Origin of the sequence: Bordetella ansorpii (genome assembly GCF_900078705.1) — a bacterium.
Lineage (GTDB): Bacteria > Pseudomonadota > Gammaproteobacteria > Burkholderiales > Burkholderiaceae_B > Bordetella > Bordetella ansorpii_A.
Window position 1 is genome coordinate 902,504 of record NZ_FKIF01000002.1, and the last position, 113,704, is coordinate 1,016,207.

Genomic DNA, 113,704 nt, shown 5'->3' on the forward strand with positions numbered 1-113,704 from the left:
TTGGCGCTGCCTTCCCATGTGCAGGCATCTTGCTCCGAACGCGCCCGGCCTGCGGTCCCCATCGCGCTTGTTCGCGCGTTCGCCGGCGTGCTGGCTGCGCACGCGGCAGCGCTGCCGGGCCGCCGCTGCCCGGAGCGGCAGCGAGGGGCAAAGGCGGAAGGCAAGATTGAAGGGTGCGGCACCAAGGTGCGCGCAAAGCCAGTCTGCACGTGGGGGTGGCGCGGCACGCGCCAGATCGCGGCACCGTGCCGCGTGAAGCGGCAATGCCTTGCCTGCATTGGTGAAGCCGCGTGCCACGCACGCCCGGCCTTGACCGTCTTGGAGGGAGGCGTCCCATGAGCCGCAGCGGCGAGGACCGTTTCCGCATCCGCCCAGGCGCGCCCAGGCAGCGTGGCGACGCCTTCATCAACCAGGTGCTGCGCCAGGCCAGCAAGGCGGCCAATGCCACCGGCGGCAAGCGCGGCAAGGCGCCCGGCTCGCGCCTGGGGCGCGGCCATGTCGCGGCGCGTTTCGCCGGCCGGTCGCTGACCACCCACTCGCGCCGGGCCACGGTCAAGGTGCGGCTGGTGTATCTCCAGAAGGCCGGCGCTCGTTCCACCATCACGCATCTGCGCTACATCGAGCGCGAAGGCGTGGACCGCCAAGGGGAGCGGGGCCGCGCCTATGGCCCGGCGACCGACGAAGCGGACACCGCCGCTTTCGAGGTGCGTGGCCGGGAAGACCGCCATCAGTTCCGCTTTATCGTCTCCCCGGAGGACGCCGGCCAGCTCGACGACCTGCGCACCTATACCCGGCACCTGATGCAGCGCATGGAGGCCGACCTGGGCACCCGGCTGGACTGGGTGGCGGTCGATCACTGGAACACCGACAACCCGCACACCCACGTCGTGCTGCGCGGCAAGGACGACACCGGCAAGGATCTCATCATTTCGCAGGAGTACATCACCCGCGGGATGCGCGAACGGGCGGCGGAACTGGCCACCGAATGGCTGGGGCCGCGCACCGAGCTGGAGATTCAGCGCACGCTGGCCCGAGAGGTCGATCAGGAGCGCTGGACTAGCCTCGATCGCAGCTTGCACCGCGAAGCCGTTGATGGCCTGGTGCGTACCGAGCGCTTCAACGAACCTCGGCTGCAACGCCAGCGCCTGCTGCTGGTCGGCAGGCTGCAACGGCTACAACGCATGGGGCTGGCGATGGAAACCGCGCCCGGCGCGTGGGCCGTGCAGGCCGAGGCCGAATCCACGCTGCGGGCAATGGCCGAACGCGGCGACATCATCCGCACCATGCAGCGGGCGATGGGGACGAAACAGCGCGACCTGGCCGTGTTCCAGCCCGGGGAAGACGGCCGCATCATCGTGGGCTGCGTAGCGGGCAGGGGCTTGGCCGACGAGTTGTACGACACGGGCTACCTGATCGTCGATGGCATCGACGGCAAGGCCCACTATGTGGCGCTGCCGCCCAAGACCGAACTGGAGCAGTACCCGACCGGCGCCGTGGTGGAGGTCAAGGGTTCCGCCGAGGTGCGGGCTACCGACAAGAACATCGCCGCGCTGGCGAGCGATGGCCTGTACCGCACCGGCCACCACCTGGCTGTGGCACAAGGTCAGGCTGTTCCGGGCCGCGATCCGCAGGAAGTCGTCGCCGCCCACGTTCGCCGCCTGGAAGCCCTGCGCCGCGCCGGCATCGTCGAGCGCATCGCCGAAGGGCTGTGGAAGGTGCCGGGCGACCTGCCCGAGCAGGGCCGCCGGTACGACGCGCAGCGCCTGGGCGGCGGCGTGTCGGTGGAGCTGAAATCCCACCTGCCCATCGAGCGGCAGGTCCGCGTCATCGGGGCCACGTGGCTGGACCAGCAACTGATCGGCGGCGGCCAGGGGCTGGGCGACCTGGGCTTTGGCGGCGAGGCCAGGCAGGCGTTGCACAAGCGCGCCGACTTCCTCGAAGAGCAGGGATTGGCCCAGCGTCGCGGCCAGCGTGTAATCCTCGCTCGCAACCTGCTGGGCACGCTGCGCAATCGGGAGCTGGCGCAGGCTGCGAAGGACATTGCTGCTGAAACCGGGTTGGCGCATCAGCCTGTGGCGGATGGCCAGCGAGTGGCGGGCATCTACCGGCGTTCGGTCATGCTCGCCAGTGGCCGCTATGCCATGCTGGACGACGGCCTGGGCTTCAGCCTGGTTCCCTGGATGCCGGTGATCGAGCGGCGCCTGGGCCAGCAGCTTGCCGCCACGGTGCGCGGCAGCGGGGTGTCTTGGGAGATCGGACGGCAAAGGGCGCCAGGCATCGGCTAAGCCGGGGCGCCGATCGCGGGCAGGGGGCGCGGCAACGGCTCGCAACAAAGGCGTCACAAAACAGTGCCATCATGTCACATTTGACCTAGTATCGTGCCCGTACACTGCATCGTCTACCCCGCCTGCCTTCATTCAATGCAACCGCAGCATCGCCGCGGCCAGGGGTATCTGTGTGGCCGATCCATTCTCCCGGACGGGCCGGCATGTTACCGCGATATGCCGCACTGAGCCACCCCGCCGTAGCGCTGATCGCACTGTGCGCCTTCGCGGCGCAGGCGGCCTGGGCCCAGGACGCCGGCCGCACGCCGCCGGCGGGCCAGCGCGGCGCGGCGGCCGAGCGTTTCGACTTCGACATTGCGGCGCAGCCCTTGGCTGATGCGCTGCGCCGCTACGCATCATTGACGCGCCAGCCCACCCTGTTTCGCAGCGAGCTGGTCAAGGGCCGGACCTCGGCGCCCGTGCGCGGGCGCTACTCGGCCGAGGCCGCGTTGCGGCGATTGCTGGAAGGCACCGGCCTGGCGGCCGAGAAATCGAACGCCGGCCCGCGCGCCGGCTTCGTGCTGACGGCGGCCCCGCCCGCAGTCATGCCGCGCGCCAGCCTGGGCGACCTGGCCGGCTATCCCAGCCAGATCCAGGCCCGCGTCTGGGACGCCTTGTGCGCCGACACCCGTACCGCGCCGGGCGCGTACCGCTTGCTGCTGCGCTTTCAGGTGGACGCGGCCGGCCGGCTCCAGCGGCCGCGCCTGCTCGGCTCGACGGGCGACGGCCAGCGCGACGAAGCCCTGCTGGCCGCGTTGCGGCGCGTGCGCCTGGGCGGCCCGCCGCCGCCGGGGCTGGCGCAGCCGGTCACCATGCTGATCGTGCCGCGCGAGGACGGCGGCGCCCAGGGGCCGCGCTGCGGCGAGGGGGCGCCGTGAGCATGCGCGACGAAGCCAGCCCCTCGCTCATCGACTACCTGACTCGGCACTATGGCACGCTCAAGCAGCGCGTGTCCCGGCTGCTGGGCGGCAATAGCGAACTGGCCAACGATGCGCTGCACGACGCCTGGCTGCGCCTGGCCGCCAAGGACGTGGACAAGCCCATTCAGAGTCCGGGCAGCTACCTGGTGCGCATGGCCGTCAACCTGGCGGTGGACGTGCAGCGCCGGCAGGGCCGCATGGTGTCGCTGGAGGAAATCAACGATGCCATGGACCTGTCGGACCCGGAGCCCGGTCCGCCGCAAGTGGTCGAGGCGCGCCTGGAACTGGAATACCTGACCGAACTGGTGGAAAGGCTGCCCAGGCGCCGCCGCGCCATTTTCGTCATGGTGCACTGGGAGGGAGTCACGCGGGCGGAAGTGGCCCTGCGCCTGGGATGCTCCAAGCGCACGGTCGAGTCCGAACTGAAGCACGCCCATGACGCGCTGGCTGCCGGGATGCGCCGGTGATGAAAAAAATATTGCGGACGCGTGGGGTCGCCATTCGTCTTAGCTCATACCGTTCCCAACAAGGCGCCGGTGCCCATGCCCCGGGGCAGACCCCTTGCCGGGGCAGGCCTGGCGTCCTGACGTGACATCATGAAGATATCCGCCGATGATCGCGCAAGCCCGCCCGACGACCTGCACAAGCAGGCCTGGGTATGGCTGCGCCTGCTCAACTCGGGCGAGGTCAATTCCTGGGACCTGGAAGGGTTCCAGCGCTGGCTGAGCGCCGATCCGGCGCACAAGGCCGCCTTCCACTGCGCCCGCCAGCAATGGGCCGTGCTGGAGCCGGTGGCCGCCGCGGTGCGGCGCCGCCATCCCGACGCCGTCCCGGCACAGGAACGCGAATCACGCTCGAATCTGCGCGCGCGCCGCGCCTTTCTGGGCGCCGCGGTCGGCGCGGCGGCGGTGGCCGGCATCGCTGTGATGCGCCCGCCGGCCGGCCTGTGGCCGGCGCCCGGCGAATGGGGCGCGGACTACCGGACTGCCAAGGGCGAGCAGCGCGAAATCGACCTGGCCGGCCAGGCCAAGGTGACGCTGAACACGCAGACCAGTGTGCGCCGCCAGGACACCGGCGAGGGGGTCGAGGGCATCGACCTGCTGGCGGGCGAGGCCGCCATCGACCTGTCGGCTGCGGCCGGCCACCGGCCCTTCGTGGTCATGGCCGGCGCCGGCCGCAGCCAGGCCGAGGCCGGACGCTTCGCGGTGCGGTATCTGGACGGCAAGGTCTGCGTCACCTGCCTGGAAGGCGCGGTTCAGGTGGCGCACCCCATGGGCCAGCGCCGGCTCGCAACGGGCCAGCAGGCGACGTACGCCGACCGCGAGCTGGGCGAGGTGAAAAGCCACGTCGATCTGCGCCGGGTGTCGGCATGGCGCAGGGGCGAACTGGTGTTCGACCATACCCGGCTTGCCGATGTCATCGAGGAAATCAACCGCTACCGGCCCGGCCGCGTCATGCTGATGAATGCGTCGGTGCGCGACCAGCCCGTCAGCGGCAGTTTCTATATCGCTTCGCTGGACGATGCCGTGGCCCTGCTGGCACGCACCTTCGAACTCAGCGGCCAGGCGCTGCCCGGTGGGTTCATGATCTTGAGCTGAGGCCGCACGGCCGAGTATGAAATTTGAATGACGCGTCATCGCGCCGTTCGCCGCATGCCGCCGATACAAGGCGCGCGGCCGTTCCCATCGCCGTAAAAACGCCATAGCGAAAAAAGTTGCGGACCGGGTCGCTGCCATTCGTTATAGCTTCGTAGCGAACGCTGCGCGCCGCCCGCGACCTTCGGCGGCGCCGTGGATTCGGCATGGACGTGGCTGGCCTGCATTCGTTAGGCAGCCGATTCGGCATCGACATCAATTATCGGCGAGCATTCAGATGAAAGTACACGCAGGCGCAGCGCAGCACCCCCATCCACCCGGTGCCAGGAAGACGAGCACGGCCGCTTCACGCCGTTTCCGGCTGGCGCCGATTGCCCGCGCGATGGCGCTGGCCATGCTGGCGGGCGGGATGGCCGGGCAGGAAGCCTACGCGCAGCGGCCGTTGAGCGGCGCATGGTTCGCCGCCAAGGGCGCCTCGCAGCAAGCGCGGGCGGCAGGCAGGCCCATGCCCGGTGCGGCGGGCCTGCCGCCCGCGGCACGCCAGCAGGCGCAGGTGCGCAAGCAGCTTTCGCGCTCAATCGCCAACCTGAACCGCACGGCCGCGGCCATCGCCGCCCAGCAGGCCACGCAGGAAGCGGCACGCAACAACCCGCAGAATGCCGCTTGGGTGCGCGACGGCTTGGGCAAGGACGGCCTGAATCGGTTCGAGGGAGGCCGCTGGGACGCGGCCGCGCCCGAGACCGGCGTCAAGGACGGCCGCCAGCAGGTCACCATCGCCCAGAACAAGCCGCGCGCGGTGTTGGATTGGGAGAGCTTTCACGTGGGGCGCAACACCGACCTGAACTTCGTGCAGAAGTCCAGCGACGCGGTGCTGAACCGGGTGCGCGGCGCGGACACGCGCCCCAGCCAGATCCAGGGGGCGATCAAAGCCGACGGCACCATCATGATCGCCAACCAGAATGGCGTGGTGTTCACCGGCACCAGCCAGGTCAATGTTCGCAATCTAGTGGCTGCGGCAGCGAAGATCAGCGACGACCAGTTCCGCGACAACGGCTTGTACGGCCCCAACGCCAATACGGCCAGTTTTTCCGATGCCCTGGGCGCGGTGCGCGTCGAGGCGGGCGCGCGGATCCGCACGCACGTACCCGAATCCGTTACGCAGAGCGGCGGCTACGTGCTGCTGCTGGGCCACGAAGCCAGCAACGCCGGCGACATCGCCACGCACAAGGGCCAGACCGCCTTGGCTGCGGGCGACGACTTTATCATCCGGCGCGGCGTCAGCACCACCGGCAACCGGACCGCCACCACCCAGGGCAGCGAGATCGCCCCGCAATTGGCCGTCGACAGTACGGCCGGCAGCGTGTCGAATACCGGCCTGATCCTGGCCCGCGAGGGCGACGTCACCCTGGCCGGGCGCGACGTGCGCCAGGCCGGCGTGGCGGCGGCCACGACCACGGTCAACCGGCGGGGCACGGTGCATCTGCTGAACTCGGTGGGCGACGCGGCCGGCCGCGTGGTCCTGGGCGAGGGCGCCACCACGGCGGTCCTCATCGACGAGGACGGGCAACAGGCGCTCGACAGCCAGCGCAGCGCCCTCGTCGAGGAATCGGCCCGCCAGGACAACGACCGCCTGCGCGACGATCCGGGCACGTTCGACAACTATTCGCGCCTGGCCGACCGGCGCGACCAGTCGCGCATCGAGATCGTCTCGGGCGGCGACGTCGTGTTCGAGCGGGATTCGCTGACCCTGGCCACGGGCGGCCAGATCGTGGCCGACGGACGCGGCAGGGCCCATGCGGCATCCGGTTCGCAGTTGGACGTCTCGGGCGCGGTGGGCGTGCGCGTGGCGATGGAGTCCAACAATATCGAGGTCAACATCCAGGGCAACGAGCAGCGCGACGCGCCGGTCAACCGCGACGATGGCACGCTGAACAACAGCGATGTCTGGATCGACCGCCGCAGCCTCATCCATGTGCCGGCCGGCACCGGCGGCTACGAAACCGACCGCTGGTACACCGGGGGCGGGCTGCTGGAGGTGGGCGGCTATCTGGACAACCAGGGCCATAGTGTGAGCGAATGGGCGGCCCAGGGTGGCACCGTCCTGCTGGGCGGTGCGCAGGTCCTTACCCAGCCGGGCTCGATGGTGAACCTGTCCGGCGGCACGCTGGACGTGCAGGCCGGCTACATCCGCCACACCTGGCTGCGCGGCGCCGACGGCCGGCTGTACAACGTTTCGTCGGCGCCGGCCGGCGTGCTCTACGAGGGGCTCTACAGGGGATACGAGCGCGCCAGCGAGCGCTGGGATCATACCGAGACCTGGCACAACCCGTTGATCGGGCCCTCGCGGCGCTGGGAACCTGGCTATACCGTCGGCCGCGACGCCGGCCGATTCATCGTCAGCGCCCCCACGGCCGTGCTCGACGGCGACATCGAGGCCAGGATCTTCAACGGCGCGCGCCAGACGCGCCCGCGCGCCGCGCTCGACGACGGCTATCTGCAGGCCCAGACCGCCGTGGCGCGGGCCGGCCGGCTGACGCTGGGCCGCTACGGCGTGCAGGCCAACGAGCCGGGCCTGTACGACGTAGACGTGCGGGTGGGCGGCTTTGGCGGCGCGGCGGCGGGCGTGGGCGCCGGCGACGCGCTGCCGGAAGACCTCCTGGGCACGGCGTGGCTGGACGCCGCGCGGCTGAGCCAGGCCGGGCTGGGCGGGCTGACGCTGCAGACCCGGGGGACGATCCTCATCGGAGGCGAGCTGGTGCTGGCTGACGGCGGCGCGCTGCAGATGACGGCGGCCGACGTCGACATCGGCGCGGACGTCACCGCACGCGGCGGCTCGATCGCCGCGACCAACGTGGCAGAGAGCATCGACGGCCTGGGCATGGGCGGGGTGCTGCTCGACGAGGACGGGCAGTCGCGCGTCGTGCTGCGCGAAGGGGCCACGCTGGATGCGCGAGGCGTATGGGTTAATGCCTGGAAGGACGCCGACACCGACCGCAGCAGGCTGGCCTACGTGGACGGCGGCGATGTGACGCTGGCCAACACGCATTTCGTGACGCTGGAGCCGGGCAGCCTGATCGACGTTTCCTCCGGCGCGGGGCTGCTGGCCGAGAGCGGCCTGGCGGGCGGGCGCGGCGGCGACGTCGTCCTGCGCACCAATGTGCGCGGCGGCACCGGGGAGTCCGTCAACCAAGCCGCGCTGACGCTGGACGGCGACATCCGCGGCTACGGCGTGGCAGGCGGCGCCGCGCTGGCCATCGAATCCGGCGGCGCGGTCACCATCGGCGGCGAAGTCTTCGAGACCAACGGCCTGCTTGCGGCCGGCGAGACGGTGCCCGTCGGCATCACGCTGGCCGAGGACGTGCTGATCGCCGCCGGCAAAGCCCTGAGTTTCGACTACACGGTCATCCGTGACAAGGTAGGGCCGGGCGAGGCCGTGGGCGACGCGAACCTGCAGATCAACGCCAACAATACCGTGACGACTGCCGCCGAATGGTCCCTGCCCATGCCGCCGTCGGGCATCTTCCAGGTGGCCGCGATGCTGCCGGGCGAGACGAACTGGCAGACCATCAGGAACCAGGCGGGCCGGCCGCCGGCGGACCCGCTTCCCGCCGGCACGGTCATCCGGACGATGGCGACGAACTCGCCCGGATTCCTGGCTGCTTTCATCGTGCCCGGCGAGGTTTTCCCGGACGGCCTGCCCATCGCGCAGCAGCGCATCACCTATGCCGCCGGCGAGCCCCTGCCCGTCGACCTGCGGATCGCCGCCGGCACCAATCTGCCCGATCGCGTGCGGTTCGACCGCGACGTGCGGGTCAAGCCGACGCTGGCCATCGACCCCGCCATCGTCAGGTCCGGCTTTTCCCGCTACGAGATCAACGGCAACCAGGGCCTGGTCGTGGCCAAGGGCACGCGCATCGGCGTCGGGATGCCGGTATACCGCGCCGGCGCCGCGATGCGCGCCATCGCCTCCGGCGGCGACCCCGCCTCGGCGCTGGAGCGCTGGACGCCGCCGCTGTACATGATGGACGACAGGGCCGGTTCTGTGACGCAGCGGCAAGGCGCGAGCCTGGTGCTGGGCGCGTCGCGTTCGGAAGGCAGCGGCACCGCCGGTCCCGTCACCATCGGCACCGGCGCGGACATCCGCGTCGATCCCGGCCAATCCATCGCCATCCGCGGCAGCGCGCAGGGCATCGACGTCGACGGCCGGCTGACGGCGCAGGGCGGGGCGATCGACATCGTGAATGCCACGGGCGGGGGCAGCGCCGTCCATCGCCGCACGCTGCGCATCGGCGAGCACGCGGTGCTCGACGTCTCTGGCGATGCGGCGGCGTCCACCGACTTGCAGGGACGCCGCTACGGCATCGTGCGCGACGGCGGCGATATCACACTGGGGTCCAAGGATTATCGTTTCGCCGCCGATCTGTACGAGGTGAGCGGCCTGCCGGTCGTGGTGGAGGAGGGCGCACGCCTGGACCTGTCCGGAGCGGTGGCCAAGCTAGACGTCTACGCCGGCGAACCGGCCATCGAAGTGGCCGGCGACGGCGGCACGCTGGCGCTGGTCTCTTCCAACCGCATCGTGCTGGACGGCGCGGTCGATGCCCGGGGCGGCGGCAGCCACGCGTTCGGCGGCACGCTGGACATCCTGCTGGAAAGCACTTTCCTGGCGGGCGACACCCCGGTCGAGGATCAGGCGCTGCGGGTCGTGACGATCGGCGCGCAGGATCGTGCGGGCGCCGGGCCGGCCGGGGAACTGGGCCAGATGTACCTGAGCGTCGGCCAAATCGAGCGCGCCGGTTTCGACGGCCTTTCGGCCTATGCCCGCGACGCCATCCGCTTCGACGGCGACGTGGACCTGTCGCTGGGGCGCGAAATCGTCCTCAGGCAGGGCGTGCTATCGCTGTCGCAGGACACACCCGATTCGCGCGTGCGGCTGGCCGCGCCCTACCTGCGCTTCGAGGGGCGCACGGCAACGCCTGCGCCCTCCGGCAACAACCAGCTTTTCCAGGGAGTCGAGATCGGCTCCGGTACCACGGGTTCCGCCCTGACCGGCGCCGGCAGCCGCTTCGTCGCCGAAGCCGGCCTGATCGACATTGCCGGCGGCCCGATGCTGTTCGGCGCAGGTACGCGGCGCACGACCTACCGCATGCAAAGCCAGCCGACGCAGTACGAAGATGTCGATCTGCCCGGTTTCGCCTCGATCGAGCTGGCCAGTCGCGGCGACATCCGTTTCGACGACGGCGGCATCGTCGCCGAGCGCGAACTGATCCTTACCGCCGACCGGCTGTATCCCACGACCCACAAGGCCGGACTGATCCGGGTAGGCGTCGGGCCGGAGGGCATGAATGGCGAGCCGAACGAGGGTGCGGTATTGCGTTTGCGCAGGCCCAGCCCGGAGGCTGTCGAGGTCCCGCATTCCGTGTTCGGCCGCCTGATCGTCAACGCGCCGGCCATCGAGCAGGGCGGCGCCGTGCTGGCGCCGCTGGGCCGCATCGAGTTTTCTGATGGTGGAGACACGCGCGGCACCCCGTTCAGCTCCGGCACGCCCAATTACCTGCGCAACCCCGACCGCGCCGAGCTGGCGCTGCTGCCGGGCAGCGTCACCTCGGTCAGCGCAGCCGGCCTGGCGCTGCCCTACGGCTACACCATCGACGGCATCGATTACCTCTACGACGGCGAAAAGGCCCGCTACGACTACGTGGGCGGCCTGGATACCTACCAGAGCGACCGGACCTCGGGCGGGATCGTCTTCAAGGCCACCCGATTCACCGCCGAGAACGGGGCGCTCATCGACGTCTCGGGCGGCGGCGAACTGCGCGGCGTGGGCTTCAGGCCGGGCCGGGGCGGGTCGGTCGATATCCTGAACACGGCGCTGGGCGACGGCAACCCGTACAACGGCTCGTCCGCCGGACACGAGGTCTACGCCATCGTGCCCGGCTACGCGGGCGGCCATGCGCCTGTCGATCCCGCGCTGGACAGTCCGGCCATCGGTCGCCAGATCACGATCGGCGAGGGCGTGCCCGGCCTGGCGGCGGGCACCTATACCCTGCTGCCGGCGCAGTATGCGCTGATGCCTGGCGGCTACCGGGTGGAACTGGGCGCCTCAATGCCGCGCGGCGCCGGTCCCCGCATTGCCTGGGAGGATGTCAACGGCATCATGCGCACCACGGCGCGGGTAGGCACGGCCGGCACCGGCGTGGCCGCGGCCGTGCCGCGTGCCATCACCCTCATGCCGGCCGACGCGGTGCGCCGCCACGCCGACTACAACGAGACCACCTTCACCGAGTGGACGGCCTCGCAAATGGCGCGCTACGGTACGCCGCGTGTGGCCATGCCTTTCCTGCCGGCCGACGTGCGTCCCATCGGCTTCGATTTCAGCGCCGTCCCGGACCTGAGCCGCGAAGTCTTCGTCTTCGATGGCGCACTGCGCAACCAGGCCGCCGAAGGCGGCTACGGCGGCACCATCGCCTTCAGCGGCACTGGGTACGAGATCGTGGGCGCCGGCGGCGGGGCCTCCGGCACCCGGGTGATGCTGCGCGATGCCGAACTCAACGCCCTGGGCGCGACGATGCTGGGCATCGGCGTGCAGCCGATGAATAGCGCGGGCGGCCTCTCGCCCAGCGGTTCCGTCGTGATGCGGGTAGGCAGCAGGCTGGCCGCGGGCACCGTCATCCTGGGCGGTTCGGGCACGGGCGCGGTGACGCTGGAAGAGGGTGCCGCCATCGATACGCGCGGCCGCGGCACGGTCGGCTGGAGCGCGGCCCGGGGCGTCACCCTCATGCCGGCGGCCAACCAGGCGATGCTGGTCGTCAGCAACGATATCCTGGCCTTCGGCCCCTCCGAGGGCACAGGCGAGGTCAAGGTGGCCGACGGCGCCTCGCTGCAGGGCGACGGCACGGTAGCCATCCTGGCCCCGGGCGGCATGGAACTGGGTGAGATCGGCCTGTCGGCCCGCGATCTGTTCCTGTCGGTCGAGGACGTCAACATCGGCAACGAGGCGGCGCTGGCCGCCGCCGACAGGGCCGGCGTGCTGTCCGCCGGCTGGCGCCTGACCCAGCCCGTGCTGGACCGGCTGCTGCGCCCGGCTGCCGGCCACGGCCTGCAGAACCTGCTGCTGCAGGCGACGAATTCGGTCAACTTCATCGGCGACGTCTCGCTCGATACCTTCAATCCCGCCACCGGCGAGTCCTCGGCCACGCTGAGCTTCATCACGCCGGCCATCTACGGCCTGGGCGATGCGGGCGATACGGCGCTGCTGCGCACCGGCCGCTTCGTCTGGTCGGGGCTGAGCTACAAGGGCGGAACGGCCTCCCGGCCGGTCTACACCCCGGCCGAACCGGGCCCGGTTATCGCCGGCGGCGCGGGCACCGGCTCCGGCGGGTTCCGGGTGCAGGCCGATGAGATCCTGTTCGGCTTTGCGACCGAGCTGGACCAGGGCGCCAACCTGAACATGGATCGACTGCTGCTGGGCTTTGCGGATGCCGAGTTCGCCGCCGGCCAGGTCGCGGCCGAGCGCAAGGGCTCGCTGGCGGTCCATCAGCGCCGCGACGAGGCGACGGGGGAGTATTCGGGCGGCAATCTGGTCTTTACCACCCCCGTGCTGACCGGGCTGTCGCGCTCCGAGATGGAATACATCGCCGGCGGCACGCTGCGGGTGCAGCGTGCCGCCGGCTCGGCAGCGGCCGACGTATCGGCGCTGGATCTCGGCGGGCAGCTTCGCCTGAAGGCCGACCGCATCGTCCTGGCCGGCACGGTGGCCGCGCCCAGCGGGCTCGTCGAGGTGCATGCCGGCAAGGACCTGACCCTTGCCGAGGGCGCGCTGCTGGACCTGTCGGGCCAGCCCGTGCGCTTCTTCGAGCAGACGCGCCACAGCTTCGGCGGCAGCGTGGTGCTGGAAAGCGCCACGGGCGACATCGTGCAGGAGGCCGGCAGCGTGATCGACGTGTCGGCCGGCCATTCGGACGGCGGCTCGCTGCAGGCCGTGGCGGTGGCCGGCGACGTCCGGCTGGCCGGCACACTGCAAGGCGCCGGCGGCGAAGGCGGCAGAGGCGGCTCGGTCGACGTGCGCGCCGGCCGGATCGCGGATTTCGCCGGCCTGAACAGGCGCCTGAGCGCAGGGGGCTTCGATTACCTGCGCCGGTTCGAGACCCATGCGGGCGACGTGATCGTGGGCAGCGAGGTCCGGGCGCAGCACATCGCCGTCACGGCCAACGGCGGCGATCTCATCGTCGAAGGGCAGGTGCGCGGCGGCGGCCGCCACGCCGGCAGCATCCGCCTGGCCGCGCGCGATGACCTGGTCCTGCGCGCCGGCGCGGCGCTCGACGCCAGCGGCGACGAACTGCGCCGCGACAGCGACGGCGGGATCATCGAAGGCGCGAACCGGGCCATCATCGACCTGAGCAGCCGCGACGGCCGGGTGGTGCTGGGCAGCGGCGCGGCGCTGGAGGTCGGTGCGGGCGGCCGGGCGCTGGGCACGGTGGACATCCACGCCCGGCGCATCGGTGGCGCGCGCGGCAACGACGTGGCGGTGGACGCCGCGGGACCGCTGACGGTCAGCGGCGCCAGGCGGGTGGCAGTCAACGGCACCTGGCGCTACGACGACGCGCGCGGCGATCCCGCAGACCCGGGCACGCAGATCGTCGACCAGGCCTATCTCGATACCTTGCACGGCGACAGCACCGCGTTCATCGACACGGCGCTGGGCAACGCCGCGCTGGCAAGCCGCATCGCCGGCCTGCGCGATGCCGCGGGCGCGGCCTTCCAGTTGCGCCCCGGCGTGGAGATCGTCAGCGCCGATGCCGGCGGCAACCTGCGCGTGGAGGGCGACCTGGACCTGGCCGACTACCGCTACGGGCCGGATGCCAATCCGGCGCAGCGCGGAAGCGGCGTGGCCGGCGTATTCTCGCTGCGCGCCGGCGGCGACTTGACGGTCAAGGGCAGCATCACCGACGGCTTCGGCAGACCGCCGGTCACGCCTGACGACTCCTACGAACTGACGGTGACCGGAAACCTGAGCGGCCCCTATACGCTGCCCCACGACATGGTCCTGGAGGCGGGATGGAACCTGGGGTCGGCCTATTTCTACAGCGATTACACGCTGCCGTTCGACCTGAACCCGATCGGCCAGATTCTCGTGAGTTCGGGCTCGAACAACCCCACCATCACGCTGCCGATGGATATGACGCTCAACCGGGTGGCCAACATCCGCAACATGGTGCTGGACGGCGGCGCCAGCCTGGCCGCGGGCGTGACGGTGACCGATACGGCCACGGGCGTCAGCTATACCGGCGAGATACCGGCGGGCACCAACATCGGCCAGGCGAGCCTGCCGATCGGGACGGTCATGAAGGCCGGCAACCCGATCACCGGCACCTTCTATTTTCAGGCCACGACCATCCCGGCCGGCACACCGATGGTCGGCATGCGGGTCAACGCGGCGGCGGAATTCAGCCAGCGCCTGACGCTGCCCGGGGGCACGACGCTGCCCCAGGCTTTTCGCGTGAGCACGCTGGCCTCGGCGGCACCTGTCGAGCAGAAGATATGGGCCGTGGCGCCGATGCTGGCCGCCGGCTCGCAGAGCTGGAGCCTGCGCCTGGTGGCCGGCGCCGATCTCGCCTCGGCCGATGCGCGGGCGGCGCGCCGGGACGAAATGGGGGACCTGGTGCTCAGCAACCTGCATTTCGTGATGACCGATGATGCGAACGCCCAAGAGGGCGTGAGCGTGCTGCGCACCGGCACGGGGGATCTCGACCTGATCGCCGGGCGCGACTATCGGCAGGAATCGCGCTTCGGCGTCTATACCGCGGGTACGTACGTCGACAATGCCGATACCCGCGCCGGCGGCGCCCTGAACCTGCCCCGGGCCACGCTGGCCGACGGTTCCGTGCTGGGCGGCGCCTACTCCGACTACGAGGCGGCCATCGCGGGCTACCGGCCCTGGTTCGCCACCGGCGGCGGCAACCTGGCCATCGAAGCCGGGCGCGACGTGCTGGGCCACATGAATGCCCAGCAGGTAGGCAGACAGAACTACGGCAACCTGGAGGTCGGCGACTGGCTGTGGAACCAGGGCGCGCCGCAGCTGGGCCAGCAAAGCGCCTGGTGGATCAATTTCGGCTCCTATGCCCTGCGCAGGACCACCGACGGCTCGCTGCAGACACGGGACGGTTCGCGCTACCTGGCGGCCTTCGATGGCGTCGGCACGCTGGGCGGCGGCAACGTCACCCTGCGCGCGGGCCGCGACATGGGTGCTTACGAAAGTGTGACCGCCCTGGGCGAGCGCGGTGCCCTGATGGTGGCGGTCGGCTCGTCGGGCTGGGTGGATGCCGATGGCACGATCCATCGGACCGGCGGCGGCGACCTGGCGGTCGACGTCGGACGCCAGATCAATCCCGTGGCCACCGATCCTGAGAAGATCCTGACGGGCCTGGTCAACCTGCGCGGCGACATCGACGTCGGCGCCGGTTCGGTCGGCACCGTCTGGCAGACCTATACCCCGACCTCGACGGACAGTACAAGCGATCCCCGGCCCGATACGTACTCGCGGCACGTCAACGTGAACCGCTACGGCCCGGCCAGCGTCCTGCCCGGCGACGGCGCCGTCGACCTGCGCAGCCGCGGCGACCTGGTGGTGGACCTGCGCGACCCGGGGCTGCAGGGCAGCGCGGGTGTGGTCGGCGCGCAAATCGGCGGCGAGAGCGGCGCCGTGCTGAGCTGGTTCACGCAGTTCACCGGACAGACGGCGGTGCAGGCCATGTCGGCCGGCGGCGACCTGCTCATCGGCGGCGAGGCGCCCGCCCGGCTCAGCGCCATTGCGGCCAATGGCAATCTTTACGGCCAGGCCCGGTACGGCAACGTCTACACCACACTGGAGGTGCGCCCAACCGACGAGGACGATGAACTGGCGTTCCTGGCCAGCGACTCGATCTATTACTTGAAGGTCAGCACGTCCGGCGCGCCCACGCGGATACTGGCCACGCCGGCCAACCCGGCCTGGCAGGCATTGCCGGACACGCAGATCTATAACGCAGACACTGTGCTGGGGTCCAATCTTGCCGGATACAGCGGTTATGGCGATGTGTATGCCCGCGGCCAGAACAGCCTGGAGCACGGTTCCGTCAAGATATCGCCGGCGCTGATGTACGCCCGCGACGGCGACATTGTCTACGCCGATTACGGGCAGTCGGTCCGCGACAACGATGGCGCGGTTGCCTACGTTTCCGGCCGACCGGCCTTCGTGCGCGCGGGCCGCGACATCGTGAGCTTCGGCGAGCCCGGCATCTATAGCGCCTATAGTGACGAGTTCCGGCACACATCCTCGCTGTTCGGCCACCACGCCGCCGACGACGTGTCGCTGATCCAGGCCGGACGCGACCTGATCTACATCAGCGCCATGGTGGCCGGTCCGGGCACGCTGGAACTGATTGCCGGGCGCAACCTCAGCCAGGACGACAGCGGCACGCTGCGCTCGATCGGCCTGGTCGGTTCGGCGGCCGGCGCGGATCCGACGGGCGGTGCCGATATCGCGATCACCGTTGGCGCCGGCGCCGAGGGCCCGGATTTCGCCGCCGTCAGGCAGGCCTACCTGGGTTCGGCCAGCCTGGCCGACCCGGACGCCGCGCTGGCCGATCAGCCGGGCAAGGTGGCCAAGGTCTACGACGACGAGTTGGCCGACTGGCTGAGCCAGCGCTACGGCTTCGATGGCGACAGCCAGGATGCGCTGGCCTACTTCGACGGGCTCGCGCCCGAACAGCAGCGCATCTTCCTGCGCAACGTGTACTACGCCGAACTGCTGGCCGGCGGACGGGAGTACAACGATGCGGACGGCCCGCGCCCCGGTTCCTACCTGCGCGGGCGGCGCATGATCGAAACCCTGTGGCCGGGTGTGGACAGCGAGGCCGGCACCTCGCCCTACCAGGGCGACCTGGTGATGTTCTCCACCGGCAACCGCTCGGGCCTGATCCGCACCGAAGGCGGCGGCGACATCCAGATCCTGGCGCCGGGCGGCGACGTGATCGTAGGCGTGGACGCCGTGCGGCCGGAGAACGCCCACAACGGTATCCTGACCCAGGGCGAGGGCAACGTGCAGATCTACAGCCAGGGCGACATCGCGCTGGGCCTGTCGCGCATCTTCACGACCTTCGGCGGCGACATCCTCGGCTGGTCGGCCGCCGGCGACATCAACGCCGGCCGCGGCGCCAAGACCTCGGTCGTCTACACGCCGCCGCGCCGGCTGTACGACGACGTGGGCAACCTGACGCTGTCGCCCGCGGTGCCGTCCTCGGGCGCGGGGATCGCCACGCTGGCCTCGGTGGCCGAAGTCCCGCCCGGCAACGTCGACCTGATCGCGCCGCTGGGCGTGATCGATGCAGGCGAGGCCGGCATCCGGGTCTCGGGCAACGTCAACCTGGCCGCGCTGCAGGTGGTCAACGCCGACAACATCCAGGTGCAGGGGGAATCCGTGGGCATGCCGGTGGCCGTGGCGGTCAACGTGGGGGCGCTGACCAGCGCCAGCGCGGCGGCCAGCTCTGCGGCCACGGCCGCGCAGGATACGGTCTCGCGGGCGCGGGCGGCGGCGCAAGAGGCGCTGCCGTCCATCATCAGCGTGCAAATCCTGGGCTTTGGCACCGATGCGCCGGCCGGTGGCGGCACACAGGCGCCGCCCGCGCCGCGTTCCGGTCCGACCTCGAGCCTGCAGCGTCCCTATGATTCGGCGAACCTGGCGCAGATCGTGGGCTTGGGCGACAACATCGATCCCAAGCACTGGGCTCGCCTGACCCAGGACGAACGCCGGCGCCTGCAACAGGACCGTTAGGCCCTTTTTCTAGCGCCATCCCTGTCCCCGCTCCGGTGGGGGCGGGGCTCATTTTACCCGCGGCTGGCTGTTATGCCATGCAGGAAAAGTGGGGCGTTCGCAAGTCTGCGCCCGCCGTATGGTGCCGCACGCGGCAATGCGTGGATGGCTTGGGAGGTCTGAACATGGAGTTGCGCCACTTGCGCTGCTTTCTGGCCGTGGCCGAAGAACTGCACTTCGCGCGAGCAGCCGAGAGGCTGCACATTGAGCAGTCGCCGCTGTCGCGCGCGATCCGCGAACTGGAAGAAGAACTGGGCGCCCGGTTGTTCGCGCGCACCACGCGCAGCACCCGGCTGACGCGCGCAGGCGAGTTGTTTCTGGAGCATGTGCCGCGTGTATTCTCCACCTTGCAGCAGGCGCGAGACAGCGTGAAAGCTGCCGCCAACGGCTTTCACGGGCAGTTGCGCATCGCCGTGTCCGACGGCATCACGCCTTCGCGCCTGCCCACGCTGCTTGCCCTGTGCCGGCAGGAAGAGCCCGATGTCGAGATACGGCTGTTCGAAGTGCCGCTGGCGCAGCAAGTCAAGGGGCTGCTGGGCGACCTTTACGACGCGGGCTTTGCCCAATCCAGCGATGTCGGGGATGGCCTGATTGTCGAGCAGGCATGGAGCGAGCCCCTGATGGTGGCGGTGCCGGCGCGGCATCCCCTGTTGAGCTACAAGCGCATTCCGCTGGAGGAAGTGCTCCGCTATCCGCTGGTCCTGTGCGATCCGCAGGTGTGCGAAGGCCACGCGCGCCAGATCGACCGGGTGCTGCGCCGCGTGGACGTCGAACCGATGGTGGCTGAGCGGGTCGCATCGTCCGACCTGATGAAGGCATTGGTGTCCGCGGGCCTTGCGCTGGGGCTGGCTGGCGCCTCGCACATCGCGACCGGCCGGCAGGCAGGGATCGTGGCCCGGCCGCTGGCGGGACGGTCCCCGATGCTGACGACCTATTTGCTGCGGATGGACCAGGACGAGGCGCCCGGTGTGCTGGCCCGCTTCATCCAGCGCGTGCACGCGATCGAGTCGCCGCAGGACGATACGCACTCCCCCGCGGCTGATCGTCAAGAGGGCCCCGGGGCATGAAGACGATCGCCGCGCTGCTGCTGGCGGCGCTACTGGCTGCCTGCGGCCCATCGGAAACGCCAGAGGCCAAAGATGTGCCGGGCGTCGAGGCGCTGGCCTCCGATCCCGCGCGCTTGAAAGCGCTGCGCCGGCAATGCAAGACGGATCGCGCCGTGTTGGGCGATGTGCTGTGCAATCGCGTGGCCCAGGCTACGCGCAATCGCTTCTATGGCGACGGCAAGGTGCCGTATACGCCGCCGGAGAGTCCGCCCCGGTTCTGATCGCTGGCGCTTTGCCACGAATTTTTCGTTTTCCTGTTCGACACGCCGCAATGCGCTTTCGCTTGCGGCGTTTTGCTTTGGCTCGGCGCGGTGTGAATTCTGCCTTTTTGATCGACCATTTTCCCGATAACAGTCTTTGACCGGCACCGGCCCGGCACCGATCCTGATGCTATGCGGCACATCCGCGTGTCGCGCGTGAGCGAGGAATCAGCGCAGGGGAAATCGGGAGCCAGCCATGCAAGCTCAGGGCGTGCTGTTCGGGCAGATCGCCGCCGTCTTCGGCATCGTGATCGCCGGTGTGTGGAGTGCCACGCAATGGACCGCCGCCGCCCTGGGCTATCAAGTACGCCTGGGCTCGCCCTGGTTCGATTTTTTCGGTACGCCGGTCTACCACCCCTGGCGGCTGTTCGAGTGGTGGTTCTTCTTCGATGCCTACGCGCCGCGCGTGTTCGGCATCGGCGGGGCCCTGGCCGGCGGCAGCGGCCTGGCGGCTGCCGCGGCCGCGGTCGCCATGTCGGTGTGGCGCTCGCGCCAATCGAAGCGGGTCACGACATACGGCTCGGCACGCTGGGCCGATGCCGCCGACATCCGCAAGGCCGGCCTGGACCAGCCCGCCGGCGTTTTCCTGGGCAAGTACCGCAACGGCTATCTGCGCCACGAAGGCCCGGAACACGTCCTGGCCTTTGCGCCGACGCGCTCGGGCAAGGGCATCGGGCTGGTGGTGCCGACGTTGCTGTCCTGGCCGGCGTCCGCCGTCATCCACGATATCAAGGGCGAGAACTGGGCGATTACCGCTGGCTGGCGCTCGCGCTTCTCGCACTGCCTGCTGTTCAACCCTACCGACGGGCGGTCGGCCGCCTACAACCCGCTGCTGGAGGTGCGGCGCGGCTCCCATGAGGTGCGCGATGTGCAGAACATCGCCGACATCCTGGTCGATCCCGAAGGCGCGCTGGAGCGGCGCAACCATTGGGAGAAGACCAGTCACGCGCTGCTGGTCGGCGCGATCCTGCATGTGCTCTATGCCGGCGAGGACAAGACCTTGCGCGGCGTCGCCAACTTCCTGTCCGACCCGGCCAGCCCGTTCGAACTGACCTTGCACCGGATGATGGCGACGCAGCACCTGGGCGACGCGCCGCATCCGGTCGTCGCGTCCGCCGCCCGCGAAGTGCTCAACAAGAGCGACAACGAGCGGTCTGGGGTGCTGTCCACGGCCATGTCGTTCCTGGGCCTGTACCGCGACCCCACGGTGGCGCAGGTCACGGCGCGCTGCGACTGGCGCATCGCCGACCTGATTGCCGCCGAGCATCCTGTCTCGCTGTATCTGGTCGTTCCGCCCTCGGACATCAGCCGTACCAAGCCGCTGATCCGGCTCATATTGAATCAGATCGGGCGGCGGCTCACCGAGTCGCTCGACGGTTCCGATGGGATGGCGCGCCGGCACAAGCTGCTGCTGATGCTCGACGAGTTCCCGGCGCTGGGCCGCCTGGACTTCTTCGAGACGGCATTGGCCTTCATGGCCGGCTACGGCATCCGCAGCTTCCTCATCGCGCAGTCGCTCAACCAGATCGACAAGGCGTATGGGCAGAACCACTCGATCCTGGACAACTGCCACGTCCGGGTGGCGTTTGCCACCAACGACGAACGCACCGCCAAGCGCATCTCCGAAACGCTCGGCACGGCAACCGAACTGCGCGCGCAGCGCAACTACGCCGGCCACCGGCTGGCGCCGTGGCTCGGCCACCTGATGGTGTCGCGGCAGGAAACGGCCCGGCCGCTGCTCACCCCTGGCGAGGTGATGCAGCTTGCGCCCGATGAATCCGTGGTGATGGTGGGAAGCCGTCCGCCGATCAAGGCCAGGAAGCTGCGCTACTACGCGGACGCCAATTTCCAGCAGCGCGTGCTGCCGCCGCCCGCGCTCGCGGCCGGACAGTACACCGATGCGCCGCCCGCCCGGCCTGACGACTGGCGCGGCCTGGCGGTTTCCACTGTCCCGGTTGCGCCGGCCACGGCATCCACCGATGTCCTGGGCGGCACCGACGACGGCGGCCCGCGCCGCCAGCCGGAGCTATCCGAAACCGTCGCCTACGCCCCAGGGCTGGCCGCGCCCGCGACCGACCTGGCGCTGCTCGATGACGGCGGCTTGCCGCCTCCCCTTCCGCGCCAGCTTGATCCGGCCATGCAGCGCTCGGCCCGCCTGGCATCGCTGAATCCCAACGACGGAATCGACCTATGAGCCAGTACCGCCTCAATTTGTTCATCCAGCGCGAGCACGCCAAACGCCTTGATGAGCTGGCTGCCAAGAAAGGCGTGTCCAAGTCGTCCATCGTCGCGGCCGCGCTGGCGTCCTGGCTGTCGCCGGACGCGGGTGACCAGCGCGAGGCCGCCATCGCCAAGCGGCTGGATCGCCTGTCGCGGCAGGCCGAGCGCCTGGAGCGCGACCAGAACATCCAGATCGAGACGCTGGCGCTGTTCATCCGCTACTTCCTGACCGTCAGCACGCCGGTTCCCGAAGCGCACCAGGATGCGGCCCGCGCCCAGGGCAAGGCGCGTTTCGAGCAGTTCGTCGAACAGTTGGGCCGCCACCTGCTGCGCGGAGGCAGCCTGGTGCGCGACGTGGTGGAGGAATTGCACCCAGACCCGATTCGGATGAGCGGCGCAGCGGCACCTGCCAAAACGCAGGGGCGTGCCTCATGAACGCCGTTCCGCAAGAGCCGGTTTCATCCGCTGCGGCTTCGCTGGATCGCCGCATCCAGATGCTGCGCACGGCGATGGGGCCGGTGATCGCCGCCGCGCTGGAAGATCCGGACGTGGTGGAGATCATGCTCAACCCCGACCGCACGCTATGGGTGGACCGGCTCTCAGTGGGCCGTGCGCCCTTGGGCGTGGAACTGCCCGAGGCCGATGGCGAGCGCATCATCCGCCTGGTCGCGGCCCACGTCGGCGCGGAAGTGCATCGCGGCCAGCCGCTCTTGACCGCCGAACTGCCCGAGACGGGCGAACGCTTCGAGGGCATCCTGCCGCCGGCCGCGCCCGGCCCGGCCTTTGCGCTGCGCAAGCGCGCCGTGAGCGTCATCAGCCTGGATCAGTATGTCAGCGACGGCATCCTGACCGCCAGGCAGGCCGGGTTTCTGCGCTGCGCCGTGCGCGAGCGGCAGAACATCCTGATCGTCGGCGGCACCAGCACCGGCAAGACGACGCTGGCCAACGCGCTGCTGGCGGAGATCGCGGCCACGGGTGATCGCGTGCTGGTGCTCGAAGACACCATCGAGCTGCAATGCGTGGCCCGCGACCATGTGCCGCTGCGCACCCGCGCCGGCGTCGTGTCGATGAGCGAACTGGTGCGGGCGACGATGCGCCTGCGCCCGGACCGCGTGATCGTCGGCGAAGTGCGCGGCGGCGAAGCCCTGGACCTCATCAAGGTGTGGGGCACCGGACACCCCGGGGGCATCGCCACCATCCACGCCGGTTCTGCCTTGGGCGCGCTGCTGCGCCTGGAGCAGTTGATTCTCGAAGTGGCGGTGAACCCGCCGCGCGCGCTGATCGCCGAGGCGGTCAACGTTGTCATCCACATCGCCGGGCGCGGCCGCAAGCGCCATGTCGAAAGCATCGCCCGCCTCAGAGGCTTCGACGCTGCCGGCTATCGCCTGGCGGACGCCCTGCAAACGCCGTTTCCCGAACGGCTCCCGGCCGCGCTTGCCGCCGTGCCTTCCCCGTCCCTTGACCCATCTGGAGACCTGCCATGATGCACACGCACGCCCATGCCTTGGGCGTTTCCGTCACCCCAGCCCCGCTCCTGGCCCGCCTGCGCCGGCTGGCCGGCCCTGTCCATCGCGGCCTGTTGCCGGCCGCGCTGTGGCTGCTTCTGGCCGGCACGTCGCGAGCGGCCGGTTCCTCGATGCCGTGGGAAGGCCCGCTGCAATCCATCCTCGAATCCATCCAGGGGCCGGTGGCACGCATCGTCGCGGTCATCATCATCATCGCCACGGGCCTGGCGCTGGCCTTCGGGGATACGTCGGGGGGCTTTCGCAAGCTGATCCAGATCGTATTCGGCCTGTCCATCGCGTTCGCGGCGTCCTCGTTCTTCCTGTCGTTCTTCAGCTTCTCCGGCGGGGCCGTCGTATGAGCGCCGGCCACGAAGCAACGCCGGCCTTCGCACCCGGCTTCGAGATTCCGCTGCATCGCTCGCTGACCGAACCGATCCTGCTGGGCGGTGCGCCGCGCACCGTGGCGATCGCCAACGGCACGCTGGCCGCCGCCGTCGGGCTGGGCCTGCAATTGTGGATGGCCGGCGCGGCGCTCTGGATCGCTGGCCATTCGCTGGCGGTGTGGGGCGCGCGCGTCGATCCCCAGTTCATGCAGGTCTTCGCCCGGCACATCAAGCACAAGCCGCTGCTGGACGTGTGAGGCGGCGCCGCCATGCTGAACCTCGCCGAATACCGCCAGCGCCCGGCCTGGCTCGCCGATTGGCTGCCGTGGGCCGGACTGGTCGCGCCCGGGGTGGTGCTGAACAAGGACGGCGCATTCCAGCGCACGGCGCGCTTTCGCGGGCCGGACCTGGACAGCGCCACGCACGGCGAGCTGATCGCCACGTCGGCGCGCATGAACAATGCGCTGCGCCGGCTGGGTTCGGGCTGGGCCTTGTTCATCGAAGCCGAGCGCCGGCTGGCGGCGCACTACCCGCGTTCCGATTTTCCCGAGCCGCTGTCGTGGCTGGTGGACGAGGAGCGGCGGGCAGACTTCGAGGGTGAGGCCGGTGACGAGCCGCTCGGGGGGCGCGTTGCGCGGCAGAACGGCCATCATTTCGAAAGCGCCTACCACCTGACACTGGCCTATCTGCCGCCCGAGGAGTCCCGTGCCCGCGCCACCAAGCTGCTCTACGAGCATGCGCCGGGCGACGGCGTGGACTGGCGCGGCCGGCTCGATGCCTTCGTGGCGCAAACCGATCGCGTGTTCGACCTGCTCGACGGCGTCATGCCGGAAATCGCCTGGCTGGACGACGCCGAAACGCTGAGCTACCTGCACGGCACGGTGTCCACCCGGCGCTATCGGGTGGGCATGCCCGAGGTGCCGTTTTACATCGACGCGCTGCTGGCCGATTGTGCGCTGGCCGGCGGCCTTGCGCCCACGCTGGGCGACCAGCACCTGCGCGTGGCCTCGGTGCGGGGTTTTCCGGCCTCGACCTGGCCCGGGATTCTGGATGACCTGAACCGCCTTGGCTTTGCCTACCGCTGGGCAACCCGGTTCCTCTGCATGGACAAGGCCGAGGCGGAAAGGGAGCTTGGCCGCCTGCGCCGCCAGTGGTTTGCCAAACGCAAGAACGTCGCCGCGCTGTTGCGCGAAACAATCTTCCAGCAGGAATCGCCGCTGGTCGATACCGACGCCGGCAACAAGGCAGCCGATGCCGATGCCGCCTTGCAGGAGCTGGGCGGCGATCAAGTCGCCTTCGGCTACCTGACGGCGACCGTCACCGTCATGGACCCGGACGCCGCGGTGGCCGATGAGAAGCTGCGCATGGTTGAGCGCGTCATCCAGGGGCGCGGGTTCGTCACCATCCCCGAGACGCTGAACGCCGTGGATGCCTGGCTGTCGTCGATTCCCGGCAACGCCTACGCCAACGTGCGCCAGCCCATCGTCTCGACGCTGAACCTGGCGCACATGATGCCGCTGTCGGCGGTGTGGGCCGGGCCGGAGAGGAATGAGCACCTGGACGGCCCGCCGGTGATCGTCACCCGCACCGACGGTGCCACCCCGTTCCGGCTGGTGACGCATATCGGCGATGTGGGGCATACGCTGGTCGCCGGGCCGACTGGCATGGGCAAATCGGTCATGCTCGCCATCCTGGCGATGCAGTTTCGCCGCTACGCCGGCTCGCGCATCTTCGCCTTCGACATGGGCCGCTCTATGCGCGCCACCATCCTGGGCCTGGGCGGCGAGCACTACGACCTGGGCGCCGATGGCGGCATCGCGTTCCAGCCGCTCGCGCGCATCGACCACGAGGGCTACCGCACCTGGGCAGCCGAATGGCTGGAGGGCCGCCTGCTGCACGAAGGGCTCGCTGTCGGCCCGCACGAGAAGGCGGCCATCTGGTCGGCGCTCGGCAGTCTGGCCGGTGCGCCGGTGGAGCAGCGCACCATGACGGGGTTTTCCGTCCTGCTGCAATCCAACGCGCTTCGCCAGGCGCTCTCGCCCTACGTGCTCGGCGGCGCGCACGGCAAGCTGCTGGACGCCGACCGCGACCGGCTGGGCAGCGGCGACGTGCAGGGCTTCGAGATGGAAGAACTGATGCACAGCCCTGCCGCCGTGCAAGCGGTTTTGCGCTACCTGTTCGCCCGCTTCGATGAGCGGTTCGACGGCGCGCCCACGCTGCTGATTCTCGATGAGGCGTGGCTGTTCCTCGATGAGCCGGCGTTCGCGGCCCGCATCCGCCAGTGGCTCAAGACCCTGCGCAAGAGGAACGTGTCGGTCGTCTTCGCCACGCAGTCGCTGGCCGACATCAAGGACTCGGCCATCGCGCCGGCGATCATCGAAAGCTGCGCCAGCCGCATCTTCCTACCCAACCCGCAGGCCACCGAGCCGCAGATTCGCACGATCTACGACGGCTTCGGGCTGAACAGCCGGCAGATCGAGATCGTCGCCACCGCGCAGCCCAAGCGCGACTACTACTACCAGTCGCGCCTGGGCAATCGCCTGTTCGACCTCGACCTGGGGTCGGCCGCGCTGGCGTTCGCCGGTGCATCCACCCCGCAAGACCAGCGCGACATCGACCGTGTGCTGACCGATGCAGGCACCGCGGGCTTTGCCGGCGCGTGGCTGCGCCATCGCGGCCTTGACTGGGCTGCCGACCTGCTGCCGTTTGCGCCCGCGGCCGCGCCGCACCTGAACTCCCAGCCACTGGAGGTCTCACCATGAAAGCCAAAACCCGTTTATTGTCCGCATCGCTTGCCGCAACACTCTCCGTCTGGCTGGCGCTCGCGCCGCCGGCGGCGGCCATCACCGTGTTCGACCCGTCGAACTACGCGCAGAACACGCTGACTGCCGTGCGCACGCTGGAGCAGATCAACAACCAGATCAACCAGCTTCAGAACGAGGCGCGGATGCTGGCGAACCAGGCGCGAGATCTGGCGAGCCTGGATTTCAACATCGTCAACCGCCTGCGCTCGACGCTCGCCACCACCGAACGCTTGATCGGACAGGCGCAGGGGCTGGCTTATGACGTGCAGCGCATGGACGTCTCGTTCGCACGCCTGTACCCGGAACAGTACGCGGCCTCCATCAGCGGCGACCAGATGGTGCGCGATGCGCAGGAACGCTGGAAGAACACGCTGAAAGGCCTGCACACCGCGATGCGCATGCAGGCGCAGGTGTCGCAGAATCTGCGCGATGACGAGGGCGCGCTGGCCGAGCTGGTCGGCCAAAGCCAGTCGGCCGCGGGCGCCCTGCAGGCCCAGCAGGCGACCAACCAGCTCCTGGCCTTGCAGGCCAAGCAGGCCATCCAGGCGCAGCAGCTCCAGATCACGCAGGATCGCGCGGCCGCGCTGGAACTGGCGCGGCAGGCGGCCGCCACCGAGCGCGCCCGCGAGATGCGGCGCCGCTTCATGGGCGCCGGCACGCCGTACACGCCCCACCGCGTGGATTTCTACGGCAACTGACGAAGCCGGGCCATGAATGACGTGACGGTCATCGACCGCTTCCTGGATACGTTCTCGCGCTACATCGACTCCGGGTTCGGGCTGCTGCAAGGCGAGGTGGCGTTCCTGACGGCCACGCTGATCGTCATCGACATGACGCTGGCCGGGCTGTACTGGGCCTTGGGCCACGCCGCCGGCCAGGGCGAGGACGCGATCGCCAAGCTGCTGCGCAAGGTGCTCTACGTCGGCGCCTTCGCCTACATCATCGGCAACTTCAACTGGCTGGCCGGCATCGTGTTCCGCTCGTTCGCCGGGCTGGGCCTGGCGGCCGCCGGCTCGGCCATCACGATGGAGAACTTCCTGCAGCCGGGGCGGCTGGCCAAGACCGGCATCGACGCGGCCGCGCCGATCCTGGAGCAGATCGGCGACATGGCGGGGTTTCCCGAGGTGTTCGCCAACCTTGATCCCATTGTGGTGCTGTTCCTGGCCTGGCTGGTGGTGATCGTGTGCTTTTTCGTGCTGGCCGTGCAGCTTTTCATCACGCTGATCGAGTTCAAGCTGACCTCGCTCGCGGGATTCGTGCTGGTGCCGTTCGCGTTGTGGAACAAGACCAGTTTCCTCGCCGAAAAGGTGCTGGGCAACGTGGTGTCGTCGGGCATCAAGGTGCTGGTGCTGGCCGTCATCGTCGGCATCGGCTCAAGCCTGTTCGCGCAGTTCCAGGTTCATCCGGCCGAACCCTCCATCGACCATGCGCTGGTCATCATGCTGGCTTCGCTCGCACTGTTGGCGCTGGGGATCTTCGGCCCTGGCATCGCCACGGGCCTGGTGTCCGGCGCGCCGCAGCTCGGCGCCGGTGCGATGGCTGGCGCTGCGGTCGGTGCTGCCGGTACGGCCGTCGCCATCGGCGCTGCGGCGACAGGTGTGGGCGGTGCGGTGATGGCCGGGGCGCGCATGGCGCCTGGTGCCGCCAAGCTGGCCGGCAGCGGTGTGCGTGCCGCGACGTCGATGGCCGGCAGCGCCCGCTCGGCATTCCAGGCCGGCTCCGCTGCCGCCGGCGGCGAGGCCAGGGGCGCGATGGCCGGCATGGGCAACGTGGCCAAGACCGGCGCACAGGCGGCCGGGCGCGGCGTGGCATTCCGGGCATCCGCCGCCGGCCAAAGGATGGCCGACTCATTCCGCGCCGGGTGGAACGGTCTGTCGGACGATGGCGGTGCAGGCGCAGCGTTGCCTGGCGCGGCCGCACCCGGCCAGGCCGCCGCAGGCGAAGCCGCGGCCGGCGCCGCCACGGCGCAGAAGCAGCAGCCCGCGTGGGCCAAGCGCCTGCATCGCCGCCAGCAGATCGCCCAGGCCGCAACGACCGCCGCGCACACGCTGCGCGGCGGCGATGGCGGCGGCTCGGGCGCCGGGCCAAGCCTGCGCGATTCCGATTCGTGACGCTTAAGGAGAACATCCATGCGATTCAAACGACCGCGGGTGCGCTATGCCGAATCGCCGCAGCCTGCGACCCCGTACCAATCCGCCGCCCAGGTGTGGGATGAGCGTATCGGCTCGGCCCGCGTGCAGGCGAAGAACTGGCGGCTGATGGCCTTCGGCTGCCTGGTGCTCGCGCTGCTGATGGCCGGCGGCCTGGTGTGGCGCTCGGCGCAGTCCCTCGTCACCCCTTATGTGGTGGAGGTGGACAAGGCCGGCCAGGTGCGCGCCGTGGGCGAAGCGGCCACGCCGTACCGGCCCGCCGATGCGCAGATCGCGCACCACCTGGCGCGCTTCATCGGCCTGGTGCGCTCGCTGTCCATCGACCCGATCGTAGTGCGGCAAAACTGGCTGGATGCCTACGGCTACACGACCGACAAGGGCGCGGCCGCGCTCAACGACTACGCCCGCACCAACGATCCGTTCGCGCGTATTGGCAAGGAGTCGGTGACGGTGCAGATCACCAGCGTGGTGCGCGCCAGCGGCACGTCGTTCAACGTGCGCTGGACCGAGCGCCGCTTTGTGGACGGCGTGGCCGCCGGGCTGGAACGGTGGACGGCCGTGGTGTCCATCGTGCTGCAAACCCCGCGTACCGAGGAGCGCCTGCGCCGCAACCCATTGGGCATCTACGTCAATGGCCTGTCGTGGAGCCGCGAACTGGATTCTTCCGATGGAGCCAAGCCATGAATGATGTTTTCCGTAAATCCGTTTTGCCGGTGGTCCTGTTTGCCCTGGCGGGCTGCGCCTCGCAGGGCAAGCCGCCTCCCGTGATCTCGCTCGATGAGCCGGTGCGGGCCCAGCCGGTGCCGGAGCCGCCCGCGCCAGTGGAGGTGGTGGCCGTGCCCGACGTGCTGCCGATGCCGGCGCAGTTAAAGCCCATGCCCGGGGGTGAGGACGGCAAGCCCGTGCCGGAGCCGGCCGACGAGCAGGTGCGCGTCTCGCGGGCCAATGCCGAGGCCCGCGTCGCGCCCACGCGCGAGGGCTACGTCAACGCGATTCAGGTGTGGCCGTATAGCGATGGCGCGCTCTATCAAGTCTATGCGGCCGTGGGCCGCGTGACCGTGGTTTCGCTCCAGCCGGGCGAGGAACTGGTGACGGTGGCCGCCGGCGATACCGTGCGCTGGATCGTGGGCGAGACGTCCAGCGGCAGCGACGCCGAACTGCGCGTGAACGTGCTGGTCAAACCCATCCGCTCTGGCCTGAAAACCAATCTGGTCATCACCACCAGCCGCAGGACGTACCTGCTGGAGCTGACGTCAACCCAAAAGACGTGGATGGCATCGGTCTCCTGGGAGTACCCGCACGACCGGATGCGGGCCTTGCAGCGCCAGGCGCAGGCGGCCAGCGCCGCCGCGCCGGTGGACTCCGGCTTGTCGCTGGAGAACCTGCGCTTCCGCTACGCACTCAGCGGCAGCAATCCGCCATGGAAACCGCTGCGCGCCTTCGACGACGGGCGGAAGGTCTATATCCAGTTCCCCGCCGGCATTGCACAAGGCGAGCTGCCGCCGCTTTTCGTGATCGGGCCGGAAGGCGGCGGGCAACTGGTCAATTACCGCTTCCGCTCTCCGTACTACATCGTCGATCGCCTGTTCGGCGCCGCCGAACTGCGCCTGGGCGGCGACAAGGGCGACGTGGTGCGCATCGAGCGCACGGATGGCGTGGCGCGGAGGAACTGACGATGAGCCAGGATGACACTCCCGGCCGTGCCGCGCCGTCGGCGGGCAAGGTCGCGCCCGAGTCGGTGGCGCTGCGCGCCCAGCCGCGTCCGGTCACACGGCTGAACCGGCGCACGCTGGCCATCATTGCCGGTGGTCTGTCGGTCGCCGTGCTCGGCGCCACGATCTGGTCGCTGCAGCCGCAGCGGCGCGGGGCCGATGAACGGACCGAGCTTTACAACGTCGATCGCGTCTCGAAGTCCGAAGGGCTGGATGCGTTGCCGGCGGACTACTCCAAGCTGACGCCTGCCTCGCCGCCCGCGCCGTCCGGCGTGCCTGAACTGGGGTCGCCGTTGCCGGGCGACCTGGGGCCAGCCATCGTGAACTCGCGGCAGCCCGCCGTCGCGGCTTACGCGGCTCCTGGGCATGACCCCGCCGATGCCTTGCGCAAGGAGGAAGACGCGGCGGCAGCTTCGCCGGTGTTCTTCCAAACCGGCAGCCAGGCCAAGGCCACCAATGCCGTGCCCGGCCCACAGGCGGCGCGGGAGGCGCCCGCCGGTCCAAGCACGCTGGCGGCCTTCGATCCGCTTGCCCTCGGGCCGGCTTCGGCGGCGGTCCAGCCGGCCGATCCCACCGCTGTGCAAAACCGGCAAGACCAGAAAGAGGCGTTCCTGAAGCGCAGCGCTACGCAAACCCGCAATTCCGGCGACTTGCACATGCCCGCTTCGCCATACCAGGTCATGGCCGGGACCGTGATCGCGGGCGCCTTGGTGACGGGGATCAAATCGGACTTGCCGGGCGACGTGATCGCCACGGTGACCGAACCCGTCTACGACACAGCTACGGGCCAGTTCCTGCTGATCCCGCAAGGGTCGCGCATTCTGGGCGAGTACAATAGCCAGGTCAGCTACGGGCAAAGCCGGGTTCAAGTCGTCTGGAACCGGATCATCCTGCCGGATACGTCTTCGCTGACGCTCGACAACCTGGCCGGCACCGATCCAGCCGGCTATGCCGGTCTGGAGGATGAGGTCGATTGGCACTGGGGCCGCATCTTCGCCGGTGCGGCGCTGACCACGCTGCTGGGCGTCGGCGCTGAACTGGCCGCGCCGGAAAACCGGCAGGACGGCGACCGCATCATCATCGCCGGCCGCGATAGCGCCCAGGACAGCATCAACCAGGCCGGCCAGGAGATGACCCGGCGCAACCTCAATATCCAGCCCACCTTGACGGAGCGGCCGGGCTTGCCGGTGCGCATCATCGTCAATCGCGATCTGGTGCTGCGGCCGTACCAGCCGCTTTTCTTTAATAGGGGAACCTCACGATGAGTACAACCAGGAAACTGCGCCTGGGGCCGCTGCCCAAGACCGAAAGCGTCAAGCTGGCCTTCGCATGCCCGGTGAGTCTCAAGGCCGAACTTGACCGATACGCCGAGCTTCATGCGCAGACCTATGGGGAGGCGGTCGATGCCGCGGCGCTCATCCCGCACATGCTCGAAGCCTTCATGGCCAGGGATCGGGGATTCAGGAGCCGCAAGGCAGCCAATACCCGCTTTCCGAGGCCCGTGTAGGGCGGCGATACGGCTTTCTTTGCTCGACTACGCTACAGCAAGTGTACGTGCGGGCTTGATTAGGGCAATCTGATATTGAATGAAATATCAGGAGAGCCACATGCCTCGCACTGAGCATCCTTCGACACAGTTGATCTCCGAAGCCGAGCGCGCCACGCCGATGTTCTACCGCATGCGCGACGTGCTGCGCATGACGGCCCTGAGCCGATCCAGCTTGTATCGCCGCATTGCGGCCGGCACGTTCCCCGCGCCGGTGTCATTGGGCGGTGCGGCCAAGGGGTGGCGCCGAAGCGACTTGGAGCAGTGGGAGCAGGACCCCGGCGGCTTCAGGCTGATGGAGTCCTGCACCATCCACACTACTGCTCAGGGTGCAAAAGTGCGCCGGGTGCGCTACTGATGCGGCGGTGTACCGGCCTGGCCGGAACACCGCCGAGACCGAGGTCATCGCTGCTGCGGCTGAGGGCGGGCCGTCCGCCTGCGGTGGATGGCGTTTTGTGCTCCGCCAGCGAATCAAGGTAATCCGCCCAGGCTTGCGCCATCTCGTGGCGCTGTTCGATGAAGCGGGTCCTGTCATAGGCTTCGCCCAGTTCTTCATCGGAGACGTGCGCCAGGTGCTTCTCGATCATTTCCCTGTCCCATCCCAGTCTTTCCCGGATGAGCGTTCGCGCCATCGCCCGGAAGCCGTGGCCTGTAATGTCCGTTTGGGTGTCGTACCCCAGGGCGCGCAGGGCGCTGTTCATCGTGTTGTCCGAGATGTAGCGCGAATAGCCGTTCTTGCCTCGCCGGCGTGACACGCTCTTGAAGACGGGGCCACTCGGCCCTGTGACTGTGTGAAGCTGGCGAAGAATGTCAACGACCTGCGTGGGTAGGGGAACGGCGTGCGGAGGCACACGTCCGCTATTTTTGTGGGCCTCTCGTGCCTTCATCATGCGCGGCGGGCAAATCCAGATGCCGGCATCGAGATCGAGCTGCTCCCATTCCATCTTCCGTATCTGCCCAGGGCGTTGAAACACATAGGGCATGATTCGCAGCGCGCAGCAGACGATGTAGTGCCCCTTGTAGCCTCTGATGTCGCGTAACAGTTGCCCGATCTTACCGGGCTCCAGGATGGTGGCGTAGTGCTTGACGATTGGACTGCGCAGCTTGAAGTCGGCCACGCCTTTGGCCATGTAGTTCTGGCCTGGCTCCAGGAGTCCCAGTGTGACCGCCCGCGCAAAGACGCGTTGCAGGCTTTCCCGCAGCCGGATGGCGGTTTCACGGGTGCCGGCCAGCGAAACGGCTTCCAGACATTGCAGGACGTCCAGCCGGTCCAGCGAGCCGATGGGGTGGCGGCCCAGCCTTGGGAAGGCGTGCAGTTCCAGTTGCCGCAGGATCTTCTGGCTGTAGTCCTCGCTCCACTCGTGGATCTGTTTGGCGTGGGCGTGCCACTCGCGCGCTACTTTCTCGAAGGTGGCCAGCGCGTGGCGCCGCGCCTCTTGGTGGGCCGCACGCATCACTTGGCGAGGATCTTTGCCCGCCAGCAGGTTGAGGCGTTGCTGTTCGGCAGCAGTGCGGGCGGCCGCCAGCGACATGGCGGGATAAGCGCCGAGGGTCAACTTGACTCGGCGACCCGCGATGTCGGAATAGAGGAACAACCAGCTTTTCGAGCCTCTTGGCTGTATCCGGAGATACAGTCTGTCCCCGTCAGGCAGCATGTACTCTTTGTCGGCCGGCTTGGCGGCTTCCACGGTCTTCACGGTCAGTTTCATAGCGCACCCCCAAGAGTTCCTCGGATTTCAGCGGAAATCTTAGGGGACTGTTTGAGGGGACTAAAACCCTGGGATTCGGCGGAATCCGATGAGACAGTATGGGAGAGGAATTTGACGCAAGCCCTTGATTTCGTAGAAGAAATGGGACTTGGTGAGATCGTGCGGGACAGGCGAATGGTGGCCTGGGGCGGAATCGAACCACCGACACGCGGATTTTCAATCCGCTGCTCTACCAACTGAGCTACCAGGCCAACGAAGACCGCAACTATACATGAATTTTTCAACGCGTGCAGGAACTGGCACCAAATTTCTTCGCCGAGTTCCATCAACACTGACCTCACCCATAGGACGCCCCCAACCCCCCATTGATGCCATCCAACAACCTCAGGGGAAACCCTGGGCGTATAATCCTGGGTTGTCCTCTGTTACATCCGTGTGTACAAGCTACCCGTACACGCCGGCGCCCAGCGCCGACACATCCCGGGTCGCACACACCTGCCACGATGTCCGTCGCCGTTCTTGCCTTCGGTCTGAATCACACCTCCGCCCCGGTCTCGGTGCGCGAGCGCGTGTCCATGCCCGTCGATCTGGTGCGTCCGGCGCTGGAGGGGCTGCGCACGGCATTCGGCGGAGCGGTGCGCGAAGCCGCCATCCTCTCCACCTGTAATCGCACCGAAGTCTACTGCGCGGCCGAGCCGCAGGTGGCCGAGCAACTGCCCGCGTGGCTGGCCGAGCACAACCGCATCGAAGCCGTCTCGCTCGATCCCCACCTGTACCGCCATCGCCACGACGAAGCCGTGCGCCATGCGTTCCGCGTGGCCAGCGGGCTCGATTCCATGGTGCTGGGCGAACCGCAGATCCTGGGCCAGATGAAGGACGCCATCCGCGCCGCCGACCAGGCCGGTTCGCTGGGCACGCTGCTGCATCAACTGTTCCAGCGCACCTTCTCGGTGGCCAAGGAAGTCCGTTCGCAAACCGCCATCGGCGCGCAGTCGGTGTCCATGGCCGCCGCCGCGGTGCGCCTGGCCGAGCGCGTGTTCGGCAAGCTGGATCAGGCGCGCGTGCTGTTCATCGGCGCGGGCGAAATGATCGAACTCTGTGCCACGCACTTCGCCGCGCAGCGTCCGCACAGCATGATGGTGGCCAATCGCACCACCGAGCGGGCCGAGACGCTGGCAAGCCGTTTTGCCGCGGGCACCATGAAGCTGGCCGAGCTGGGCGACCGCCTGTCCGAATTCGACGTGGTGGTGTCCTGTACGGCCAGTTCCCTGCCCATCCTGGGCCTGGGCATGGTCGAGCGCGCCACCAAGCTGCGGCGCCACCGGCCCATGGTGATGATCGACCTGGCCGTGCCGCGCGACATCGAACCCGAAGTCGGCCGCCTGGACGACATCTATCTGTATTCCGTCGACGACCTGGGCCGCCTGGTGCAAACCGGCACCGACGCGCGCCGCGCGGCGGTGGTGCAGGCCGAGGCCATCATCGAAACCCGCGTCCAGGGCTTCATGCACTGGATGCAGTCGCGCGAAGTGGTGCCGGTCATCCGCGACCTGCACCAGGCCGCCGCCGACGTGCAGGCCGCCGAACTCGAGCGCGCCCGCCGCATGCTGGCGCGCGGCGATTCCCCCGAGGCCGTGCTCGAACAACTGGCGCACGGCCTGACGCAGAAATATCTGCATGGCCCGCTGGCGGCGCTCAACCGCAGCGAAGGCGACGAGCGCCGGCAACTGCTGGGCTGGATGCCGCGCCTGTTCCCCAGCCGCGACACGCGCCGTTAGCGTCCCGCCACGCGCCGCCCCTTTGCGGCGGACGTTCGCCTTGCGGGCGCCCGCCGTGCCGATTTCCCCTTTATTTGGTATTTCCGCTGATGAAAGCTTCCATGCGCAGCCGGCTGGAACAGCTGGCCCATCGCCTGATCGAGATCGACGCCTTGCTGGCCGATCCCGAGTCCGCGTCCGACATGGACCGCTTCCGCAAGCTGTCGCGCGAACGCGCCGAGGTCGAGCCGGTCGCCATCGCCTTCAAGAGCTTCGAGGCCACCGAGGGCGACATCGCCGCGGCGCAAGAGATGCTGTCCGATCCCGACATGCGCGAGATGGCGGAAGAAGAGCTGAAGGCCGGCCGGGCCCGCCTGGAAACGCTGGAAGGCGAGCTGCAGTTGCTGCTGCTGCCGCGCGATCCCGACGATGGCCGCAGCCTGTTCCTCGAAATCCGCGCGGGCACGGGCGGCGACGAAAGCGCGCTGTTCTCGGGCGATCTGCTGCGCATGTACACGCGCTTCGCCGAAACGCGCGGCTGGCGTGTCGAGCTGATGTCGGAAAGCCCCTCGGAACTGGGCGGCTACAAGGAAGTGATCGCGCGTATCGACGGCGATGGCGCCTATGGCCGCCTGAAATTCGAGTCGGGCGCGCACCGCGTGCAGCGCGTGCCCGCCACCGAGGCGCAGGGCCGCATCCATACGTCGGCGTGCACGGTGGCGGTGATGCCCGAGGCCGACGAGATGAGCGAGATCGTCATCAACCCCAGCGACCTGCGCATCGATACGTTCCGCGCCAGCGGCGCGGGCGGCCAGCACATCAACAAGACCGACTCGGCCGTGCGCATCACCCACTTGCCGACGGGCCTGGTGGTGGAATGCCAGGACGACCGTTCGCAGCACCGCAACAAGGACCGCGCCATGCAGGTGCTGGCCGCGCGCCTGAAGGACAAGGAACTGCGCGAGCGCCAGAGCAAGGAGGCCGCCGAGCGCAAGAGCCTGATCGGCTCGGGCGATCGTTCCGAACGCATCCGTACCTACAACTTCCCGCAGGGGCGGGTGACGGACCACCGCATCAACCTGACGCTGTACAAGCTGCAGCAGATCATGGAAGGCGACCTGGAAGAACTGACGGGCGCCCTGATCTCCGAGCACCAGGCCGAGCAATTGGCGGCGTTGGGCGACGAGGTCTGACGCACTCCCGGTTTCTGGCGGGGAGATCGCGACATTCTTGCCGCGATGCGGCCCCTGGAAACCATTGCATGGCAAGCTCGCCGTCTCCGCCCATCGCTTCCGACCACCCATGACGCGCATCATCGACCTGCTGCACGACTCGCGCCTGCCGCGCCTGGAGGTGCGCATGCTGCTGGAACACGCCCTGAACAAGCCGCGTGCCTGGCTGCTGGCCCACGATACCGATCCCGCGCCCGCCATGGCCGCCGAGCTGTACCGCGCGCTGGCCGAGCGGCGCCTGGCCGGCGAGCCCATGGCCTATCTGCTGGGCGAGCGCGAGTTCATGGGGCACACATTCCGGGTGACGCCCGACGTGCTGATTCCGCGTCCCGACACCGAACTGCTGGTGGAAACCGCCATCGAGGCGATTTCCGGCAAGCCCGGCGCCACGGTGCTGGACCTGGGCACGGGCAGCGGCGCCATCGCGATCTCGGTGGCGCTGGCGCGTCCGCAGGCCGTCGTCACCGCCACCGATTGCAGCGCCGCGGCGCTGGCCGTGGCCCTCGACAACGCCAGCCGGCTGGGCGCCCGGCTGCGCCTGTTGCACGGCGACTGGTTCGGCGCGCTGCCGATGGGCGAGCGCTTCGACCTGATCGTGTCCAACCCGCCGTATATCCACAGCGCCGACCAGCATCTGGGTCAGGGCGACCTGCGCCACGAGCCTCGCGGCGCGTTGACGGATGGCGCCGATGGCCTGGGCGCGCTGGCGCGCATCGCCGCCGAGGCCCCCGCCTGGCTGAAGCCGGGTGGCGCCTTGTGGATGGAGCACGGCTGGGACCAGGCCGAGGCCGTGCGCGAACGGTTGCGCGCCGCCGGTTTCGGCCAGGTCGCCAGCCGCCGCGACCTGGCCGGCATCGAGCGCATTTCCGGCGGATACCTATAATTGACGTATTGCCGGACCATCCCCATGTAGGGACGATGGCCTGATTCCATCCGGAACCCCCATTCCCTCAGCGAGACCACCATGAGCGACGTGCAAGAATTCATCCGTGAAACCGTGACCCAGCATCCCGTGGTGCTGTTCATGAAGGGCACGGCCCAGTTTCCGCAATGCGGCTTTTCCGGCAAGGCGATCCAGATCCTGAAGGGCTGTGGCGTGAAGAAGCTGGTCACCGTCAATGTGCTGGAAGACGGCGAAGTGCGCCAGGGCATCAAGGACTTCTCGAACTGGCCCACCATTCCGCAGCTGTACGTCAGCGGCGAATTCATCGGCGGCTCGGACATCATGAACGAGATGAACGAGAACGGCGAACTGAAGCAACTGCTGGACGCGTCCGGCGCCACGGCCTGACGCCCGATGCGGCGGCTGGTCGTCGGCATCACGGGGGCCACGGGCTCGCTTTACGCGGTGCGCATGCTGCAGGTCCTGCAGGATGTGCCCGACGTGGAATCTCACCTGGTCATATCGGCCTCGGGCGTGCTGAACATCCAGCATGAGCTCGACATCGGCCGCAACGAGGTCCAGGCGCTGGCCGATCACGTGCACAACGTGCGTGCCGTGGGCGCCACGCTGGCCAGCGGCGCGTTCCAGACGGCCGGCATGGTCATCGTGCCGTGCTCGATGCGCACGCTGGCGGCCGTGGCGCATGGCCTGTCCGACAACCTGATCACACGCGCCGCCGACGTCACGCTCAAAGAACGGCGCCGGCTGGTGATGATGGTGCGCGAGACGCCGTTCAACCTGGCGCACCTGCGCAACATGACGGCCGTCACCGAGATGGGCGGCATCGTCTTCCCGCCGCTGCCGGCGTTCTATCACCGGCCGAAGTCGATCGAAGAGATGGTCGACCACACCGTGGCGCGCGTGCTGGATCTGTTCGATATCCAGGTGCCGGGGCCGACGTGGGAAGGAACGTAGGATTGACCAGGATTATCACCAGGAGCCGAACGATGATGCATAACCCTCCGCATCCTGGCGAAGTACTCAAGGAAGATGTACTCGTTCCCCTGGGCTTGTCCGTAACCGAAGCAGCGCAGCGGCTTGCCAGTTCTCGTGTTGCGTTGCCGCGTGTCTTGAACGGCAAGGCCGGTATCAGTCCTGATCTGGCCGTCGCTACCCTACCAACCCCCGCAACCTGGCCGCCGCTGCCTGCACGGCCTTCAGGTTATCCGCCTTGTAGCGATGCGCCGGCGCCGTCAGCGTGACGGCGGCGCAGATCGTGCCATCGTCGCGCAGCACCGGCACGGTGATGCCCGCGACTTCGGCCAGGCGGTCGCCCACGGCGGCGAAGTAGCCGTCCGCGCGGATGCGCGCATACAACTCACGATCCGGTCCGTCGGCCTGGCCCAGCACGGGGTCGTAGGCCGTCAGCACGCGGCCGCCGGTGCCGCGGTTCAATGGCAGCAGGTCGCCCGCCTTGATGAAGTCGCGGATGGGGCTGGGCGAGTCCACCCGGTACAGGCATAGCCGCGCGTCGCCCTGGCGCACGTGATAGGCGGCGCTTTCGCCGGTGGCGGCCACCAGGTCGCGCAGCACGGGCACCACCACGTGTTCCAGCGAGAACGCGGACGCGTACCGCGCGTGCATGCGCGCGATCTCCGGCCCCAAGGCGTAGCGGCCATCGTCCAGCCGCTGGATCCAGCGCGCGTGTTCCAGCGAGGCCAGCAGGCGCAGCACGGTGCTTTTGTACAGGCGCGTGCGCTCGGCAAGGTCGGCCAATCCCAATGCCGCATCGCCCGGCCGGAACGCGGCGACCAGGCTCAGCGCGCGATCGACCGCCGCCACGCCGCCGGGCGCGGCGGCCGCGTCGGCGACGGATTCGGTGGCGGCTTTCTTGGGCATGGCATTCCTTGGAAGAGGGCGGCGGCGGGAATCGGGCCGGCGCTCAGCGGGCTTTGGATTTTATGCGTCGATGGAATGGGATTGGGCGGGCATAGGCCGCGCGGACCGCGTGCCGCCGTCACTGCGCACTTGTCCGATGGCCGCGATTGACACCACCTGGATGTCAGGCGCAGAATTCATTTCATAAGAAAGAATATAATTCTATCTAATAGAATATACAACCATGGAGACCTGTCCGTGACCCACGACACCCCCGACGTCCTCATCAGCGAGGTCGGTCCGCGCGACGGCCTGCAGTCCGTCGGCGCCACCATGCCCACCGAGGCCAAGGGCCGCTGGATCGATGCCCTGGTCGCCGCCGGCGTGCGCGAGATCGAGGTGGCGTCCTTCGTGCCGCCCAGGCTGTTGCCGCAGATGGCCGATGCCGCCGAGGTCGTGCGGCATGCGCTGCGCCACCCTGGCCTCACGGTGATGGCGCTGGTGCCCAATCGACGCGGCGCCGAGAACGCGCTGCGCGCGGGCGTGCACAAGCTGACCATGCCGGTATCGGCCAGCCACGCTCACAGCCTGGCCAACGTGCGCAAGACGCCCATGGAAATGGTCGACGAGGTGCGCGCCATTGCCCGCCTGCGCGACGAGATCGCGCCGGGCGTGAAGCTGGAAGCCGGCATCTCCACCGCGTTCGGCTGCACGCTGCAGGGCGAGGTGGACGAGGACGAGGTCATCCGCCTGGCCGCCGCATGCATCGCGGCGGGGGCGGACGAGTCCGGCCTGTCCGACACCGTGGGCTATGCGAATCCCGCGCAGGTGCGCCGCCTGTTCCGCCGCCTGCGGCAAGAGATCGGCGCGCATGCCGGCGCCGCGCACATGCACAACACGCGCGGCCTGGGGCTGGCCAATTGCCTGGCGGCCTGGGACGAGGGCGTGCGCACGTTCGACAGTTCGCTGGGCGGGCTGGGCGGTTGTCCTTATGCGCCAGGCGCCTCGGGCAACGTGGTCACGGAAGACCTGGTGTTCATGTTCGAGGCCATGGGCGTGCGCACCGGTATCGACCTGGACCGCATCGTGGCCGCGCGCGTGCCGCTGGCTGCCGGGCTGCCGGGCGAGCCGCTCTACGGCATGACGCCGGATGCCGGCTTGCCCAAGGGCTTCGCGCAGTTGGTTTGAACAGGCCGCACTGCACGGGCGCCGTTGATGGCGTGTCTTCCGAACTCGCTGCCGCGCGGGTTCCCCCGCCGCGTGCGCGCTCGCCCCGCCGCGCGTTGTTCCACCCCATGTTTCCAAAGAAGCCCATGTCCGCTGCAAACCCCTTGCCCTACGAGGGCATCCGCGTCATCGAATTCACCCACATGGTCATGGGGCCGACCTGCGGCATGCTGCTGGGCGACCTGGGCGCCGAGGTCATCAAGATCGAGCCGGTGGGCGGCGACAGCACGCGCCGGCTGCTGGGCTCGGGCTCCGGCTTCTTCCCCATGTTCAACCGCAACAAGAAAAGCGTGGTGCTGGACCTGAAGCAGCCCGAAGGCGTGCAGGCCGCGCTGCGCCTGATCGACACGGCCGACATCGTCAGCGAAAACTTCAAGAGCGGCGTGATGGACAAGCTGGGCCTGGGCTACGAGACACTTGCGGCCCGCCATCCCGGGCTGATCTACGTCAGCCACAAGGGCTTCCTGGCGGGGCCCTACGACAACCGCACGGCGCTGGACGAAGTGGTGCAGATGATGGGCGGACTGGCGTACATGACGGGCCGGCCGGGCGATCCCGTGCGCGCGGGCACCAGCGTCAACGACATCATGGGCGGCATGTTCGGCGCCATCGGCGCGATGGCCGCGCTGGCGCAGCGCGGGAAGACGGGCCAGGGCACGCACGTCGAGGCCTCGCTGTTCGAGAACAACGTGTTCCTGATGGGCCAGCACATGCTGCAGTACGCCGCCACGGGCCGCGCGCCCGCGCCCATGCCCAGCCGCGTGGCCGCCTGGGCGGTGTACGACGTATTTACGGTGAAGGACGGGCAGCAGATCTTCCTGGCGGTGGTCAGCGACAAGCAGTGGAAGATATTCTGCCGCGCCTTCGGCATGGACGACCTGCTGGCCGACACGCGCCTGGCCACCAACAACGACCGCGTGCAGGCACGCGAATGGATGATGCCCGAACTGCGCAGCCGGCTGGCGCAGCGCAGCGCGGCCGAGCTGGCCCAGGTGTTCGAGGCCGAGGGCCTGCCCTTCGCGCCCATCACGCGTCCCGAACAGCTGTTCGACGATCCCCATCTGGCCGCCACCGGCGGCCTGGCGCCGATACGCATGAACGACGGCAGCACCTCGCGCGTGCCGTTGGCGCCTTTCACGCTGGGCGGCGCCCAGCCTCCCGTCCGCTTGCAGCCGCCGCGCATCGGCGAACACTCCGAGGCGCTGTTGCGGCAGGCGGGCTATGCCGACGCGGACATCGAATCCATGAAGGCAAGACGAATCACACAAGGAGACAGCACATCATGATTTCCCTCACTCGCCGGCAGTTGCTGGGCGCCGCGCTGGCGTCTGGCGCCTTGCCCGCCTGGACCCAGGCGTTCGCCCAGCAGTCCGAGTTTCCGGGCAAGCGTCCGATCCGCCTGGTCGTGCCCTACACGCCGGGCGGCGGCACCGATGCGATGGCGCGACTGACCGCCGAGAAGATGGCCGCCGAGGCGGGGTGGAGCGTGGTGGTCGAGAACCGCCCCGGCGCGGGCGGCAACATCGGGCTGGACCAGGTGGCGCGTTCGCAGCCCGATGGCTACATGCTGGGCATGGGCCAGACGGCCAACCTGGCGATCAATCCGGCGCTGTTGCCCAACATGCCGTTCGACGCGGCCAGGGATTTCACGCCGGTGGCGCTGGTGGCGTCGCTGCCCGTGATCCTGGTGGTGCGGGCGAATTCGCCCTGGCAGTCCGTGCAGGACGTGGTCAAGGCCGCGCAGGCCAGGCCGGGCGAGGTCAAGCAGGCGCTGGCGGGCACCGGCACCGTCGGCCACCTGGCCGGCGAGCTGCTGGCCTACGATGCGAAGTTCAAGGTGCTGAACGTGCCGTACAAGGGCGCGGCCCCGGCGCTGAACGACCTGCTGGGCAACAACACCGACTATATGTTCTCGACGGCGCCCGCCGTCCAGGAGATGGTGCGCGGCAAGGTGCTGCGCGCGCTGGCGGTGACGTCGGGCGAGCGCCTGGCGATCCTGCCCGACGTGCCGACCGTGGCCGAATCCGGTTTTCCCGGCTTCGAGGCGCTGGACTGGAAGGTGCTGGTGGCGCCGGCCAATACGCCCAAGGACGTGGTCGAGAAGCTGAACGGCGTGATGGAAAAGGTGCTGGCCAATCCGGCCACGAAAAAGTACCTGGCCAGCGAAGGCAGCCAGCCGATGGGCGGCAGCGCCGATCATGCAAGGCAGTACCTGGCGGCCGAGCAGAAGAAGTGGGCGGGCCTGATCCAGGACGCGAAGATCACGCTGGGCTGACCGCGGCGTTTGCCGCGCCGCGGCGGCGGTTCAGGCGCGGACGCGCCGCGTGCCGCCGCTGCGCCGGCTTGCCTTCTCCGACACCAGGTTCTGCTGCGCCATCGCCAGGCCGCGTTGCTCGACGCGCGCCAGCAGCGCGCGCAGTTGCGCGACCTCATCGGACGACAGGTCCTGAGTCAGCAGATCGTTCAGGCGCTGTACTTCAGGCATCAGCGCGCCGTAGCAGTCGTGCCCGCTGTCCGTGGCCTCGACCTGCACCACGCGCCGGTCGTCGCCCACCTGCACGCGCCGCAGCCAGCCTTTCTCGCACAGCGCGCCCAGCGTGCGCGAGGTACGCGCCAGGTCCAGCTTGGCCGTGGCGGCCAGGTCGGCCGACGCCATGGGGCCGTGTTCGACCGCACAGGCCAGCACGCGCCACTCCCTGCGGGTGATGCCGAAGCGGCCTTCGCACAGCCGCACGAAGACCGGGCTGGACTGGAACCACGCCTGGTACAGGCGGTACATCAGCATGTCGTCCAGCGTGGCCTGGCCGGCATGGGGGTGGGACATGTTGCCTCCTTCCGGCCGTCTTATAGGGTCATGGGCTTATGCCGGATACTGGATTAGATCAATAAATCCCCGTGTTGCTAAATTCATTTCTCCTATTTCCTACAACGATAGACAAGGGAGACATGACATGCGTACCTGGATGATGGCCGCGCTGGCGGCCTGGGCGCTGCTTGCCGCGGCGCCCGCCGCCGTGGGGCAGGAGGCGGGCAAGCCGCTGACGATCCTGGTCGGTTATCCGCCCGGCGGCAGTTCCGACCGCGTGGCACGCCTGGTGGCGGATCGGCTGAAGGACAAGCTGCGCACCTCGGTGATCGTGGAGAACAAGACGGGGGCGGGCGGACGCATTGCGGCGCAGTACCTGCGCAATGCGCATGAGGACGTGGCGCGCGGCACGCTGATGCTGGCCAACCCGGCCGTGATGGTGGTGGCGCCGCTGGTGTATGCCCAGCCTGGCTACGACGCGGCGCGCGACTTCCAGCCCGTGTCGCTGGTCAGCAGCTATCACTTCGCGCTGGCGGTATCGGCCAGTTCGCCCATCCATGACGTGGCCGCGCTGCGCAAGTGGGTGAAGGAGCATCCCAGGCAATTCACCGTGGGGGTGCCCGCCACCGGCAGCCTGCCGCATTTCTTCGCGCTGATGTTCGGCCAGCAGATCGGACAGCAGCCCGAGGTGGTGGGCTATCGTGGTTCGGCGCCGCTGACGTCCGAGCTGATCGGCGGCATCCTGCCACAGGCCATCGACACGCTGGATACGCTGCTGCCGCAGCACCAGGGCGGCAAGATCCGCATTCTGGCGATCTCCGCCGACAAACGCGATCCGGCCCTGCCCGACGTGCCCACCTTCCGTGAAAGCGGCATCGACCTGTCCGCCGACGGCTGGAACGCATTCTTCGCCTCGTCGGCCATGCCGAAGGAGCAGGCGGACAGGCTGGGCAAGGAGATCGAGGCGGTGATGCGCGAGCCCGCCCTGCAGCAGGCCATCCGTGCCGTGAACCTGGAGCCCGTGGTGGCCGACGCGGCCGAGACCGCCCGCCGCCTGCAGGCCTACAGGCAGCAATGGGAACCGCCCGTGCGCGCTTCCGGCTTCACCGCCACGCAGTAAGGAGCCGGCGATGGGCAAGATACGCAACGTGCTTTTCATCATGGCGGACCAGCTGCGCGCCGACCACCTGGGCTGTTACGGCCATCCCTATCTGCGCACGCCGAACCTGGATGCGCTGGCCGCGCGCGGCGTGCGCTTCACACGGGCCTTCGTCAACTCGGGCGTGTGCGGGCCGTCGCGCATGAGCTACTACACGGGCCGCTATCCCTCCAGCCACGGCACGACCTGGAACCGCGTTCCCTTGTCGGTGGGCGAGGTGACGCTGGGCGAATACCTGGCCGGCGGCGGCCACAAGCTGGCGCTGGCGGGCAAGACCCACGTCATCCCGGACAAGGACGGCATGGCGCGGCTGGCGATCGACGGCGGTTCGGAACTGGGCGAGCTGCTGGCGCGCGGCGGCTTCGTCGAACTGGACCGCTACGACGGCCATCACGAGCCGGGCGAGGAAAGCGGCTATCCCGCCTTCCTGCGGCGCCATGGCTACGATTCGGCGGACCCCTGGACCGACTATGTCATCGCCGGCATCGACGAGCAGGGCCAGGTGGTCAGCGGCTGGCACATGCGCAACACGCACCTGCCTTCGCGCGTGCAGGAGGCGCATTCCGAGACCGCCTACATGACCGACCAGGCGCTGGACTTCATGCGCCGGCGCGGCGACCAGCCCTGGGTGCTGCACCTGAGCTACGTGAAGCCGCATTGGCCGTACATGGCGCCCGCCCCCTATCACCGCCTGTACACGCCAGACCAATGCCTGCCCGTGTCGCGCAACGTGCGGGAGTTGCAGCAGGCGCATCCTGCCTTGCAGGCCTATCGGCAGCACGAGGAAAGCCAGAGCTTCGCGATGGACGAGTGCGTGCGCAGGGTGCGCCCCGCTTACCAGGGCCTGATCCATCAGCTGGACGACCATCTCGGGCGCCTGTTCGACGACATGGAAGGCGCGGGCCGCATGGACGATACGCTCATCGTGTTCACGGCCGATCACGGCGATTTCCTGGGCGATCACTGGCTGGGCGAGAAGGAGCTGTTCTACGACACCGTGCAGCGAGTGCCCTTCATCGTGATGGATCCCAGCCGCGAGGCCGACGCCACGCGCGGACAGGCGCTGCACGACATGGTGGAAAGCGTCGACGTGGTGCCCACGGTGTTGCAGGCGCTGGACCTGCCCGTGCCCGCGCACCGTATCGAAGGCCGTGCCTTGCAGACGCTGCTGCATGGCCGCGGCGAGGCCTCGTGGCGGGACTGCGTGTTCTCGGAGCTGGACTACAGCTTCCGGCAGGCGCGACTGCTGTTGGGCAAGACGCCGCAGAATGCGCGGGCCTGGTCGGTGCGCACCGATCGGTGGCGCTACGTGTACTGGCTGGACGAGCCTGAACAGCTGTACGACCTGCAGGCCGATCCCGGCGAGTTCCAGGATCTTGGCCGCAGCGCCGCGCACGAGGCCGTGCGCGTGCAGCTGCGCAGGGGATTGCTGGACTGGGCCGCGCGCCGCAAGCGCCGCACCACCCTCAGCGACGAGGCCGTGGCGCAGGCCACCAACGCGCACAAGCGGGCGGGGGTGTTCTTCGGGCAGTGGTGAGCGCCCGCCCGGTTCGCCCGTGTCCCAGGGCCTTTTAGCGTCAACAGCCTGCTAGGCGTACTTGCCGGTCAGGCCGCCGTCGACCACCAATTCCGTGCCGGTGATGTACGAGGCCGCGTCGGAAGCCAGGAAAGCCACGGCATTGGCCACTTCCCACGGTGTGCCCATGCGCTGCATCGGGACCTGCCGGTCCCGGGCCGCGCGCGCGGCGTCGAGATCGGTGGCGTCGAACATGCGCGCCACGTTTGCCGCCACGCGAGGTGTGTCGATCAGGCCGGGCACCACGGTGTTCACTCTGATGCCATCGGCAGCGTACTGTTGCGCCGCCATGCGCGCAAAATGGATGACGGCCGCCTTGGTCACGCTGTAGGCCAGGTGAGGATAGCCCACGTATCTGAGGCCCGCGACGGAAGAGACCGTCACGATCGCGCCGCCGCCCTGCCGGCGCATGATGGGGACGACCAGCCGCGTGGCAATCAGCAGGCTGGTGACATTGACCTGCTGGATGCGTTCCCAATCGGACAGCTCGGTGTCCTCGATGCCGCCCACCTTGCCGATCCCCGCATTGGCCTGCAGGATGTCGATCCGCTCATAGCGGGCCAGGGCCGCGTTCACCGCGGCCTGCATGGCCTGGGGGTCGGCCACGTCCGCCTGGACGGCCAGGGCCTGGCCGCCGGCTTGCGACACGGCCTGGGCAGCGTCCCGCGCGGCCTGCGGGTCGTGATCCAGCGCCACCACGGCCGCGCCCTGGCGCGCCAGCGTCACGCAACTGGCCTTGCCGATGCTCCAGCCGGGCGCCGAGCTGCCAGCGCCGGCCACCAGCGCCACCTTGCCGGACAGCGGTCCGCCGTTCATGGCAGGCCCCCGCGCCGGCGGGCCGCGACGGCCTTTCGGGCGTGCGGCGTTGCGCTCATGTCGCGCTCCGGTCTTGCTGGTGCGAGACGCCTGCGCCGACGTAGGGGATCGCTTCGTCGATGGTTTCCCAGATGAACCGGCCCGAGGGACTTTGCTGCTCTTCCGCGACGTGCGACACGAGGCCGGCCGCGCGCGAGATCACCGCGAAGCCACGCATCAGGGCAGTGGGTACGCCGATCTCGCCCAACAGGGCCGCGACGGCGCCCGTTGCGTTGATGGTGATGTGCTTGCCGTAGGCCTGGTCGATGGCGTCCGCCAGCAGGCGCAGGGCGCGCAGCCAGTCTCCGGGCAGGTCGGATTCCGCTTCGGCCAGCGCAAGCAGTTTCACCGCGCGCGGATCGTCGGGTTTGTGCAGATGGTGGCCGAAGCCCGGCAGCGCGTGCCGTGATTGCCGGTACTCCTGGGCGATGGCCCGGGCCTCGGCGGGCGCGTCGGCGGCTTGGCGGATGCGCGCCAGCAATCCGGAGCAGTTCTCCATGGTGCCGACGAACCGGCTGCCGACGGCCATCAGCCCCGACGCGACCGCGCCCTGCAGGTTTTCGGGGGCGCTCATGTAGACCACCCGGGTGGCGATGGCGCTGGGAGTCAGGCCGTGCTCCATCAACGTCACCAGCACGGCATCGACGATCCGCAGATCCACGGGGCGGGCCGGCCGTCCCAGGATCTGCATGACCATGACTTCGGTGAACGTCTTCTTTCCGATCAGGTCCTCGACCAGATCGGCGTCACGGTAGTACATGCCCGTCAGATGGTGGGCACAAAGCCGGGTTTCAGGCGAGGGGGGACTCATGCGATCTCCTTCAGCGCGGTTTCCCGCACGGCGTTCTTCAACACCTTGCCCACCGACGATTTCGGCAGGCTCTGGTGAACATGGATGTGCTTGGGCGTGTGCACGGGACCGAGCAGGCCGCGCACGTGTTCCTGCAACGCCTGGGCGTCGGCGCTGCAGCCGGGATGGAACTGCACCGCCGCGTGCACGGCCTCGCCCCATTTCTCGTCGGGCAGTCCGAACACCGCGCATTCGTAGACGGCGGGGTGCGAGGACAGGGCATTCTCGACATCCACCGGATAGACGTTGAACCCGCCGGTGATGATCACGTCGCGCAGGCGGTCTTTCAGGAACAGGAATCCGCGTTCGTCCACCAGGCCCACGTCGCCCGTGTGCAGCCAGCCGTCCACCAGCGTTTCGGCAGTCTTGTCCGGCAGCCGCCAATAGCCCGTCATGACCAGGTCGCCGCGGACCACGACTTCCCCCATTTCGCCGGCGGGCAGCAGCTTGCCGTCGGGCGCCCTGATGGCCAGTTCGGAGTACCAGGTGCAGCGGCCCACCGACCCACGGTTGGCGGGATCTTCCAGCTCGCCGGGCGGCAGCACGGTGACGATCTGCGGGGCCTCGGTCTGGCCATAAGTGGTGCCCAGGACCGGCCCGAAGAACGCGCGGGCACGGTCGATCAGCTCGGGCGGCATGGGCGCCCCGCCGTAGATCAGGTTGCGCAGGCGGGGAAAGTCGGCGCGCGAGACGCCTTCCTGCGCCATCAACATGTAGATCAGGGTCGGCGGCATGAAACTCATCGTGCCGCCGCGTTCGCGGAAGGCCTGCGTCACGGCGGCGGGGCCGCTGCCGTCCAGCAGGAGGTGCGTGCCCCCCTGCGCCAGCACGGGCAGCAGGTAGGTGCCCGTTCCGTGGGTGATGGGGGCGCAGACCACGTAGCGGTCTTCGCACGTCAGTTTCCAGTGGGCGATCTGGTTGACGATGCCCGCGTTCCAGGCGCGGTAGGGCTGCATCACCCCCTTGGGCAATCCGGTGGTGCCACCGGTGAACTTGATGGCCTGCGTGGCGTCGCGCGACAGGTCGTGCCGTGCCGGCTGCTGGCCCGCATGCCTGTGCAGCAGCGATGCCAGCGTGGGCGAGCCAGGGGCGTCGTGCAGGTGTACCCTTCCCGCGGCAGGGGGGCCCAGCAACGGCAGCCCGCTTTCATCGCCGATGATGATGCTGGGCTGCGTGGCGTCGAGGATGCGGCCGATCTCGCGTTCGGTGCTGCGGTAGTTCAGCGGCACCCAGATCTTGCCGCTGGCCAGTACGGCCAGCAGGGCCAGGATGTGTTCGGCGGTGTTGCCTGCGCACAGGGCGACGCGGCTTTGCGGCTCGGGATCCAGCGCCTGCAGCGCGGCCGCCAGGGCGCGGACCTGGGCGGCCAGCTCGGCGTAGCAAAGACTGCCTTGCGGCCCGGACAGCGCAATGCGCTCGGGATGGCGCTGCGCGGCGCGGAAGAAGAAATCGATGGGATACACCTGGGACTCCTCGGGTCAGTTGGCCTTGAGGTTCGCGGCTCGGACCACCTTGCCCCATTTGTCGATCTCGCTGGCGACCCATGCGGCAAAGTCCGAACGTCCGTTGGGCGGTGGCGGGGCCCAGAAACCCGATTTTTCGTAGGCCTGCTTGATCTGCGCGGTGGCGAGTGCCTTGTTGACGGCCTCGTTCAGCCGGTTCAGGATGGGTTGGGGCGTACCGGCCGGGGCCATCAGCCCGAACCAGGACTGCACCTCGAAACCCTTCAGGCCGCTCTCGTTCAACGTGGGCACGTCTGGCAGGGAAGCCAGCCGGCTGCCCGAGGTCACGCCGATGGCGCGCAGTTTGCCTGCCTGCACGTGCGGCAGCGAGGAGGGCAGGTTGTCGAACATGGAGTCCACCTGGCCGCCCAGGAGGTCGGCCACGGCCGGGCCGCTGCCGCGGTAGGGCACGTGAAGAATGTCCACTGCGGTCTGCATCTTGAACAGTTCGCACGACAGGTGGATCGACGAGCCGTTGCCGGACGAGGCGCAGGTCAGCTTGCCTGGGTGTTCCCTGGCGTAATGGATGTACTCCTGCACCGTCTTGACCGGCACCTTGGGATTGACCACCAGGACGTTCGGAATGGTGGCCAGCATCGCGATGGGGGCGAAGTCCTTCACGAAGTCGTAGTTCAGCTGCGAATAGAGCGTGCGGTTGATCGTGTTGGCGATCGACCCCACGTAGAGCGTGTAGCCGTCGGGTTGGGCGCGCGCCACGATCTCGGCTCCGATGTTGCTGTTGGCGCCCGTCTTGTTCTCGACCACGACGGTCTGGCCCAGCACGTCGGACAGCGATTTGGCCATCAGCCGCGCGACGATATCGGTGGCGCCGCCCGCGGCGTAGCCGACGACCAGCGTGATGGGACGTTGAGGATAGGTTTCGGCGGCCGTCGCGGCATGGGCCGTGAACAGGGTGCTGGCCGAGACGAGCGCGGCGCGAATGAGCCTGGGAAGCGACACCATGGGTTGTCTCCTGATTTTGTCTAATATTTGGACAGATCTGTGCCTGTCGAGACCTATATTCAGGTGCAATGCCCGCATCGCCAACGGTACTTGTCCAAATAATGAACAACGAAACCTCTGCCGAGAGTGGCCCGCGCGTCCTGCGGCGCGGCCTGCGGATCCTGCGCGTGCTCAGGGAGGCGGGGGCGGGCGGCCTGCACGTGGTCGAGATCGCCCGGCGCGTGGGGATGCAGCGATCCACGGTGTATCGCTACCTGGACGTGCTGGTGGAAGAGGGGTACGTGGTACGTGAACCGGACGCCGTGCGCTGGCGCACCGCCGAAACGGCCGCGCTGATGGCTGCGGACCCGCATGCCGAAGCCGTGCGGCGCCTGCGGCCCGCGATGCGGCGGATCAGCGATGCCAGCGGCGATTCGTCCTTTCTGATCGTGCGCGCGGGCGGCGACTCGCTGTGCCTGCATCGCGAGCTCGGCAATTACGCCGTGCAGGTCCTGGCCGTCACGGTGGGCCACCGCCAGCCGCTGGGAGTGGGGGCCGCCGGGCTGGCGTTGCTGTCGGCGCTGCCGGACGCCGAGGCGCGGGAGGTCATTGCGCAGAACGCCGGGGCGCTGCGCGCCTACGGCGGAATGACGGTCGAGCAGATGCGGCGGCTGGTGAGCAACACGCGCGATCGCGGCTGGGCCGTGGTGGGAAACTCGGCCGTTCCGGGAGTGCTGGGCGTGGGCGCGGCGCTTTGCGACGCGGGCGGCTATCCGCGCGTGGCGGTCAGCGTATCCAGCCTGATCGACCGGATGCCGGCCGGGCGCCAGCGCGCCATTGCGCAGCAGATCCGAACCCAGCTGGCACAGGCGCCCTTATGAAGGCCGGGGGGCGCCGCCGCCCGCCAGGCGGGATGGCGACGCCACTCTGTCGGGCGGCCTCAGGCGGCCGGCGCCCGATACGTCTTCTGGTAGTGCACGCTGAAGGTCTTGAACGCGGCCAGCGCCTTGTGCGGATCGTGGCCCGGCTTGACCAGGAAGCTGTCGAAGCCGACGCGCGCCTGGTAGTGGATGGTGTCGATCATCACGTCGCCCACCGCGCGCAGTTCGCCGGTGTAGCCGTAACGCGTGCGCAGCAACTGCGCCAGCGAATAGCCGCGGCCATCGGTGTAGGCCGGGAACTCGATGGCGATCAGCGCGATGCCGGTGGTGTCCAGCGTGCCGCCATCGCCGCCCAGCAGGTCGGTCAGGTCGGTGTCCGGCGGCAGCAGCACGCCTACCGGGTGCTGGCGCGCGCGCAACACGTCGCGCGCGGCCTTCCAGGTGGCCAGCGGCACGACCCAACCGGGTTCGTCGGCGGGCACGGCGTCAGCCGCGGCACCGTCTTCCGGCACGTAGTTGCGCCACGTGTCGGCCTGCAGCGCGCCGTGGTGGATCAGGTGGGCAGTGCTCAGGTCCAGGGTGGCGTCAGGCATCCGCGGTCTCCTCGGGCTTGACGATCTCGGGATCGCTGTACACGTCTTTCTTGAACGGATCGATGCCCAGGCGGTCGACCACGTCGATGAAGCGCTCGTCCTCGCTGTCGCGCAGGCTGAGGTAGGTGCGGATCAGGCGGTCGACCACCACCGGCACGGTCGCGCGCGCGAACGAGGGGCCGATGATGCGGCCGATGGCCGCGCCGCCGCCACGCTGCGACTCCAGGTCGGGCAGCGGCTTGGCCGCGCCGTTCTGGCGGCCGCCGATGGTGACCTGATACCACTCTTCGCCGGCCTTGTCGACGCCCAGGATGCCGATGTGGCCCACGTGGTGATGGCCGCAGGCGTTGATGCAGCCCGAGATGTTCAGGTCGAGTTCGCCGATTTCGAACAGGTAGTCCAGGTCGTCGAAGCGGCGCTGGATGGACTCGGCCACGGGAATGGAGACGGCATTGGCCAGCGAGCAGAAGTCTCCGCCCGGACAGGCGATGATGTTGGTCAACAGGCCGATGTTGGCGGTGGCCAGGCCCAGGGCGCGCAGCTCTTGCCAGAGCTCGTGCAACTGCGAGCGGCGCACGTCGGCCAGGATCAGGTTCTGCTCGTGCGAGACGCGCAGTTCGCCGAAGCCATAGCGTTCCGACAGGTCGGCCACGGCGTCCATCTGGTCGGCCGTGATGTCGCCCGGCGGCACGCCGGTGGGCTTGAGCGACACGGTGACGGCGGCGTAGCCGGCCACCTTGTGGTCCTTCACGTTGCGGCGCAGCCAGTGCGCGAAGGCGGGATTCAGCGCGGCATGCCCGGCCGTGGTGTCGGCGTCGTTGGCGGCCTGCGCGTCGTACTGCGGCCACGTGAAGCGGCTGGCGATCGTGTCGACGAACTGCTGCGTGATCGTGTCGGGGCCGTCCTTGATGCGCTGCCACTCTTCATCGACCTGCCGGGCGTACTCCTCGGGCGTCAGGTCCTTCACCAGGATCTTGATGCGCGCCTTGTACTTGTTGTCGCGGCGGCCGTGCAGGTTGTAGACGCGCAGCGCGGCTTGCAGGTAGGTCAGCAGGTGCTGCCATTCGACGAACGGGTTGATCAGGTGGCCGACCATGGGCGTGCGGCCCAGGCCGCCGCCGATCCACACCCGGAAACCCATCCTGCCGTCACGTTCGACCGCTTGCAGGCCGATGTCGTGCACGCCCACGGCGGCTCGGTCCTCGACGGCGCCGCTGACGGCGATCTTGAACTTGCGCGGCAGGAAGGCGAATTCGGGGTGCAGCGTGGACCACTGGCGGATGATCTCGCACCACACCAGCGGGTTGACCAGCTCGTCGGGCGCGATGCCGGCGAAGTGGTCGGTGGTGGTGTTGCGGATACAGTTGCCGCTGGTCTGGATGGCGTGCATCTGCACCTTGGCCAGTTCGGCCAGGATGGCGGGCACGTCTTCCAGGCGCGGCCAGTTGAACTGGATGTTCTGGCGCGTGGAAAAGTGGCCGTAGCCGCGATCCCAGGTGCGGGCGATGTGGGCCAGTGTGCGCAACTGGCGCGCGGCCAGCATGCCGTAGGGGATGGCCACGCGCAGCATCGGCGCATGGCGCTGCACGTACAGGCCGTTCTGCAGGCGCAGGACGCGGAATTCGTCTTCGGTCAGCTGGCCGTCGAGGAACCGGCGCGTCTGGTCGGTGAACTGCGCCACGCGCTCGTCGACCAGTTGCTGGTCGACCGGATCGTAGACATACATGATGGTTGTCTGTTGCGTTGGAATCTGTTGTCGGGCGAAGCAGGGCGGTTGTCCTGCCGCCGGACCGCGGGCATCGCAGGAAGCATGCGGGGCGGTCTTTCGGGGTCTCATAACCGTAACAGCAGACAATGCGGCGGGTCTAAGTCTTTCTGGTAATAAGAAAGGAGCGCCCGGTTGTGAAGGCGGCGTGACGGCAGGCCGCCGTCCGCGGCGTTACGTGCCTGCCGCAGGACATGCCCGCGATCCGGCATGCCAAAGGCCGGATGCTATAAAAGACCCGTGGTGTCTTTTGCAGGGGCTGTACAGATGTCGTTTCACATATTGGGCCGATGCGGCGCCGCGCTGGTGCTGGCCGCAACCCTCGCGGGCTGCTCGTCCAGCCGGCCGGACGAGCCGAAACGCAGCAGCGATTGCAGCTGGTGGCGCAGCTGCATGTATGAAGGCCAGTACGAGCCTGGCGAGCGCGATTACGCCGAGGAAGAGGCCGCGCGCCTGAACCGGCAGCAGTCCAGGCGGATGGGCAACTAGGTTCTCCGGCCGGCTTTTGATCAGCCCGCCGGGTTTTCCAGGCAGGGCGCGAATTGGCCGCTGGCCGGATCGCGCACGAACAGCACGCCCGTGGCCACGCCGAAATAGGCGCCGTGCAGCACCAGCTCGCCGGCGTCGACGCGGCGGCGGATCGACGGGAAGGTCAGCAGGTTGGCCAGGCTCTGCTCGATGACGGCCAGCTCGAGGCGCTTCAGGTCGGTGGCGCGGTCGCCGGTCGACCCGCCCAGGCGCGCGGCCACGGGGCTGATCTGCGACATCCATTTGCCGATGAAGTCCATCTTGGACAGCGGCTCGGCGTCGTCGTAGAAAGCGCGGATGCCACCGCACGAGGCGTGGCCCAGCACCACGATGTTCTTGACCTTCAGGCCGTTGACTGCGAACTCGATGGCCGCGCTGGTGCCGTGGTAGGAGGATTCCGAATCGGTTTCGGCCGGCGGGACCAGGTTGGCCACGTTGCGGATGACGAACAGTTCGCCAGGACCGACGTCGAAGATGACTTCGGGCGACACGCGCGAGTCGCAACAGCCGATGATGAGCGTTTCGGGGCTTTGGCCAGTTTCGCCCAGAGCCTGGTACCGGCTGCTTTCGCCGGGAAAGCGGCCCTTCAGGAACGACTGGTAGCCTTCGGTAAGTCTTTTGGGGAACATGTTTTTCTTCCTTGAGTTCTGGCGCGTCCGGCGCCGTGGCGCGGCCCTGGATCGGGGCCACGCGGCGCGCGGGCACCCCGGATTTTCCCATATCGGCCCGGCGGCCGCCCGCCAGATTTTTCAGGTTGCAGACAGTTCGGCGCGCTTGCTTGCGCCACGGCTTTTGCCGGATGATGGCTTGCCGGCCTTTCCGGGGCCGAGCACGCGCTGGCCCTGTTTGTCCGTGCATTCCGTCCGGACGGGGCGCGCCCAGGAGGAACTCATGGCTTCATTCACCCGTGAACTGACGGCAGCCGCCATGCTGGCGGTGTTCTGCGCCGCGCCCGCCTGGGCGCAGCAGACCGCCCCCGCGCCCGCCAAGACGCCCACGCCGCAGCAGCAGCGCATGGCCGACTGCAACAAGGCCGCCGCCGACAAGAAGGGCGACGAGCGCAAGGCTTACATGAGCAGTTGCCTCAAGGGCGAGGCGCCCGCCAAGGCCGCGACGCCGCAGCAGCAGCGCATGAAGGACTGCAACGCGCGGGCGTCCTCGCAGTCGCTGATGGGCGACAAGCGCCGTGCGTTCATGAAGACCTGCCTCAGCAGCAAGCCCTGATGACCGCGTTGCCATGCCGGTGCAAGGCCGGCACGGCGCGCGCCGTCATTCGGCCTTGACGTCGACGGCGGTGAAGCGGCTGAAGGCCAGCGGCGTGGTCGCCAGCAGTTCCCAGGAGGCGCCTGGCGGCAGCGGCGATTCGGCGCGTTGCGAGACGCGGCCGATTTCGGCGCCGTTGGCGTCGTACAACGCGAAGACGATGGAGGGCGACGGCAGCAGCTTGTCGCCATTGTTGGTGACCGTGCCGGTGATGGTGGTCTGGCCCATCGTGGTGTCGCGGGTGGCTTGCAGATGGGATACCGACACGCCGTAGGACAGGCTTTGGGCAGTGGCCGAGCCGGCGGCCAGGGCCAGCAGCAAGGCGGCGATTCGCATTTTCATGGGCGACTCCGAAAGCGGCGCGGGGCGCCGATGCCCATCACCATAAGCGGGCAGATGTGACAGCGCGGTGCGCAGTCGTGTCGGTTTGTTCACGGCGCGTCGCGTCGGCCGCCGTCAGACCGTCGCGACCGGGGTGGCCGGCGAGCCGATGGCGTGCGGCAACCGCAGCGGGGGCGCGGTCAGCATGAAGCGATGGCGGCCGTTGGCGTGCAGCCACTCGGCCAGGTCCTTCATGTACCAGAGTTCGGCCAGCGGCAGCCCCAGCTTGAACAGGCAGTGATGGTGCAGCGGCAACATCGGGCGCTGCCCGCTGGTGGCGCGCGAGGGATAGGCTTCCACCGCGTAGTTGTCCGCGCACAGCGCCGCGATGCCGCTGTCGGTGATCCACTGCAGCAGCGCCGCGTCGGTGCCGTCCAGCGCCGCGCCATAGTGATGCAGCACGTCGCCGTCGGGCTTGCCGTTCATCTCGACCACTTTCTCGGCGTAGCCGGTGCGCAGGCACAGCATGTCGCCGGATTCGATCTCGATGCCGTCCGCGTCCATCGCCTGCCGCAGCTCGCGCAGGCCGATCAGGGTGCGGCCGGTGCCGAAGTGGCGTGCCAGGTCGATCAGCACGCCGCGGCCCTGCATGCCTTTCTCGGCCAGGTTCTCCACGCCCAGGCGCAGCGCGGCCGAGGGCCCGCCGCTGTTGCAGCCGCAGCCGGTATGGTCGCCGTCGGCGGGCCCGACCACGTCCACGCCCGCGCGAAAGCCGTTGTAGTAGCACAGCTCGGCCGTGCCGTCGCCATCGGCGTCGAACAGCGCGCCCACGTGCGCCAGCGAATCCCACTGCGTCGAATACTGCGTGGACAACAGCACCTGGTCGTCGCTGAGCACGTCGACCGCATCGGGATTGATGTTGCGCAGCGGGAAATTCAGGTAGGGCGTGCCTTGCAGACGGGTGGGGCTGAGCTGCGGCGGATGGCGGCGCGGGTTCAGCACGTTGCCGCCCGGCAGGTTCAGCGGCAGCGACAGGCAGAACGTCTTGCCCACGCGGATTTCGCGCGCGCCGTTCAGCACCTGCGCTTCCTGGATCAGGTTCAGGCGGCCCAGTTGGTCGTCCGGCCCGAAGTCGCCCCAGTTCGAGCCTTCCGGCCGTTGCTTCCAGCGTTGCATGGCGGTCAGTCCTCTTGCAGGAAATCCAGCACGGCGCGCGTGAAGGCTTCGGGCTGTTCCCAGTTGGAGATGTGCGAGGTGTCCAGTTCCAGGTAGCGCGCGCCGGCGATGGCGTCGGCCAGTTCGCGGCCCTGCTTCGGCGTGGCGGCCACGTCGTGCGTGCTGGCGATGACCAGGGTACGCGCGCGGATGGCGTGCGCCTGCTCGCGCAGGTCATTGTCGCGCAGCGCGGCGCAATTGGCGATGTAGCCGGCGTCTGGCGTGCGGCGCAGCATGTCGACCAGCACCTGGGTCAGGCCGGGCTGCGCGGCGCGGTAGGCGGGCGTCAGCCAGCGTTCGACCAGCGTGGGCGCCATGTTCGACACGCTGTCCTGCGCGATGGCGGTCATGCGCGTGCTCCAGCTTTCCACCGATCCCAGGCGCGCCGCGGTATTGCACAGCACCAGGCGGTCCACGCGTTGCGGGTGCTTCAGCGCCAGCGTCATGCCGGTGGGGCCGCCCATCGACAGGCCGCAGAAATGCGCGTGTCCGATGCCGACGTGGTCCATCAGCTCGCGCACGTCCTCGGCCAGTTCGTCGAAGGTGTATTCGCCGCCGGGCACGGAGGAACGGCCATGGCCACGCGTGTCGTAGCGCAGCACGCGGAAATGCCTGGCCAGCTCCGGAATCTGTTGCGACCACATGTCGGCGCTGGAACCCAGGGAGTTGGAGAGCACCAGCGCGGGGGCGTCGTCGGCGCCGTCGATCACGTAGTACAGCGTGGCGTGGCTGAGTTTGGCGTAGGGCATGGTGAGAAGCTCGTGTGAGGCATGGGGCGGGGCGTGCCGCCCCGCACGGATGAAAAAGGGAGGGCGTGCCGCGCCATTGGCCGGCACGTATCCTCGTGCCGGCGCGTCAAGGGGGCAGCGCGCCGTCCCCGCTCTACAGATAGGACGTGCCGTCCACGTAGGCCTTGCGCCAGCGCGTCAGCGTGACGCGTTCGAACAGGCCGGCCTGGTGGAAGGGATCGGCGGCGATGAAGCGCTCGGCTTGCTCGCGCGTGTCCAGCGCCACCACGTACAGGCCGCCGCCGGCATCGCTGCCGTCGTCGTTCAGCTTGGCGCCGCAGGCCAGCAGCAGGTGCTTGTGCTCGTCCAGGAACTTCAGGTGTTCCGGACGATGCTGCTGGCGTACGGCCTGGTGGTCGGGCTTGTCGAAGGTTTCGATGATGAAGGGCATGGCGGACCCCGGGGGTCAGATGGCCGAGCCGTGACGCGCCAGGGCGGTCACCTGCACGTCCATGTACGGGAACAGCGGCAGCGAGAACAGCAGGGCGTTCAGTTCGTCGTGGTCGGCCACGTCGAACACGCTGACGTTGGCGTAGCGGCCCGCCACGCGCCACAGGTGTAGCCACTTGCCTTCGCGTTGCAGCTTCTGCGCCAGGGCCTTCTCGTCGGCCTTCAGGCGGTCGGCTTTTTCAGTGGGCAGGTCGTGCGGCAGGTTGACCTGCATTTGCACCATGTACAGCATGGGAAGTCTCCAGAAGAGGCGCGGCGCCCCTGGGGGCGCCGCTTGGATCAGCGCTCGAACGTCAGCGGCAGGCCCGTCAGCGCCAGCAAGCCTTCCGGCGTGGCGTCGCCGAACAGGTCGATCACGGTGACCTTGCCGTCGCGCAGGTCGAACACGGCCATGTCGGTGTAGACGCGCGACACGCAGCGCACGCCCGTCAGCGGATAGCTGCAGGCCTCGACCAGTTTGCTCTGGCCTTCGCGCGTGGTCAGTTCCATCATCACGTAGACGTCCTTGGCGCCGATGGCCAGGTCCATCGCGCCGCCCACGGCGGGAATCGCGTCGGGCGCGCCGGTATGCCAGTTGGCCAGGTCGCCGTGGCGCGACACCTGGAAGGCGCCCAGCACGCAGATGTCCAGGTGGCCGCCGCGCATCATGGCGAACGAGTCGGCGTGGTGGAAGAAGGCGCAGCCGGGCAGTTCCGTCACGGGCTGCTTGCCGGCGTTGATCAGGTCGTAGTCTTCCTTGCCCTTTTCCGGCGCGGGGCCCATGCCCAGCATGCCGTTCTCGGTGTGCAGCAGCACTTCGCGGTCGGCGGGCAGGTGGTTGGCCACCAGCGTGGGCAGGCCGATGCCCAGGTTGACGTAGGCGCCTTCGGGAATGTCGCGGGCCACGCGCGCGGCGATCTGGTCGCGGTTCAGACGGTTGCTCATGATTACTCCTGGACGCCGCGCGGGGCGTCGATCTGCACGACACGCTGGACGAAGATGCCGGGGGTGACGATGGCCTCGGGATCGAGTTCGCCCAGTTCCACCGTCTGGCGCACTTGCGCCACGGCCACGCGGGCGGCGCTGGCCATGATGGGACCGAAGTTGCGCGCGGTCTTGCGGTAGACCAGGTTGCCCCAGCGGTCGCCGCGTTCGGCCTTGATCAGCGCGTAGTCGGCGTGCAGCGGATACTCCAGCACATAATGGCGGCCATTGATCTCGCGCGTTTCCTTGCCTTCGGCCAGGGGCGTGCCGTAGCCGGTGGGCGAGAAGAACGCGCCGATGCCGGCGCCGGCGGCGCGGATGCGCTCGGCCAGGTTGCCCTGCGGCACCAGTTCAAGCTCGATCTTGCCGCTGCGGTAAAGCCCGTCGAAGATCTGCGAATCGGCCTGCCGGGGGAACGAGCAGACGATCTTGCGCACGCGGTTGGCGCCCAGCAGGGCGGCCAGGCCGGTGGTGCCGTTGCCGGCGTTGTTGTTGATGATGACCAGGTCTTTCGCGCCTTGCTCGAGCAGGGCGTCGATCAGTTCCATGGGCTGGCCCGCGGTGCCGAAGCCGCCGATCATGATGGTGGCGCCGTCCGGCACGTCCGCGAGCGCGTCGGCGGCACTGGATACGAGTTTGGAGATCATGGGTGTCTTGGAGGGAGGGATGTCTTATTTGTTCTATAGTCGAACATTCGTTCTTTTATAGAACATCGTTTCATGACGGGTAGGAGGTGTCAATACATGGACGAGCAAGCACACCGGCCGCCCAGTGACAGCTACGTGCAGTCCTTCGCGCGCGGCCTGTCGGTGATCCGCGCCTTCGGTCCGCAACGGCCGCGCATGACGCTGACCGAAGTGGCGGCCGCCACCGGGCTGACGCGCGCGGGCGCGCGCCGCATCCTGTTGACGCTGGTGCAACTGGGCTACGTCGAGGCCGACGAGCGCCGTTTCGCGCTGACGCCGCGCATTCTCGAACTCGGCTATGCGTACCTCTCGGCCACGCCCCTGTGGGACCTGGCCCTGCCGTACATGGAAGAGGTGGCCGAGACCACGCGCGAATCGTGTTCGGTCTCGGTGCTGGACGGCACCGACATCGTCTACATCCTGCGCCTGTCCACGCACAAGGTGATGACCATCAACCTGGCCGTGGGCAGCCGCCTGCCCGCGTGGGCCACCTCGATGGGCCGCGTGCTGCTGGCCGGCCTGCCCGAGCCCGAGCAGGACCGCCTGCTGGACGCCAGCCAGATCCAGGCCTATACACCGTCCACCCTTACCGACCGCACGGCGCTCAAGCGCGCGCTGGCCGAGGTGCGCGCGCAGGGCTATGCCTGCGTGGTGCAGGAGCTGGAACCGGGCCTGCAGTCGGTCGCCGTGCCCATCGTGGACCGCAGCGGCCGCGTGACCGGCGCGATGAACGTCAGCGGGCACGCCAACCGTTACTCGCGCGAACAGATGCTCGATGCCTTCCTGCCGCCGCTGCGGCGCGCGGCAGGGCACATCAACCAGGCCCTGCAGCGGCGCTGACGCCGCGCGCGCGCCGGCCCGCCTCGCGGGGGCGGCGTGGGGCATGGGGCGGCTGGTCGCGCGGGACATGGCGGCGGCGTGCGGAATCAGATGGGCGCCACGCCCAGCGTGGTGCCGCCGCAGACGTACAGCACCTGGCCCGTGACGAAACCGTTGTCCGGCGACAGGAAGAACATCGCGGCGCGCGCCACGTCCTCGGGCGTGCCCAGGCGCTTGACGACGATGCTGTCGATGATGCGCCTGGTCTGGGGCGCGCCTTCCGGATTGCTCTTCATGAACAGGTCGGTGGCGATGGGGCCCGGGCCGATGGCGTTGACGGTGATGCCGTCGCCGCCCAGTTCCATGGCCAGCGTGCGCGTCATGCCGATCAGGCCGGCCTTGGTGGCCGAGTACACCACGCGCTCGGGCTTGCCCAGCGCGGCGCGCGAGGACATGTTCACGATGCGGCCGAAGCCCGCCGCGCGCATGTCCGGCAGCGCCGCCTGGATCAGGATCATGGCCGTGCGCAGGTGCAGGTTCACGACGTAGTCGAGGTCGGCCAGCGTGGCCGTGTCGGCGGTGCCGGGGCGCGTGGCGCCGGCGTTGTTCACCAGGCCCACGATGGCGTGCGACTGCACCGCCTGCTGCGCGGCGGCCCGCGCCTGGTCCGGATCGGTCAGGTCGGCCTGGATCGAGACCATGCCTTCGGGCGGGTTCCCGGGCAGGCGGTAGTCGATGTTGATCACGCGCTGGCCCGCGTCCAGCAAGGCGCGCGCGATGGCGGCGCCGATGCCGGCGCTGGCGCCGGTGACCAGATAGGCGGTGGGTTTCATGTGAGGTGGCTCCCGGGCGGAAAAGGTCAGGCCATGTGGCCCCAGATCAAGACGGTGGCGATGTGCAGGATGCCGACCCAGACCATCATGATCACGGTGTAGCCCATCACGTCGCGCAGCTTCAGCTTGGACAGCGCCAGCGCGGGCAGGATCCAGAAAGGCTGCACCAGGTCGTTCCAGGCGTTGCCCAGCATCACCGACATCGCGGTCTGGTTGATGGGGCTGCCGATTTCCTTGGCGGCCTCGATCATGAACGGACCCTGGATGACCCAGTGGCCGCCGCCCGAGGGCGCGAAGAAGTTGATGACGAACGAGCTGATCAGGCCCCAGAAGGGCAGCGTGGACGGCGTGGCGACGTCGACGAACACTTCCGAGATGGTGTTCACCAGGCCCGAGCCCGCCATGATGGCCATGATGCCGGCGTAGAACGGGTACTGCAGGATGATGCCCGAGATGGTCTTGATGCCTTCGGACAGCTTGGCCACGTAGGCGGCCGGCGTGCCCAGCAGCAGGATGCCAAGGAACAGGATCACGAAGTTGATCAGGTTCAGGTCCAGCGAACCGCCGTCGGCGATGTGGAAGACCACGTAGGCCACGCCCAGCAGTCCGACCAGCAGGCTCAGGATGCGGCTGTTGTTCAGGCGCGAGGCCAGCGTGCGGCCGTCCTCGTCATCGGCGACGGGAGCCTTCGTGGCCTGGTCGATGGCGGGATCGATCTCGGACACTTTCTGGCCGGCCTTGGGATGCAGCCAGGCGTTGAGCAGCGGCAGCGTCACCAGGATGACCAGGCTCAGGATCAGCATGGGCGGCGAGAAGATGGTTTCCGACAGCGGGACCACGCCCATCTGCTGTGCCATCGGGTGGCCCGGCGTGGCGATCAGCACCGGGATGCTGGCCGACAGGCCCAGGCCGTACATGGTGAAGCCGCTGTAGGCCGCGGCGATGATCAGCGGGTAGTGCACGCCCTTGACGCGCTTGGCCAGCTTCTTGGCGACGATGCCGCCGATCACCAGGCCGAAGCCCCAGTTCAGGTAGCTGCCGACCGAGCCGACCAGCGTGGCCACGATGATGGCGGTGTGCGGCTTGTGCACGGCGCCGACGATGCGGTCCAGCAGGCGCTCGGTCAGGGGCGCGGTGGCCAGCACGTAGCCCATGGCCAGGATCACGGCCATCTGCGTGGTGAAGGCCAGCAGGCTCCAGAAACCCTTGCCCCATTCGCGGGTGATGGCGCCGAATCCCTGGCCTTCCACCGCCATGGCCAGCACCACGGACAGCAAGGTCAGGCCGAGGGCGAATACGAAGGGGTCGGGCAGATACTTGCGCATCAGCTCCGTGAAGAAATTGGCAAGGCGATTCATGCGTGTCTCCAGCTTATCTCGATCAGGTGAGGCTTGTATGTGCGTGGGAGCGAGGCATATCCGGAGTTGCCGGCGCGCCGCGAGCCCTGCGCGAAAAGGCAATCAGGCCGGCGGGCGTTCGTTCAGCCACCGCACCAGTTGGGCCAGCGCGGCGCTCTTGTCGCGCAGCACGCGTTCGCGGCGTTCGGGCGGCCAGGCGTAGAAGCCCTGGCCGCTCTTGGCGCCCAGCTCGCCCGCGCGCACCTTGCTGCGCAGCAGGTCCGAGGGCTCGGTGCGGTTCTCCAGGTCGGCATACAGATACTCGGCGATGGCCAGGTGCACATCCAGGCCGTTCATGTCGCGCTGCTCCAGCGGGCCGGACAGGGCCAGGCGGATGCCCAGGCTCCACTTCACGACTTCGTCGATGTCCTCGGCGCTGGCCACGCCGGACTCCAGCAGGGACATGGCTTCGCGGGCCAGGGCGTGCTGGATGCGGTTGGCGATGAAGCCAGGGATGTCGCGCTTGACCAGCACGGGCCGCTTGCCCACGTGGCGCAGCGTGTCCATCACCTGGGCGACGGCGTGGTCGGAGGTGCCGTCGTTGCGCACCACCTCGACCAGGGGGATGACGTCGGCCGGCGTGAAGAAGTGCGTGCCGACGAAGCGGTCGCGGCGCGTGACGGCCTGCGCGATGGCGTTGATCGACAGGCCCGAGGTGTTGGTGGCCAGGATGGTGGCCGGGCCGCACAGGCTGTCCAGGCGCGAGAAGATGTCGCGCTTGAGTTCCAGTTTCTCGGGCACCGCCTCGATCACCAGCGCCGCGTTGCAGGCGGCTTCCAGGCCCGCGTCGTAGCGGATGCGTTGCATGGCGGGGGCGATGTCGCCGCCGGCCAGCAGCACGTGGAGCTGCCGTTCGATGTTGGCTTCGGCGCGCGGCAGCGCGCCCTCCATGGGATCGATCAGCACGACGTCGACGCCGCGTGCCGCGAAGAGGGCGGCGATGCCGCTGCCCATGGCGCCCGCGCCGATGACGGCGACGGGAGAGAGAAGAGAAGTCATGTCGGGACCCGCTGCTCGTGGCCGTGGCTGGCGTAGGCGTGCCCGTGTGGGGCCGTCCGGGGTTCCGGGCGTCTCATCCGTGGTGCCTTTCCGTGCCGTGGCCGGAAAAATCATTGTTGTTCTATATACGAACAAGTGTGCGCATATAGAATTTCCAGCACGGTACTCTCGAATTGCAGCCCATGGACATACCGGATTTCCTATGTGTCCATCCGATGGACGAGTTTATGTCGCAACCGCCCGTCATCGCCGGCCGCCGCGCACCTTGAACTCCGCCATTTCTCGCTGCATGAACTCGCTGGCGTATTGGGAAAACACGTCCACCAGGCGGGTGCGCTGCTGGTAGGGCGGATAGAGCAGGGCGGCGACCACCGGCACGGCGGGGGCGAACGGCCGCAGTTCGATGCCCGTGCTGTGCTGTTCCTCGCGCGCGGCCAGCGGGTTGATCAGGCTCACGCCCATGCCCATGCCGACCAGGGCGCAGATGGAGGCGCCCAACCCGGCCTCGGCGGCGATGCGGCGTTCCACGCCGGCCTGCGTGAAGATGCGGTCGATGCGTTCGCGGATGGCCGTTCCGGCGGGAAAGGACACGAAGGGCTCGTCCGCGAAGTGCGCGGGCCGCAGGCGCGGCAGCGCGGCCAGGCGGTGGCCCTTGGGCAGCACTGCCGTGCAATGCATGGTCAGCACCGGTTCGATCTGCACGCCCGGCTCGTCGTCGTAGAGCAGGGCCATGCCGGCATCGCAGAAGCCCGAGGCCAGCCATTCGCGCACCGCGCCGCCGTTGCCCGAGTGGATGGACACCATGATGTCCGGATAGTCCTGCTTCAGGCGCGCCACGATGCGTGCCAGCAGTCCTCCCGCCAGGCGCGGCATGGCCGCCACGCTCAGGCGGCCGGCGCTGAAGGCGCGGATGCCGGCCGCGGCGGTTTCCAGGCCGGCCAGGCCGCTGAAGGTCTTCTCCACTTCCTGGTAGAAGCGCAGGCCGTCCTGCGTGGGCGCCAGCCGGCTGCCGTTGCGCTCGAACAGCGGGAATTGCGTCAGCGTTTCGAGTTGCGCGATCAGCCGGCTGATCTGCGGCTGCGAGGTATGCACGCGGCGCGCGGCCGCGGTCATCGACCCGGCCTGCATCACGGCGCGGAAGGCCTCGATGTGGCGCAGGTGCATGCGAGGATTTGCCATATCAGAATTGTATGAATGAATACTCAGTTGGAATTGGCAAAAAAAATAACGCTAATCCATACTTTGTGCCAGCCGTGCTGGATCGCGGCATATCAATCGAAAACGCGTGCCGCCACCGGCGGGCGCCAAGGGGAAGTGAAATGAAAAAGACTGCCGCCCTGCTGGGCGTCACGTTGATGGCCGCCGCATGCGCCGCACAGGCCGCGGGCGACAGCCGCCTGGACAAGATCCGCGAAACCGGGTCGATCACGCTGGGCCATCCGGAATCGTCGGTGCCCTTCGCCTACCTGGACGGCAACCAGAAGCCCATCGGCTACTCGGTGGAAATCTGCGAGCACGTGGTGAAGGCCGTGCAGCAGGCGCTGAAACTGCCCAAGCTGGACGTGCGCTACAACCCGACGACCTCGGCCACGCGCATCCCGCTGCTGGCCAACGGCACGATCGACCTGGAATGCGGCAACACGACCAACCTGCCGGACCGCCACAAGTTCGTCTCCTTCGCGCCCACGACGTTCGTGGCGCAGGTGGTGCTGCTGGCGCGCAAGGATGGCGGCGTCGACGTGAACGACCTGGCGTCGTTCCGCGGCAAGTCCATCGCGGCGCAGGCGGGCGGGCAGACCTTCAAGCTGGTCACCCAGCTCAATGCCAGGAACGACTACGGCATCACCATGATGCCGGCCAAGGACACGGCCGAGACCTTCCTGATGGTGCAGAACGGCCGTGCCGCCGGGTCGGCCAACGATGACGGCCTGGCCTACGGCGCGGTGGCTTCCTCCAAGAATCCCGACGACTTCATCATCAGCAGCAAGGGCCTGGAAGTGGCGCCCTACGGCATCGTCGAGCCCAAGGACGATCCCGCGTTCAAGAAGGTCGTGGACGACGCCGTGATCGCCCTGATGAAGGACGGCACGGTGGCCAGGCTGTACGACAAGTACTTCAACTCGCCCATCCCGCCGCGCGGCATCAACCTGCGCTACCCCATGAGCGACGTGCTGAAGAGGGCCCTGGCGAACCCGACCGATTCGGGCGATCCGGACGTCTATCGCTGACACGCCGGACGGCAGCATGAAATACGACTGGAGTTGGGGCATCTTCCTGGAGATGTCCCCCGACGGGCTGCATACCTATCTGCAGACCCTGTTGATCGGCGCGGGCTGGACGCTGGCCCTGGCCTTGTCGGCCTGGGTCTACGCCCTGTTGCTGGGATCGGTGGTGGGTGTGTTGCGAACGGCGCAGTCGCGCTGGGCCAATTTCGCGGGCGCCTGCTACGTCGAACTGTTCCGCAACATCCCGCTGCTGGTGCAGATGTTCCTGTGGTACTTCGTGCTGCCCGAGGTCCTGCCGCATGCGTGGGGCGTGGCCATCAAGCAGATGCCGCAGCCCTGGGGCCAGTTCGTCCCGGCGCTGCTGTGCCTGGGCTTCTACGGCGCGGCGCGTGTCGCGGAACAGCTGCGCGCCGGCATCCAGTCGCTGCCGCGCGGCCAGATGCAGGCGGCCACCGCCATCGGCTTGACCCCGGTGCAGGCGTATCGCTACGTCATCCTGCCCGAGGCCTACCGCATCGTGCTGCCGCCGCTGACGTCCGAGTTCATGGGCACGATCAAGTATTCGTCGGTGGCGCTGACCATCGGCCTGCTCGAACTCACCGGCCAGGCGCGTTCCATGCAGGAATTCAGCTTCCATATCTTCGAGGCCTTCAGTGCGGCCACGCTGATCTACCTGCTGATCAACGGCGTGGTGGTGCTGGGCATGCGGGCGCTGGAGCGCCGCGTGGCCGTCCCCGGCCTGATCGGCAGCGATCGCAAGGCTTGAACGCGGAGGCGGAGCAACGTGGGTAATTTCGATTTCGGGGCCATCGCGGACGCGGCGCCCTATCTGCTTCAGACCGGCATGTCCTTCACGCTGACGCTGACCGTGCTGGCCGCGGTCATGGGCCTGGCGCTGGGCACGCTGCTGGCGATGATGCGGCTGTCGCGCCACCGCTGGCTGTCGGTGCCGGCGGGCCTCTACGTGAACGTCATGCGTTCGGTGCCGCTGCTGCTGGTGATCTTCTGGTTCTACTTCCTGATGCCGTACATCGGCGCATGGCTGACGGGGGCGTCGCGGCCCATCCAGGTGGGGGCGTTCCGTTCGGCGGTCATCACGTTCACGCTGTTCGAGGCCGCGTACTTCTGCGAGATCATGCGCGCCGGCATCCAGTCCATCTCGCGCGGACAGGTCTCGGCCAGCCTGGCCCTGGGCCTGACGCCGGGGCAGTCGATGCGCTACGTGGTGCTGCCGCAGGCCGTGCGCAACATGGTGCCCGCGCTGCTGACGCGCGTGATCATCCTGTTCCAGGACACCTCGCTGGTGTACGTGCTGTCGCTGACGGACTTCCTGGGCGCGGCCGCCAAGGTGGGCCAGCGCGACGGACGCCTGGTGGAGCTCTACCTGTTCGTGGCGGTGGTGTATTTCGTGATCTGCTTCTGCGCCTCCCGCGTGGTCAAGCGGCTGGAGCGGCGGGCGCGCGTCGTGCGCTAGACCTTATTTACGCGAGTGTATCGGCATGATTGAGATCAAACAGGTCAGCAAGTGGTACGGCGACTTCCAGGTGCTGGACAACTGCACCACGACGGTGGCCAAGGGCGAGGTCGTGGTGGTGTGCGGACCGTCGGGCTCGGGCAAGTCCACCCTGATCAAGACGGTGAATGCGCTGGAGCCCTTCCAGGGGGGCGAGATCCACGTCAACGGCATTTCCGTGGGCGACCCGCGCACCAACCTGCCCAAGCTGCGCGCCGTGGCGGGCATGGTGTTCCAGCACTTCGAGCTGTTCCCGCACCTGTCGGTCACCGACAACCTGTGCCTGGGCCAGATGAAGGTGCTGGGCCGCCCGCGCGACGAGGCACGGGCGCGCGCCCATGCGCTGCTGGATCGCGTGGGCCTGCTGGCGCACAAGGACAAGCATCCCGGCGCGTTGTCGGGCGGCCAGCAGCAGCGCGTGGCCATTGCCCGCGCGCTGTCGATGGACCCCGTCGTCATGCTGTTCGACGAGCCGACCTCGGCGCTGGACCCCGAAATGGTCAACGAGGTGCTGGACGTGATGACGGACCTGGCGCGCGAGGGCATGACCATGATGGTGGTGACCCATGAGATGGGCTTCGCGCGGCGCGTGGCCGATCGCGTCATCTTCATGGACGGCGGCCGCATCGTCGAGGACTGCGAGAAGCAGACCTTCTTCGGCGACCCCGAGGCACGCACGCCGCGAGCCCGCCAGTTCCTCTCGAAAATTCTGCAGCACTGAGCACACCATGCCCGATATTCTGGAAACTTCCGTGGACCTGCGCAGCGACACGGTGACCCGGCCTACGCCCGGGATGTACGCGCGCATGCAGTCCGCCCCCGTCGGCGACGATGGCCTGGACGGCGATCCCAGCGTACGGCAGCTGGAAGCCGAGACGGCCGCCATGCTGGGCAAGGAGGCGGGCCTGTTCGTGCCCAGCTGCACCATGGCCAATCTGCTGGCCGTGCTGGCGCAGGCCCGGCGCACCGAGCAGGTGGCGCTGGAGGGCGAGGCGCACATGTACACCTCGGAGCGCGGCGCGGCCACGTTCACCGGCGTTTTCTACCTCGGCCTGCGCGGGACGGCCGGCGCCATGGACCTGAATCTGCTGCGGGACACGCTGAAAGCCTCCGGCCACAGGCTGCGCACCACGCTGGTGGCGCTGGAGACCTCGCACAACAACGCGGGCGGCACGGTGCTGCCGCTGGACCACATGCGCGATGCCCATGCCCTGGCCGCGCAGGCCGGCGCCGCCGTGCACCTGGACGGCGCGCGGCTGTGCAATGCGGCCGTGGCATTGGGCGTGGCGCCTGCCGACGTCGCATGCCATGCCGATACGGTGTCGCTGTGCCTGTCCAAGGGCCTGAGCGCGCCGGTGGGCGCGGTGCTGGCGGGCGATCGGGCCTTGATCGCGCGCGCGCGCAGCCTGCGCCGCATGCTGGGCGGCACGCAGCGGCAGGCCGGCATCATGGCCGCAGCCGGGCTGGAGGGCGTGCAGAACATGGTGGCGCGCCTGGGAGAGGACCATGCGCGCGCGCGGCGCTTGAGCCAGGGATTGCGCCAGTTCGCGCCACTGACGCCCAGCGACCCGCAGACCAACATCGTGCAGGTCGACGTGTCGGCCACCGGGCGCGGCAGCGAGTTCTGGGTGGCCGCGCTGGAGCAGGCCGGCCTGCGCACGCGGCCGTGGGGAGCCACGCGCCTGCGTTGCGTCACCCACCGGCACATCGACGACGCGGCGATCGACCGCGCCGTGCAGGCCTTCGGCCAGGTGCTGCAGTCGCTGGCGGCCTGAGCCGCCCTGGACGTCAGCCCGAGTTGCGCAAGCCCGCCGCGATGCCGTTGATGGTCAGGTGGATGGCGCTCTGGATGCGCGGGTCCGGCTCCTCGGCGCCTTTCTCCTGCAGGGCGCGATGGCGCTTGATCAGTTCGACCTGCAGGTAGTTCAGCGGGTCGATGTAGGCGAAGCGTTCGCGCAGCGACGCCTGCAGGGCCGGATTGTCGGCCAGCAGGTCGCGCTGCGTCAGTTGCTTCAGCATGGCCACGGTGCGGCCATGCTCGTCCCGGATCTGGCCGAAGATGCGCTCGCGCACGCCGCGCCTGGGCACCAGCTGCGCGTAGCGCGCGGCGATGGACAGGTCGGACTTGGCCAGCACCATTTCCATGTTGGACAGCAGCGTGCGCAGCGCGGGCCAGTGTTCGGCCATCTCGCGCAATTGATCCAGGCGCGCGCGGCGCGTGCGCGGGCCGCCGCGCGCGCCGTTCTCCAGATAGGCTTCCATGGCCGACCCCACGCCGTACCAGCCCGTCAGCATCAGCCGGCATTGCGCCCACGAGAAGCCCCACGGAATGGCGCGCAGGTCTTCGATACGCTGTCCCTGCTTGCGCGAGGCCGGGCGTGAGCCGATGTTCAGCCCCGCGATCTCGCTGACCGGCGTGGCGGCGAAGAAATAGTCGGTGAATCCCGGGGTGTCGTACACCAGCTTGCGGTAGGTGCGCTGCGCATGCTCGGACAGGAAGTCCATGGCCGCGCCGTGCTCGGCCATGTGGGCGTCTTCCGCGCTGGCGGCCTCGGCGCGCGGCGCCAGCGAGGACTCCAGCGTGGCGGCCACCAGCAGCTCCAGGTGCCAGCGGCCCACTTCGGCGTCCTTGTACTTGCTCTGGATGACTTCGCCCTGCTCGGTCAGGCGCAACTGGCCGGCCACCGTGCCCGGCGGCTGTGCCAGGATGGCGTCGAAGCTGGAGCCGCCGCCACGGCCCACCGAGCCGCCACGGCCGTGGAACAGGCGCAGCCGCACGCCGGCCCGGCTGAACACGTCCACCAGCGCGCGTTCGGCCTGGTACAGCGACCAGTTCGACGTGAGGAAACCGCCGTCCTTGTTGCTGTCCGAATAACCCAGCATCACCTCCTGCACGTCGGCCTGCGCCAGCTTCACGCGCTGGCGCACCTCGGGGATGGCCAGCCATTCGGCCATGATGCCCGGACCGCGCTGCAGGTCGGGAATGGTTTCGAACAGGGGCACCACCATCAGGCCATCGCCTTCGGCCAGCGGTTCGCCGGCGGCGGCGATCAGGCCGGCTTCCTTCTGCAGCACCAGCACTTCCAGCAGGTCGCTCAGCGTCTCGGTGTGCGACACGATGGTCTGGCGCACGGCTTGCTTGCCGTAACGCGCGCGGGCCGCGGCGGCGGCGCGCAGGATGGCCAGTTCGCGCGCGGTCTCGTCGCTGTAGTGCAGCCAGGGCGAGGACAGCGGGCGGGCATGGGCCAGCTCGGCGCGCAGCAGCGCCACGCGTTCGTTCTCGTCCAGCGCGGCATAGTCCACCGGCACGCCGCGCCAGTGCGCGCCCGCCCGCGTGAACAGCTCGGCCAGCGCGCGCTCGTGCACGTCCGAACTCTGGCGCAGGTCGACCGTGGCCAGATGGAAGCCGAACACCTCGATGGCCTGGCGCAGGCCGGTCAGGCGCAGGCGAGCGATGGGGGCGCCGTGGTGCTCGGACAACGAGGTGGCGATCAGGGCCAGGTCGGCGGCGAAGTCCTGTGGCGCGGCGTAGGGCTCGGCGGGGTAGGTGGAACGGCGCGCCAGGTCCTGTCCGGTCAGTTGCCGTGCCGTGGCGGCCAGGCGCGCATAGATGCCGACCAGCGCGCGGCGGTAGGGTTCGTCGCGGCGGTGCGGCGAATCGTCGCCGCCGGAATCGGCCAGTTGGCGCAGCGCGGGCTCCACGCCGATCAGCAGCGTGGTGATCGACAGCTCGGCGCCCAGCGTGTGCACCTCCTGCAGATAGTGCTCGAACAGCACCGTGGCCTGGCGCAGCAGCGCGCGCTCCAGCGTGCCGGCGTCGACGTTGGGATTGCCGTCGCGGTCGCCGCCGATCCAGCTGCCCATGCGCAGGAAAGGTTGCAGCGGCTCGGCCGGCGCGGCGAAGGGGCGCTGCGTGCCGTCGGGATGCAGCAGCTTGCCCAGGTCGGTGTACAGCCGCGGCACGACCGACAGAAACGTGCTGCGGTAGTACGACAGCGCGTTCTCGATCTCGTCGGCCACGGTGAGGCGCGTGTAGCGCAGCATGCGTGTCTGCCACAGCGTGGCCACGCGGCCCAGCAGGGCCAGGTCCAGTTCGGCGCGCTCTTCTTCCGTCTGCGGCTGTTCGCGCTGCGCCACCAGCGCGGCGATCTCGCGGTGCGCGTCCAGCGTGCTCTTGCGCTGGACTTCTGTGGGGTGCGCCGTCAGCACCGGCATCACGCAGGCATCGGCCAGCAGGCGGCGCACGCGGGCCGGGCCCACGCCCTGCGCCTTCAGGCGCGCCAGGGCATCGCGCAGGCTGCCGCGCGGCGGTTCGGCGCTGGCCAGCAACTGTTCGCGCTGCGCGCGGTTCTGGTCCCGGTCTTCGGCGATGTTGGCCAGATGCAGGAAATAGCTGAAGGCGCGGGCCACTGCATTGGGATCGTTGCCGCGCAGGCGCTTGACGCGCTGCTCCAGCACCTTGCTGTCTTCCGTCCGGCCCTCGCGGCGAAATCGCACCGCGGTGCGCCGCAGCGTCTCGATGGTGTCGAACACCCGTTCCCCTTCTGTGGCCTCGATCACCTCGCCCAGCATTCGCCCCAGCAGGCGTATGGTGTGGCGAGAGTTCTCTGCGGAATCGGACTGCGGACGTACGACTTTCATGGGCTACGGATCCGTCTGAAGAAGGGAGGGGAGAAAGCGGTTCGGTGTGCTGCGCTGATGCTCGATTTGCGATGCGGGCATTGTACGCAGCCGGGCCGGCCGGCCTGGGTTAAAGTGCCGGCATGTCTACCCCCATGCTTGCCCCCACGCCGGATACGCGCCGCGCCCTGGTCCTGTTTTCCGGCGGCCAGGATTCCACCACCTGCCTGGCCTGGGCCCTGGACCGCTATGCCCACGTCGAAACCGTGGCGTTCGACTATGGCCAGCGTCATCGCATCGAGCTCGACGCGCGGCTGAACGTGCTGCGCGAGCTGCGTGCCGGGTATCCGCAATGGACGGCCAGGCTGGGCGAAGACCATCTGCTGGACCTGTCCGTGCTGGGCCAGGTGGGCGACACGGCGCTGACCTCCGATCGCCAGATCGAGATGCAGGAAAACGGCCTGCCCAATACCTTCGTGCCCGGCCGCAACCTGCTGTTCCTGACGCTGGCCGCCGCCCTGGGTTACCGCCGCCAGCTGGACGTGCTGGTGGGCGGCATGTGCGAGACCGATTTCTCGGGCTATCCCGACTGCCGCGACGACACCATCAAGGCGCAGCAGGTGGCGCTCAGCCTCGGGCTGGGATCGCGCGTCACCATCGAGACGCCGCTGATGTGGCGCGACAAGGCGCAGACCTGGGACCTGGCGCGCGCCCTGGGCGGGCTGGCGCTGGTCGACCTGATCGTCGAGCACAGCCACACGTGTTATCTGGGCGAGCGGGGCGCGCGCCATGATTGGGGTTATGGCTGCGGCACGTGCCCCGCGTGCGAACTGCGCGCGGCGGGATGGCTGCGCTGGAAGGCGGGACAGTACGCGGCGGTCTGAGCCGCGGCGGGCTCAGCGCGCGGCCGTGTCCGGTGGCGTGCGGTCTGCGTCGCCCAACTCGCGCTGCATCAGCACCGTATCGCGCCATTCCCCGTGTTTGAATCCCACCGAGCGCAGCGTGCCGACGGGATGGAACCCGTTTCGCGCATGCAGCGCCAGTGATCCTCCATTGCGGCTGTCGCCCACCACCGCCAGCATCTGGCGCCAGCCAGCCGCCCGGCAGCGTTCGATCAGCATCGCCAGCAGCAGGTTGCCGATGCCGCGGCCATTCCACCCGTGCTCCACGTACACCGAGTCTTCGACGGTATGGCGATAGGCTGGCCGTGGCCGGTAGGCCGTGACGTATGCGTAGCCCCGCACCACGCCGTCTATCTCCGCGACCAGGAAGGGCATGCCGCGCGTGGCGATATCGGCGCGGCGTTCGCGCATCTGGTCGACCGTGGGAGGATCCAGCTCGAACGACGCCGTGCCATGCAGGACGTGGTGCGCGTAGATCTGCTGGATGCTGGCGATGTCTGCTTCAGTGGCATCGCGAAGCTGGATGGACGGGGAATCGATCGGGCTCATGTTGGAAACGGGGGGCGGCGAAAGAGCGCCAGTTTGCCTGTGCGGCAGCGATAGGGGAAGCGCGCGTTCCCCTTGTATCCGGCCCGGGCCCGGCCGCGTCTGCGGCCCCGTGCTTCCGTGCATCTCCGCGGAACGGCGTATTATCTGGAGTTTTGCCGAATTTCCTCTTCGGAATCGACCCCGCCCGCCAGAGAGCCACCGCCATGCCGCACTACCGTTCCCGCACTTCCACCCACGGCCGCAACATGGCCGGCGCACGTGCCCTGTGGCGCGCCACCGGCATGAAGGACGGCGATTTCGGCAAGCCCATCATCGCGGTGGTGAACTCGTTCACCCAGTTCGTGCCGGGCCACGTGCACCTGCGCGACCTGGGCGCGCTGGTCGCCAGGCAGATCGAGGGCGCCGGCGGCGTCGCGAAAGAATTCAACACCATCGCCGTGGACGACGGCATCGCCATGGGCCACGGCGGCATGCTGTACTCGCTGCCCTCGCGCGAATTGATCGCCGACTCGGTCGAGTACATGGTCAACGCGCACTGCGCCGACGCCATGGTCTGCATCTCGAACTGCGACAAGATCACCCCGGGCATGCTGATGGCCGCCATGCGCCTGAACATCCCCTGCGTGTTCGTGTCCGGCGGCCCGATGGAAGCCGGCAAGATCCTGTCGCCCACCGACGGCAAGGTCATCGCCAAGATCGACCTGATCGACGCCATGATCAAGGCGGCCGATCCCAAGGTGTCCGACGCAGAGGCCGAAGAGGTCGAGCGCAGCGCCTGCCCCACGTGCGGTTCCTGTTCGGGCATGTTCACCGCCAACTCGATGAACTGCCTGACCGAAGCCATCGGCCTGGCCCTGCCGGGCAACGGCACCATCGTCGCCACGCACGCGTGGCGCCGCGGTCTGTTCGAGCAGGCCGGCCGCCTGGTCGTCGACCTGTGCCGCCGCTACTACGAGCAGGAAGACGCCTCGGTGCTGCCGCGCGCCATCGCCACCAAGAGCGCGTTCGAGAACGCCATGACGCTGGACGTGGCGATGGGCGGCTCGACCAACACCGTGCTGCACCTGCTGGCCGCTGCGCAAGAAGCCGGCGTCGACTTCACCATGGCCGACATCGACCGCATCTCGCGCCGCACGCCCTGCCTGTGCAAGGCCGCGCCGGCCACCGACAAGTACCACATCGAAGACGTGCACCGCGCGGGCGGCATCCTGGGCATCCTGGGTGAACTGGGCCGCGCCGACCTGCTGGACCTGTCCTGCGGCAACGTGCACAGCGGCACGCTGGGCAACGCCATCGCGCAATGGGACATCGCGGGCGGCGCCGGCGAAGCCGCGCAGAAGTTCTACCGCGCGGCCCCCGGCGGCATTCCCACCACCGTGGCGTTCAGCCAGGAAGCCACCTTCCTGACGCTGGATGCCGACCGCAAGACCGGCTGCATCCGCAGCAAGGAACACGCCTATTCGCAGGACGGCGGCCTGGCCGTGCTGTACGGCAACCTGGCCGAGAAGGGCTGCATCGTCAAGACGGCTGGCGTCGATGAATCGCAGTGGGTCTTCACGGGCCGCGCCCGCGTGTTCGAAAGCCAGGAAGACGCCGTCGAAGGCATCCTGGGCGACCGGATCGTGGCGGGCGACGTCGTTATCATCCGCTACGAAGGCCCCAAGGGCGGCCCCGGCATGCAGGAAATGCTGTATCCCACGTCCTACCTGAAGTCCAAGGGCCTGGGCAAGACCTGCGCGCTGTTCACCGACGGCCGCTTCTCGGGCGGTTCGTCGGGCCTGGTGATCGGCCACGCCTCGCCGGAAGCCGCCGAGGGCGGCACGGTCGGCCTGGTGGAAGACGGCGACATCATCGAGATCGACATCCCCAATCGCCGCATGCACCTGGCCGTGGACGACGCCGAACTGGCGCGCCGCCGCGCCGCCATGGAGGCGCGCGGCGACAAGGCCTGGCAGCCGGTCGACCGCGAACGCACGGTCTCGCTGGCGCTGCAGGCCTACGCCGCGCTGGCCACCTCGGCCGACCGCGGCGCCGTGCGCGACCTGTCGCAGCTCAAGCGCTGAGTTCGCGCTTATCCACAGGCGCCGAGAGCGGCGCCTGACCGGAGCAGAAGAACCCGGCCCTGGCGCCGGGTTTTTCATGCGTGCTCGGTTGCCGTGCGGGCCGGCCAGCCTTCGCCTGCATCGAGGCGCCAGGGCGGCTGGCCGTCAGATATGGAAGCCGCCGCTCACGTCCAGCACGCCGCCCGTGATGTAGCCGGTGTCCGGCCCCGCCAGGAAGCACACCGCCGCCGCGACTTCTTCGACGGTGGCGATGCGGCGGATCGCGTGCAGGTCCATGATCGCGTCCGGCAGGTTGCCGGCCACGGCCGCCGCCATGTCGGTGGGCATGATGCCGGGCTGCACCACGTTCACCGTGATGCGGCGCGGGCCCAGGTCGCGCCCGACGCCCTTCGCATAACCCACGATCGCCGCCTTCGTGCCGGCATAGTCCGCCACGCCGGGGAAGGGAACCCGGCTGCCCAGGCCCGAGCCGATGAAGACGATGCGTCCGTCATCCGAGATCCGCTGCGCGGCGGCGCGGGTCGTGGCCACCACGCCCAGCACGTTGATGCGCCATTGGCGGTCCAGGCCATCGGTGTCCAGTCCGGGGTCGTCGGTGGCCTTGCCCTGTACGGCGATCGCCGCGTTGTTCACCAGGATGTCCAGCTTGCCGAACTGGGCGATGACCGCGTCGATCAGCGGCCTGGCGGCCGACGGATCTTCCTGGTCGCTCTGGATGGCCGCCGCGCGCACGCCCTTGGCCCGCAGCGCCTCCGCGACCGCCTGCGCCTTCTCGGCCGAGGCGGCGTAGCTGATCGCCACGTCCGCGCCCCGCTCCGCCAGGGCCAGTGCCGTCGCCGCGCCCAATCCACGCGACCCGCCGGTCACCAGCGCCACCTTGCCTGCCAATGTCTTGTCCATGAAAAGCCTTCCCTTTCAAGGCGGGACAGAAGCGTCCCGCGCGTTCGTTTATTCATAACAATCGTTATGATAACGAACGGTATGGAATTAGACAGCCGCTGTCAAGGAGGTTTAATATCGATCGTTATGAAAAAAGAGGCGATCTGATGGGACGTCATCGTGAGTTCGACGTGGATCAGGCCCTGGACGCGGCGCTTTGCGTGTTCTGGCGCAAAGGCTACGAGGGCGCGTCCTATACCGACCTGACACAGGCAACCGGGGTCGAGCGGCCCGCGCTGTATTCGGCGTTCGGCAACAAGGAAGCGCTGTTCCGCCTGGCGCTGGCCCGCTACTCCGAGCGCTATCTGGATTTCTTCCCGGCGGCGCTGCTGCAGCCCACGTCACGGGACGTCGCGGCCCACATCATGCGCGGCGCGGTCGAATTGAACACCCGCTATCCCGACCACACCGGATGCCTGGGCATCAATGGTGCGCTGGCGGTCTCGGACGAATCCGAACCCATCCGCCAGGCCCTGATCGACGCGCGGGCGGACGGGGAGGCCTCGTTGCGTGAACGCTTCGAGCGCGCGCGGCGGGAGGGGGATCTGCCCGAGACGGCCAATTGCGCCGCGCTGGCCGCCTACGTGTGCGCCGTGGTGCATGGCATCGCGGTGCAGGCCAAGGCCGGCTACAGCCGCGAGATGCTGGAGGCGGTCGTCGCGCAGGCGCTATCCACCTGGCCTTCCGGGCACCGCGCCGCGCCGGAGGAAGCGGCCTGAACGCGCGGCGGGCAACGTCCGGAAATGTCCGTGGCGAAGGCCGCTATCGCGCGTCGGCGCGCACCAGGTGGGCAGGCAGGATGCCTTCGGTGGACACCACGCCCAGCAGGCCCATGTCGCGCTTCACTTCCTCCACGATCAGCCGGATGGCGTGCGCCACGCCCGCCGGCCCGGCCACCGCCGCGGCATAGTTGAAGGGCCGCCCCACGAACACGCACTTCGCGCCCAGCGCCAGGGCCTTGAGCACGTCGGTGCCGCGCCGCACGCCGCTGTCCAGCATGATCTCCAGGCCCGGCGCGGCATCCACGATGGCCGGCAGCATCTGCAGGGGCGCTGCCGTGCCGTCCAGTTGCCGTCCGCCATGGTTGGACACGATGACGCCGTCCATGCCTTTCTGGCGCGCCAGCGCCGCGTCACGGGGATTCAGGATGCCCTTGATGATCATGCGGCCCTGCCAGCGTCTGCGGATCGCTTCGACGTGCGTCCAGTTCAGGTGGCCGCGGTCGGAGAAATCGCGCTGCACGTTGGGCGACACGATGGGTGCGCCGCGCGTGGCGTAGTTGTTCTCGAAGTGCGGCATGCCGTGCTTGAACAGCGTGCGCAGGAAAGTGCCGAACAGCCACCGCGGATGCGTGATCCCCTGCCATGCCAGCGACAGGTTGGGGCGCAGCGGCGTGGAGAAACCGGCGCGCAGGTTGTTCTCGCGGTTGGCCGCCACGGGCGTGTCCACCGTCAGCACCAGCGTCTGCACGCCGGCATCGGCCACGCGATCGATCAGGGCGCGGATCTGCGCCTCGTCGCCCGGCAGGTAGGCCTGGAACCACGTGCGCGGCGCGGCTTCCATCACGTCTTCCAGGCGGATCAGCGACGAGCCGCTCATGATGCAGGGGATGCCGGCGTCGTCCGCGGCGCGCGCCAGCACGATGTCGCCGCGATAGCTGGACAGGGCCGAGATGCCCATGGGGGCGATGCCGACCGGCGCGGCATAGGCATGGCCCATCACGGTGGCGGCGGTGCTGCGCCGGGACACGTCGACCAGGACGTCCGGCACGAGCGCATATTGCGCGAAGGCATCGCGGTTGGCGCGCGCCGACAGTCCGTCCTCCACCGCGCCGGACACATAGGCGTAGATCGGCTTGGGCAGCACGCGCGCGGCCGCTGCCTCGAAATCCTGCAGGTTAAGAATGTGGCGCAAGGAAGAGGACATGGTCTCGTTTTTCTTGGACGGGAAATGCGCGGCGGTGCCGGCCGCATCGGCAGATGATAGGAGTGCGGGTCCTTTGGAATAAAGCGAGTTTATTGATATAAAACACTTCGCTTTTATTCACTGTATGCCGCGCCATGACTCTCAAGCAACTCGAAGCCTTCTACTGGGCGGCCACGTGCCGCAGCTTCGCCATCGCGGCCAGCCGGCTCAACATCTCGGTGTCGTCGCTGTCCAAGCGGCTGGCCGAACTGGAAAGCGTGATCGGCTCCGAGCTGTTCAGCCGCAGCGCGCGCAATGCCATCCTGACGCCGCTGGGTGAACAATTGCTGCCGCATGCGCGGGACCTGCTGCGTTCGGCCGATGACTTCCTGCAACGCGCGGCCGACAGCGTGCCGCTGGCGGGCCGCTGCCGCTTCGGCGTGGGCGAGCTCAGTTCCATGACGTGGATGCCGCGGCTGATCGCCGATATCCGCCGCGAGTACCCCAACCTGTTGGTCGAGCCGCGCGTCGGCGTGGGCGAAGAGGTCGAGCTGGGCCTGGAGGATGGCGAGCTGGATTTCGGCATCATCGGCGGGCCGTCCACGCGGGCGTCGATCACCTCCGTGCTGATCGGACAGGCCGAGTTCGAATGGGTCGCCAGTCCCGGGGCCGCGCGCGACGCGCGTTGGCTGCCGCCCGCCGCGCTGCGCGACCATACGCTGGTGGCCTTGCCCAACAGTTCGGGCGTGATCCGCATCGTGGACGACTGGATGACCGCGCAAGGCGTGTCGCCGGGCCGCAATCTGCGCTGCAATGGCTGGGGCGCGGTGGCCGGCATGCTGCGCGAGGGACTGGGCATCGGCATCCTGCCCACGGCCTGGGCACGCGTGCTGGTCGAACGCGGCGAACTGGCGTTCCTGGAGCAGTTCCCGGCCCCGCAGCCGCTCAGCTACACCATCCAGTGGCGCCGCGACGACACCCGGCCGTTGCTGGCCTGCATGCGCGACCTGGCGCAGCGCTGCATCGACTTCCATGCGCCGTGCTGCCTGATGTGATGGCAGTGCAGCATGCGCGCTATTTCGAAAAAGCGAAATTCGAACTGGAAAATAATTCGCTTTATCGAAATCTTTGGCGGAGATAGAGTGGTTGCCTACAACAATCATTCCGGCTGGAGACGCCCGTTCCCGCGTGATGCCGGCTTGCCCGCGTGGCATGGGCACGTCCGGGCCCTGCCGCGAGGGCGGCGCCGATCCGGGGATGGGTACGAAGGAAACGCATGACGTCCGCAAAACGCCTGGTCCGCCTCGATCTGTGGCTGGACCCCATTTTCGACAAGCTGATCGCCGAACACGCGAATGTCGCGCTGACCGTGGCGCCCGCGCGCGACGGCGATCCCGCTGCGCGGGATGCCTTGCGCCGCGCGCACGGCTATCTGGTGACCGCCGCCAAGGACGAACTGCCGTCCAGCGGGTTCGTCACGGCCGAGCTGATCGCGCAATGCCCCGAGTTGGTCTGCGTGGCCACCACCGGGGCCGGCTATGACACGGTGGACGTGGCGGCATGCACGGCCGCCGGCATCGCGGTGGTGAACCAGGCGGGAGGCAATGCCGACTCGGTGGCGGAACATACCTACGCGCTGCTGCTGGCCGTGCGCCGCCGCATCGTCGAATCGCATCAGCGCCTGCGCCACGACAGCGGCTTCACGCGCGAGCACCTGATGGGCCACCAGATCCGCGGCAACATCATCGGCCTCGTCGGACTGGGCCAGATCGGTTCCCGGGCGGCGCGCATCGCGCAGGGCTTCGGCATGCGCGTGCTGGCCCACGACCCCTATCTGCCGCCGGAAAGCCTGCGCGCGCTGGGCGCCGAGCCGGTCTCCCTGGACGACCTGCTGGCGCAGTCGGACATCGTGTCGCTGCATTGCCCGCTGAGCGCCGAGACGCGCGGCATGATGGACGCAGCCGCCTTCGCCCGCATGAAACCGGGCTCGGTCTTCATCACCACCGCGCGCGGCGGCGTGCACGACGAGGCCGCGCTGTACGACGCCCTGCAAAGCGGCCATCTGGCCGGCGCGGGCCTGGACGTCTGGAAGCAGGAGCCGCCTGGCAACGACGCGCCCCTGCTGCAATTGCCCAATGTCGTGGGCACCTATCACACGGCGGGCGTCACGCACGAGGCCCGCCGCAACGTGGCGCGGTCCGCGGCCGAGCAGTTGCTGGCCATGCTGGCCGGCCAGCGTCCGCCGAATCTCGTCAACCCGCAGGCCTGGCCGGCCGCGCTGGAGCGCATCGCCCGGCTGGCATAACGATACGCGGCAAAACGCCGCATCAGGAGACAACCACCATGCAGCAATCCCACAAGCGCCGCACTCTGGGCCGGCTTGCCGGCGCCGCGCTGTTCTGCGCCGCCGCCGCGCTGCCCGCCGCCGGCATGGCCGCGGACTATCCGTCGCATCCCATCAACATGATCGTGTCGTACGGTCCCGGCGGCGGCACCGATCTGGTCGCCCGCATGATGGCGCCGTTCCTGCAGAAGTACCTGGGCAACGACGCGCGCATCGTGGTGCTGAACCGCCCGGGCGCGGGCGGCGCCATCGGCTTTGGCGAAATCGCGCGCGCCACGCCCGATGGCTACACCATCGGGTTCATCAATACGCCCAACATGCTGACCATTCCCATCGAGCGATCGGCCAATTTCACGTGGCGCAGCTTCGACCTGATCGGCAACCTGATCGACGATCCGGATTCGTTCACGGTGCGGGAAGACAGTCCCATCAAGACGCTGGCGGACCTGGCCGAGTATGCGAAGAAGCATCCGGGCGCCGTCACCGTGGGCACCACGGGCACGGGGTCGGACGACCACCTGGCGATGCTGCGCTTCCAGGCCGCCTCGGGCACCAGGCTGAACCACGTGCCGTACAAGGGCGCGGGCGAGGTGCGCAGCGCAATGGCCAGCGGCGAGATCATGGTGGGTGCCATCAACATCGGCGAGGCGCTGCAGTACCAGAAGGGCGGCACGCCGCTGCGCATCCTGGGCCAGATGTCCAGGACGCGCTCGCCGGCGCTGCCCGACGTGCCGACTTTCAAGGAGCAGGGCTACGACTTCGAGTTGTCCTCGTTGCGCGGCCTGGCCGCGCCCAAGGGACTGCCCGACGCAGTGCGCACCAAGCTGGTGGATGCCGTGAAGAAGACCTACGACGATCCCGGGTTCCAGGCCAAGGCCCGCGAGTTGTTCGCGCCGCTGCGCTACCTGGCGCCCGCCGATTACGCCCGGGTGCTGGAGCAGGGCGAGGCCGAGTTCCGCGCGCAGTGGAAGCAGTCGCCCTGGATCGACAAGTGATTGGGGATGGCGGCGCATCCGCCATCGCGGGGATTACATCGCGGCCATGGCCGGCGCAGTCTTGTTCCTGCGGTCCAGGCGCCAGCTAAGGATCGCCACCAGCAAGCCGCTGGCCGTGACCGCCGCGGCCACCAGCGGGGTGCTGCCCAGTCCCGGGCCATGATCGATGGTCAGGCCGCCCAGCCAGGCGCCGATGGCGTTGCCCAGGTTGAACGCGGCGATGTTGAAGGCCGAGGCCAGGTTGGGGGCGCCGCCGGCCTGCTCCAGCACGCGCATCTGCAGCGGGGGCACGGTGGCGAACGCGGCCGCGCCCAGCACGCCGACGGTGATGACGGCCAGTATCCTGTCGTGCACGGTGAAGGCGAACAGCACCAGCACCACGGCCAGGATGGCCAGGCTGCCCACCAGCGTCGGCATCAGGCGCCGGTCCGCCATGCGGCCGCCGAAGGTGTTGCCGGCCACCAGGCCCACGCCGAACAGCAGCAGGATGGGCGAGACCGCGCTTTCCGGGAAGCCCGTCAGTTGGGTCAGCAGCGGCGAGATGTAGGTGAAGGCCGTGAACACGCCGCCGAAGCCCAGCACGGTCATCAGGAAGCCCAGCATCACCTGCGGGCGGGCCAGCGCGCGCAGTTCGCCCCGCAGATTGCCTCGATGCGTGCCGCGGCTGGCCGGCACCAGGGCGGCGATGGCGATGAAGGCCGCCACGCCGATGGCCGTCACGGCCCAGAACGTCGAGCGCCAGCCCCAGGCCTGGCCCAGCCAGGTGCCGAAGGGCACGCCCAGCACGTTGGCCAGCGTCAGGCCGGTGAACATCAAGGCGATGGCCGAGGCTTGCTTGTCGGCGCGCACCAGGCTGGTGGCGACCACCGATCCCACGCCGAAGAAGGCGCCATGCGCCAGCGAGGTCAGCACGCGCGCGCCCATCAGCCAGCCGTAGTCGGGCGCCAGCGCACACGCCAGGTTGCCTGCGATGAAGATCACCATCAGCGCCAGCAGCAGCGTCTTGCGCGGCAGGTGGGTGGTCAGGATCGCCACGGGCGGCGCGCCCACGGTGACGCCCAGGGCGTAGCCGGTCACCAGCAGGCCGGCGCTGGACAGGGTGACGTCGAGGCTGGCCCCGACCTGGGGCAGCAGCCCCATGATGACGAATTCCGTGGTGCCGATGCCGAAGGCCCCCACGGCAAGCGCCCAAAGCGCGACGGGCATGATCAAGACTCCAGGTAAGGGATCGAATGCCCGGCATTGTGCGCCGCGGAATCTTTGAGAAAAAGCACTCTAAAATCACAGGACTTGTGTTCTGGAGGCAAAGATGGCGCTCAATTCGGATGCCTTGCGGGTTTTTCTGGCGGTGGTCGACTCCGGCAGCATGAGCGCGGCGGCCGAGTCCCTGGGACAGACGGCCTCGGGCGTCAGCCGGGCGCTGGCGCGGCTGGAGGAGCAACTGGGCGTGACGCTGCTGACGCGCACCACGCGCCGCATGGAGCTGACCGAGGAAGGCCTGCAGTTCCAGCAGAGGGCGCGCGGCATCGTGGGCGCGCTGGACGAGGCCGAGGAGTGCATGCGCATCCGCCACCAGCAGCCGGCGGGCAAGCTGCGCGTGGATGCCTCGGCGCCGGTGATCCTGCATTGCATCGTGCCGCACGTGGCCGCTTTCCATGAGCGCTATCCCGCCATCCAGCTGGAGCTGACCAGCAACGACCGCATCGTCGATCTGGTCGAGCACCGCACCGACCTGGCGATCCGTGCCGGCCCGCTGGTGGATTCATCGCTGCATGCGCGGCCGTTCCGTCCGTCGCGGCTGTACCTGGTGGCCAGCCCTGCCTATATCGAGAAGCATGGCCGCCCGCGCAACGTGGCCGCGCTGGCCCAGCACATGAAGATCGGCTTCACGCAGCCCGAGTCGCTGAACAACTGGCCGGTGCGGCACGAGGGCGGCAACACCTATCCCATCGTGCCGGACATGGCGGCCTCCAGCGGCGAGACCATCCGTGGGCTGGCGCTGGCGGGGCTGGGCATCGCCTGCCTGTCAGCGTTCATGACGCGCGCGGATCTGGAGGCGGGGCGCCTGGTGAAGGTGCTGGATTCGGCCGACAACGGGTACCGGCAGCCGCTGCATGCGGTGTATTACCGGAACACGCAGTTGGCGCGGCGCATTGCGTGCTTCCTGGATTTTCTGTCGGAACGGATCTAGCGGCCGGGACTCAGCGATTGAACCCGTCTTGATGCGCGATCGAGGCCAGATCGCGCGCGCCGCGCAGTCCCCGCGGGATGATGACCGCGGTCTCGGTTGGTTGGTGGCAAATGGCTATGCCCCATGGAATACGACTCGTACTCCTGGGCCGAGCAGAGGTCTTTCGGGGTGCGCCGACGGAAATGCGGTCAGCCGTTCACAGGTGGTCAGCAACTTTCGGATGAACTTGCTGGCGACCGATTCGGATGATGCGCGTGCAATGTACGACCAGATCTCCAGTAGATCGCGGTCAGCTCATTCAACATCAACTCGCGGCGAATTTTCCATTCGCGCACCGCTTCTCGGACAACTTCACTGGTCGAGGCATAGTCTCCTTCATCCACGGTCTGTTTGATGCTGGCGGCCATTTCAGGGGGCATGGTGATGGTCAGGCGTTCCAGAGTCGTGGACATGCGCCATCCTCTCGATAAGAGGATTCATACTTCACCATACTGATTTCTCGCCGCCGACTGAAAGGGGGGGGCGCCCGATCTCCACCGGGCGCCTCCCTTGGCCGTTCACCCGAACGTCTGCTCCATCTCCCGCCTGAACCGCACCGCCATCGCGTCGTCGTCGAACTCGACGTCCTCCCAGCGCACGGCCTGGCCTTCCTTCACGGCGCGCTTCAACTGCACCTTGTGCGCCAGTCCCAGCGGCAGATAGCCATCCGCCACCGACACGCGCGCCGGCACCAACTGCCCGTACACCGTATAGCCGCCTTCGCCGTCCAGCATCTGTCCGGCCTGCAGGTTGCGCTTGGCGGTGGCGACGACGTCGCCGTGCCAGCCGGCCGGCGAGCCAGTGGGCTCGCGCCGCAATCCGACGCTGGCCACGCTGATGCCCAGTTCCAGTCCGATCAGGTGATAGGGCTTGTACATGGCCGTGTAGTTGCCGCTGGGGTCGGTGACCAGGCCGTACTCGTTGAAGCAGCGCCGCACGTAGTCGCTGTCGCCGGCCAGCGTGACGTACACGCCCCAGCGCAAATCGCGGAACACCGGGCGTCCGTCGCGTTCCAGCGACGAGATCACCTCGACCTGGCCGCGATGATGCAGGATGCCGCCGTCCTCGCGCGGCCGCAGCACGCGCGCCAGGTCGTCCACGCCGCAAGGCGGGAAATGCAGGCCGGTGGGCGAGGGCGCCAGGCCGGTGGCGTTGGATACCGCGGCCATCTCGATGGCGCTCTTGGTGCCGTCCAGGAAGCTGTTGAACATCTGCGCGTTGAAGTCGCCCGCGGCCACCATTTCGTCGGTGAAGCCGTAGTACGGCCATACGGTGTCGGGCGTGGACGTATGGAACTCGGGCAGGTACTTGGTGCCCTTGCCGGCGGCCACGACCTCGAAGCCGCTGGTGCGGGCCCAGTCGACCATCTCGCAGATCAGCGCGGGCTGGTCGCCGTAGGCCAGCGAATACACGATGCCCGCTTCGCGCGCGCGCTTGGCCAGCAACGGCCCGGCCAGGGCATCGGCTTCCACGTTGACCATGATGATGTGCTTGCCATGCTCGCAGCAGGCCAGCACGTGGCGGATGCCGGCGGCCGGCTGGCCGGTGGCGTCGATGACGATCTCGACGCCGGGATCGGCAATGACCGACAGCGCATCGTCGCTGAAATACACCTTGCGGGACTTCACGGCCTCGTGGATGCTGCCCGCGTTCAGCGCGGCGGCGGGCCAGCCCACCTTGGTCAGCGCGGCGCGCGCGCGGTCGGGGGCCAGGTCGGCCACGGCCACCAGCCGGATGCCGGGCGTGCGCTGCGCCTGGCTGAGAAACATCGATCCGAACTTGCCGGCGCCGATCAGGGCCACGCGCAGCGGCTTGTCGTCGGCTTCGCGCTGCTTGAGCATGCGGTGCAGATTCATTGAACGGCCTCCTCGAGGGGTTCCAACGATGTGCGCGCGGCCGCCGGGGGCGTGCCGTGCTGCCAGGGCAGTTCCACAGGATAGTCCTTTCGCAGGCAGTCGTCCGGCAGGCATTCGATGGGCGCGAAATCACGGTGCGCGATCCATTCCACGCGCTTGTGCCGGCGGATGTGGTTCGAGACCGCGCACAGGCTCAGGTAGACGCTGACGCGGTTCCACGGGCTGAGATTCGACGTGGACGCGTGCACCAGACACGAATGGAACAGCAGCATCGACCCCGCCGGCCCCTTGGGCGCGACGATGCCGCCGTCGCGCCCGCCGGCCTTGTCGACCAGCGTGCGGATATTGTCGTTGTTGATGGTCCACAGCGGATAGCTGGTGGTGGTCAGGTCGTGGCCGGCCTCCAGCACGCCCATGCGGTGGCTGCCGGGAATGAACATCAGCGGGCCATTGAACTCGTTGACCTCGTCCAGGAAGATCGCCACGTTCATGGCGCGCGGCGTGGGCATCAGGTCGTCGTTCAGCCAGGTGCCGTAGTCCTGGTGCCATTGCCACACGTCGCCGTCGAAGGCGTTCTTGCCGTTGATCTTGAACTGGTGCATGTAGACCTGTTCGCCGAACAACTGCTCGACCGGCCGCACCATGCGCGGATGGCGCGCCAGCCGCGCGAAGGGCCCGCTGTACAGGTGCGCGGCGAAGTTGGTGCGCACCGCGCCGCCGTGTTTCTCCCGCACATTCTCGGGGCGGTCCTGGGCGTACAGGCGGGGCACCTCGTCGGTCAGCCTGGCGATTTCCTCGGGGGAAAACAGGGCGGGAAAGAACAGGAATCCGTCCCGGTCGAACTGTTCGAGTTGCGCTTGGCTCAGTTGCATCGTCGTCTCCGTATGACAGGCCGGCTGGCGCCGGCTTCTGAAAGCGCCGGCACAGGGGCCGGCAGATGGGATGCTGTCTGCTGCGGGGAACTGCAAAGCTGCGATGTCGCGGTGCTGTACGGCCGGATGCCGCTTGATGGGAACTGCGGTGGTCTTGCCGCGATGCGCTGCGACCCGATGCCGTGTGGAAGTCAGTGTTGCGTGTTCAGTGGTGCTGCCGCGGCGCCATCCTTGTGGGGACGCGGCGGCGGTCTCGTTGCGTGTCCATCACGCCGCCGCGCGCTGCGCCAGTCTGGGCAGCAGGCCTTCCGCGGCACGGATGGCATGATGGCGGGCCAGCGTCGCCGCGAGACCGGCGTCGCCGGCATTGATGGCCGCCACGATGGCGGCGTGTTCATCCCACAGCCCGGCGCGCACCGCCGCAGGCTTCAGCACGGCCGACATCACGCGTTCCAGGTGGCCCCATTGCGGCTCCATCAGCGCGGCCAGCAGGCGGTTGCCCGAGGCTTCGTAGATGGCGCGGTGCAGTTGGGTATCGGCCGCGATCAGCGCCGGCATGCGCGCGCGCCGCAAGGCCGCCAGGCCCCGCTCGACCAGCGAATCCGGCAGCGGCTCGGCCACGCCCGCGTGGATGCGTTCGGCGGCCAGCCGCGCGGCCAGCGCATCGATCTCGGCGCGAAGCTGATAGAACTCGTGCACCACCTGTGGATCGAGCGGGGCCACCTGCAAGGTGCCGCGCCCATCGGCGCGCACGGCAAGGCCGTCGCGCTCCAGCTGCGCCAGGGCCTGCAGCACGGGTTGCCGCGAGATGCCGAAACGCGCCGCCAGGTCCTCCTGGCCCAGGCGCGACCCAGGCGCCAGCGAGCCGCCGATGACGGCTTCCCGCAGTTCGAGATAGACGGTTTGCACCAGGTCTCCCGGTGCGGGCAGAGGTTTCAGCATGGCGGTCCTTCGGCCGGTTTCTGTATTCAGAATACAGAACTGGGCATGCCGCGTCACGCTGCGGCGCGTCATGCCCCGGCGCGATCGAGCGATCAGCCGTCCGATGCGTACAGTTCGCCCGCCAGCACGTTGCGCCAGTTGCTCCATGTCAGGCGGGGGCGGCCGGTTTCGTGGCGGTTGTAGGGCGCGTCATAGAGGATGTGGCGCCAGCGCGGCCGCGCGGCGCCTTCGATGCGCGGCTTGTCGTCGATCAGCAGATCGCCTTGCACCAGCGTCTTGTCGCGCGTCAGGATCAGGCGCTCGGTGGCGGGACGCCCCAGGTGGCGTTCGATCCACTGGTATTTCTCGGCCACGCAGTTTTCGTACTGCCGCAGCGGCGACGAGCAGATGCGCACGTCCATGCCCAGGGCTTGCAGCTCGCGGAATGCCTCGACGGCGCCGGGCACGGGCGGCAGGCTGCTGATGAAACCGGGGGCGGTGTAGAGGGCCTCGGCCTGCGCGCGCAGTTCGGGGGGATAGTCTTCCAGCAGATGGAAGGACTTGCGATTCTCGAAATCCACGGGGGCGATCTCGGGGTAGCGCTGGCGCCACGCCGCGAGAAACGCATGTTCGAAATCGGCCAGCACGCCGTCCTGGTCCAGCAATATCAGCATGATCGAAACCCTGGGAAGTCGTGGCGATTGTGCCACGCCGCCGAGGCGGGCACGGCTGTGAAAGTCCATTGCTGATCCGGCCCTTTAAAAAGCGCCAGCGTTTAAGAATGCTTATTGCTATCATTCGCCGTTTCGGCTCGTACCCGGCCGTCACCGGGCCACTGGCCCAGTCCTGACCGCCCCGAGGACGCCGTGTCTTCCTTTTCCGCTCCCGCCACATCAGTGCAGGCCTTGTACGAAGGCAATCATGGTTGGCTGCACCAATGGCTGCGCCGCCGGCTGGCGTGCAGCGACGACGCGGCCGACCTGGCGCAGGACACGTTCGTGCGCGTCCTGCAGAAGCCCGAGGAACTGCCCAGCCTGCGCGAGCCGCGCGCGTATCTGGTCACCATCGCGCGGGGCCTGGTCAACGACCTGTGGCGCCGCCGTTCGCTGGAAAGCGCCTGGCTGGAAGCCCTGGCCGCGCTGCCCGGGCAGGCCGCGCCGTCCCCCGAAGAACAACTGGCCATGTGGCAGGCGCTGCAGGAACTCGACCGCATGCTGGCCGGCCTGGCGCCCAAGGCACGCGAGGTCTTCGTGCTGTCGCAACTGGAGGGTTTGAGCTACGCGCAGATCGCCGAACGCCTGGGCTTGAGCGACCGCACCATCAAGCGCTACATGGCGCAGGCCTTCGAGCACTGCCTGGTGGTGATGGACTGAATGCGCACGATGCACCGTCAGACCGCGCCGGCCATGGACCCTGGCGTGATCCGCCAGGCGGCCCGCTGGCTGGCCCTGCTGCATTCGGGGCAGGCGGCGCAGGCGGATCACGATGCCTGCCGGCGCTGGCGGCAGGCCGATGCCGCCCATGAGCAGGCGTGGCAGAAGGCCGAGCGCCTGAGCCTGCAGTTCGGCGCCGTGCCCGCCTCGGTGGGCGTGCCCGTGCTGGCGCGCCAGGCACGCGTCAACCGCCGGGCGGCGTTGAAGACGCTGGCGCTGCTGGGCGGCACGGTGTCCGCTGGCGCGCTGGGATGGCGCCTGGCGTCCTGGGGACACCTGGCGTCCGACTACCGTACCGCTACGGGCGAAAGCCGCGACCTGCTGCTGGACGATGGCAGCAAGCTGGCCCTGAACACCGGCACGGCGCTGGACGTGCGCTATTCCAACGAGGAAAGACTGATCCGGCTGCAGCAAGGCGAGATCTATGTGCAGACCGCGCCCGATGCCGCCGGGCGCGCGCGTCCCTTCCTGGTGCAGACCCGGCATGGCCGCCTGCGTGCCCTCGGCACCCGTTTCGTCGTCCGGCAAGTGGGCGGAGAGCAGGACGCGACCTGTCTCGAGGTGCTGGAGCATCGCGTGGAGATCTCGCCGCAGGGCGGGGCGGCGCCGGTGGTGCTGGCGGCCGGCCAACGCGCCTGTTTCACGTCGGCGTCCATCGAGGCGCCGCGTGCCGTGGCGCCTGCCCCGGCCGTGGGCGTCGAACCCGGCGCGGCGCCTGGCTGGACGCGCGGCGTGCTGTATGCCGACCGCACCCGCCTGGCGGACTTCCTGCAGGAACTGTCGCGCTATCGCCCGGGCATCGTGCGGTGCGATCCGGCGGTGGCGGGCCTGCGCCTGTCGGGCGTATTCCAGCTGGCCGATACCGACCGGGTGCTGGACATCGTGCAGCAGACGCTGCCGGTGCGGGTGGTGCGCCGCACGCCCTACTGGATCACCGTGGCGCCGGCCGCCGGCTGATTTTTACAATTTCCCCTGTCCCTTTCGATGCCGCTCGTTCGGCATGGCATCCGAACGAAGCAACCGCGCATGCAAAGGAAAGGGAAAGTGGCATTGCAATCCAAGCAGATCACCGGGCCGAGGGCGACGCGCCTGGCCGTGGCCGCCGCGTTGGCGCTGTCAGCCGCCGGATACGCATCCGGCGCCGTGGCGCAGCAAGCATCGGCTGCGCAGCAGGCCCAGGCCCGCAGCTATGCCATTGCCGCGGGCCCCTTGTCCGACGCTTTGTCCGCCTTTGCCGGCCAGGCCGGCATCACGCTGTCGTTCCGTCCGGAGCAGACCGATGGCCGCGCCAGCCCGGGGCTGCGCGGCAGCTTCACCGTGGAAGAGGGGCTGGCGCAGCTGCTGCAAGGCAGCGGACTGCGCGCGGTGCCACACACCGACAACGGCTATGTCCTGCAAGGCAATGTGCCTGCCACGGCGCCGGCCGTGCCGGTCGGGACAAGTAGCGGCCCCGCCACGCTGGAGGCCATCCAGGTCAGCGGCAGCTGGCTGGGCACTGGCCTGCAGAACAGCGTGCGCAGCTTCGGCGGCGCGCGCACGCTGGTGCAGTTCAACGAGATCGAGCAAAGCGGCGCCACCAACGTGTCCGACGTGCTGCGGCGCGTGCCCGGCGTGCAGATCAACGGCAGCACCAGCGCCGCGGGCAGCTCGGTCGGCCTGCACGTGGGCGTGCGCGGCCTGTCGGGCCGCAATTCGTCGCGCTCGACAATGCTGATCGACGGCATTCCGCTGGCCATGGCGCCGTATGGCCAGCCGAATCTGGTGATGGCGCCGGTCAGCCTGGCCAACATCGAATCCATCGACGTGGTGCGCGGCGGTGGCGCGGTGCGCTACGGTCCGCAGAACGTGGGCGGCATCATCAACTTCAAGACGCGCGCCATTCCCGCCGAACCGGGCCTGACGGGCGACGCGACGCTGCGCTACAACCTGTTCGGGGAAGGCGGCGGCAACGCGCAGTACAGCACCTTCATCGGCAGCCAGTTGGACAACGGTTTCGGCCTGGCGGTGCTGTATTCGGGCATGGATGGCAAGCAGTGGCGCGACGGCAGCGACGACACCTACAACGACCTGGCGCTGAAGTGGCGCCATGAAGTGACGCCGACGTCGGAGGTGTACGGCAAGTTCTCGTACTACGACGTGAAGTCGATGACGCCGGGTGGCCTGACGCAGGCGGAATACCGCGACGATCCGTTCCAGAACACGCGTCCCACCGATTACTGGAAGGGCGAGCGCAAGGGCCTGGACGTCGGCTACCTGAACACGATCTCGGACACGCAGGAGTTCGAGGTGCGGGCCTACCACTACAACAGTTCGCGCGAGAGTTCGCTGATCAACGTGGCGGCGGGCCGCAACGACTTCCAGCCGCGCAGCAACCAGGTGACGGGCATCGAGCCACGCTATACGCAGCGCTTCGAGGCGGGCCCGACCACGCACGACGTCACCGTGGGCTACCGGTTCATCCGTGAAACCGGCGAGGACAAGCGCTACAACACCTTGCTGTCCAATGGCCGCGCCAGCGCCGCCACGGTGTTCGTCAACGGCACGCGCGCCCATTCGGTCTACATCGACGATCGTATCGCCTATGGCGATTGGCGCGTGACGCCGGGCGTGCGCTACGAGCGCATCGACAGCGACCGGCATCAGCAGGGCACGTCGGACGAACCGTTCGAGCAACGCAACCGCAAGGCGCTGCCATCGCTGAACATCGCCTACCTGGTCAATCCCAATCTGACGCTGTACACCAACTACAACACTTCGTTCGGCGCGGTGCAGTACACGCAGCTCAATTCGATGTCGGCCACGAACCCGCTGCGTCCCGAGATCGCCAAGACGGTGGAGGCGGGCACGCGCTGGTCCGGCAAGCAGATGCGCGCCGAGTTCACGGTGTTCAACCTGCGCTTCGACAACCAGATCCTGTCCATTCCCGGCACCAATCCCGCCGTGTTCCGCAACCTGGGCGCCACGCAGCACAATGGGGTGGAGTTCGCCTGGGACTACGATTTCGACCGCGCCGGACCGCTGGCCGGCTTCAATGTGTACGCCAACTACACGTACACGCGCGCCATCCAGAAGTCCGGCGAAGACCAGGGCAAGGAGGTGCCGTTCAACTCGCGCCAGACCGGCACGCTGGGGGCGCGGTACGCCGTGCGCGCCTGGACCTTCGACCTTTCCACCACGATGCAGAGCGGCCACTACACCGATGCCGCCAATACCGAGGAAGAGTCGGCCAACGCCATGGTCGGCCGCGTGCCGGGCTTTTCCGTCTGGAACTTCCAGGCTGGCTGGCAGATTCCGAACGCACCCGGCAGCAGCATTGTGGCCGGCGTGAACAACCTGCTGGACCGCCGTTACTACACGCGCAACACCGACAGCGACGGCGGCCGCATGGTGGGCGCGCCGCGCATGTTCTACCTGCAGACGCGCCTGGCGTTCTGACCGGGCACGATGCAAGCCCGCCTGCGCGTCCTGTGGCTGACCTGCCATCGCTGGATGGCGCTGACGCTGGGGTGGCTGCTGATCGTGGCTGGCCTGACCGGGGCGCTGCTGGCGGCGGCGCGGCCGTTGGACGAGTGGCTGCATCCGCGGTATTTCGTGGCGTATGGCGCCACGGCGGACAGCAACATCCCGCGCGCCGGCGCCGGGCCGGGCTTCGTATCTCTGGACGAGGTGCGGCAGTCCATCCAGGCCGCGTTCGGTTCGGACATTGCGATGACCATCCGGCCGCCCCGCGCGCCCCATGAAACCCTGCAGGTGCTGGTGCGCGGCGCCTGGCGAGGCACGGTTTATATCGACCCCGCCAGTGGCGTCGAGCAAGGCCGCCGCGGCGAGGGCGAGGGTTTCGTCAACACCCTGTTCCGCCTGCACAGCGCACTGTTGATGGACACCACGGGCAAGGCTCTCCTGGCCTGGGCCGCGTTGACTTATCTGCTGTTGCTGATAATCGGCCTGGTGCTGTGGTGGCCGAAGCACTGGCCACCCAGGCTGCGCATCGAACTGCGCAAGGGCCTGCTGCGTGGATTGTTCGACGTGCATCGAACAGGCGGTGCGGTGTTGGGCCTGGTGCTGGCCGTTTCAGTCGCCACGGGCGCTTTCATGGCGTGGCGGCCTATCGGCGGATGGATCAATGCGTGGGTGGGTTCCACGCCGGTCGCCATGCCTGTGCTGCACGGCGATCCCGCGCCCTCATTGCCCCTGGATACCCTGGTCGCGCGTGCCCAGGCTGTCTATCCCGATGGGCGGGTCGGCTACGTGATGCTGGCAGCCCAGCCGAACCGGCCGGTGCGCATCCGCATGCGCCTGGCCGATGAGCCGCATCCCAATGGCGTGTCGACGATCTGGATGGATCCGCGCGACGGCGCGATCCTGTCCGCGCAGCGCTGGAGCGAGCTGGATACGGCTGGCCGCCTGAATGCCTTCATCTATCCCCTGCATACCGGTGAGCTGGGCGGCGTGCCGTTGCGGATCGTGACCGGTCTCGCGGGATTGGTGTTGGGAGTATTGGGGATCAGTGGCGCATGGTTGTGGTGGCGACGCAGGCAACTGCGCCGGCCCTGGCCTGGATAATGATAGGTGTATCCGGGCCGGAAGTAGGGATCTTGGCGCGCAAGCCCGGCCATGTGAGGGCGCTGCCATGCGCCAGCCCGATGCCCAGCGCCTATCGCCGCCGGTTCAGCGGGCCGGCGGCGATAGGCAGCGGCCGCATTGGCTGCGTGACGCTACGCGTCGGCGCTGCGCGCCAGCACCCGGTAATGCGCCGCACCGTTCTCCGGCTCCGACGACACCAGCACGTAATGCCGATAGGCCCACGGCACGGGTTCGGCGGGTGGCGCGGGAAGTGAACTGCAATCGGCCTTGCGCAGCAACGTGGCGTGCGGCCGGAAGGGCCTGGGCTCGCGTTGCCAGCCCAGGGTTTCCAGCGCCGTCCACAAGCGGTCATTCAGTGCATGCAGGGCGCGTATGTCGGATTCCGCCTTGTGGGGCAGGCTCATGTCGGACGCATCCACACCGGACGTGCCTGCATCATGCGTATCCAGGCCGGACCTATCCAGGCCGGGACACGCATGCACGATCCCCTGCTTCGGAAACGTGCCGTAGCGCGACAGCAGGATTTCCCCGGCCTCGATACGGTCCCCGCGGGTATGCGCGACCAGCGCCGCGACCTGCTCGTGCGTGGCCTGGCCCAGAAAGGCCAGCGTCACGTGCAGCGTATCGGGCCGCATCAACCGCCCGCCGCAATGCGCGTGGGCGCGTGCCTGCCAAGGCAGCAGGGCGTCCAGGGCGCGGGCGTCCGGCCACAGGGCGAAGAAGATGCGCAGCGAGTCGCGCGAGCCAGAAGAAGCGGGGCAGTCTGTCATGCCGCTCAGCTTAACCGCCCCGCAAGGAAGCGCCACAAATGAAAAGGCCGGCACGGTTGTCGCCCATGCCGGCCTTCCCGATGCCGCCGCATTGCGCGGCGGCTATTCCAAAGCGCTTTACTGCACTGCCACCTGTTGCGACGGCGCCTGCTCGGCGCGCGGCGCAAGTTCCGGCAACGGCGTGTCCCAACCGCCACCCAGTGCGCGGATCAGGTTCACGGTGGAACGCGCGCGCTCACCGTTCAACTGCACCGACGCACGCTGCTGCAACAGCACCGAGCGGTCGGCCTCGATCACGTCCAGATAGCTGATCGAGCCTTCCCGGTATTGCGTCTGCGACAGCTTGGCGGCGCGGGTCGACGCTTGCAGCGCGGCTTCCTGCGCTTCGGTCTGGCCGCGCAGCAGGCGCAGGTTGGACAGGTTGTCTTCGACTTCGCGGAAGGCGGTCAGCACCGTCTGGCGGTAGTTGGCCACGTCTTCCTCGTACACCGCGCGGGCGCGGTCCACGCCGGCCTGGCGGCGGCCGCCGTCGAAGATCGGGATCGACAGCGCCGTGCCCACCAGCGGGCCCAGCAGGAACGTGCGGCTGGACCACTGGAACAGGTTGCCCAGTTCCGAGGACTCGAAGCCGCCCGCCGCCGTGATGTCCAGGCGCGGGAAGAACGCGGCCTTCGCCACGCCGACACGGGCGTTGGCGGCGGCCATGGCGCGCTCGGCCGCGGCGATGTCGGGACGGCGTTCCAGCAGCGTGGACGGCAGGCCCGCCGGCACGTCGATGGCCACCCGCGACAGGGGCTGCGACGGCATGTCGAACTCGGCCGGCGCCTTGCCCAGCAGCACCGCCAGGGCGTGCTCGGCGGCGCTGCGCTGGCGCTGCACGCCGGCGGCGTCGGCACGGGCCGATTCCAGCTCGGCGCGCGAGCGGGCCAGGTCCAGCTCGCCGATGTCGCCGGCGTCGTAGCGCTGCTGGATCAGCTTGAGCGAGGCGCCGCGCAAATCGACCGTCTGGCGGTAGATCTGCAGTTCCGCGTCCAGTTGGCGAACCTGGAAGTAGCCGGTGGCCACGTCGGCCTGCAAGGCCAGCAGCACCGAGCGGTACAGCGCGGCGCTTTGCTGCGCGTCCGCGTTGGCGGCTTCCACGCTAGACGAGACTCGGCCGAACAGATCGACCTCGTACGACACCGATGCCTGGGCGCGCCACAGCGTGCTGGTGCTGGCCGGGCCGTCGTCGCGCAGGCCCTGCGAGGCCGGCGAGACGCGCTGGCGCGACGGGCCGATGCCGGCATCCAGGTTCGGGTACTGATCCGACCGGGCATCGCGCAGCAGGGCGCGGGCCTGCGACAGCGCGCGCGGCGGCGCTGCAGCGTCTGGTTGGCCTGCAGGGCCTGCGCCTGCAGGGCATCCAGCGTCGGGTCGTTGAAGACCTTCCACCAGTCGCCGCGCAGGGCGTCCTCGGACGGCCTGGCGGCCTGCCAGTTGCCGGCCTCATGGCCGGCCAGCGAGGTGTCGGCCTTCTGTGCTTCCTTGAAGGCGGCCGGGGTCGAGACCTCGGGCCGGTGGTATTCGGGGCCCACCGCGCAGCCCGCCAGCGTCAGCAAGAGGGCAAGCAGGGCGGAGCCGCGTGTGATGGTATGCGTCATGGCTGGCTCCTTAGTCGGCTTCGGCAGGGTGGTGATGGATCGTCGGCGCGGCGTGCGGGCTGGCGCTGTGCAGCGGGCGCTTGCCCAGCTTGCGCAGCAGCACGTAGAACACCGGCGTCAGGAACAGGCCGAACAGCGTCACGCCCAGCATGCCGAAGAACACGGCGATACCCATGGCCTGGCGCATTTCCGCACCGGCGCCGGAAGACAGCACCAGCGGCACCACACCCATGATGAACGCGATGGACGTCATCAGGATCGGGCGCAGGCGCAGGCGGCTGGCCTCGATGGCGGCCTGCAGCGGCGTGCTGCCGCCCATCTCGAGCTCCCGGGCGAACTCCACGATGAGAATGGCGTTCTTCGCGGACAGCCCCACCAGCACCATCAAGCCGATCTGCGTGAAGATGTTGTTGTCGCCGCCGGTGAAGTAGACGCCGGTCAGGGCGGCCAGGATGCTCATCGGCACGATCAGGATCACCGCCAGCGGCAGCGTCAGGCTTTCGTACAGCGCGGCCAGCACCAGGAACACCAGCAGCACGCTGATCGGGAAGACCCACAGGCCCGCGTTGCCGGCCAGCATCTGCTGGTAGGCCAGGTCGGTCCACTCGATCTGGAAGCCGCGCGGCAGCGTTTCCGCGGCGATGCGCGCGGCCGCTTCCTGAGCCTGGTTGGTCGAGAAGCCGGGGCCGGGGCCGCCGTTGATGTCGGCGGCGGTGTAGCCGTTGTAGCGGACCACCATTTCAGGGCCGAAGCTCTGCTTGACCGTGACCAGCGACGACAGCGGCACCATCTCGCCCGAGGCGTTGCGGGTCTTCAGTTGCAGGATGTCCTCGGGATGGGCGCGGAACTGCGCGTCCGCCTGGGCCCGCACCTGGAACACGCGGCCGAAACGGTTGAAGTCGTTGACGTACACCGAACCCAGGTACACCTGCATGGTGTCGAACACTTCGGTCACCGGCACGCCCAGCTGGCGGGCCTTCACGCGGTCCAGGTCGACGTCCAGCTGCGGCACCGCGATCTGGTAGTTCGAGAACGTGGGGCCGAGCTCGGGCGTCTGCGCGGCCTTGGCCACGAAAGCCTGGGTGGCGCGGTCCAGCGCTTCATACCCTTGCGCGCCACGGTCCTCGATCTGCAGCTTGAAGCCGCCCAGCGTGCCCAGGCCCAGGATGGGCGGGGGCGGGAAGACCGCCACCGTCGAGTCCTTGATCGAGGCGAATTGCTGGTTCAGGGCGCCGGCGATGGCATTGCCCGACAGCTCGGGGGTGGTGCGCTTGTTGAAGTCGTCCAGCGTGACGAACACGATGCCGGCGCTGGAGCTGTTGGTGAAGCCGTTGATCGACAGGCCCGGGAAGGCGATGGCGCTCTTCACGCCAGGCTGCTTCAGGGCGATGTCGCTCATGCGGCGGATCACGTCCTCGGTACGGTCGAGCGAGGCGCCGTTGGGCAACTGCGCGAAGCCGATCAGGTACTGCTTGTCCTGTGCCGGAATGAAGCCGCCCGGCAGGATGTTGCCGATCAGCACGGTCAGGCCCAGCAGCACGGCGTAGACCAGCATCGAGCCGCCCTTGCGCTTGACCACACCGCTCACGCCGGTGGCGTAACGGTCGGACGCGCGGTTGAACGAGCGGTTGAACCAGTTGAAGAACCGGCCGAACAGCTTGTTCATCACGCGGGTCAGCGCATCGGGCTTGTCGTGGTGGCCCTTGAGCAGCATGGCCGACAGGGCGGGCGACAGGGTCAGCGAGTTGAAGGCCGAGATCACCGTCGAGATGGCGATGGTCATGGCGAACTGCTTGTAGAACTGGCCGGTCAGGCCCGTCATGAAGGCCAGCGGCACGAACACGGCGCACAGCGTCAGGGCGATGGCGATGATGGGCCCGCTGACTTCCTGCATGGCCTTGTACGTCGCGTCTCTGGGCGACAGGCCCTCGCTGATGTTGCGTTCGACGTTTTCCACCACCACGATCGCGTCGTCCACCACGATACCGATGGCCAGCACCATGCCGAACAGCGACAGCGCGTTGATGGAGTAGCCGAACATCAGCAGCAGCCCGAAGGTGCCGATGATGGACACCGGCACGGCCAGCAGCGGGATGACGGACGCGCGCCAGGTCTGCAGGAACACGATCACCACCAGCACCACCAGCGCGATGGCTTCGAGCAGCGTGTGCACCACGGCCTCGATACTGGAACGCACGAACTGCGTGGGGTCGTACTCGATGCGGTATTCGACCGACGGCGGGAAGTCCTTGGACATCTCGGCCATGGCGGCGCGCACCTGGCTGGACACGTCCAGCGCGTTCGAGCCCGGCGACTGCATGATGCCCATGCCCACCGCCGGCTTGTTGTCCAGCAGCGAGCGCAGCGCGTATTCCTGCGAGTCCAGCTCGACCCGGGCCACGTCGCGCAGGTACGTGACGGCGCCGTCGGACGAGGTCTTCAGGATGATGTCGCTGAACTCTTCGGCGCTTTGCAGGCGGCCCCGGGCGTTGACCGAGAACTGCATCGGCACGTCGTTGGGCGAGGCGCCGATGGTGCCGGCCGCGACCTGCACGTTCTGCTCGCGGATGGCATTGACCACTTCCATGGCCGTCATGCCGCGCTGCGCGACCTTCTGCGGATCGAGCCAGACGCGCATCGAGTAGTCGCCCGCGCCCCACACCGTGACTTCGCCCACGCCGGAAATGCGCGACAGGCGGTCCTTCACGTTGATGACCGCGTAGTTGCGCAGATAGGTGGCGTCATAGCGGTCGTCGGGCGAGATCAGGTGCACCACCAGCGTCAGCGTGGGGGAGCTCTTGACCGTGGTGACGCCCAGGCGCTGCACGTCCGGCGGCAGGCGCGGCAGGGCCTGCGCCACGCGGTTCTGCACCAGTTGCTGCGCCTTGTCGGGATCCACGCCCAGCTTGAAGTACACCGTCAGCGTCAGGTTGCCGTCGCTGTTGGCCTGCGACTGCATGTACATCATGTCTTCGACGCCGTTGATCTGCTGTTCGAGCGGCGAGGCGACGGTTTCGGCGATGACCTTGGGGTTGGCGCCAGGATATTGCGCCCGCACGACGACGGACGGAGGGACCACTTCCGGGTACTCGGAAATGGGCAGCTGGAACATGGCCAGGAGGCCTCCCAGCAGCACCAGAACCGACAGCACGCCTGCGAAGATCGGCCGGTCGATGAAGAATTTGGAGATATTCATTTCTTTGTATTCCGAACAGTCGGCGCCTTACTTCAGGCTCGCCGATGCGGTCTTGACGGCGTCCGGCGCGGTGTCCATGGACACCAGGTTGGGCGCGACCAGGTCGCCGGGGCGCACGCGTTGCAGGCCGTTGACGACGATGCGCTCGCCGGCCTTCAGGCCGGACTCGACCACGCGCAGCGGGCCCACGTTGGCGCCCAGCTTCACTTCGCGGTAGTTGGCGTGGTTGTCATCGCCCACCACCAGCACGAAGCGCTTGCTCTGGTCGGTGCCGATGGCGCGTTCGTCGATCAGCACGGCCTGGTAAGGGGCGCTGCCGCCCAGGCGGACGCGGGCATACAGGCCGGGCAGGAGGCTGCCGTCCTTGTTGTCGAACACGGCGCGCACGCGGATGGTGCCCGAGGTCGGATCCAGGCGGTTGTCCACCGACTGCACGGTGCCTTCGCGCGAGTAGCCGTCTTCGTTGGCCAGGCCCAGTTGCACGGGCACGGCGCCGCCGCTGGCGCGGGCAGGATTGACGTAGCGCAGGAAGGTCTGCTCGTCCACGTCGAACGAGGCGTACAGCTGCGCCACCGACACCAGCGTGGTCAGCGGCACCGACTGCGCGCCGGCCGACACCACGTTGCCCACGGTGACTTCGGCGCGCGACAGGCGTCCGTCTACCGGCGCGACGATGCGGGTGTAGCCCAGGTTGATCTTGGCCGTGTCCAGCGCGGCCTGAGCGGCCTGCAGATTGGCCGAGGCCTCGCGGGCGGCGTTTTCCTTTTCTTCGAAGTCGCGGCGGGCGATGGCGTTCTCGGCCATCAGGCGCTTGCCGCGCGCCAGGTCGGACGCCGTGTACGACACCCGGGCGCGGGCGGCGGACAGTTGGGCGGCGGCGCGGTCGACCTCGGCCGCGTAGGGGCGCGGATCGATGGTGAACAGCGGGTCACCCTTCTTGACCAGGGCGCCGTCCTTGAAGTGCACCTGGGTCAGGGTGCCCGAGACCAGCGGGCGGATATCGACGCGGTCGATGGCTTCCAGGCGGCCGGAGTAGCGCTGCCAGTCGACGATCGAGCGGGTGAAGGCGGGCGCGACGTCGACCGCCGCGCCAGCGGGCGGCGCGGACTGGGCCTGTGCGGTACCCGTCCCCGTGGAGGGGCCGAATACTGCGTAGCCGCCGCCGGCGGCGGCCAGCGCGGTCGCCAAAGCAACCGCGGCAAAACGGGGACGAATAGCCGTCATGGCATTTCCTTGAGATCGGTGGGGAGAAACCTGGCCCGGAGACTGGCGTGCTGCAGGGGATGACGCCGCTGCTGCAGTGCAACAGCCGGAGCGGTTTCTTCTGGACGGTGAGATTCTGGTGGCTTTGACGGTTTGGATAAACAGTGTTTTCGTGGCAACACTAGTCGAACCTGCCGAACAATCCACGGCCGTTCCGCGTTATGCTGGCGTCACTCCGTTTTTCCGGGAATACCCATGGATCGCTTCCAAGCCATGCAGGTCTTCGTGCGCGTCGTAGAAGCAAACAGCTTCACGCGCGCGGCCGATGGGCTGGCGCTGCCACGCACCACCGTCACCACGATCATCCAGAACCTCGAACGTCACCTGGGCGTGCGCCTGCTGAACCGCACCACGCGCCGCATCAGCCTGACGCCCGATGGCGCCGCCTACTACAAGCACAGCACCCGCATCCTGGCCGAGGTCGAGGAGACCGAAGCCTGCCTGCAGGATGCCGCGTCGCGTCCGCAGGGACGCCTGCGGGTCGACGTGCCGCCAGCCATCGGCAATCAGATCCTGATCCCGTCGTTGCGCGAATTCCACACTAAATACCCCGACGTCGAGCTGGTCATCGGCTTGTCCGACCGTCGGGTCGACCTGGTGCAGGAGGCCGTCGACTGCGTGATCCGCGGCGGCCTGCTGGAGGATTCCAGCCTGGTGGCGCGCCGCATCGGCATCCTGCAATCGGTCACCTGCGCCTCGCCCAGCTACCTGTCGCGCTACGGCATGCCGCGCGACCTGGAAGACCTGCAGCGCCATCAGGCGGTGCACTATTTCTGGGCGTCGGGCCGCAATTGCAACTGGGATTTCGTGGTCGACGGCAAGGAACAGCAGGTCGACGTGCCGGGCGTGGTCTCCGTCAACGACTGGATGGCCCATCTGAAATGCGGCGTGGAAGGCTTCGGCATGATCCAGACCGCCCGGTTCATGGCCTTGCCGCACCTGCTGAGCGGCGAGCTGGTCGAAGTGCTGCCCCAGTGGCGTCCCTCGGCCGTGCCCATTTCGCTGCTCTACCTGCAAAGCCGCCAGCTGTCGCCCAAGGTTCGTGCCTTCTCCGACTGGGTGGCCGGATTGTTCGCGGGTTGCCCGCTGCTGAACGGCGGCGACGAGAACGATCTGGACGGTTCGAACTGCCATCGCCGTCCGCAGGCGCCCGAACTCACGCCCCAGGCCGTGCAGGCCGCGCGCCTGAACGTGCCGATGGATGCGCCCGAGTTCGTGATGTAAGCATTGTCCGGCCCGCCGCCTGGCGGGCCGGTTTTCCCTGGCAGGGGGGCCTTCGGGCCAGCCCTGCGCGGGCGCCACTTCCCGCTGGGCGCATTCAACCTGTTGCGGGCGTGCTGCGCGCCATGGCGGGAACCGCGGTGGGGCAGGTTATCCAAACCCGGTATATTCCGAAGTCCGGGCCGAACCTCCTCGAAAGTGGTCTATGCAGACAGTCCTCCCCGCTTCGCTGATCGCCCGCTGGTTGTTGCTGCTGGTGGTACTGGCAGGCTTGTACTTCCTCAGCGGTTTCCTTGTGCCCGTGCTGGCCGCGTTGATCATCGGCCTGGCCACGTGGCCTCTATACAAGCGCCTGTTGCGGCGATGCGGCGGCAGCACTCCCATTGCGGCCACCATCGCCCTGCTGGTGGTGCTGCTGGTGCTGGTCGCGCCCATCTCCTTCGCGCTCAGCTATGCGGTGAAGGAAGCCAGCCATCTTTTCGCCTGGGCGCTCGAGGTCAACCGGCATGGCATGGCCGCGCCCAACTGGATCCTGGCGCTGCCCGTGGTCGGCGAACAACTGGCGGTGTATTGGCAGAACTACCTGGGTGCGCCGCACGCGCTGGGTGAAATGGTCCAGGCCGTCAGCGGCGAGCACCTGGGCAACATCTACCGCATGGCGCTGTCGGCCACCGGCAACGTCTTCCAGCTGCTGCTGACGGTACTGTTCATGCTGATCACGCTGTTCTTCGTCTACAAGGACGGCGGCCGCATCCTCGACCAGCTGGACATCCTGGGCGAGCGCATCCTGCCGGCGCGCTGGCAGCGCTTCTCGCGCGTGGTGCCCGCCACCGTCAGCTCCACCGTCACCGGCATGTGCCTCATTGCGCTCGGCGAAGGCGTGGTGCTGGGCATCGCCTACTGGGTCGCCGGCGTGCCGTCGCCGGTGCTGTTGGGCGTGGTCACGGGCTTCATGGCCCTGATTCCGGGCGGCGCGCCGCTGTGCTTCACCCTGGTGTCGCTCTACCTGGTGGGTTCCAACCACATGGTGGCGGGCGTCGCCCTGTTCGTCTGGGGCACGGTCGAATTGTTCATCGTGGACAAGACCCTGCGTCCGCGCCTGGTGGGCGGGCCGGTCAAGCTGCCGTTCCTGCCGACCTTTTTCGGCCTGGTCGGCGGCGTCAAGACCATGGGCATCGTGGGGCTGTTCGTCGGGCCGGTGCTGATGGCGCTGCTGGTGGCGATCTGGCGCGAATGGGTGCGCAACGTCACCCAGGAGCGCGACGAGGAACGCCTGCGGATCGAAAGAAACGCGTCCTCCGACTGACCTGCCGTCACAGGAGTATGCTTGCGAGGGGACGCGATGCGTCCCCGCCGGTTTCCAGGGGCCATTCGCCTTCTCCGGCGCGCCAATGAGGAAATAGCAAGATGTCCGGGCCTACGGTTGCCGAACAGGTCGCCACCCTGCGCGAGCAGGGCTTTGTGGTGGTGCGCGGGTTTGCCGCCGCCGATGAATTGCAGGCACTGCGCGAGCTGTCGCAGCGCCAACTGGAACAGGCCGCCGCGCCTGTCGAATACGAGGCCGACCTGCAATACCCCGGCGCGCCGGCCTCGCGCCAGGCCGAGGGCGGCCACACGGTGCGGCGCCTGCTCGACGCCTACGGCCGCGATCCCCTGTACCGCCAATGGGCCACCTCGCCCCGTATCGCCGGCTGGCTGCGCGCCTGTTTCGGCCGGCAGCCCGTGCTGTCCACCGCGCACCACAACTGCGTGATGACCAAGCATCCCCGTTTCGGCAGCCTGACGGGCTGGCACCAGGACATCCGCTACTGGTCCTTCAGCGCCGAGAACCTGGTGTCGACGTGGCTGGCGCTGGGCAACGAGCACGCCGACAACGGCGGGCTGTTCTTCCTGCCGGGCTCGCACGCGGCCACCTTCCAGCCCTCGCAGTTCGACGGCGCCAAGTTCTTCCTGAAGGACCTGCCCGAAAACCAGCCGTGGATCGAGCGGGCGGTGTGCCCCGACCTGGAGCCGGGCGACGTGGTGTTCTTCCATTGCCGTACGCTGCATGCGGCGCGGGGCAACGCCAGCGATCGCGTGAAGCTGTCGCTGGTGCATACGTATTACCCCAGCGATACGAAGCCGCTGCCGGGCACGCGCTCGTCGTCCAAGGTGGATATTCCGCTGGCTTGACTGCCGGCTGGGCGTCGGCGTCCAGCGCACCAGAACCAGCCCCGCGATGGGCGATCACGATGCATGGCTGCGCCAAATCAGTGCTGCGCATTCAGCCTTGGCGCGACGCATTTCCGCGCCTGCCTCGCTGTCGTGATCCCATCCATCCCGTGTCTTGATGCTTCCACCCAGCACGTTCCGTGCTGGCTGTTTGATTGCGCCAAGTTGGCATGAGATTTGCTTGATCCTGCTCAGTTGCGAAAACGTATCCACGCATCAACTGATCCAGACCATGCTGAACTTGCCCATGACGTCGCTGCAAGGTTCGACCGCGGAAGCGGACGCCTATCAGCACATCCATACCGCGATCAGGCTGGGGGAATACCCCGCCGGCATGCGCCTGAAACCCGAAGACATCGCCACGCAGATCGGCACCAGCCGTATGCCCGTGCGGGAAGCATTGCGCAGGCTGGAAACGGAAGGGCTGGTGACCATACGCCCCAATCGCGGCGTGGTCGTGGCCGGCCTGGACATGGAGGCCATGCGCGAGGTCTTCGAGATGCGCGCGGTGCTCGAAGGGTTGGCCGTGCGCCTGGCGGTGCCGCGCCTGACGCCGACGGTGCTGCGCGATCTGGAAGAGCAACTCGCAAGGATGGACAACCTGGCCGAAAGCACGCCCGATTGGACGGGCAGCCATCGCGCCTTTCATGAGCATCTGTGCGGCATCGCTCGCCAGCCCCGGCTGCTGCGCCAGATCGCCAGCCTGAACTCGCTGGTCGAGCCGTATATGCGCGATTGGATCAAAGCGTCTGGCCGTCCCGGCGCCCGTGAGCACCACCAGACCCTCATCGACGCCCTCAGAAGCGGCGACCCCGTGCATAGCGAGATCGTCATGCGGCGGCACGTGCTGGCCACCATCGATGACCTCGCACGCTATTTCTCTTTCCCTACGCAAGGAGCTTCCGCATGACCACGCCCGACTACAAGTCGCAATTGGCCGCTGCCCTGGCCGTGAAATTTCAACGCCGCGGTTTCCTCAAGGCAGCAGGCGCGGCGATCGGCCTGGCCAGCGCCGGCGTGATGGGACTGGGCAGCGCAAGCGCCATGGCCCAGCCGGGGCCTCGCAAGGGAGGCACCCTTACCCTGGGTTGGCTCGATGCGATCGATACGCTGGATCCGCATTTCACGATGTCCGGGGGATCGATCAAAGTCCTGAACAACGTATTCAACGGCATCCTGAAAGTGGCCTATGACGGCAAGCAGGTGAGTTTCGCGCCGGACCTGGCGCAGAGCTGGGACATGATCGACGAGAAGACCCACGTCTTCAAGCTGCGGCCCGGCGTCAAGTTCCACAACGGCGATCTCTGCAATGCCGAGGCGGTGAAATGGAGCCTCGCCCGTGTGGCGGACCCGGCGGTCAAGTCGCCGCATGCCTGGAAGTTCGCCGACCTGGATGGCATCGACGTGGTCGATGAGCTGACGTTGCGGCTGCGCTTCAAGCAGCCGTTCGCCTTCCTGCCCGTGGCGCTGACCGGCAGCACAGGCCGCGCGGGCACCATCGTCAGCAAGCGAGCGGTCGAGCAGCACGGCCAGGCGTTCGGTCGCAACCCCGTGGGTACCGGACCGTTCAAGTTCATATCCTGGAAAGAGAACGACAGCATCGAACTGGTGCGCAATCCCGACTATTTCGAAGCCGGCCAGCCGTATCTCGACAAGGTGGTGATCCGGCTGTTGAAAGAGCCCAGCGCGGGCGTGGCCGCGTTGATGTCGGGCCAGGTCGATGGCCTGTCCGTCTGCCCGTTCCAGTTCATCCCCCAACTTCGCCAGCGAGCCGATCTGCAAGTGTTCGGCCAGGTCGAAGGCAACTATTCCTTCCTGGGCATGAACAACAAACGCGCGCCGTTCGACGACCTGGCGTTGCGCCAAGCCGTGTCGTTCGCCATCGACCGCAACGTGATCGTGCAGCAGAGCTACTTCGGCGAGGCCATTCCCGCTTATACCTGCATATCGCCGCCGATGACGGACTTCTACGATCCGAACATCGCCAAGAGCGGCCGTGGCCAGTTCTTCGATCTGGAGAAAGCCAAGGCGTTGCGCGCCAAGTCGCGCCACCAGGGCGAACTGAACCCGGTCTACATCGTGACCGACGGCTTCACGGGATCGGGCGGCATGGGCACGCGCAACGCCCAGCTCATCGCGCCCATGCTGGCGCAGATCGGGATCAAGCCCAAGATCGAACTGGTCGACCGCGCGGTATGGGCGCAGCGCCGCAACGCGGGTGATTTCGATCTCTACGACGAGGCATGGATCGCCGACCTGGACCCGGACGAAACCATCACGCCCGAATGGTCCACCGGCAAGCCGTGGAATTTCGTGGGCTACAGCAATCCGGCCTTCGACAAGGCCGCCGCCGCCGCCGGACGGACCATGGATGTCGCACAGCGCCGCAAGCTCTACATCGAGGCCGAGGACGTTCTGATGGCCGATGCGCCGCTGGCCGTCCTGGCGCACATGAAGGTCTTCAAGATTCTGTCCAGCAAGGTCAAAGGATTCGAATACATTCCCGCCGACCTGCTCAACCTGCACACTGTCTGGCGGGCCTGACATGGCCCGTGCGCGCTGGCTGGGCCAGACCGCCGGGGCATTGGCGCAGACGGCGCTGGTGCTGCTGGTGGTCTCGGTCATCAGTTTTTCCTTTCTCAAGGCCACGCCAGGCGATCCGGTCACGGTGATGCTGGGTTCCGATTTTTCCCGGGACTCCTATGACAAGCTCTACCACGACCTGGGCCTGGACCAGCCGCTGCCCGTGCAGTATGGGCGCTGGCTGGCGGATTTCGTGCAAGGCAACTGGGGGCTGTCGTACGTCAGCCGCCAGGACATCTTCGAGCTGGCCATCCATCAGGCGCTGCCTGTCACGCTCACGCTGGCGGGCCTGTCGCTGCTGATCGCGCTGGCCGCTGGCGTGCCGCTGGGCGTGGCCGCCGCCTTGCGCCGCAACAGCTGGGTCGATCTGCTGGCCAGCGGCGCGGCCATCGGCGGCAATGCCTTTCCCAGTTTCTACCTGGGCGTCGTGCTGATCTGGCTGTTCAGTGTGTCGCTGGGTTGGTTTCCCTCCATGGGGTATGTCTCGCCCTGGGATGATCCGGCGACCGGGCTGTGGCATCTGGCCCTGCCGGCGATCACCCTGGGCGCCTGGTACATGGGATTGATCGCATCGGTGACGCGCACCAGCCTGCTCGACGTGCTGGACCAGCCTTACATGATGGCGGCCCGCGCGCGCGGGGAGCCCATGTGGCGCGTGGTGTGGGTGCATGGCATGCGCAATGTGCTGATGCCGCTGGTCACGGTGATCGGCCTGCAGTTGGGCGGCATGCTGCGCGGCGCGGTGATGACCGAGGTCGTCTTCACGTTGCCCGGCCTGGGCATGATGATCACCACCGCCGTGCAGACCCGGGAGTACGGCGTGGTCCAGGCCGGCATCATGATCACCGCCTTGCTTTTCATCGGCGTCAATTTCCTGGTGGACCGTACCTACGCATTGCTGGACCCGAGGTTGCGCAATCATGGCCGCTGATCCGTTCGTCCTTGGCGCGGCGCGCGCGCGCTTTCTCGGTGCCCAGCGCGCATGGCGCCTGCTGCGGCGCCAGCGCAAGGCGATGGCGGGCGGCGCCATCGTGCTGGCATTCGCCCTGCTGGCCGTGTTCGCGCCCCTGATCGCCACCCATCCGCCGACCGGGCAGGATTTCATGGCCATGATGCAGGGGCCCTCGCCGCAGCATTGGTTCGGCACGGACTCATTCGGCCAGGACATCTTCTCGCGCCTGCTGTACGGCGCGCGCTCGGCCTTGTGGGTCGGTGCCGCGTCGGTCGCGCTGGGGCTGCTGGTCGGCGTGCCTCTGGGCATCTTCGCCGGCCTGCGGGGCGGGCGCACCGAATGGACGTTGATGCGGCTGGTCGATGGCTTGCTGGCGTTTCCCGAACTCATCATGGCCATGGCTTTCATGGCTGTCTTCGGCCTGGGCATGGCCAACGTGATCTACGCGCTGGCACTGTCGTTCGTCGGACCGTTCGCGCGCACGGTGCGCGCCGACGTGCTGCAGATCAAGTCGCGGCCTTATGTGGAAGCGGCGAGGTTGATGGGCGTGCCCGAGCGGGACATCATCGTGCGGCACATCCTGCCCAATATCGTGTCGCCGATCCTGATACAGGCGGGCATGCGCATCTCCATCGCCATTCTTCTCGGGTCGGGGCTGTCGTTCCTGGGCCTGGGCGTGGCACCGCCCACGCCCGATTGGGGTCTGATGATCGCCGAGGGGCGGGGGTTCGTCATGATGGCGCCCTGGATGTCCGGCGTGCCCGGCCTGGCGCTCGCCATTCTGCTGGTCGGGCTGAATCTGCTGGCGGAAGGCCTGCGCGATGCGCTGGACCCGCGCACCCGGGAGCGATGAGATGCGCCGCGACATGATGCATGTGGACCGTTTTACGCTGCGCCGCGCAGGCATGGCCGTGCTCGACGACGTCAGCATCCGCCTGCCCGAGGGCGCCACATTGGCCTTGATCGGTGAGTCGGGCGCGGGCAAATCCACGTTGGCCTTCGCCGCGATGGGCCTGTTGCGTCCGCCCGAGGTCGGGATCGAAGGCCGGCTGGACATTGGCGGGGACGACATCGTGCGGGAGTCCGAGCGGCGGCTGCGCGGCTTGCGGGGCTCGCGCATGGGCCTGATATTCCAGGATGCGTCCTCGGCGCTGAATCCCTGTTATACCGTGCTGGCGCATTTGTCCGAGCCGTTGCGCAGGCATAAGGGGCTGTCGCGCCAGGCGTGCCGAGCGCGCGCCGCCGAGCTGCTGGACAGCGTGGGTATCGCCGATCCCCAGGCGCGTCTGGCGGCGTATCCGCACGAACTGTCCGGCGGCATGCAGCAGCGCGTCATGATCGCCATCGCGCTGGCGTGCGAGCCGCGCTTGCTGATCGCCGACGAGCCCACCAGCGCATTGGACGTGACCATCCAGGCGCAGATCATGGCGCTGATCCTGGCGCGCGTGCGTGCACTGGGCGCCTCTGCCGTCTTCGTGCTGCACGATCTCGCGCTGGCCACGCAGGTCGCGGACCAGGTGGCGGTGATGTACGGCGGGCAGATCGTCGAGCAAGGACCCTGCGCGCAGGTGCTGGGCAATCCGCGCCATCCGTACACCATGGGCTTGCGCGCCAGCGCGATCGAGTTCGGCGCGCAGCGGCTGCAACCCATTCCGGGCGTCGTTCCGGCGCTTGCCGAGATGCCGGCCGGATGCCGTTTCGCGCCGCGCTGCCCGCTGGCCACCGCTCGTTGCAACGAGCGTCCCCCCGCACGGCAGGAAGGCGAGATCACGCTGGCCTGCTGGCATGCGTGATGCCGGATTCGCCCATGAGGAATGCGATATGAATACCCATCTGGACGATCCCGCCTTGCCGGCCTCCTCCGCGCGCGGCACACCGCCGCTTTTCTCCCTGCTCGACGTCGAGAAACGCTTCCCGATCGACGGCGGCCGCCGCAGCGTGCGTGCGCTGGACGGCGTCCGGCTGACCTTGATGCCTGGCCAATCGCTGGCCTTGGTCGGCGAGAGCGGTTCCGGCAAGTCCACGCTGGTGCGCGTCATGCTGGGTCTGGATGAGCCCACCAATGGCCGCGTGCTGATCGAAGGCGGCGAAGTGGGCAGGCTCGATGCGGCGGCGCGCCGCCGATTCGCGCGCGACGTCGCCTATATCTACCAGGATGCACGCGGCTCGCTCAACCCGCGTATGACGGTCGCGGCGCTGCTGGCCGAGCCGATACGCCTGCACCGGCTGCGCCCGGCGGATGCCGTGGACGCGCGCGTGGCCCAGCTGCTGGGCCAGGTGGGCCTGCCCGCCGGCACCGCGCAGCGCTACCCGTCCGAATTGTCGGGCGGCCAGGTGCGGCGTGTGGCCGTGGCGCGGGCGTTGGCCTGCGAGCCGCGTGTGATCGTGGCGGACGAGTCCGTCGCCGGGCTGGATGTGTCGGTACAGGCGCAACTGCTCAACTTGCTGCGCGACCTTCAGCGCGAGCAGCGGATTGCGCTGGTGTTCGTGACGCACGACCTGGGCGTGGCGGGGTATCTGTGCGAGCACGTGGCTGTGATGTATCTGGGACGTATCGTCGAGATGGGGCCCGCCAAGGCTGTCCTGCAGGCGCCGCGCCACCCTTACACTCGCGCCCTGATGAATGCCTTTCCTCGCTTCGGCATGCCGCTGTCCGTCAGCCTGCAGGGCGAGATCCCGAGTCCCGCGAACCTGCCGTCGGGCTGCCGTTTCCGCACCCGCTGCGATCGCGCCAGCGGGCAATGCGCCGAGATCGATCCGCCGCAGCGCGTCGAGGGGGACCGTCAACTGGCCTGCCTGTATCCCCACGCGGCCGCATAGGCCCGACGCCCGACTGCCACGGCGCTTTCAGGTGCTGGCGAGGCCCGCCGCCAACCAGAATGCCTCGGCCGCCGCCGTTTCGGGGGCGGCTCGCCGGTACAGCCGTATTTCCAGCGGGATGTGCCATCCATTGGGCCCCGCCGGCACCAGGCGTGCCGCGTTCAGTTCATTCTCGATCAAGCTGTGGGGCAGCCAGGCGATGCCGCGCCCGTCCAGCGCCATGCTTTTCAACACGGTCGCCAGATGTGCCGTAAACACCGGCTTGCCTGCGGACTGATCCATCTCCTGGGCGCATAACGTGCGCACCAGTCGCCCCAGCCCGGATTCCGCGCTGTACGCCAGGATGGGCAATGGCCCGGCCGCACGCTTGCCCGCCGCCAGATTCCAACGCGGCTTGCCTCCGCGGCCCGGCACGCACACCGGCATCAGCATGTCGGCCCCCACCTGCACCGACGGATACTCCTGCGGCGGCAGGCGCCCCGGCGCATCCGCGTGCGCGTGGCTCAGCAGGAACTGCACGCGCCCGTTCTGCATCCAGCTTTCGCATTGCTGCAGCACGTCCGACGCCAGTTGGATCGGCCCGATCGAGGTGCGCGACTCCAGGCTGCGCAGCCACTGCGGCAGGAAATGCAGCGACAGCGCATGCGTGGCGGCGAAGCGCAGCGTCGCCGACGTGGCCGCATCCACCGCGCGCGCCTCGTCCGGCACGCGTTCGACCCGGGTCAGGATCTCGCGCGCGACGTTGCGGAACCAGGCCCCGGTCTCGGTCAGCGTGGCGGGATGCGTGCCACGGTCCACCAGCACCACGCCCAGCCATTCCTCCAGCGCGCGGATGCGCCGGCTGAAGGCGGGCTGGGTCATGTGGCGCGCCTCGGCGGCGCGGGAGAAACTGCCGGTGGCCGCCAGGGCCTGGAAGTCTTCCAGCCAGGAGAGATTCATGGTCTATGCGCGCAAAGCATGGAAGTAGAGAAAAGCGGCATTGGCCGTCCGCCTGCCGATCGGCCACTATACACACCAGCATCACTGGCCGGCCCCGCCCGGTTTTTCCCGATACCAGGACACGCACACCATGAAGATCGTCGACGTCGTCGAATCCACCCGTCCCATCAAGTCCAACATCCGCAACGCGTACATCGACTTCTCGAAGATGACGCTCAGCCTGGTCGCCGTGGTGACCGACGTGGTGCGCGACGGCAAGCCGGTGATCGGCTACGGCTTCAACTCCAACGGCCGCTACGGCCAGGGCGCGCTGATCCGCGAACGCTTCCGTCCGCGCGTGCTGGAAGCCGCGCCGGACAGCCTGCTGGACGGCAGCGGCAACAACCTGGATCCGCACAGGATCTGGGACACCATGATGATGAACGAGAAGCCCGGCGGCCACGGCGAGCGCTCGGTGGCCGTGGGCACCATCGACATGGCCGTGTGGGACGCCGTGGCCAAGATCGAGAACAAGCCGCTGTACCAGTTGCTGGCCGAGCGCTACGGCGATGGCACGCCCAACCGCGACGTGTTCGTGTACGCCGCCGGCGGCTATTACTGGCCGGGGCAGGGCATCGAAGGCCTGCAGCGCGAGATGCAGAGCTACCTGGATCGCGGCTATTCGGTGGTGAAGAAGAAGATCGGCGGCGCCTCGCTGGCCGAAGACTGCAAGCGCATCGAAGCCGTGCTCAAGCTGCTGGGACCGGGCCAGCGCCTGTGCGTGGACGCCAACGGCCGCTTCGACCTGAAGACCGCCATCGCCTATGCCCGCGAGCTGTCCCAGTACGACCTGTTCTGGTACGAGGAGGCCGGCGATCCGCTGGACTACGACCTGCAGGCCGAGCTGGCCAACCACTACGACAAGCCCATGGCCACGGGCGAGAACCTGTTCTCGATGCAGGACGCCCGCAACCTGATCCGTTACGGCGGCATGCGCCCCGACCGCGACTGGCTGCAGTTCGACTGCGCGCTCAGCTACGGCCTGGTGGAATACCTGCGCACGCTGGACATGCTGAAAGAGAACGGCTGGTCGCCCTCGCGTTGCGTGCCGCACGGCGGCCACCAGATGTCGCTGGCCATCGCGGCCGGGCTGGGCCTGGGCGGCAACGAGTCGTACCCGGATCTGTTCCAGCCCTATGGCGGTTTCCCGGATGGCGTGAAGGTGGAGAACAGCATCGTGCGCCTGCCCGAACTGCCCGGCATCGGCTTCGAGGGCAAGGCCGACCTTTACGCCGAGATGCGCGCGCTGGCCGACCGGTAGGGCGTGAAGCGGGGGGCGGTTCCGCTGGGGCGGGGTGGAGCCGCGTCCGGCGGCGGCCGGCATTCGCCATACAATGGCAGGTCGCGCCCCAATAGCGTCCCGACCCCGTTCCCGTCCCTCCATGCCGTCCGGTAGTTCCGCCAATTCCTTCCTGCGCACGCTGTGCAGCCTGCGCTGGGTCGCCATCGCCGGGCAGGCCGCGGCCGTGCTGGTGGCCGGCACGGTGCTCGACGTGTCGCTGCCGCTTGCGCCCCTGTGGGGCGGCGTGCTGTTCCTGATCATCTTCAATCTGTACGCCACGCTGCTGCCGCCGCGCAGCGAGGAACTGTCGCCGGGCGTGGCGTTCTTCCATTTGCTGGTCGACATCGCGGTGCTGGCCTGGATGGTGGGCTGGAGCGGCGGTATCCACAATCCCTTCGGCCTGTTGTTCCTGGTGATGATCGCGCTGGCCGCGCTGGCGCTGCCGCCGCGCTGGGCCTTCGCCGCCGCGCTGGCCAGCCTAGCGGGCTACGCCGTGTCGGCGGTGTTCGGGCAGCCGCTGGACAGCCCGCACGACCAGCACCTGCTGCTGCTGTGGGGCATCGCCGCGAATTTCCTGATCTCGGCCGGCCTGGTGTTCTATTTCCTGACGCGGCTGGCCGGCGGCGTGCGCGCCCGCGAACGCGAGCTGGCGGCGCTGCGCGAGCGCTTCACGCGCAACGAGGGCATCGTGGCCCTGGCCACGCACGCCGCGGCCATGGCGCACGACCTGAATACCCCGCTGGCCACCATGACGCTGCTGGCCGACGAGATCGCCGTGCAGGCGCAGGGCGACGAGATGCAGAGCGACGTGGCCACGCTGCGCCAGTTGCTGGCCCTGTGCCGCGAGCGCATCCGCAATCTGGCCGTGCCCACGCAGGTCGATCTGGTGCGGGTGGTCAGCCAGTGGAAGCTGGTGCGCCCCACCATCGAGCTCAAGCGCACGGGCACGCTGCCGGCGTCGTTGCGGGTCGAGCCCGCCATTGCCCACCTGCTGCAGGCCCTGCTGAACAATGCGGCCGACGCCGGCGAGGAAGTGGGCGATCCGCGCGTCGAATTACACTTGGAGTATCAGGGGGGCGCGTTGCGCGGCGAAGTGCGCGACCACGGACTCGGCATCGACCCCGACCGGCCCCTGCTGCCGGCCACCGGCCTGTTCCATAGCGGCAAGCCGCAGGGACTGGGCGTGGGCCTGGCGCTCTCTCACGCAACCGTGGAACAACTGGGCGGCGAGATGACCCTGACCGCGGCTGAAGGGGGAGGCACCCGTATCCGTTTCGATCTACCCCTGGAAAGTCCCGCATGAACCCGTCCGGCCCCGGCCTTCTCATCGACGACGACGAACTGTACCTGCGCACGTTGCAGCGCAGCCTGGCGCGCCACGGCCTGGAAACCCGCATCGCCTGCAGCGTGGGCGAAGCCCTGCGCGTGGCCGAAGAGATGCGTCCCGAGTTCGCCCTGGTCGACCTGCGGCTGGGCGAGGATTCCGGCCTGACGCTGATCCGCCCGCTGCGCGCGCTGCGCGAGGACATGCGCATCCTGCTGGTCACCGGCTATGCCAGCGTGGCCACCGCGGTCGAGGCCATCAAGC

The 113,704-nt window shown here is 68.4% G+C and carries 99 protein-coding genes, 1 tRNA gene and 2 pseudogenes (2 of these 102 cut by a window edge); 64 read left to right on the forward strand and 38 right to left on the reverse strand.

What is annotated here, in order from left to right; genetic code table 11:
* The 21 genes from A6745_RS27730 to A6745_RS07835 all read left to right on the forward strand — a co-directional run.
* Nucleotides 1–339 carry the 3' portion of a hypothetical protein gene (locus A6745_RS27730; protein WP_156513311.1) on the forward strand. 105 nt of this gene lie to the left of the window's left edge, so the window shows 339 of its 444 coding nt (coding positions 106–444); its start codon lies off the left edge, out of view; it ends in the stop codon at nt 337–339.
* Nucleotides 336–2,285, forward strand: a complete 1,950-nt coding sequence (locus tag A6745_RS07740) for a relaxase/mobilization nuclease domain-containing protein (protein WP_066125357.1) — start codon at nt 336–338, stop codon at nt 2,283–2,285. The genes A6745_RS27730 and A6745_RS07740 overlap by 4 nt, the downstream gene beginning before the upstream one ends.
* 203 nt (nt 2,286–2,488) lie before the next feature.
* Nucleotides 2,489–3,202: a TonB family protein gene (locus A6745_RS07745; protein ID WP_066125359.1), complete on the forward strand. Its 714-nt coding sequence runs from the start codon at nt 2,489–2,491 to the stop codon at nt 3,200–3,202.
* Nucleotides 3,203–3,204: 2 nt separating this feature from the next.
* The gene (locus tag A6745_RS07750; protein ID WP_066125361.1) at nt 3,205–3,711 is read left to right on the forward strand and encodes an RNA polymerase sigma factor; all 507 of its coding nucleotides are present in this window, start codon (nt 3,205–3,207) and stop codon (nt 3,709–3,711) included.
* Nucleotides 3,712–3,840: 129 nt separating this feature from the next.
* Complete coding sequence (locus A6745_RS07755; protein ID WP_066125363.1) at nt 3,841–4,842, forward strand: FecR family protein; 1,002 nt, start codon at nt 3,841–3,843, stop codon at nt 4,840–4,842.
* 274 nt (nt 4,843–5,116) lie between these two features.
* Complete coding sequence (locus A6745_RS07760) at nt 5,117–17,647, forward strand: filamentous haemagglutinin family protein (RefSeq protein ID WP_082852945.1); 12,531 nt, start codon at nt 5,117–5,119, stop codon at nt 17,645–17,647.
* A 164-nt stretch (nt 17,648–17,811) separates the two neighbouring features.
* Nucleotides 17,812–18,753, forward strand: a complete 942-nt coding sequence (locus tag A6745_RS07765) for a LysR family transcriptional regulator (RefSeq protein WP_066125369.1) — start codon at nt 17,812–17,814, stop codon at nt 18,751–18,753.
* Nucleotides 18,750–19,013 (forward strand): entry exclusion lipoprotein TrbK, encoded by a 264-nt coding sequence (locus A6745_RS07770; protein WP_066125371.1) that lies wholly within the window; start codon nt 18,750–18,752, stop codon nt 19,011–19,013. The genes A6745_RS07765 and A6745_RS07770 overlap by 4 nt, the downstream gene beginning before the upstream one ends.
* Nucleotides 19,014–19,248: 235 nt before the next feature.
* On the forward strand, nt 19,249–21,246 hold the full coding sequence (locus tag A6745_RS07775; protein WP_066125374.1) for a conjugal transfer protein TraG: 1,998 nt from the start codon (nt 19,249–19,251) through the stop codon (nt 21,244–21,246).
* Complete coding sequence (locus A6745_RS07780) at nt 21,243–21,707, forward strand: ribbon-helix-helix protein, CopG family (protein ID WP_066125376.1); 465 nt, start codon at nt 21,243–21,245, stop codon at nt 21,705–21,707. The genes A6745_RS07775 and A6745_RS07780 overlap by 4 nt, the downstream gene beginning before the upstream one ends.
* The gene (trbB, locus tag A6745_RS07785) at nt 21,704–22,756 is read left to right on the forward strand and encodes a P-type conjugative transfer ATPase TrbB (protein ID WP_066125378.1); all 1,053 of its coding nucleotides are present in this window, start codon (nt 21,704–21,706) and stop codon (nt 22,754–22,756) included. Before A6745_RS07780 ends, trbB begins: the two co-directional genes overlap by 4 nt.
* Nucleotides 22,753–23,136 carry a TrbC/VirB2 family protein gene (locus A6745_RS07790; RefSeq protein ID WP_066125380.1) on the forward strand — a complete coding sequence of 128 codons (384 nt, stop codon included), beginning with the start codon at nt 22,753–22,755 and terminating at the stop codon, nt 23,134–23,136. The genes trbB and A6745_RS07790 overlap by 4 nt, the downstream gene beginning before the upstream one ends.
* Nucleotides 23,133–23,417: a VirB3 family type IV secretion system protein gene (locus tag A6745_RS07795; RefSeq protein WP_066125382.1), complete on the forward strand. Its 285-nt coding sequence runs from the start codon at nt 23,133–23,135 to the stop codon at nt 23,415–23,417. Before A6745_RS07790 ends, A6745_RS07795 begins: the two co-directional genes overlap by 4 nt.
* 12 nt (nt 23,418–23,429) lie before the next feature.
* Nucleotides 23,430–25,922: a conjugal transfer protein TrbE gene (gene trbE, locus A6745_RS07800; RefSeq protein WP_066125386.1), complete on the forward strand. Its 2,493-nt coding sequence runs from the start codon at nt 23,430–23,432 to the stop codon at nt 25,920–25,922.
* Nucleotides 25,919–26,662, forward strand: a complete 744-nt coding sequence (trbJ, locus tag A6745_RS07805) for a P-type conjugative transfer protein TrbJ (RefSeq protein ID WP_066125388.1) — start codon at nt 25,919–25,921, stop codon at nt 26,660–26,662. The genes trbE and trbJ overlap by 4 nt, the downstream gene beginning before the upstream one ends.
* Nucleotides 26,663–26,674: 12 nt before the next feature.
* On the forward strand, nt 26,675–28,075 hold the full coding sequence (gene trbL / locus A6745_RS07810; protein ID WP_066125390.1) for a P-type conjugative transfer protein TrbL: 1,401 nt from the start codon (nt 26,675–26,677) through the stop codon (nt 28,073–28,075).
* A gap of 18 nt (nt 28,076–28,093) precedes the next feature.
* Nucleotides 28,094–28,798 (forward strand): conjugal transfer protein TrbF, encoded by a 705-nt coding sequence (trbF, locus tag A6745_RS07815; protein ID WP_066125392.1) that lies wholly within the window; start codon nt 28,094–28,096, stop codon nt 28,796–28,798.
* Nucleotides 28,795–29,787, forward strand: a complete 993-nt coding sequence (gene trbG / locus A6745_RS07820; RefSeq protein WP_066125394.1) for a P-type conjugative transfer protein TrbG — start codon at nt 28,795–28,797, stop codon at nt 29,785–29,787. Before trbF ends, trbG begins: the two co-directional genes overlap by 4 nt.
* A 2-nt stretch (nt 29,788–29,789) precedes the next feature.
* A complete protein-coding gene (locus A6745_RS07825) occupies nt 29,790–31,091 on the forward strand; it encodes a TrbI/VirB10 family protein (protein ID WP_066125395.1) in 1,302 nt (433 codons plus the stop codon).
* Nucleotides 31,088–31,333, forward strand: a complete 246-nt coding sequence (locus A6745_RS07830) for a DUF2274 domain-containing protein (RefSeq protein ID WP_066125396.1) — start codon at nt 31,088–31,090, stop codon at nt 31,331–31,333. Before A6745_RS07825 ends, A6745_RS07830 begins: the two co-directional genes overlap by 4 nt.
* 100 nt (nt 31,334–31,433) lie before the next feature.
* The gene (locus A6745_RS07835) at nt 31,434–31,730 is read left to right on the forward strand and encodes a helix-turn-helix transcriptional regulator (RefSeq protein WP_066125398.1); all 297 of its coding nucleotides are present in this window, start codon (nt 31,434–31,436) and stop codon (nt 31,728–31,730) included.
* Here the strand turns inward: A6745_RS07835 and A6745_RS07840 are convergent.
* Complete coding sequence (locus tag A6745_RS07840) at nt 31,690–33,081, reverse strand: tyrosine-type recombinase/integrase (RefSeq protein ID WP_066125400.1); 1,392 nt, start codon at nt 33,079–33,081, stop codon at nt 31,690–31,692. The genes A6745_RS07835 and A6745_RS07840 overlap by 41 nt on opposite strands.
* A 175-nt stretch (nt 33,082–33,256) precedes the next feature.
* Nucleotides 33,257–33,332 (reverse strand) — tRNA-Phe (locus A6745_RS07845).
* Between the two features lie 252 nt (nt 33,333–33,584).
* Between A6745_RS07845 and hemA the strand changes: the two genes are divergently transcribed.
* From hemA to A6745_RS29260, 6 genes and pseudogenes are all read left to right on the forward strand, one after another.
* On the forward strand, nt 33,585–34,859 hold the full coding sequence (gene hemA / locus A6745_RS07850; protein WP_066125402.1) for a glutamyl-tRNA reductase: 1,275 nt from the start codon (nt 33,585–33,587) through the stop codon (nt 34,857–34,859).
* An 89-nt stretch (nt 34,860–34,948) separates the two neighbouring features.
* Nucleotides 34,949–36,031: a peptide chain release factor 1 gene (gene prfA, locus A6745_RS07855; protein ID WP_066125404.1), complete on the forward strand. Its 1,083-nt coding sequence runs from the start codon at nt 34,949–34,951 to the stop codon at nt 36,029–36,031.
* 109 nt (nt 36,032–36,140) lie between these two features.
* Entirely contained in the window at nt 36,141–36,953 is an 813-nt protein-coding gene (gene prmC, locus A6745_RS07860; RefSeq protein WP_066125406.1) for a peptide chain release factor N(5)-glutamine methyltransferase, read from the forward strand.
* Nucleotides 36,954–37,034: 81 nt separating this feature from the next.
* On the forward strand, nt 37,035–37,361 hold the full coding sequence (gene grxD, locus A6745_RS07865) for a Grx4 family monothiol glutaredoxin (protein WP_066125408.1): 327 nt from the start codon (nt 37,035–37,037) through the stop codon (nt 37,359–37,361).
* A 6-nt stretch (nt 37,362–37,367) separates the two neighbouring features.
* Nucleotides 37,368–37,928 carry a UbiX family flavin prenyltransferase gene (locus A6745_RS07870; protein ID WP_066125410.1) on the forward strand — a complete coding sequence of 187 codons (561 nt, stop codon included), beginning with the start codon at nt 37,368–37,370 and terminating at the stop codon, nt 37,926–37,928.
* 35 nt (nt 37,929–37,963) lie between these two features.
* Nucleotides 37,964–38,122 (forward strand): annotated as a pseudogene (locus tag A6745_RS29260) (HigA family addiction module antitoxin); the annotation flags it as partial.
* A 1-nt stretch (nt 38,123) separates the two neighbouring features.
* Here the strand turns inward: A6745_RS29260 and A6745_RS07875 are convergent.
* A complete protein-coding gene (locus A6745_RS07875; RefSeq protein WP_066125413.1) occupies nt 38,124–38,852 on the reverse strand; it encodes an IclR family transcriptional regulator in 729 nt (242 codons plus the stop codon).
* Nucleotides 38,853–39,089: 237 nt separating this feature from the next.
* Here A6745_RS07875 and A6745_RS07880 point away from each other — a divergent pair, with 237 nt between their 5' ends.
* The 3 genes from A6745_RS07880 (at nt 39,090) to A6745_RS07890 (ending at nt 42,333) form a co-directional block, all read left to right on the forward strand.
* Nucleotides 39,090–40,019 (forward strand): hydroxymethylglutaryl-CoA lyase, encoded by a 930-nt coding sequence (locus tag A6745_RS07880; protein ID WP_066125415.1) that lies wholly within the window; start codon nt 39,090–39,092, stop codon nt 40,017–40,019.
* 125 nt (nt 40,020–40,144) lie between these two features.
* Complete coding sequence (locus tag A6745_RS07885; RefSeq protein WP_066125417.1) at nt 40,145–41,344, forward strand: CaiB/BaiF CoA transferase family protein; 1,200 nt, start codon at nt 40,145–40,147, stop codon at nt 41,342–41,344.
* The gene (locus A6745_RS07890; RefSeq protein WP_066125419.1) at nt 41,341–42,333 is read left to right on the forward strand and encodes a Bug family tripartite tricarboxylate transporter substrate binding protein; all 993 of its coding nucleotides are present in this window, start codon (nt 41,341–41,343) and stop codon (nt 42,331–42,333) included. Before A6745_RS07885 ends, A6745_RS07890 begins: the two co-directional genes overlap by 4 nt.
* A 30-nt stretch (nt 42,334–42,363) precedes the next feature.
* On the opposite strand, the gene A6745_RS07895 is transcribed toward A6745_RS07890, so the two are convergent.
* Entirely contained in the window at nt 42,364–42,882 is a 519-nt protein-coding gene (locus A6745_RS07895) for a MarR family winged helix-turn-helix transcriptional regulator (protein WP_066125421.1), read from the reverse strand.
* A 127-nt stretch (nt 42,883–43,009) separates the two neighbouring features.
* Between A6745_RS07895 and A6745_RS07900 the strand changes: the two genes are divergently transcribed.
* Both A6745_RS07900 and A6745_RS07905 read left to right on the forward strand, forming a co-directional pair.
* Nucleotides 43,010–43,984 carry a Bug family tripartite tricarboxylate transporter substrate binding protein gene (locus A6745_RS07900; RefSeq protein WP_066125423.1) on the forward strand — a complete coding sequence of 325 codons (975 nt, stop codon included), beginning with the start codon at nt 43,010–43,012 and terminating at the stop codon, nt 43,982–43,984.
* Between the two features lie 10 nt (nt 43,985–43,994).
* The gene (locus tag A6745_RS07905) at nt 43,995–45,560 is read left to right on the forward strand and encodes a sulfatase-like hydrolase/transferase (RefSeq protein WP_066125425.1); all 1,566 of its coding nucleotides are present in this window, start codon (nt 43,995–43,997) and stop codon (nt 45,558–45,560) included.
* 51 nt (nt 45,561–45,611) lie between these two features.
* Here the strand turns inward: A6745_RS07905 and A6745_RS07910 are convergent, their stop codons facing one another.
* From A6745_RS07910 to A6745_RS07925, 4 genes are read right to left on the reverse strand one after another with little or no spacing between them, the layout of a single operon-like run.
* Nucleotides 45,612–46,415, reverse strand: coding sequence for an SDR family NAD(P)-dependent oxidoreductase (locus A6745_RS07910; protein ID WP_066125428.1), 804 nt, complete (start codon nt 46,413–46,415; stop codon nt 45,612–45,614).
* A gap of 55 nt (nt 46,416–46,470) precedes the next feature.
* Complete coding sequence (locus A6745_RS07915) at nt 46,471–47,265, reverse strand: citryl-CoA lyase (RefSeq protein WP_066125432.1); 795 nt, start codon at nt 47,263–47,265, stop codon at nt 46,471–46,473.
* Nucleotides 47,262–48,767 carry a class I adenylate-forming enzyme family protein gene (locus tag A6745_RS07920; protein WP_066125434.1) on the reverse strand — a complete coding sequence of 502 codons (1,506 nt, stop codon included), beginning with the start codon at nt 48,765–48,767 and terminating at the stop codon, nt 47,262–47,264. Before A6745_RS07920 ends, A6745_RS07915 begins: the two co-directional genes overlap by 4 nt.
* A 15-nt stretch (nt 48,768–48,782) precedes the next feature.
* Complete coding sequence (locus A6745_RS07925; RefSeq protein ID WP_066125437.1) at nt 48,783–49,769, reverse strand: Bug family tripartite tricarboxylate transporter substrate binding protein; 987 nt, start codon at nt 49,767–49,769, stop codon at nt 48,783–48,785.
* Between the two features lie 101 nt (nt 49,770–49,870).
* On the opposite strand from A6745_RS07925, the gene A6745_RS07930 reads away from it, so the two are divergent.
* Entirely contained in the window at nt 49,871–50,629 is a 759-nt protein-coding gene (locus tag A6745_RS07930) for an IclR family transcriptional regulator (protein WP_066125439.1), read from the forward strand.
* A gap of 59 nt (nt 50,630–50,688) precedes the next feature.
* Here the strand turns inward: A6745_RS07930 and A6745_RS07935 are convergent, their stop codons facing one another.
* Together A6745_RS07935 and A6745_RS07940 are read right to left on the reverse strand one after the other, a co-directional pair.
* Nucleotides 50,689–51,222: a DUF934 domain-containing protein gene (locus A6745_RS07935; RefSeq protein ID WP_066125442.1), complete on the reverse strand. Its 534-nt coding sequence runs from the start codon at nt 51,220–51,222 to the stop codon at nt 50,689–50,691.
* Entirely contained in the window at nt 51,215–52,948 is a 1,734-nt protein-coding gene (locus A6745_RS07940) for a nitrite/sulfite reductase (protein ID WP_066125444.1), read from the reverse strand. The genes A6745_RS07935 and A6745_RS07940 overlap by 8 nt, the downstream gene beginning before the upstream one ends.
* 306 nt (nt 52,949–53,254) lie before the next feature.
* On the opposite strand from A6745_RS07940, the gene A6745_RS07945 reads away from it, so the two are divergent.
* Nucleotides 53,255–53,476 (forward strand): hypothetical protein, encoded by a 222-nt coding sequence (locus A6745_RS07945; RefSeq protein WP_066125446.1) that lies wholly within the window; start codon nt 53,255–53,257, stop codon nt 53,474–53,476.
* Nucleotides 53,477–53,496: 20 nt separating this feature from the next.
* On the opposite strand, the gene A6745_RS07950 is transcribed toward A6745_RS07945, so the two are convergent.
* Nucleotides 53,497–54,144 carry a carbonic anhydrase gene (locus A6745_RS07950; protein ID WP_066125449.1) on the reverse strand — a complete coding sequence of 216 codons (648 nt, stop codon included), beginning with the start codon at nt 54,142–54,144 and terminating at the stop codon, nt 53,497–53,499.
* A gap of 262 nt (nt 54,145–54,406) precedes the next feature.
* Between A6745_RS07950 and A6745_RS07955 the strand changes: the two genes are divergently transcribed.
* A complete protein-coding gene (locus tag A6745_RS07955; RefSeq protein WP_066125451.1) occupies nt 54,407–54,739 on the forward strand; it encodes a PsiF family protein in 333 nt (110 codons plus the stop codon).
* 45 nt (nt 54,740–54,784) lie between these two features.
* Here A6745_RS07955 and A6745_RS07960 read toward each other — a convergent pair whose 3' ends face one another.
* The 7 genes from A6745_RS07960 to A6745_RS07990 all read right to left on the reverse strand — a co-directional run bounded on the left by A6745_RS07960 (nt 54,785) and on the right by A6745_RS07990 (nt 59,162).
* Nucleotides 54,785–55,120, reverse strand: coding sequence for an FxLYD domain-containing protein (locus A6745_RS07960; protein ID WP_066125452.1), 336 nt, complete (start codon nt 55,118–55,120; stop codon nt 54,785–54,787).
* A gap of 114 nt (nt 55,121–55,234) precedes the next feature.
* Nucleotides 55,235–56,275, reverse strand: a complete 1,041-nt coding sequence (locus tag A6745_RS07965) for a cyclase family protein (RefSeq protein ID WP_066125455.1) — start codon at nt 56,273–56,275, stop codon at nt 55,235–55,237.
* Between the two features lie 5 nt (nt 56,276–56,280).
* Nucleotides 56,281–57,063, reverse strand: coding sequence for a 3-oxoadipate enol-lactonase (gene pcaD / locus A6745_RS07970; protein ID WP_066125457.1), 783 nt, complete (start codon nt 57,061–57,063; stop codon nt 56,281–56,283).
* 133 nt (nt 57,064–57,196) lie between these two features.
* Nucleotides 57,197–57,493: a YciI family protein gene (locus tag A6745_RS07975; protein ID WP_066125459.1), complete on the reverse strand. Its 297-nt coding sequence runs from the start codon at nt 57,491–57,493 to the stop codon at nt 57,197–57,199.
* A 15-nt stretch (nt 57,494–57,508) separates the two neighbouring features.
* Nucleotides 57,509–57,784, reverse strand: a complete 276-nt coding sequence (gene catC / locus A6745_RS07980) for a muconolactone Delta-isomerase (protein WP_066125461.1) — start codon at nt 57,782–57,784, stop codon at nt 57,509–57,511.
* A 47-nt stretch (nt 57,785–57,831) separates the two neighbouring features.
* The gene (locus A6745_RS07985) at nt 57,832–58,476 is read right to left on the reverse strand and encodes a 3-oxoacid CoA-transferase subunit B (RefSeq protein WP_066125463.1); all 645 of its coding nucleotides are present in this window, start codon (nt 58,474–58,476) and stop codon (nt 57,832–57,834) included.
* 2 nt (nt 58,477–58,478) lie between these two features.
* On the reverse strand, nt 58,479–59,162 hold the full coding sequence (locus A6745_RS07990; RefSeq protein WP_066125464.1) for a 3-oxoacid CoA-transferase subunit A: 684 nt from the start codon (nt 59,160–59,162) through the stop codon (nt 58,479–58,481).
* Nucleotides 59,163–59,258: 96 nt separating this feature from the next.
* Here A6745_RS07990 and A6745_RS07995 point away from each other — a divergent pair, with 96 nt between their 5' ends.
* Entirely contained in the window at nt 59,259–60,041 is a 783-nt protein-coding gene (locus tag A6745_RS07995) for an IclR family transcriptional regulator (protein WP_066125466.1), read from the forward strand.
* An 86-nt stretch (nt 60,042–60,127) separates the two neighbouring features.
* Here A6745_RS07995 and A6745_RS08000 read toward each other — a convergent pair whose 3' ends face one another.
* From A6745_RS08000 to A6745_RS08015, 4 genes are all read right to left on the reverse strand, one after another.
* Nucleotides 60,128–60,853 (reverse strand): SDR family oxidoreductase, encoded by a 726-nt coding sequence (locus A6745_RS08000; protein ID WP_066125468.1) that lies wholly within the window; start codon nt 60,851–60,853, stop codon nt 60,128–60,130.
* Nucleotides 60,854–60,879: 26 nt separating this feature from the next.
* Nucleotides 60,880–62,211, reverse strand: coding sequence for a short-chain fatty acid transporter (locus A6745_RS08005; RefSeq protein ID WP_066125470.1), 1,332 nt, complete (start codon nt 62,209–62,211; stop codon nt 60,880–60,882).
* A 102-nt stretch (nt 62,212–62,313) separates the two neighbouring features.
* Nucleotides 62,314–63,249 carry a 3-hydroxyacyl-CoA dehydrogenase family protein gene (locus A6745_RS08010; protein ID WP_066125471.1) on the reverse strand — a complete coding sequence of 312 codons (936 nt, stop codon included), beginning with the start codon at nt 63,247–63,249 and terminating at the stop codon, nt 62,314–62,316.
* A gap of 243 nt (nt 63,250–63,492) precedes the next feature.
* Nucleotides 63,493–64,428, reverse strand: a complete 936-nt coding sequence (locus A6745_RS08015; protein WP_156513314.1) for a LysR substrate-binding domain-containing protein — start codon at nt 64,426–64,428, stop codon at nt 63,493–63,495.
* 140 nt (nt 64,429–64,568) lie between these two features.
* On the opposite strand from A6745_RS08015, the gene A6745_RS08020 reads away from it, so the two are divergent.
* Genes A6745_RS08020 through A6745_RS08040 form a run of 5 tightly spaced genes read left to right on the forward strand, consistent with a single transcriptional unit; the run spans nt 64,569 to nt 68,762 of the window.
* Nucleotides 64,569–65,477 carry an amino acid ABC transporter substrate-binding protein gene (locus tag A6745_RS08020; protein WP_066125475.1) on the forward strand — a complete coding sequence of 303 codons (909 nt, stop codon included), beginning with the start codon at nt 64,569–64,571 and terminating at the stop codon, nt 65,475–65,477.
* Between the two features lie 16 nt (nt 65,478–65,493).
* Nucleotides 65,494–66,240, forward strand: coding sequence for an amino acid ABC transporter permease (locus tag A6745_RS08025; protein WP_066125478.1), 747 nt, complete (start codon nt 65,494–65,496; stop codon nt 66,238–66,240).
* 18 nt (nt 66,241–66,258) lie between these two features.
* On the forward strand, nt 66,259–66,948 hold the full coding sequence (locus A6745_RS08030; protein WP_066125480.1) for an amino acid ABC transporter permease: 690 nt from the start codon (nt 66,259–66,261) through the stop codon (nt 66,946–66,948).
* A gap of 25 nt (nt 66,949–66,973) precedes the next feature.
* Complete coding sequence (locus A6745_RS08035; RefSeq protein ID WP_066125484.1) at nt 66,974–67,708, forward strand: amino acid ABC transporter ATP-binding protein; 735 nt, start codon at nt 66,974–66,976, stop codon at nt 67,706–67,708.
* 7 nt (nt 67,709–67,715) lie between these two features.
* Nucleotides 67,716–68,762, forward strand: coding sequence for a threonine aldolase family protein (locus tag A6745_RS08040; protein WP_066125486.1), 1,047 nt, complete (start codon nt 67,716–67,718; stop codon nt 68,760–68,762).
* 13 nt (nt 68,763–68,775) lie between these two features.
* Here A6745_RS08040 and ppc read toward each other — a convergent pair whose 3' ends face one another.
* The gene (ppc, locus tag A6745_RS08045) at nt 68,776–71,628 is read right to left on the reverse strand and encodes a phosphoenolpyruvate carboxylase (protein WP_066125488.1); all 2,853 of its coding nucleotides are present in this window, start codon (nt 71,626–71,628) and stop codon (nt 68,776–68,778) included.
* 122 nt (nt 71,629–71,750) lie between these two features.
* Here ppc and queC point away from each other — a divergent pair, with 122 nt between their 5' ends.
* Nucleotides 71,751–72,491 carry a 7-cyano-7-deazaguanine synthase QueC gene (gene queC / locus A6745_RS08050; RefSeq protein ID WP_231885934.1) on the forward strand — a complete coding sequence of 247 codons (741 nt, stop codon included), beginning with the start codon at nt 71,751–71,753 and terminating at the stop codon, nt 72,489–72,491.
* 12 nt (nt 72,492–72,503) lie between these two features.
* On the opposite strand, the gene A6745_RS08055 is transcribed toward queC, so the two are convergent.
* Entirely contained in the window at nt 72,504–73,058 is a 555-nt protein-coding gene (locus A6745_RS08055) for a GNAT family N-acetyltransferase (RefSeq protein WP_066125492.1), read from the reverse strand.
* A gap of 203 nt (nt 73,059–73,261) precedes the next feature.
* Here A6745_RS08055 and ilvD point away from each other — a divergent pair, with 203 nt between their 5' ends.
* Nucleotides 73,262–75,121 (forward strand): dihydroxy-acid dehydratase, encoded by a 1,860-nt coding sequence (gene ilvD, locus A6745_RS08060; protein WP_066125494.1) that lies wholly within the window; start codon nt 73,262–73,264, stop codon nt 75,119–75,121.
* Between the two features lie 144 nt (nt 75,122–75,265).
* Here the strand turns inward: ilvD and A6745_RS08065 are convergent, their stop codons facing one another.
* Entirely contained in the window at nt 75,266–76,021 is a 756-nt protein-coding gene (locus A6745_RS08065; protein WP_066125496.1) for an SDR family NAD(P)-dependent oxidoreductase, read from the reverse strand.
* A 146-nt stretch (nt 76,022–76,167) separates the two neighbouring features.
* Here A6745_RS08065 and A6745_RS08070 point away from each other — a divergent pair, with 146 nt between their 5' ends.
* A complete protein-coding gene (locus tag A6745_RS08070; RefSeq protein WP_066125498.1) occupies nt 76,168–76,779 on the forward strand; it encodes a TetR/AcrR family transcriptional regulator in 612 nt (203 codons plus the stop codon).
* Nucleotides 76,780–76,822: 43 nt separating this feature from the next.
* Here the strand turns inward: A6745_RS08070 and A6745_RS08075 are convergent, their stop codons facing one another.
* Nucleotides 76,823–77,986: an alpha-hydroxy acid oxidase gene (locus A6745_RS08075; protein WP_066125500.1), complete on the reverse strand. Its 1,164-nt coding sequence runs from the start codon at nt 77,984–77,986 to the stop codon at nt 76,823–76,825.
* A gap of 134 nt (nt 77,987–78,120) precedes the next feature.
* Here A6745_RS08075 and A6745_RS08080 point away from each other — a divergent pair, with 134 nt between their 5' ends.
* From A6745_RS08080 to A6745_RS08090, 3 genes are all read left to right on the forward strand, one after another.
* The gene (locus A6745_RS08080) at nt 78,121–79,020 is read left to right on the forward strand and encodes a LysR family transcriptional regulator (protein WP_066125502.1); all 900 of its coding nucleotides are present in this window, start codon (nt 78,121–78,123) and stop codon (nt 79,018–79,020) included.
* A 221-nt stretch (nt 79,021–79,241) separates the two neighbouring features.
* Nucleotides 79,242–80,270 (forward strand): hydroxyacid dehydrogenase, encoded by a 1,029-nt coding sequence (locus tag A6745_RS08085; protein ID WP_066125503.1) that lies wholly within the window; start codon nt 79,242–79,244, stop codon nt 80,268–80,270.
* 38 nt (nt 80,271–80,308) lie between these two features.
* The gene (locus A6745_RS08090; RefSeq protein WP_066125505.1) at nt 80,309–81,304 is read left to right on the forward strand and encodes a tripartite tricarboxylate transporter substrate binding protein; all 996 of its coding nucleotides are present in this window, start codon (nt 80,309–80,311) and stop codon (nt 81,302–81,304) included.
* A gap of 33 nt (nt 81,305–81,337) precedes the next feature.
* On the opposite strand, the gene A6745_RS08095 is transcribed toward A6745_RS08090, so the two are convergent.
* On the reverse strand, nt 81,338–82,510 hold the full coding sequence (locus tag A6745_RS08095; RefSeq protein WP_066125507.1) for an MFS transporter: 1,173 nt from the start codon (nt 82,508–82,510) through the stop codon (nt 81,338–81,340).
* 103 nt (nt 82,511–82,613) lie between these two features.
* Between A6745_RS08095 and A6745_RS08100 the strand changes: the two genes are divergently transcribed.
* Nucleotides 82,614–83,495, forward strand: coding sequence for a LysR family transcriptional regulator (locus A6745_RS08100; protein WP_066125509.1), 882 nt, complete (start codon nt 82,614–82,616; stop codon nt 83,493–83,495).
* Between the two features lie 114 nt (nt 83,496–83,609).
* On the opposite strand, the gene A6745_RS29680 is transcribed toward A6745_RS08100, so the two are convergent.
* The 6 genes from A6745_RS29680 to A6745_RS08120 form a co-directional block, all read right to left on the reverse strand.
* Nucleotides 83,610–83,774, reverse strand: coding sequence for a type II toxin-antitoxin system RelE/ParE family toxin (locus A6745_RS29680; protein WP_082852947.1), 165 nt, complete (start codon nt 83,772–83,774; stop codon nt 83,610–83,612).
* Entirely contained in the window at nt 83,702–83,947 is a 246-nt protein-coding gene (locus tag A6745_RS27745; RefSeq protein ID WP_082852948.1) for a ribbon-helix-helix domain-containing protein, read from the reverse strand. The genes A6745_RS29680 and A6745_RS27745 overlap by 73 nt, the downstream gene beginning before the upstream one ends.
* Before the next feature lie 105 nt (nt 83,948–84,052).
* The gene (locus A6745_RS08105) at nt 84,053–85,390 is read right to left on the reverse strand and encodes an NAD(P)H-dependent oxidoreductase (RefSeq protein ID WP_066125511.1); all 1,338 of its coding nucleotides are present in this window, start codon (nt 85,388–85,390) and stop codon (nt 84,053–84,055) included.
* On the reverse strand, nt 85,387–86,262 hold the full coding sequence (locus A6745_RS08110; RefSeq protein WP_066125513.1) for a phytanoyl-CoA dioxygenase family protein: 876 nt from the start codon (nt 86,260–86,262) through the stop codon (nt 85,387–85,389). The genes A6745_RS08105 and A6745_RS08110 overlap by 4 nt, the downstream gene beginning before the upstream one ends.
* A gap of 267 nt (nt 86,263–86,529) precedes the next feature.
* Nucleotides 86,530–87,204 carry a GntR family transcriptional regulator gene (locus A6745_RS08115; protein WP_066125515.1) on the reverse strand — a complete coding sequence of 225 codons (675 nt, stop codon included), beginning with the start codon at nt 87,202–87,204 and terminating at the stop codon, nt 86,530–86,532.
* 92 nt (nt 87,205–87,296) lie between these two features.
* A complete protein-coding gene (locus tag A6745_RS08120) occupies nt 87,297–87,857 on the reverse strand; it encodes a 5'-3'-deoxyribonucleotidase (protein WP_066125517.1) in 561 nt (186 codons plus the stop codon).
* A gap of 192 nt (nt 87,858–88,049) precedes the next feature.
* Between A6745_RS08120 and A6745_RS08125 the strand changes: the two genes are divergently transcribed.
* The 4 genes from A6745_RS08125 (at nt 88,050) to A6745_RS08140 (ending at nt 93,179) form a co-directional block, all read left to right on the forward strand.
* Entirely contained in the window at nt 88,050–88,556 is a 507-nt protein-coding gene (locus tag A6745_RS08125; RefSeq protein WP_066125519.1) for a sigma-70 family RNA polymerase sigma factor, read from the forward strand.
* 9 nt (nt 88,557–88,565) lie between these two features.
* A complete protein-coding gene (locus tag A6745_RS08130; protein ID WP_066125879.1) occupies nt 88,566–89,573 on the forward strand; it encodes a FecR domain-containing protein in 1,008 nt (335 codons plus the stop codon).
* 87 nt (nt 89,574–89,660) lie between these two features.
* Nucleotides 89,661–92,051 carry a TonB-dependent siderophore receptor gene (locus tag A6745_RS08135; RefSeq protein WP_231885935.1) on the forward strand — a complete coding sequence of 797 codons (2,391 nt, stop codon included), beginning with the start codon at nt 89,661–89,663 and terminating at the stop codon, nt 92,049–92,051.
* Nucleotides 92,052–92,060: 9 nt separating this feature from the next.
* The gene (locus A6745_RS08140; protein WP_066125525.1) at nt 92,061–93,179 is read left to right on the forward strand and encodes a PepSY-associated TM helix domain-containing protein; all 1,119 of its coding nucleotides are present in this window, start codon (nt 92,061–92,063) and stop codon (nt 93,177–93,179) included.
* Between the two features lie 152 nt (nt 93,180–93,331).
* Here A6745_RS08140 and A6745_RS08145 read toward each other — a convergent pair whose 3' ends face one another.
* The 4 genes and pseudogenes from A6745_RS08145 to A6745_RS08160 all read right to left on the reverse strand — a co-directional run bounded on the left by A6745_RS08145 (nt 93,332) and on the right by A6745_RS08160 (nt 100,030).
* On the reverse strand, nt 93,332–93,970 hold the full coding sequence (locus A6745_RS08145; protein ID WP_066125529.1) for a 2'-5' RNA ligase family protein: 639 nt from the start codon (nt 93,968–93,970) through the stop codon (nt 93,332–93,334).
* A gap of 117 nt (nt 93,971–94,087) precedes the next feature.
* Nucleotides 94,088–95,610, reverse strand: a pseudogene (locus tag A6745_RS08150) (efflux transporter outer membrane subunit).
* A gap of 10 nt (nt 95,611–95,620) precedes the next feature.
* Nucleotides 95,621–98,806 (reverse strand): efflux RND transporter permease subunit, encoded by a 3,186-nt coding sequence (locus tag A6745_RS08155; RefSeq protein ID WP_066125531.1) that lies wholly within the window; start codon nt 98,804–98,806, stop codon nt 95,621–95,623.
* Nucleotides 98,807–98,833: 27 nt separating this feature from the next.
* Nucleotides 98,834–100,030: an efflux RND transporter periplasmic adaptor subunit gene (locus A6745_RS08160; protein WP_066125533.1), complete on the reverse strand. Its 1,197-nt coding sequence runs from the start codon at nt 100,028–100,030 to the stop codon at nt 98,834–98,836.
* A 234-nt stretch (nt 100,031–100,264) separates the two neighbouring features.
* On the opposite strand from A6745_RS08160, the gene A6745_RS08165 reads away from it, so the two are divergent.
* The 9 genes from A6745_RS08165 to A6745_RS08205 all read left to right on the forward strand — a co-directional run bounded on the left by A6745_RS08165 (nt 100,265) and on the right by A6745_RS08205 (nt 109,856).
* A complete protein-coding gene (locus tag A6745_RS08165) occupies nt 100,265–101,293 on the forward strand; it encodes a LysR family transcriptional regulator (RefSeq protein ID WP_066125535.1) in 1,029 nt (342 codons plus the stop codon).
* A gap of 202 nt (nt 101,294–101,495) precedes the next feature.
* A complete protein-coding gene (locus tag A6745_RS08170) occupies nt 101,496–102,596 on the forward strand; it encodes an AI-2E family transporter (RefSeq protein ID WP_066125537.1) in 1,101 nt (366 codons plus the stop codon).
* A gap of 101 nt (nt 102,597–102,697) precedes the next feature.
* On the forward strand, nt 102,698–103,462 hold the full coding sequence (locus A6745_RS08175; protein ID WP_066125539.1) for a phytanoyl-CoA dioxygenase family protein: 765 nt from the start codon (nt 102,698–102,700) through the stop codon (nt 103,460–103,462).
* Nucleotides 103,463–103,733: 271 nt separating this feature from the next.
* Complete coding sequence (locus tag A6745_RS08180) at nt 103,734–104,411, forward strand: GntR family transcriptional regulator (protein ID WP_066125882.1); 678 nt, start codon at nt 103,734–103,736, stop codon at nt 104,409–104,411.
* Entirely contained in the window at nt 104,408–106,045 is a 1,638-nt protein-coding gene (locus A6745_RS08185; protein ID WP_066125541.1) for an ABC transporter substrate-binding protein, read from the forward strand. Before A6745_RS08180 ends, A6745_RS08185 begins: the two co-directional genes overlap by 4 nt.
* A gap of 1 nt (nt 106,046) precedes the next feature.
* Entirely contained in the window at nt 106,047–107,015 is a 969-nt protein-coding gene (locus A6745_RS08190) for an ABC transporter permease (RefSeq protein ID WP_066125543.1), read from the forward strand.
* Nucleotides 107,005–107,889, forward strand: coding sequence for an ABC transporter permease (locus A6745_RS08195; protein ID WP_082852950.1), 885 nt, complete (start codon nt 107,005–107,007; stop codon nt 107,887–107,889). Before A6745_RS08190 ends, A6745_RS08195 begins: the two co-directional genes overlap by 11 nt.
* A 13-nt stretch (nt 107,890–107,902) precedes the next feature.
* Entirely contained in the window at nt 107,903–108,829 is a 927-nt protein-coding gene (locus A6745_RS08200; RefSeq protein WP_197488114.1) for an ABC transporter ATP-binding protein, read from the forward strand.
* 28 nt (nt 108,830–108,857) lie between these two features.
* Complete coding sequence (locus A6745_RS08205; RefSeq protein ID WP_066125547.1) at nt 108,858–109,856, forward strand: oligopeptide/dipeptide ABC transporter ATP-binding protein; 999 nt, start codon at nt 108,858–108,860, stop codon at nt 109,854–109,856.
* A 27-nt stretch (nt 109,857–109,883) separates the two neighbouring features.
* On the opposite strand, the gene A6745_RS08210 is transcribed toward A6745_RS08205, so the two are convergent.
* On the reverse strand, nt 109,884–110,795 hold the full coding sequence (locus A6745_RS08210; RefSeq protein WP_066125549.1) for a LysR family transcriptional regulator: 912 nt from the start codon (nt 110,793–110,795) through the stop codon (nt 109,884–109,886).
* A 130-nt stretch (nt 110,796–110,925) separates the two neighbouring features.
* Between A6745_RS08210 and A6745_RS08215 the strand changes: the two genes are divergently transcribed.
* From A6745_RS08215 to A6745_RS08225, 3 genes are all read left to right on the forward strand, one after another.
* Nucleotides 110,926–112,095, forward strand: coding sequence for a mandelate racemase/muconate lactonizing enzyme family protein (locus A6745_RS08215; protein ID WP_066125887.1), 1,170 nt, complete (start codon nt 110,926–110,928; stop codon nt 112,093–112,095).
* Nucleotides 112,096–112,216: 121 nt separating this feature from the next.
* A complete protein-coding gene (locus A6745_RS08220) occupies nt 112,217–113,419 on the forward strand; it encodes a sensor histidine kinase (RefSeq protein ID WP_066125551.1) in 1,203 nt (400 codons plus the stop codon).
* On the forward strand, nt 113,416–113,704 hold the 5' portion of the coding sequence (locus tag A6745_RS08225; RefSeq protein ID WP_066125554.1) for a response regulator transcription factor. The gene runs 266 nt beyond the window's last position; 289 of the gene's 555 nt are visible here — the first part of the coding sequence; its start codon is at nt 113,416–113,418; its stop codon lies beyond the right edge, outside the window. The genes A6745_RS08220 and A6745_RS08225 overlap by 4 nt, the downstream gene beginning before the upstream one ends.

Bases quoted from the DNA above. Each gene is read 5' to 3' on its own strand.
- A6745_RS07765 (WP_066125369.1), top strand. From the start codon at position 17,812: ATGGAGTTGCGCCACTTGCGCTGCTTTCTGGCCGTGGCCGAAGAACTG.
- A6745_RS07840 (WP_066125400.1), bottom strand. From the start codon at position 33,081: ATGAAACTGACCGTGAAGACCGTGGAAGCCGCCAAGCCGGCCGACAAA.
- A6745_RS07915 (WP_066125432.1), bottom strand. From the start codon at position 47,265: ATGAGTCCCCCCTCGCCTGAAACCCGGCTTTGTGCCCACCATCTGACG.
- A6745_RS08025 (WP_066125478.1), top strand. From the start codon at position 65,494: ATGAAATACGACTGGAGTTGGGGCATCTTCCTGGAGATGTCCCCCGAC.
- prfA (WP_066125404.1), top strand. From the start codon at position 34,949: ATGAAAGCTTCCATGCGCAGCCGGCTGGAACAGCTGGCCCATCGCCTG.
- queC (WP_231885934.1), top strand. From the start codon at position 71,751: ATGTCTACCCCCATGCTTGCCCCCACGCCGGATACGCGCCGCGCCCTG.
- A6745_RS07790 (WP_066125380.1), top strand. From the start codon at position 22,753: ATGATGCACACGCACGCCCATGCCTTGGGCGTTTCCGTCACCCCAGCC.
- A6745_RS08200 (WP_197488114.1), top strand. From the start codon at position 107,903: ATGATGCATGTGGACCGTTTTACGCTGCGCCGCGCAGGCATGGCCGTG.
- A6745_RS07965 (WP_066125455.1), bottom strand. From the start codon at position 56,275: ATGCAACGCTGGAAGCAACGGCCGGAAGGCTCGAACTGGGGCGACTTC.
- A6745_RS07960 (WP_066125452.1), bottom strand. From the start codon at position 55,120: ATGAAAATGCGAATCGCCGCCTTGCTGCTGGCCCTGGCCGCCGGCTCG.
- trbL (WP_066125390.1), top strand. From the start codon at position 26,675: ATGAATGACGTGACGGTCATCGACCGCTTCCTGGATACGTTCTCGCGC.
- A6745_RS07955 (WP_066125451.1), top strand. From the start codon at position 54,407: ATGGCTTCATTCACCCGTGAACTGACGGCAGCCGCCATGCTGGCGGTG.
- A6745_RS08100 (WP_066125509.1), top strand. From the start codon at position 82,614: ATGGCGCTCAATTCGGATGCCTTGCGGGTTTTTCTGGCGGTGGTCGAC.
- A6745_RS08185 (WP_066125541.1), top strand. From the start codon at position 104,408: ATGACCACGCCCGACTACAAGTCGCAATTGGCCGCTGCCCTGGCCGTG.
- A6745_RS07940 (WP_066125444.1), bottom strand. From the start codon at position 52,948: ATGTATGTCTACGATCCGGTCGACCAGCAACTGGTCGACGAGCGCGTG.
- A6745_RS08145 (WP_066125529.1), bottom strand. From the start codon at position 93,970: ATGACAGACTGCCCCGCTTCTTCTGGCTCGCGCGACTCGCTGCGCATC.
- A6745_RS07770 (WP_066125371.1), top strand. From the start codon at position 18,750: ATGAAGACGATCGCCGCGCTGCTGCTGGCGGCGCTACTGGCTGCCTGC.
- A6745_RS08105 (WP_066125511.1), bottom strand. From the start codon at position 85,390: ATGAATCTGCACCGCATGCTCAAGCAGCGCGAAGCCGACGACAAGCCG.
- A6745_RS07950 (WP_066125449.1), bottom strand. From the start codon at position 54,144: ATGTTCCCCAAAAGACTTACCGAAGGCTACCAGTCGTTCCTGAAGGGC.
- A6745_RS08015 (WP_156513314.1), bottom strand. From the start codon at position 64,428: ATGGCAAATCCTCGCATGCACCTGCGCCACATCGAGGCCTTCCGCGCC.
- A6745_RS07985 (WP_066125463.1), bottom strand. From the start codon at position 58,476: ATGAGCAACCGTCTGAACCGCGACCAGATCGCCGCGCGCGTGGCCCGC.
- A6745_RS07925 (WP_066125437.1), bottom strand. From the start codon at position 49,769: ATGGTGTCGCTTCCCAGGCTCATTCGCGCCGCGCTCGTCTCGGCCAGC.
- trbG (WP_066125394.1), top strand. From the start codon at position 28,795: ATGAATGATGTTTTCCGTAAATCCGTTTTGCCGGTGGTCCTGTTTGCC.
- A6745_RS08175 (WP_066125539.1), top strand. From the start codon at position 102,698: ATGTCCGGGCCTACGGTTGCCGAACAGGTCGCCACCCTGCGCGAGCAG.
- A6745_RS07780 (WP_066125376.1), top strand. From the start codon at position 21,243: ATGAGCCAGTACCGCCTCAATTTGTTCATCCAGCGCGAGCACGCCAAA.
- A6745_RS08205 (WP_066125547.1), top strand. From the start codon at position 108,858: ATGAATACCCATCTGGACGATCCCGCCTTGCCGGCCTCCTCCGCGCGC.
- A6745_RS08090 (WP_066125505.1), top strand. From the start codon at position 80,309: ATGCAGCAATCCCACAAGCGCCGCACTCTGGGCCGGCTTGCCGGCGCC.
- A6745_RS07890 (WP_066125419.1), top strand. From the start codon at position 41,341: ATGATTTCCCTCACTCGCCGGCAGTTGCTGGGCGCCGCGCTGGCGTCT.
- A6745_RS08040 (WP_066125486.1), top strand. From the start codon at position 67,716: ATGCCCGATATTCTGGAAACTTCCGTGGACCTGCGCAGCGACACGGTG.
- A6745_RS08210 (WP_066125549.1), bottom strand. From the start codon at position 110,795: ATGAATCTCTCCTGGCTGGAAGACTTCCAGGCCCTGGCGGCCACCGGC.
- prmC (WP_066125406.1), top strand. From the start codon at position 36,141: ATGACGCGCATCATCGACCTGCTGCACGACTCGCGCCTGCCGCGCCTG.
- A6745_RS07750 (WP_066125361.1), top strand. From the start codon at position 3,205: ATGCGCGACGAAGCCAGCCCCTCGCTCATCGACTACCTGACTCGGCAC.
- catC (WP_066125461.1), bottom strand. From the start codon at position 57,784: ATGCTGTACATGGTGCAAATGCAGGTCAACCTGCCGCACGACCTGCCC.
- A6745_RS07930 (WP_066125439.1), top strand. From the start codon at position 49,871: ATGAACAACGAAACCTCTGCCGAGAGTGGCCCGCGCGTCCTGCGGCGC.
- A6745_RS07870 (WP_066125410.1), top strand. From the start codon at position 37,368: ATGCGGCGGCTGGTCGTCGGCATCACGGGGGCCACGGGCTCGCTTTAC.
- A6745_RS07830 (WP_066125396.1), top strand. From the start codon at position 31,088: ATGAGTACAACCAGGAAACTGCGCCTGGGGCCGCTGCCCAAGACCGAA.
- A6745_RS07825 (WP_066125395.1), top strand. From the start codon at position 29,790: ATGAGCCAGGATGACACTCCCGGCCGTGCCGCGCCGTCGGCGGGCAAG.
- A6745_RS08215 (WP_066125887.1), top strand. From the start codon at position 110,926: ATGAAGATCGTCGACGTCGTCGAATCCACCCGTCCCATCAAGTCCAAC.
- trbE (WP_066125386.1), top strand. From the start codon at position 23,430: ATGCTGAACCTCGCCGAATACCGCCAGCGCCCGGCCTGGCTCGCCGAT.
- A6745_RS08155 (WP_066125531.1), bottom strand. From the start codon at position 98,806: ATGAATATCTCCAAATTCTTCATCGACCGGCCGATCTTCGCAGGCGTG.
- A6745_RS07895 (WP_066125421.1), bottom strand. From the start codon at position 42,882: ATGTCCCACCCCCATGCCGGCCAGGCCACGCTGGACGACATGCTGATG.
- A6745_RS08115 (WP_066125515.1), bottom strand. From the start codon at position 87,204: ATGCTGAAACCTCTGCCCGCACCGGGAGACCTGGTGCAAACCGTCTAT.
- A6745_RS07945 (WP_066125446.1), top strand. From the start codon at position 53,255: ATGTCGTTTCACATATTGGGCCGATGCGGCGCCGCGCTGGTGCTGGCC.
- A6745_RS07740 (WP_066125357.1), top strand. From the start codon at position 336: ATGAGCCGCAGCGGCGAGGACCGTTTCCGCATCCGCCCAGGCGCGCCC.
- A6745_RS08000 (WP_066125468.1), bottom strand. From the start codon at position 60,853: ATGAAACCCACCGCCTATCTGGTCACCGGCGCCAGCGCCGGCATCGGC.
- trbB (WP_066125378.1), top strand. From the start codon at position 21,704: ATGAACGCCGTTCCGCAAGAGCCGGTTTCATCCGCTGCGGCTTCGCTG.
- A6745_RS08220 (WP_066125551.1), top strand. From the start codon at position 112,217: ATGCCGTCCGGTAGTTCCGCCAATTCCTTCCTGCGCACGCTGTGCAGC.
- ppc (WP_066125488.1), bottom strand. From the start codon at position 71,628: ATGAAAGTCGTACGTCCGCAGTCCGATTCCGCAGAGAACTCTCGCCAC.
- A6745_RS07775 (WP_066125374.1), top strand. From the start codon at position 19,249: ATGCAAGCTCAGGGCGTGCTGTTCGGGCAGATCGCCGCCGTCTTCGGC.
- A6745_RS08085 (WP_066125503.1), top strand. From the start codon at position 79,242: ATGACGTCCGCAAAACGCCTGGTCCGCCTCGATCTGTGGCTGGACCCC.
- A6745_RS07795 (WP_066125382.1), top strand. From the start codon at position 23,133: ATGAGCGCCGGCCACGAAGCAACGCCGGCCTTCGCACCCGGCTTCGAG.
- A6745_RS07910 (WP_066125428.1), bottom strand. From the start codon at position 46,415: ATGAACGGCGGACCGCTGTCCGGCAAGGTGGCGCTGGTGGCCGGCGCT.
- A6745_RS08055 (WP_066125492.1), bottom strand. From the start codon at position 73,058: ATGAGCCCGATCGATTCCCCGTCCATCCAGCTTCGCGATGCCACTGAA.
- A6745_RS08005 (WP_066125470.1), bottom strand. From the start codon at position 62,211: ATGAATCGCCTTGCCAATTTCTTCACGGAGCTGATGCGCAAGTATCTG.
- A6745_RS07745 (WP_066125359.1), top strand. From the start codon at position 2,489: ATGTTACCGCGATATGCCGCACTGAGCCACCCCGCCGTAGCGCTGATC.
- A6745_RS08035 (WP_066125484.1), top strand. From the start codon at position 66,974: ATGATTGAGATCAAACAGGTCAGCAAGTGGTACGGCGACTTCCAGGTG.
- A6745_RS27745 (WP_082852948.1), bottom strand. From the start codon at position 83,947: ATGTCCACGACTCTGGAACGCCTGACCATCACCATGCCCCCTGAAATG.
- A6745_RS07995 (WP_066125466.1), top strand. From the start codon at position 59,259: ATGGACGAGCAAGCACACCGGCCGCCCAGTGACAGCTACGTGCAGTCC.
- A6745_RS07975 (WP_066125459.1), bottom strand. From the start codon at position 57,493: ATGCCCTTCATCATCGAAACCTTCGACAAGCCCGACCACCAGGCCGTA.
- A6745_RS08195 (WP_082852950.1), top strand. From the start codon at position 107,005: ATGGCCGCTGATCCGTTCGTCCTTGGCGCGGCGCGCGCGCGCTTTCTC.
- grxD (WP_066125408.1), top strand. From the start codon at position 37,035: ATGAGCGACGTGCAAGAATTCATCCGTGAAACCGTGACCCAGCATCCC.
- A6745_RS07935 (WP_066125442.1), bottom strand. From the start codon at position 51,222: ATGCCTGACGCCACCCTGGACCTGAGCACTGCCCACCTGATCCACCAC.
- trbJ (WP_066125388.1), top strand. From the start codon at position 25,919: ATGAAAGCCAAAACCCGTTTATTGTCCGCATCGCTTGCCGCAACACTC.
- A6745_RS07755 (WP_066125363.1), top strand. From the start codon at position 3,841: ATGAAGATATCCGCCGATGATCGCGCAAGCCCGCCCGACGACCTGCAC.
- A6745_RS08075 (WP_066125500.1), bottom strand. From the start codon at position 77,986: ATGTCCTCTTCCTTGCGCCACATTCTTAACCTGCAGGATTTCGAGGCA.
- A6745_RS07905 (WP_066125425.1), top strand. From the start codon at position 43,995: ATGGGCAAGATACGCAACGTGCTTTTCATCATGGCGGACCAGCTGCGC.
- A6745_RS08170 (WP_066125537.1), top strand. From the start codon at position 101,496: ATGCAGACAGTCCTCCCCGCTTCGCTGATCGCCCGCTGGTTGTTGCTG.
- A6745_RS08120 (WP_066125517.1), bottom strand. From the start codon at position 87,857: ATGCTGATATTGCTGGACCAGGACGGCGTGCTGGCCGATTTCGAACAT.
- A6745_RS07900 (WP_066125423.1), top strand. From the start codon at position 43,010: ATGCGTACCTGGATGATGGCCGCGCTGGCGGCCTGGGCGCTGCTTGCC.
- trbF (WP_066125392.1), top strand. From the start codon at position 28,094: ATGCGATTCAAACGACCGCGGGTGCGCTATGCCGAATCGCCGCAGCCT.
- A6745_RS08130 (WP_066125879.1), top strand. From the start codon at position 88,566: ATGCACCGTCAGACCGCGCCGGCCATGGACCCTGGCGTGATCCGCCAG.
- A6745_RS08095 (WP_066125507.1), bottom strand. From the start codon at position 82,510: ATGCCCGTCGCGCTTTGGGCGCTTGCCGTGGGGGCCTTCGGCATCGGC.
- pcaD (WP_066125457.1), bottom strand. From the start codon at position 57,063: ATGCCCTACGCCAAACTCAGCCACGCCACGCTGTACTACGTGATCGAC.
- A6745_RS07760 (WP_082852945.1), top strand. From the start codon at position 5,117: ATGAAAGTACACGCAGGCGCAGCGCAGCACCCCCATCCACCCGGTGCC.
- A6745_RS07885 (WP_066125417.1), top strand. From the start codon at position 40,145: ATGTCCGCTGCAAACCCCTTGCCCTACGAGGGCATCCGCGTCATCGAA.
- A6745_RS08010 (WP_066125471.1), bottom strand. From the start codon at position 63,249: ATGACTTCTCTTCTCTCTCCCGTCGCCGTCATCGGCGCGGGCGCCATG.
- A6745_RS07875 (WP_066125413.1), bottom strand. From the start codon at position 38,852: ATGCCCAAGAAAGCCGCCACCGAATCCGTCGCCGACGCGGCCGCCGCG.
- A6745_RS08140 (WP_066125525.1), top strand. From the start codon at position 92,061: ATGCAAGCCCGCCTGCGCGTCCTGTGGCTGACCTGCCATCGCTGGATG.
- ilvD (WP_066125494.1), top strand. From the start codon at position 73,262: ATGCCGCACTACCGTTCCCGCACTTCCACCCACGGCCGCAACATGGCC.
- A6745_RS07990 (WP_066125464.1), bottom strand. From the start codon at position 59,162: ATGATCTCCAAACTCGTATCCAGTGCCGCCGACGCGCTCGCGGACGTG.
- A6745_RS08070 (WP_066125498.1), top strand. From the start codon at position 76,168: ATGGGACGTCATCGTGAGTTCGACGTGGATCAGGCCCTGGACGCGGCG.
- hemA (WP_066125402.1), top strand. From the start codon at position 33,585: ATGTCCGTCGCCGTTCTTGCCTTCGGTCTGAATCACACCTCCGCCCCG.
- A6745_RS08065 (WP_066125496.1), bottom strand. From the start codon at position 76,021: ATGGACAAGACATTGGCAGGCAAGGTGGCGCTGGTGACCGGCGGGTCG.
- A6745_RS08110 (WP_066125513.1), bottom strand. From the start codon at position 86,262: ATGCAACTGAGCCAAGCGCAACTCGAACAGTTCGACCGGGACGGATTC.
- A6745_RS08190 (WP_066125543.1), top strand. From the start codon at position 106,047: ATGGCCCGTGCGCGCTGGCTGGGCCAGACCGCCGGGGCATTGGCGCAG.
- A6745_RS08020 (WP_066125475.1), top strand. From the start codon at position 64,569: ATGAAAAAGACTGCCGCCCTGCTGGGCGTCACGTTGATGGCCGCCGCA.
- A6745_RS08180 (WP_066125882.1), top strand. From the start codon at position 103,734: ATGCTGAACTTGCCCATGACGTCGCTGCAAGGTTCGACCGCGGAAGCG.
- A6745_RS08165 (WP_066125535.1), top strand. From the start codon at position 100,265: ATGGATCGCTTCCAAGCCATGCAGGTCTTCGTGCGCGTCGTAGAAGCA.
- A6745_RS08160 (WP_066125533.1), bottom strand. From the start codon at position 100,030: ATGACGGCTATTCGTCCCCGTTTTGCCGCGGTTGCTTTGGCGACCGCG.
- A6745_RS07835 (WP_066125398.1), top strand. From the start codon at position 31,434: ATGCCTCGCACTGAGCATCCTTCGACACAGTTGATCTCCGAAGCCGAG.
- A6745_RS08080 (WP_066125502.1), top strand. From the start codon at position 78,121: ATGACTCTCAAGCAACTCGAAGCCTTCTACTGGGCGGCCACGTGCCGC.